This window comes from Pseudomonas sp. EpS/L25 (assembly GCF_001512295.1).
Taxonomy (GTDB): Bacteria; Pseudomonadota; Gammaproteobacteria; order Pseudomonadales; family Pseudomonadaceae; genus Chryseomonas.
In genome coordinates, this window is record NZ_LNUP01000001.1 from 53651 (window position 1) to 167030 (window position 113380).

General features: G+C 66.2%; 102 protein-coding genes and 1 pseudogene (1 of these 103 only partly in view). 23 read left to right on the plus strand and 80 right to left on the minus strand.

Annotated features, from left to right (window positions below):
• Positions 1-393 precede the first annotated feature (393 nt).
• From pdxJ to rpoE, 10 genes are all read right to left on the minus strand, one after another.
• Positions 394-1131, minus strand: a complete 738-nt coding sequence (gene pdxJ / locus AR540_RS00275) for a pyridoxine 5'-phosphate synthase (RefSeq protein ID WP_059225862.1) — start codon at positions 1129-1131, stop codon at positions 394-396.
• Positions 1124-1822: a DNA repair protein RecO gene (recO, locus tag AR540_RS00280; protein WP_059225863.1), complete on the minus strand. Its 699-nt coding sequence runs from the start codon at positions 1820-1822 to the stop codon at positions 1124-1126. Before recO ends, pdxJ begins: the two co-directional genes overlap by 8 nt.
• A 2-nt stretch (positions 1823-1824) precedes the next feature.
• Positions 1825-2730 carry a GTPase Era gene (gene era / locus AR540_RS00285; protein ID WP_059225864.1) on the minus strand — a complete coding sequence of 302 codons (906 nt, stop codon included), beginning with the start codon at positions 2728-2730 and terminating at the stop codon, positions 1825-1827.
• Positions 2723-3412: a ribonuclease III gene (gene rnc / locus AR540_RS00290; RefSeq protein WP_059225865.1), complete on the minus strand. Its 690-nt coding sequence runs from the start codon at positions 3410-3412 to the stop codon at positions 2723-2725. Before rnc ends, era begins: the two co-directional genes overlap by 8 nt.
• Positions 3409-3804, minus strand: coding sequence for a DUF4845 domain-containing protein (locus AR540_RS00295; protein WP_059225866.1), 396 nt, complete (start codon positions 3802-3804; stop codon positions 3409-3411). Before AR540_RS00295 ends, rnc begins: the two co-directional genes overlap by 4 nt.
• On the minus strand, positions 3801-4655 hold the full coding sequence (lepB, locus tag AR540_RS00300) for a signal peptidase I (RefSeq protein WP_059225867.1): 855 nt from the start codon (positions 4653-4655) through the stop codon (positions 3801-3803). Before lepB ends, AR540_RS00295 begins: the two co-directional genes overlap by 4 nt.
• 5 nt (positions 4656-4660) lie before the next feature.
• The gene (lepA, locus tag AR540_RS00305) at positions 4661-6460 is read right to left on the minus strand and encodes a translation elongation factor 4 (RefSeq protein WP_059225868.1); all 1800 of its coding nucleotides are present in this window, start codon (positions 6458-6460) and stop codon (positions 4661-4663) included.
• 149 nt (positions 6461-6609) lie between these two features.
• Complete coding sequence (locus tag AR540_RS00310) at positions 6610-8034, minus strand: DegQ family serine endoprotease (RefSeq protein ID WP_059225869.1); 1425 nt, start codon at positions 8032-8034, stop codon at positions 6610-6612.
• A 222-nt stretch (positions 8035-8256) separates the two neighbouring features.
• Positions 8257-8793, minus strand: a complete 537-nt coding sequence (locus tag AR540_RS00315) for a sigma-E factor negative regulatory protein (RefSeq protein ID WP_059225870.1) — start codon at positions 8791-8793, stop codon at positions 8257-8259.
• Between the two features lie 33 nt (positions 8794-8826).
• A complete protein-coding gene (rpoE, locus tag AR540_RS00320) occupies positions 8827-9408 on the minus strand; it encodes an RNA polymerase sigma factor RpoE (protein ID WP_026083736.1) in 582 nt (193 codons plus the stop codon).
• A 330-nt stretch (positions 9409-9738) separates the two neighbouring features.
• Here rpoE and nadB point away from each other — a divergent pair, with 330 nt between their 5' ends.
• Entirely contained in the window at positions 9739-11361 is a 1623-nt protein-coding gene (gene nadB / locus AR540_RS00325; protein WP_059225871.1) for an L-aspartate oxidase, read from the plus strand.
• Here the strand turns inward: nadB and AR540_RS00330 are convergent.
• Positions 11318-11767, minus strand: coding sequence for a protein YgfX (locus tag AR540_RS00330; RefSeq protein WP_059225872.1), 450 nt, complete (start codon positions 11765-11767; stop codon positions 11318-11320). The two genes, nadB and AR540_RS00330, sit on opposite strands and share 44 nt — an antisense overlap.
• The gene (locus AR540_RS00335; RefSeq protein WP_059225873.1) at positions 11751-12008 is read right to left on the minus strand and encodes an FAD assembly factor SdhE; all 258 of its coding nucleotides are present in this window, start codon (positions 12006-12008) and stop codon (positions 11751-11753) included. Before AR540_RS00335 ends, AR540_RS00330 begins: the two co-directional genes overlap by 17 nt.
• A 122-nt stretch (positions 12009-12130) precedes the next feature.
• Here AR540_RS00335 and ygfZ point away from each other — a divergent pair, with 122 nt between their 5' ends.
• Entirely contained in the window at positions 12131-13048 is a 918-nt protein-coding gene (gene ygfZ, locus AR540_RS00340; RefSeq protein ID WP_059225874.1) for a CAF17-like 4Fe-4S cluster assembly/insertion protein YgfZ, read from the plus strand.
• 42 nt (positions 13049-13090) lie between these two features.
• Positions 13091-13918: an HDOD domain-containing protein gene (locus AR540_RS00345; RefSeq protein ID WP_059225875.1), complete on the plus strand. Its 828-nt coding sequence runs from the start codon at positions 13091-13093 to the stop codon at positions 13916-13918.
• On the opposite strand, the gene AR540_RS00350 is transcribed toward AR540_RS00345, so the two are convergent.
• Together AR540_RS00350 and AR540_RS00355 are read right to left on the minus strand one after the other, a co-directional pair.
• Positions 13919-15322: a sensor histidine kinase gene (locus tag AR540_RS00350; RefSeq protein ID WP_059225876.1), complete on the minus strand. Its 1404-nt coding sequence runs from the start codon at positions 15320-15322 to the stop codon at positions 13919-13921.
• Positions 15315-15986 carry a response regulator gene (locus tag AR540_RS00355; protein ID WP_059225877.1) on the minus strand — a complete coding sequence of 224 codons (672 nt, stop codon included), beginning with the start codon at positions 15984-15986 and terminating at the stop codon, positions 15315-15317. Before AR540_RS00355 ends, AR540_RS00350 begins: the two co-directional genes overlap by 8 nt.
• A 339-nt stretch (positions 15987-16325) precedes the next feature.
• Between AR540_RS00355 and AR540_RS00360 the strand changes: the two genes are divergently transcribed.
• From AR540_RS00360 to AR540_RS00370, 3 genes are read left to right on the plus strand one after another with little or no spacing between them, the layout of a single operon-like run.
• Complete coding sequence (locus AR540_RS00360) at positions 16326-17306, plus strand: Bug family tripartite tricarboxylate transporter substrate binding protein (RefSeq protein ID WP_059225878.1); 981 nt, start codon at positions 16326-16328, stop codon at positions 17304-17306.
• A 48-nt stretch (positions 17307-17354) separates the two neighbouring features.
• The gene (locus tag AR540_RS00365; RefSeq protein ID WP_059225879.1) at positions 17355-17813 is read left to right on the plus strand and encodes a tripartite tricarboxylate transporter TctB family protein; all 459 of its coding nucleotides are present in this window, start codon (positions 17355-17357) and stop codon (positions 17811-17813) included.
• 1 nt (position 17814) lies between these two features.
• The gene (locus AR540_RS00370; protein WP_059225880.1) at positions 17815-19323 is read left to right on the plus strand and encodes a tripartite tricarboxylate transporter permease; all 1509 of its coding nucleotides are present in this window, start codon (positions 17815-17817) and stop codon (positions 19321-19323) included.
• Positions 19324-19378: 55 nt separating this feature from the next.
• Here the strand turns inward: AR540_RS00370 and AR540_RS00375 are convergent, their stop codons facing one another.
• From AR540_RS00375 to ppc, 7 genes are all read right to left on the minus strand, one after another.
• Positions 19379-20191 carry a class I SAM-dependent methyltransferase gene (locus AR540_RS00375; RefSeq protein ID WP_236711980.1) on the minus strand — a complete coding sequence of 271 codons (813 nt, stop codon included), beginning with the start codon at positions 20189-20191 and terminating at the stop codon, positions 19379-19381.
• A gap of 1 nt (position 20192) precedes the next feature.
• Complete coding sequence (locus AR540_RS00380; protein WP_059225881.1) at positions 20193-20894, minus strand: extensin-like domain-containing protein; 702 nt, start codon at positions 20892-20894, stop codon at positions 20193-20195.
• Positions 20895-20994: 100 nt separating this feature from the next.
• Entirely contained in the window at positions 20995-21852 is an 858-nt protein-coding gene (locus AR540_RS00385; RefSeq protein ID WP_059225882.1) for a DUF72 domain-containing protein, read from the minus strand.
• Entirely contained in the window at positions 21852-22211 is a 360-nt protein-coding gene (locus AR540_RS00390; protein WP_059225883.1) for a hypothetical protein, read from the minus strand. The genes AR540_RS00385 and AR540_RS00390 overlap by 1 nt, the downstream gene beginning before the upstream one ends.
• A gap of 138 nt (positions 22212-22349) precedes the next feature.
• The gene (gene tsaB / locus AR540_RS00395; RefSeq protein WP_059225884.1) at positions 22350-23033 is read right to left on the minus strand and encodes a tRNA (adenosine(37)-N6)-threonylcarbamoyltransferase complex dimerization subunit type 1 TsaB; all 684 of its coding nucleotides are present in this window, start codon (positions 23031-23033) and stop codon (positions 22350-22352) included.
• Positions 23034-23332: 299 nt separating this feature from the next.
• On the minus strand, positions 23333-23980 hold the full coding sequence (gene adk / locus AR540_RS00400) for an adenylate kinase (RefSeq protein WP_059225885.1): 648 nt from the start codon (positions 23978-23980) through the stop codon (positions 23333-23335).
• Positions 23981-24171: 191 nt separating this feature from the next.
• On the minus strand, positions 24172-26808 hold the full coding sequence (ppc, locus tag AR540_RS00405) for a phosphoenolpyruvate carboxylase (RefSeq protein ID WP_059225886.1): 2637 nt from the start codon (positions 26806-26808) through the stop codon (positions 24172-24174).
• Between the two features lie 340 nt (positions 26809-27148).
• On the opposite strand from ppc, the gene AR540_RS00410 reads away from it, so the two are divergent.
• The 3 genes from AR540_RS00410 to AR540_RS00420 all read left to right on the plus strand — a co-directional run bounded on the left by AR540_RS00410 (position 27149) and on the right by AR540_RS00420 (position 29000).
• A complete protein-coding gene (locus AR540_RS00410; RefSeq protein ID WP_059225887.1) occupies positions 27149-27493 on the plus strand; it encodes a hypothetical protein in 345 nt (114 codons plus the stop codon).
• Between the two features lie 258 nt (positions 27494-27751).
• On the plus strand, positions 27752-28183 hold the full coding sequence (locus AR540_RS00415) for a DUF4398 domain-containing protein (RefSeq protein ID WP_059225888.1): 432 nt from the start codon (positions 27752-27754) through the stop codon (positions 28181-28183).
• Between the two features lie 43 nt (positions 28184-28226).
• Positions 28227-29000 (plus strand): OmpA family protein, encoded by a 774-nt coding sequence (locus AR540_RS00420; protein WP_059225889.1) that lies wholly within the window; start codon positions 28227-28229, stop codon positions 28998-29000.
• A gap of 54 nt (positions 29001-29054) precedes the next feature.
• On the opposite strand, the gene AR540_RS00425 is transcribed toward AR540_RS00420, so the two are convergent.
• The 5 genes from AR540_RS00425 to msbA all read right to left on the minus strand — a co-directional run bounded on the left by AR540_RS00425 (position 29055) and on the right by msbA (position 36230).
• A complete protein-coding gene (locus AR540_RS00425; protein ID WP_059225890.1) occupies positions 29055-30545 on the minus strand; it encodes a helicase HerA-like domain-containing protein in 1491 nt (496 codons plus the stop codon).
• 49 nt (positions 30546-30594) lie between these two features.
• A complete protein-coding gene (gene hldE, locus AR540_RS00430; RefSeq protein WP_059225891.1) occupies positions 30595-32022 on the minus strand; it encodes a bifunctional D-glycero-beta-D-manno-heptose-7-phosphate kinase/D-glycero-beta-D-manno-heptose 1-phosphate adenylyltransferase HldE in 1428 nt (475 codons plus the stop codon).
• 90 nt (positions 32023-32112) lie between these two features.
• Positions 32113-33528, minus strand: coding sequence for a PIG-L deacetylase family protein (locus tag AR540_RS00435; protein ID WP_059225892.1), 1416 nt, complete (start codon positions 33526-33528; stop codon positions 32113-32115).
• A 1-nt stretch (position 33529) separates the two neighbouring features.
• Complete coding sequence (locus tag AR540_RS00440; protein WP_059225893.1) at positions 33530-34426, minus strand: GNAT family N-acetyltransferase; 897 nt, start codon at positions 34424-34426, stop codon at positions 33530-33532.
• The gene (gene msbA, locus AR540_RS00445) at positions 34416-36230 is read right to left on the minus strand and encodes a lipid A export permease/ATP-binding protein MsbA (RefSeq protein WP_059226050.1); all 1815 of its coding nucleotides are present in this window, start codon (positions 36228-36230) and stop codon (positions 34416-34418) included. The genes AR540_RS00440 and msbA overlap by 11 nt, the downstream gene beginning before the upstream one ends.
• A 243-nt stretch (positions 36231-36473) precedes the next feature.
• Between msbA and AR540_RS00450 the strand changes: the two genes are divergently transcribed.
• Positions 36474-37070: a serine acetyltransferase gene (locus AR540_RS00450; RefSeq protein WP_059225894.1), complete on the plus strand. Its 597-nt coding sequence runs from the start codon at positions 36474-36476 to the stop codon at positions 37068-37070.
• Here the strand turns inward: AR540_RS00450 and AR540_RS00455 are convergent.
• A complete protein-coding gene (locus tag AR540_RS00455; RefSeq protein WP_059225895.1) occupies positions 37045-37884 on the minus strand; it encodes a glycosyltransferase family 2 protein in 840 nt (279 codons plus the stop codon). The two genes, AR540_RS00450 and AR540_RS00455, sit on opposite strands and share 26 nt — an antisense overlap.
• Before the next feature lie 22 nt (positions 37885-37906).
• Complete coding sequence (locus AR540_RS00460; protein WP_059225896.1) at positions 37907-38956, minus strand: hypothetical protein; 1050 nt, start codon at positions 38954-38956, stop codon at positions 37907-37909.
• 117 nt (positions 38957-39073) lie between these two features.
• Here AR540_RS00460 and AR540_RS00465 point away from each other — a divergent pair, with 117 nt between their 5' ends.
• Positions 39074-39715 (plus strand): lipopolysaccharide kinase InaA family protein, encoded by a 642-nt coding sequence (locus AR540_RS00465; protein ID WP_059225897.1) that lies wholly within the window; start codon positions 39074-39076, stop codon positions 39713-39715.
• Here the strand turns inward: AR540_RS00465 and AR540_RS00470 are convergent.
• The 14 genes from AR540_RS00470 to glnE form a co-directional block, all read right to left on the minus strand.
• The gene (locus AR540_RS00470) at positions 39712-40890 is read right to left on the minus strand and encodes an O-antigen ligase family protein (RefSeq protein ID WP_177339173.1); all 1179 of its coding nucleotides are present in this window, start codon (positions 40888-40890) and stop codon (positions 39712-39714) included. The genes AR540_RS00465 and AR540_RS00470 overlap by 4 nt on opposite strands.
• Positions 40884-41645: a hypothetical protein gene (locus tag AR540_RS00475; RefSeq protein WP_059225898.1), complete on the minus strand. Its 762-nt coding sequence runs from the start codon at positions 41643-41645 to the stop codon at positions 40884-40886. The genes AR540_RS00470 and AR540_RS00475 overlap by 7 nt, the downstream gene beginning before the upstream one ends.
• 50 nt (positions 41646-41695) lie before the next feature.
• Positions 41696-42655, minus strand: coding sequence for a glycosyltransferase family protein (locus AR540_RS00480; protein WP_059225899.1), 960 nt, complete (start codon positions 42653-42655; stop codon positions 41696-41698).
• Positions 42652-43785 (minus strand): glycosyltransferase, encoded by a 1134-nt coding sequence (locus AR540_RS00485; protein ID WP_059225900.1) that lies wholly within the window; start codon positions 43783-43785, stop codon positions 42652-42654. Before AR540_RS00485 ends, AR540_RS00480 begins: the two co-directional genes overlap by 4 nt.
• Positions 43782-45524, minus strand: a complete 1743-nt coding sequence (locus AR540_RS00490; RefSeq protein WP_059225901.1) for a carbamoyltransferase family protein — start codon at positions 45522-45524, stop codon at positions 43782-43784. Before AR540_RS00490 ends, AR540_RS00485 begins: the two co-directional genes overlap by 4 nt.
• Before the next feature lie 220 nt (positions 45525-45744).
• The gene (locus tag AR540_RS00495) at positions 45745-48147 is read right to left on the minus strand and encodes a glucose/quinate/shikimate family membrane-bound PQQ-dependent dehydrogenase (protein ID WP_059225902.1); all 2403 of its coding nucleotides are present in this window, start codon (positions 48145-48147) and stop codon (positions 45745-45747) included.
• Between the two features lie 210 nt (positions 48148-48357).
• A complete protein-coding gene (locus tag AR540_RS00500; RefSeq protein ID WP_059225903.1) occupies positions 48358-49779 on the minus strand; it encodes a phosphotransferase in 1422 nt (473 codons plus the stop codon).
• Positions 49776-50531, minus strand: a complete 756-nt coding sequence (locus tag AR540_RS00505; RefSeq protein WP_059225904.1) for a lipopolysaccharide kinase InaA family protein — start codon at positions 50529-50531, stop codon at positions 49776-49778. The genes AR540_RS00500 and AR540_RS00505 overlap by 4 nt, the downstream gene beginning before the upstream one ends.
• A complete protein-coding gene (locus AR540_RS00510; protein WP_059225905.1) occupies positions 50528-51259 on the minus strand; it encodes a lipopolysaccharide kinase InaA family protein in 732 nt (243 codons plus the stop codon). The genes AR540_RS00505 and AR540_RS00510 overlap by 4 nt, the downstream gene beginning before the upstream one ends.
• The gene (rfaP, locus tag AR540_RS00515; RefSeq protein ID WP_059225906.1) at positions 51259-52065 is read right to left on the minus strand and encodes a lipopolysaccharide core heptose(I) kinase RfaP; all 807 of its coding nucleotides are present in this window, start codon (positions 52063-52065) and stop codon (positions 51259-51261) included. Before rfaP ends, AR540_RS00510 begins: the two co-directional genes overlap by 1 nt.
• The gene (locus tag AR540_RS00520) at positions 52062-53180 is read right to left on the minus strand and encodes a glycosyltransferase family 4 protein (protein WP_059225907.1); all 1119 of its coding nucleotides are present in this window, start codon (positions 53178-53180) and stop codon (positions 52062-52064) included. The genes rfaP and AR540_RS00520 overlap by 4 nt, the downstream gene beginning before the upstream one ends.
• Positions 53177-54184 carry a lipopolysaccharide heptosyltransferase I gene (gene waaC / locus AR540_RS00525; protein WP_059225908.1) on the minus strand — a complete coding sequence of 336 codons (1008 nt, stop codon included), beginning with the start codon at positions 54182-54184 and terminating at the stop codon, positions 53177-53179. The genes AR540_RS00520 and waaC overlap by 4 nt, the downstream gene beginning before the upstream one ends.
• A complete protein-coding gene (waaF, locus tag AR540_RS00530; RefSeq protein WP_059225909.1) occupies positions 54185-55219 on the minus strand; it encodes a lipopolysaccharide heptosyltransferase II in 1035 nt (344 codons plus the stop codon).
• 113 nt (positions 55220-55332) lie between these two features.
• Positions 55333-58293, minus strand: a complete 2961-nt coding sequence (glnE, locus tag AR540_RS00535; protein ID WP_059225910.1) for a bifunctional [glutamate--ammonia ligase]-adenylyl-L-tyrosine phosphorylase/[glutamate--ammonia-ligase] adenylyltransferase — start codon at positions 58291-58293, stop codon at positions 55333-55335.
• 330 nt (positions 58294-58623) lie between these two features.
• Between glnE and aceE the strand changes: the two genes are divergently transcribed.
• The 4 genes from aceE to msrA all read left to right on the plus strand — a co-directional run bounded on the left by aceE (position 58624) and on the right by msrA (position 66875).
• Positions 58624-61266 (plus strand): pyruvate dehydrogenase (acetyl-transferring), homodimeric type, encoded by a 2643-nt coding sequence (gene aceE, locus AR540_RS00540; RefSeq protein WP_059225911.1) that lies wholly within the window; start codon positions 58624-58626, stop codon positions 61264-61266.
• A gap of 28 nt (positions 61267-61294) precedes the next feature.
• The gene (aceF, locus tag AR540_RS00545) at positions 61295-63283 is read left to right on the plus strand and encodes a dihydrolipoyllysine-residue acetyltransferase (protein ID WP_059225912.1); all 1989 of its coding nucleotides are present in this window, start codon (positions 61295-61297) and stop codon (positions 63281-63283) included.
• Positions 63284-63521: 238 nt separating this feature from the next.
• Positions 63522-66128, plus strand: a complete 2607-nt coding sequence (locus AR540_RS00550) for a putative bifunctional diguanylate cyclase/phosphodiesterase (RefSeq protein ID WP_059225913.1) — start codon at positions 63522-63524, stop codon at positions 66126-66128.
• Positions 66129-66209: 81 nt separating this feature from the next.
• Entirely contained in the window at positions 66210-66875 is a 666-nt protein-coding gene (gene msrA / locus AR540_RS00555; protein ID WP_059225914.1) for a peptide-methionine (S)-S-oxide reductase MsrA, read from the plus strand.
• A 43-nt stretch (positions 66876-66918) separates the two neighbouring features.
• Here msrA and AR540_RS00560 read toward each other — a convergent pair whose 3' ends face one another.
• Positions 66919-67755 carry a 23S rRNA (adenine(2030)-N(6))-methyltransferase RlmJ gene (locus tag AR540_RS00560; RefSeq protein WP_059225915.1) on the minus strand — a complete coding sequence of 279 codons (837 nt, stop codon included), beginning with the start codon at positions 67753-67755 and terminating at the stop codon, positions 66919-66921.
• A gap of 128 nt (positions 67756-67883) precedes the next feature.
• Here AR540_RS00560 and AR540_RS00565 point away from each other — a divergent pair, with 128 nt between their 5' ends.
• From AR540_RS00565 to selO, 3 genes are all read left to right on the plus strand, one after another.
• Positions 67884-69623, plus strand: a complete 1740-nt coding sequence (locus tag AR540_RS00565) for a potassium/proton antiporter (protein WP_059225916.1) — start codon at positions 67884-67886, stop codon at positions 69621-69623.
• Positions 69624-69721: 98 nt separating this feature from the next.
• Positions 69722-73066, plus strand: a complete 3345-nt coding sequence (mscK, locus tag AR540_RS00570; protein WP_059225917.1) for a mechanosensitive channel MscK — start codon at positions 69722-69724, stop codon at positions 73064-73066.
• 17 nt (positions 73067-73083) lie between these two features.
• Positions 73084-74544: a protein adenylyltransferase SelO gene (selO, locus tag AR540_RS00575; RefSeq protein WP_059225918.1), complete on the plus strand. Its 1461-nt coding sequence runs from the start codon at positions 73084-73086 to the stop codon at positions 74542-74544.
• Between the two features lie 27 nt (positions 74545-74571).
• Here the strand turns inward: selO and pncB are convergent, their stop codons facing one another.
• The 10 genes from pncB to AR540_RS00625 form a co-directional block, all read right to left on the minus strand.
• Positions 74572-75774: a nicotinate phosphoribosyltransferase gene (pncB, locus tag AR540_RS00580; RefSeq protein ID WP_059225919.1), complete on the minus strand. Its 1203-nt coding sequence runs from the start codon at positions 75772-75774 to the stop codon at positions 74572-74574.
• 82 nt (positions 75775-75856) lie between these two features.
• Positions 75857-76075, minus strand: coding sequence for a hypothetical protein (locus AR540_RS00585; protein WP_177339174.1), 219 nt, complete (start codon positions 76073-76075; stop codon positions 75857-75859).
• Positions 76072-76770: a lipopolysaccharide kinase InaA family protein gene (locus tag AR540_RS00590; protein WP_059225921.1), complete on the minus strand. Its 699-nt coding sequence runs from the start codon at positions 76768-76770 to the stop codon at positions 76072-76074. The genes AR540_RS00585 and AR540_RS00590 overlap by 4 nt, the downstream gene beginning before the upstream one ends.
• 30 nt (positions 76771-76800) lie before the next feature.
• Positions 76801-77487 (minus strand): class I SAM-dependent methyltransferase, encoded by a 687-nt coding sequence (locus tag AR540_RS00595; RefSeq protein WP_059225922.1) that lies wholly within the window; start codon positions 77485-77487, stop codon positions 76801-76803.
• A 251-nt stretch (positions 77488-77738) separates the two neighbouring features.
• Positions 77739-79028 (minus strand): sensor histidine kinase, encoded by a 1290-nt coding sequence (locus AR540_RS00600; protein ID WP_059225923.1) that lies wholly within the window; start codon positions 79026-79028, stop codon positions 77739-77741.
• A 2-nt stretch (positions 79029-79030) separates the two neighbouring features.
• Entirely contained in the window at positions 79031-79705 is a 675-nt protein-coding gene (locus tag AR540_RS00605; RefSeq protein ID WP_059225924.1) for a response regulator transcription factor, read from the minus strand.
• Positions 79706-79957: 252 nt separating this feature from the next.
• On the minus strand, positions 79958-81598 hold the full coding sequence (groL, locus tag AR540_RS00610; RefSeq protein WP_059225925.1) for a chaperonin GroEL: 1641 nt from the start codon (positions 81596-81598) through the stop codon (positions 79958-79960).
• A 39-nt stretch (positions 81599-81637) separates the two neighbouring features.
• On the minus strand, positions 81638-81931 hold the full coding sequence (locus tag AR540_RS00615; protein ID WP_007161933.1) for a co-chaperone GroES: 294 nt from the start codon (positions 81929-81931) through the stop codon (positions 81638-81640).
• Positions 81932-82120: 189 nt separating this feature from the next.
• A complete protein-coding gene (locus AR540_RS00620; RefSeq protein WP_059225926.1) occupies positions 82121-82579 on the minus strand; it encodes an FxsA family protein in 459 nt (152 codons plus the stop codon).
• Positions 82580-82730: 151 nt separating this feature from the next.
• The gene (locus tag AR540_RS00625) at positions 82731-83738 is read right to left on the minus strand and encodes a DUF481 domain-containing protein (protein ID WP_059225927.1); all 1008 of its coding nucleotides are present in this window, start codon (positions 83736-83738) and stop codon (positions 82731-82733) included.
• Between the two features lie 237 nt (positions 83739-83975).
• On the opposite strand from AR540_RS00625, the gene AR540_RS00630 reads away from it, so the two are divergent.
• Both AR540_RS00630 and AR540_RS00635 read left to right on the plus strand, forming a co-directional pair.
• Positions 83976-84314, plus strand: coding sequence for an MGMT family protein (locus AR540_RS00630; protein WP_059225928.1), 339 nt, complete (start codon positions 83976-83978; stop codon positions 84312-84314).
• Between the two features lie 28 nt (positions 84315-84342).
• The gene (locus AR540_RS00635; protein WP_059226052.1) at positions 84343-86064 is read left to right on the plus strand and encodes an AmpG family muropeptide MFS transporter; all 1722 of its coding nucleotides are present in this window, start codon (positions 84343-84345) and stop codon (positions 86062-86064) included.
• A 27-nt stretch (positions 86065-86091) separates the two neighbouring features.
• On the opposite strand, the gene AR540_RS00640 is transcribed toward AR540_RS00635, so the two are convergent.
• Positions 86092-86964: a mechanosensitive ion channel family protein gene (locus AR540_RS00640; RefSeq protein ID WP_059225929.1), complete on the minus strand. Its 873-nt coding sequence runs from the start codon at positions 86962-86964 to the stop codon at positions 86092-86094.
• A gap of 96 nt (positions 86965-87060) precedes the next feature.
• Positions 87061-87540, minus strand: a complete 480-nt coding sequence (locus AR540_RS00645; protein WP_059225930.1) for a YajQ family cyclic di-GMP-binding protein — start codon at positions 87538-87540, stop codon at positions 87061-87063.
• Between the two features lie 123 nt (positions 87541-87663).
• Here AR540_RS00645 and AR540_RS00650 point away from each other — a divergent pair, with 123 nt between their 5' ends.
• Positions 87664-88578, plus strand: coding sequence for a putative 2-dehydropantoate 2-reductase (locus AR540_RS00650; RefSeq protein ID WP_059225931.1), 915 nt, complete (start codon positions 87664-87666; stop codon positions 88576-88578).
• A 399-nt stretch (positions 88579-88977) separates the two neighbouring features.
• Here the strand turns inward: AR540_RS00650 and AR540_RS00655 are convergent, their stop codons facing one another.
• The 16 genes from AR540_RS00655 to AR540_RS00730 all read right to left on the minus strand — a co-directional run bounded on the left by AR540_RS00655 (position 88978) and on the right by AR540_RS00730 (position 103911).
• The gene (locus AR540_RS00655; protein WP_059225932.1) at positions 88978-89223 is read right to left on the minus strand and encodes a DUF2274 domain-containing protein; all 246 of its coding nucleotides are present in this window, start codon (positions 89221-89223) and stop codon (positions 88978-88980) included.
• Positions 89220-90515 (minus strand): TrbI/VirB10 family protein, encoded by a 1296-nt coding sequence (locus AR540_RS00660; protein WP_059225933.1) that lies wholly within the window; start codon positions 90513-90515, stop codon positions 89220-89222. Before AR540_RS00660 ends, AR540_RS00655 begins: the two co-directional genes overlap by 4 nt.
• Positions 90516-90517: 2 nt before the next feature.
• A complete protein-coding gene (gene trbG, locus AR540_RS00665; RefSeq protein ID WP_059225934.1) occupies positions 90518-91531 on the minus strand; it encodes a P-type conjugative transfer protein TrbG in 1014 nt (337 codons plus the stop codon).
• Positions 91528-92232 carry a conjugal transfer protein TrbF gene (trbF, locus tag AR540_RS00670; RefSeq protein ID WP_059225935.1) on the minus strand — a complete coding sequence of 235 codons (705 nt, stop codon included), beginning with the start codon at positions 92230-92232 and terminating at the stop codon, positions 91528-91530. Before trbF ends, trbG begins: the two co-directional genes overlap by 4 nt.
• Before the next feature lie 30 nt (positions 92233-92262).
• Positions 92263-93636: a P-type conjugative transfer protein TrbL gene (gene trbL, locus AR540_RS00675; protein ID WP_059225936.1), complete on the minus strand. Its 1374-nt coding sequence runs from the start codon at positions 93634-93636 to the stop codon at positions 92263-92265.
• The gene (locus tag AR540_RS00680) at positions 93633-93959 is read right to left on the minus strand and encodes a hypothetical protein (protein ID WP_059225937.1); all 327 of its coding nucleotides are present in this window, start codon (positions 93957-93959) and stop codon (positions 93633-93635) included. The genes trbL and AR540_RS00680 overlap by 4 nt, the downstream gene beginning before the upstream one ends.
• A gap of 12 nt (positions 93960-93971) precedes the next feature.
• Entirely contained in the window at positions 93972-94712 is a 741-nt protein-coding gene (gene trbJ / locus AR540_RS00685) for a P-type conjugative transfer protein TrbJ (RefSeq protein ID WP_059225938.1), read from the minus strand.
• Complete coding sequence (trbE, locus tag AR540_RS00690; protein ID WP_059225939.1) at positions 94709-97159, minus strand: conjugal transfer protein TrbE; 2451 nt, start codon at positions 97157-97159, stop codon at positions 94709-94711. Before trbE ends, trbJ begins: the two co-directional genes overlap by 4 nt.
• A gap of 10 nt (positions 97160-97169) precedes the next feature.
• Positions 97170-97442: a VirB3 family type IV secretion system protein gene (locus AR540_RS00695; RefSeq protein WP_059225940.1), complete on the minus strand. Its 273-nt coding sequence runs from the start codon at positions 97440-97442 to the stop codon at positions 97170-97172.
• On the minus strand, positions 97439-97822 hold the full coding sequence (locus AR540_RS00700) for a TrbC/VirB2 family protein (protein WP_059225941.1): 384 nt from the start codon (positions 97820-97822) through the stop codon (positions 97439-97441). Before AR540_RS00700 ends, AR540_RS00695 begins: the two co-directional genes overlap by 4 nt.
• A complete protein-coding gene (gene trbB, locus AR540_RS00705) occupies positions 97819-98865 on the minus strand; it encodes a P-type conjugative transfer ATPase TrbB (protein ID WP_059225942.1) in 1047 nt (348 codons plus the stop codon). The genes AR540_RS00700 and trbB overlap by 4 nt, the downstream gene beginning before the upstream one ends.
• Positions 98862-99326 carry a ribbon-helix-helix protein, CopG family gene (locus AR540_RS00710; RefSeq protein ID WP_059225943.1) on the minus strand — a complete coding sequence of 155 codons (465 nt, stop codon included), beginning with the start codon at positions 99324-99326 and terminating at the stop codon, positions 98862-98864. The genes trbB and AR540_RS00710 overlap by 4 nt, the downstream gene beginning before the upstream one ends.
• The gene (locus tag AR540_RS00715; protein WP_059225944.1) at positions 99323-101323 is read right to left on the minus strand and encodes a conjugal transfer protein TraG; all 2001 of its coding nucleotides are present in this window, start codon (positions 101321-101323) and stop codon (positions 99323-99325) included. Before AR540_RS00715 ends, AR540_RS00710 begins: the two co-directional genes overlap by 4 nt.
• 231 nt (positions 101324-101554) lie before the next feature.
• The gene (locus tag AR540_RS00720; RefSeq protein ID WP_059225945.1) at positions 101555-101833 is read right to left on the minus strand and encodes an EexN family lipoprotein; all 279 of its coding nucleotides are present in this window, start codon (positions 101831-101833) and stop codon (positions 101555-101557) included.
• Positions 101830-102774, minus strand: a complete 945-nt coding sequence (locus AR540_RS00725; RefSeq protein ID WP_059225946.1) for a LysR family transcriptional regulator — start codon at positions 102772-102774, stop codon at positions 101830-101832. The genes AR540_RS00720 and AR540_RS00725 overlap by 4 nt, the downstream gene beginning before the upstream one ends.
• A 15-nt stretch (positions 102775-102789) precedes the next feature.
• Positions 102790-103911 (minus strand): NADH:flavin oxidoreductase, encoded by a 1122-nt coding sequence (locus AR540_RS00730; protein ID WP_059225947.1) that lies wholly within the window; start codon positions 103909-103911, stop codon positions 102790-102792.
• A 102-nt stretch (positions 103912-104013) separates the two neighbouring features.
• Between AR540_RS00730 and AR540_RS00735 the strand changes: the two genes are divergently transcribed.
• Positions 104014-104943 (plus strand): LysR family transcriptional regulator, encoded by a 930-nt coding sequence (locus AR540_RS00735; RefSeq protein ID WP_059225948.1) that lies wholly within the window; start codon positions 104014-104016, stop codon positions 104941-104943.
• A 111-nt stretch (positions 104944-105054) separates the two neighbouring features.
• Here the strand turns inward: AR540_RS00735 and AR540_RS24455 are convergent.
• The 3 genes and pseudogenes from AR540_RS24455 to AR540_RS00745 form a co-directional block, all read right to left on the minus strand.
• Positions 105055-105174, minus strand: a pseudogene (locus AR540_RS24455) (LysR family transcriptional regulator); the annotation flags it as partial.
• Between the two features lie 26 nt (positions 105175-105200).
• Positions 105201-106217, minus strand: coding sequence for an EthD domain-containing protein (locus AR540_RS00740; RefSeq protein ID WP_059225949.1), 1017 nt, complete (start codon positions 106215-106217; stop codon positions 105201-105203).
• Complete coding sequence (locus tag AR540_RS00745) at positions 106210-107361, minus strand: MFS transporter (protein ID WP_236711981.1); 1152 nt, start codon at positions 107359-107361, stop codon at positions 106210-106212. The genes AR540_RS00740 and AR540_RS00745 overlap by 8 nt, the downstream gene beginning before the upstream one ends.
• Before the next feature lie 173 nt (positions 107362-107534).
• Here AR540_RS00745 and AR540_RS00750 point away from each other — a divergent pair, with 173 nt between their 5' ends.
• Positions 107535-108467 (plus strand): LysR family transcriptional regulator, encoded by a 933-nt coding sequence (locus AR540_RS00750; RefSeq protein ID WP_059225950.1) that lies wholly within the window; start codon positions 107535-107537, stop codon positions 108465-108467.
• Here the strand turns inward: AR540_RS00750 and AR540_RS00755 are convergent.
• The 6 genes from AR540_RS00755 to AR540_RS00780 form a co-directional block, all read right to left on the minus strand.
• A complete protein-coding gene (locus AR540_RS00755) occupies positions 108462-110459 on the minus strand; it encodes a relaxase/mobilization nuclease domain-containing protein (protein ID WP_059225951.1) in 1998 nt (665 codons plus the stop codon). The genes AR540_RS00750 and AR540_RS00755 overlap by 6 nt on opposite strands.
• A 448-nt stretch (positions 110460-110907) precedes the next feature.
• Positions 110908-111516 carry a S26 family signal peptidase gene (locus tag AR540_RS00760; protein ID WP_059225952.1) on the minus strand — a complete coding sequence of 203 codons (609 nt, stop codon included), beginning with the start codon at positions 111514-111516 and terminating at the stop codon, positions 110908-110910.
• On the minus strand, positions 111513-112070 hold the full coding sequence (locus AR540_RS00765; RefSeq protein ID WP_059225953.1) for a DUF2840 domain-containing protein: 558 nt from the start codon (positions 112068-112070) through the stop codon (positions 111513-111515). The genes AR540_RS00760 and AR540_RS00765 overlap by 4 nt, the downstream gene beginning before the upstream one ends.
• The gene (locus AR540_RS00770; protein ID WP_059226055.1) at positions 112067-112354 is read right to left on the minus strand and encodes a hypothetical protein; all 288 of its coding nucleotides are present in this window, start codon (positions 112352-112354) and stop codon (positions 112067-112069) included. Before AR540_RS00770 ends, AR540_RS00765 begins: the two co-directional genes overlap by 4 nt.
• Positions 112351-112989, minus strand: a complete 639-nt coding sequence (gene parA / locus AR540_RS00775) for a ParA family partition ATPase (protein ID WP_059226054.1) — start codon at positions 112987-112989, stop codon at positions 112351-112353. Before parA ends, AR540_RS00770 begins: the two co-directional genes overlap by 4 nt.
• A gap of 289 nt (positions 112990-113278) precedes the next feature.
• Positions 113279-113380, minus strand: the final stretch of a protein-coding gene (locus tag AR540_RS00780; protein WP_059225954.1) for a replication initiator protein A. 756 nt of this gene lie beyond the right edge of the window; 102 of the gene's 858 nt are visible here — the last part of the coding sequence; its start codon lies beyond the right edge, outside the window; it ends in the stop codon at positions 113279-113281.

Sequence of the window (113380 nt, forward strand, 5' to 3'; positions counted from 1 at the left end):
TCACAAGCACCCACACGAATTGCTTGATTCAACTTGTTAAAGAGCAGTTGGCTGCGACCCGAGCCGCTAACCGAGGCGCGCATTCTACGCCAGCCTCACATCCTGTCAAGCGTTGATTTGAACTTTTCGTTTCAACTCAACCACTTGCGCCACCCTGACCGGCCTAGCCAATCTCGGCAGCGGGAGGCGAATCCTACAGCATCCCAAGACGCTGTCAACCCCTCCCCTTCACTGCGCCATCACCCGAAGGCGTTGACCCAACCGCGAGGACTCCGTGGAGCACTCGCCCGACCCAGACCTAAGTGCTTGATTTTCAAGCCGCTTCAGCGTCTGCGCCGGAAGTGGGGCGCATTATAGGGGAGTTTCGGAACAGGTCAACAGGTTATTTCAACTTTATTGCGGAGCGTGGGCGCGAATGAGCTGCGCCATCTCTGCAACCGCCTGCTTGAAGCCGACGAAGACGGCATGGGCCACGATGGCATGGCCGATGTTCAGCTCGTTGATACCAGGCAGCGCGGCTATGGCCTGGACATTGTGGTAATGCAGGCCATGGCCGGCATTGACCACCAGCCCGAGGCCGGCCGCGAATTCCACGGCCTTGGCCAGGCGTTGCAACTCGTGGGCTTGCTCTTCCGGGCTCTCGGCTTCCGCGTAGCGACCGGTATGGAGCTCGATCACTGGAGCGCCACTGTCCTTGGCAGCCTGAATCTGTTGCAGATCCGCATCTATAAAGAGAGAGACTTCGGAATCGGGCAGCGCGGCAACGGCGCCGCGAATGCGCTCGACCTGAGCGAGCACGTCGAGCCCGCCTTCGGTGGTCAGCTCTTCCCGACGTTCGGGCACCAGGCAAACGTGCTGCGGGCGGATCTCCCGGGCGAAGGCCAGCATTTCCGCCGTCAGGGCCACCTCGAGGTTCATGCGGGTCTGCAGGAGTTCGCGCAGCAATCGCACATCGCGCTCCTGGATGTGCCGACGATCCTCGCGCAGGTGCAGGGTGATACCGTCCGCGCCTGCTTCCTCGGCATCCAGCGCGGCCTTGACTGGATCAGGGTAGCGCGTCCCCCGGGCCTGGCGCAGGGTGGCGACATGATCGATGTTGACGCCCAACAGAACACGACGAAGCTCATTCATGGCTGGATTCACTTGGTTTGGCGAACAATTCGCGACTCATCAGGGGCTTGCTGCCCAGGTGTGGTGCCAGGGCCTGACGCATCAGGCGCTTGGCCGCGCGGACTACGGTGGGATCGTCCCACTCACCCCGTTCGAGTGCCAGGATTTCCGCGCCAGCGAGACAGCCGGGGCGAACCTCGTCAACCGGATCGAAGCCCTGGTCCGGCAGGAAGCGGTACAACCGCTGCGCCTCGATGGGCTGACCACTCAGGGCGTGGCTGAGGGAGAAGCCGTACCCGAGCAGATCGAGCAGTCGCCACTCGAAGGTACGCAATAAAGGCTCGACCGGACGCCCTTGGGCCAAGGCCGCCAGGGTCAGACCGTATAGGTCGAACAGCGCGGGATAAGGATCTTCGGCCGGCAGCAGTCGGACTAGAAGCTCGTTGAGATAGAAGCCGCTGAATAATGCTTGCCCTTGAAGCAGGTGGGGCGGGGACAGGGCAGCCACCCTTTGCAGGTTCTTCAGTTCCCCTCGCCCGCCGATCTGGGCTTCGAGGGGAACGAAGGGTCTGGCCAGGCTTCCGGAACGGGAGCGGGCCGCGCGTAGAACCGTGCGGACCCGGCCGAAGGCGCCGAACACCTCGACCAGGGCACTGCTTTCGCGATAGGGACGTGAATGCAGGACGAACAGCGGTTCGGACGCCTGCGTCATCGCTAGAGGTCGGAATAGCCCAGGGAGCGCAGGGCGCGCTCGTCATCGGACCAGCCACCCTTGACCTTCACCCAGAGGTTGAGCATGACCTTGGCGTCAAACAGGGTTTCCATGTCCTGGCGGGCTTCCTGGCCGATCCGCTTGATGCGCTCACCCTTCTCACCGATGAGGATCTTCTTCTGGCCGTCGCGCTCGACGAGGATCAGGCCGTGGATATGCAGCACGCCGTTCTCGTACTTGAATTCCTCGATCTCGACGGCGACCTGGTAGGGCAGTTCGGCACCCAGTTGACGCATGATCTTTTCGCGGATCAGTTCCGCGGCGAGGAAGCGACTGGATCTGTCGGTGATCTGGTCTTCGGGGAAGAAGTGCTCGCCTTCTGGCAGGCGTTCAGCGACCAGCTCTTCGAGCGCCTCGAGGTTGTGGCCGTGTTGGGCGGAGATCGGAATGAGCGTGGCTTCCGGCAATTGCTCCTGCAGCCATTGCAGGTGCGGCAGCATGTCGGCCTTGTCTTCGAGGCGGTCCATCTTGTTGACGGCGAGCAGCACCGGGCACTTCACGAAGCGTACCCGCTCCAGCACCATCTGGTCTTCGTCGGTCCAGCGGGTGCGATCGACCACGAAGACCACGACGTCCACATCGCGCAGGGCGGTGACGGCGGTCTTGTTCATGAAGCGGTTGAGCGCCTTCTGGTTTTCCTTGTGCAGGCCGGGGGTATCGACATAGATGGTCTGCACCTCGCCCTCGGTCTTGATGCCGAGCATGTTGTGTCTCGTGGTCTGCGGCTTGCGCGAGGTGATGGCGAGCTTCTGCCCCAGGATATGGTTGAGCAGCGTGGACTTGCCGACGTTGGGGCGGCCGACGATGGCTACGTAGCCACAGCGCGATGTATTCAGCTCATCATTCATGACCATTCTCCACGCCCAGGGCGATCAAGGCCGCCGAGGCAGCTATCTGTTCGGCGATACGGCGACTGGCGCCCTGCCCCGTCGTCTTCTCGCTGAGCATCGCGATTTCGCATTCGACGAAGAACACCCGGCAATGGGGCTCGCCTTCGATGGCGACCACTTCGTAGCGCGGCAGCTCGCAGGCGCGTGCCTGCAGGAATTCTTGCAGGCGCGTCTTGGGATCCTTGTTGGTATCGACCGGCGTCAGCTCGCGCAGTTGCGGGCCCAGCCAGGCCATGACCCGCTCCTTGGCCGCATCCATGCCGGCGTCGAGGTAGATGCCGCCGATCAGGGCTTCCATGGCGTCGGCGAGGATGGATTCACGGCGGAAGCCACCGCTCTTGAGTTCACCGGAGCCCAGGCGCAGGTAATCGCCCAGTTCGAAGCTGCGGGCCAGCAATGCCAGGGTCTCGCCTTTCACCAGCTTGGCCCGCAGGCGGGACAACTGGCCTTCGCGGGCCTGGGGAAAGTGCTCGTAGAGGGCTTCGCCGATGATGAAGTTGAGGATGGCATCACCGAGGAATTCCAGGCGCTCGTTGTTGCGACCGGCGAAACTGCGATGGGTAAGGGCGAGCAGCATCAGGTCCGGGTCCTGGAAGGTATAACCCAGCCGACGCTCGAGGCGATCTAGAGATAAAGTCACGGGAGATTTATACGGAAATCACGGTTGAAACGAACGACCAGATCGATGTTGCGAATCAGGTGTTCACGTTCTTCGTAGTCGAGGTGGACCAGCAGACGGTTGCCGTCGACCTCGACGCGCATGGCCTTCTGCAGATCGAGATCGCGGATGTCGTTCACCTGCATACCCTTCCCCACATAGCTGTAGACGTCGGACACGCTGCGAATCTGCTGGTCGTGGTTGTCGCCAATGGATTCGATGACCTTGCTCAGGGCATTGTAGTCCATGTAATGAGGGATGAGCTTGAAGGCGGTACTGGCGAGGAAGGCGATGATGCAGAGCGCCAGGAGGCCGCCGAGGAACGACAGACCCTGCTGACGAGACGGACGACCGGGCGCACTGCGATTGATCATCGAATGATACCTACGCGGGACAGGGTGGGCATGCTCTGCAGCTTGGGTTCCGGCCAGCTCAGCCAGACGGCGAAGGCCTTGCCGACGATATTGCGGTCGGGAACCATGCCGAGCAAGTCGCGCGGGATGTTGGGGTCATCCCAGTAGCGACTGTCATTGGAGTTGTCGCGGTTGTCGCCCATCATGAAGTAGTGGCCGGCGGGGACCTTCCACTCGTGATCGGGCTCCATGCGATAGCGGGTCATCTCTTCGCGGATCAGGTGCTCGGCCTTGCCGAGCTGCTCCCTGAACAGCTTGACGCTGCCCAGCGAGCCCGGCTCGTCGCCCACCAGTTGTTCGCTGACGCGCTGGCCGTTGATGTACAGCTGCTTGTCGCTGGTGTAGCGGATGGTATCGCCCGGCACGCCGACGACGCGCTTGATGTAGTTGACGCTGGGATCGCTGGGATAGCGGAACACCATGACGTCACCGCGCTGGGGGTCGCCGACGGGAATGACCTTGAGGTCGATCACCGGCAGGCGGATACCGTAGGCGAATTTGTTCACCAGGATGAAGTCACCCACTTCCAGGGTCGGCTTCATGGATCCCGAGGGAATCTGGAAGGGCTCCACCAGGAAGGATCTGAGGATCAGCACGATGGCCAGGACCGGGAAGAAGGACTTGCCGTACTCGACCAGCGCCGGCTCCTTGTTCAGCTGTTCCAGCACGACCGGGTCCGGCTCGCTGACCTGCTGGCCGTAGGTCTGGATCGCCTTGCGCCGGCGCGGCGCCAGGACCAGCAGATCGATGAGCGCCAGCGCCCCACAGACGGCGACGGCAATTACCAGCAGCAGAGGGAAGTTCAGAGACATGGGCTTCAGCTATCCACCTTGAGCACGGCCAGGAAGGCCTCCTGAGGAATCTCGACGCTACCGACCTGTTTCATGCGCTTCTTACCCGCCTTCTGCTTTTCCAGCAGCTTGCGCTTACGGGAGACGTCACCGCCATAGCACTTGGCCAGGACGTTCTTGCGCAACGCCTTGACCGTGGTCCGGGCGACGATCTGACCGCCGATGGCCGCCTGGATCGCCACGTCGAACATCTGCCGCGGGATCAGCTCCTTCATCTTCTCGGTCAGGGCGCGCCCCTTGTAGTGCGCCTTGTCGCGATGGACGATAAGAGCCAGGGCGTCGACCTTCTCGCCGTTGATGAGGACGTCTAGCTTGACCAAGCTGGCGGCTTCGAAGCGATCGAAGCTGTAGTCCAGCGAGGCGTAGCCGCGACTGACCGACTTCAGGCGGTCGAAGAAATCCAGGACCACTTCGTTCATCGGCAGGTCGTAGCTGACCTGCACCTGGCTGCTGAGGAACTGCATGTCGCGCTGGACGCCACGCTTCTCGATGCACAGGGTGATGACGTTGCCCAGATGCTCCTGGGGCACCAGGATGTTGGCGCGCACGATGGGCTCGCGCATCTCGGCGACGGAAGCCAGGTCGGGCAACTTGGAGGGGTTGTCGACATAGATGATGCTGCCATCCTTGAGCACCACCTCGAAGACCACAGTCGGCGCCGTGGTGATGAGGTCGAGATCGTACTCCCGCTCCAGGCGCTCCTGGATGATCTCCATGTGCAGCATGCCGAGGAAGCCGATGCGGAAACCGAAGCCGAGGGCCTCTGAGCTTTCCGGCTCGTATTGCAGGGCGGCGTCGTTGAGGGTCAGCTTCTGCAGGGCCTCGCGGAAATCCTCGAAGTCATCGGAGCTGACCGGGAACAGACCGGCATAGACCTGCGGCTTGACCCGCTGGAAGCCCGGCAGCATGGCGACGTCCGGGGTGGCGCTGAGGGTCAGGGTGTCACCGACCGGGGCACCGAGGATTTCCTTGATGCCGGCGATGATGAAGCCCACCTCGCCCGCCTTGAGGTCGACCGTTTCGGTGTGCTTGGGCGAGAAGACGCCGACGCTGTCGACCTGGTGGACCTTGCCGGTGGACTTGACCAGGATCTTGTCGCCCTTCCTGACCCGACCGTGTTTGACGCGCACCAGAGAGACGACGCCCAGGTAGTTGTCGAACCAGGAGTCGATGATCAGCGCCTGCAAGGGGGCGTCGATCTCGCCCTCGGGCGGCGGGATGACCTTGACCAGTTGCTCGAGCACCTCGGGCACGCCCATGCCGCTCTTGGCGCTGCAGGGCACGGCGTCGGTGGCGTCGATGCCGATGATGTGTTCGATCTCGGCCTTGACCTTCTCCGGCTCGGCCTGGGGCAGGTCCATCTTGTTCAGCACCGGCATGACCTCGAGGCCCTGCTCGATGGCGGTGTAGCAGTTGGCGACCGACTGGGCTTCCACGCCCTGCCCGGCGTCCACGACCAGCAAGGCGCCTTCGCAGGCGGCCAGGGAGCGGCTGACTTCGTAGGTGAAGTCGACGTGGCCGGGGGTGTCGATGAAGTTGAGCTGGTAGGTCTTACCATCCTGGGCCTTGTAGTACAGCGTGACGCTGTGGGCTTTGATGGTGATGCCGCGCTCGCGCTCCAGATCCATGGAATCCAGAACCTGGGCCTCCATTTCCCGGTCGCTCAAACCACCACAGATCTGGATGAAGCGATCCGCAAGGGTCGACTTGCCGTGATCGATGTGGGCGATGATGGAGAAATTGCGGATATGGCTCAGATCACTCACGAATCAGCACTCGAATAGCCAGCAGCGGAACATCCGCCGGGAAAATAGCGGGGGAGTTTACCTGAATGCGGCAAACAAGGGGACTTACGCCGTTCGAGCGGACAAAAAGAAGGGGCAGTCGCCTGCCCCTTCCCGGGTGACGCCTGCCGTTACTTGCTGGGCAGCTTAAAGGTGATGAAGCTGGCGCGCCCGTCGCGTACCACGCGCATCGAGATGGGGCGGCTGGCCGGCAGCGCCGAGGTGATCTTCTCGAAGGCGCTGGCCGATTCGATGGGCTGGTTGTTCAGGTGGGTGATGACGTCGCCCGGGCGCAGACCGATGGCCGCGGCGGGGCCGTCGCCACTGAGCTTGTTGATCACCACGCCACCCTGGATATCGAGCGTCTTCTTCTGCTCGGCGGTCAGGTTGGCCACGGCGATGCCCAGGCGATTGCTCGCCCGATCGGAGCCACGCTCGCCACCGGAGGCCAGGTCGTCGTCCTTGGGCATGTCGCCCACGGTGACGCTGATGGTCTGCCGCTTGCCTTCCCGGATGATTTCCATGTCGGCCTTGGCACCTGGCTTGAGATTGCCGATCAGGTGCGGCAGGTCGGCGGATTCCTCGATCTTCTGGCCATTGACCGAAAGGATGACGTCGCCCACCTTGATGCCGCTCTTGGCGGCCGGGCCGTCGTCCAGGGTCTGGGCCACCAGGGCGCCGGCCGGACGGTCGAGACCGAAGGACTCGGCGAGATCCTTGTCGACTTCCTGGATGACCACGCCCAGCCAGCCACGGCTGACCTTGCCATCGGCGCGCAGCTGGTTGGCCACGTTCATGGCGACGTCGATCGGGATGGCGAAGGACAGGCCCATGAAGCCACCCGAGCGGGTGAAGATCTGCGAGTTGATCCCCACGACCTCCCCCTTCAGGTTGAACAGCGGACCGCCGGAGTTGCCCGGATTGATGGCGACGTCGGTCTGAATGAAGGGGACGTAGCTTTCGTTAGGCAGGCTACGGCCCTTGGCGCTGACGATACCGGCCGTCACCGAGTGGTCGAAACCGAAGGGCGAGCCGATGGCCAGCACCCATTCACCCACCTTCAACTGGTCGGAATTGCCCAGCTTGAGGGTGGGCAAGTCCTTTGCTTCGATCTTGAGCAGGGCGACGTCGGTGCGCGGATCGGCACCGATCAGCTTGGCGGTGTGGTCGCTGCGATCGGACAGGCGCACGATGATCTCGTCGGCGTCGGCGACCACGTGGTTGTTGGTCAGGATGTAGCCATCGGGGGAGATGATGAAGCCGGAACCCAGCGATTGGGCCTGTTCCTGCTTGCCGCGCGGAGTGCGCGGCATCTGCGGAATGCTGCGCTCGAAGAATTCACGGATGCCGGGCGGCAGGCCATCCAGATCGGGCATGCCCATGGCCGCCGGCCCGCGGCCTTCGGGAATCTTCTGGCGGGTACTGATGTTGACCACGGCCGGAGAGGCGGCCTCGACCAGGCTGGTGAAGTCCGGCAAGTCGGCCCGAGCCATGGCCGCCATTCCCATCAGCCAAAGCCCCATCAGGGCAGCCGTGTAATGCTTGAAATTGCGCATGCGCGTGCAGCTCCACTCTATCCAATGACTTGAACGCATCGTTGGCGACTGACGTTTCACCCCAGTGGGGCGAGCATAGTCAATGACGACTGGCAGCAGAAATATCATGCCCTTGCTGAACGATAGCTTTCGAAGCATTTTCCCAGGTCAGAAAAAGACACCAGGCATAAAAAACGGCGACCGGACAGGGTCCGGTCGCCGTTTCGAGGCGAAGCCAGCGGATCAACGCTGGGCAGGGGTTTCCTGCTGATCGCCAGCGGCAGGCTGGTCGGCCTTGCTGTTGGCGTTCGCCTTGGTGCTTTCTTCGCTAAAGCTGGCCAGCACGGCCGGGCTACGGGCGGGCTGCGGCACGCTCAGTTGGCTCGGGGTCTGTTGGGCCAGGCCCTGGGTGGAAACGTCGGACTGGTTATACATCCGCACACCCGCCAGCACGGCGAAGGTGACGGAGGCAGCGACCGCAACGCGGCCAATACCCGACCAGCCCGACCAGCGACGGCTGGCGACCGGCGCGGCAGCAGGGGCTGCCGGTGCAGCGGCCACCTCGTCGCGCTCCAGGGTGCTGGTGACACCACGGGCAATGTCCAGATTAGGCATCATCGGCTCGCCACGAATGACGGCACTGACCATGGCGTAGCGCGACCAGGTGGCGCGCAGTTCCGGGTCCTTGCTGACCTCGGCGAGTACACGCCGGGTTTCGAATTCGTCCGCTTCGTTATCCATAACAGCGGACAGGGATTCCAGCAGGGCTTCACGACTCATACGTATTACCTCTCTAAAAGCTGTCGCCGCTGTCTATGCATCACGCAGCAGGGGCTGCAGTGCTTTGTCTATCGCTTCCCGCGCTCGGAAAATCCGAGACCGGACCGTTCCCACTGGACACTGCATGACATTCGCAATGTCCTCGTAGCTGAGGCCTTCGAACTCACGAAGGGTCAGCGCCGTGCGCAGATCTTCCGGGAGCTGCTGGATGGTACGGTGCACGGTGGCCTCGATTTCATCCCGTAGAAGAGACCGCTCCGGGGACTCGATATCCTTTAGAGCGTGGTCGCCTTCATAAAATTCCGCATCTTCGGCGCTGACGTCGCTGTCCGGTGGACGACGACCCCGGGCAACCAGATGATTCTTCGCCGTATTGATGGCGATGCGATAGAGCCATGTGTAGAAAGCACTGTCGCCGCGGAAGTTCCCGAGTGCCCGATAGGCTTTGATGAAAGCCTCCTGAGCGACGTCCTGGGCTTCCTGGGTGTCATGCACGAATCGCACGATCAGACCGAGAATCTTGTGCTGGTACTTGAGCACCAGCAGATCGAAGGCACGCTTGTCACCACGTTGCACACGCTCGACGAGCTGTTGGTCCTGCTCCTGCGTCGGCAGAGCTGGCTTGCTGTCCTTGGCTTGCAGTTCGGTATCGTCCTTGCTTTCACTCTCGAGGCGCGCTGCTAGACTGGGCTGTTGCACGAAAGTTCTCCCCTCCACAGCAGTTGATGAGCGAGCATTCAATGGCTGCTGATCGCTCCTGGGTATTGCTGATTAGCTTTGGCAGACGTCCCACCTTTCGTCCAGGCATTCCAGCCACACGGATGGGCAATTATCTGTACATAGACCCGGCTCGGTACCGATGAGTTCCCTGAACGCGCCCGGCGGGTGGCTATGCCGTCGGCCACCTTGTTCCTATACTCGCCGATCCGGCGAGAAGGAAACGACATGGCGCGTCACCTGGAATTCGATGTTCTGGTAATCGGCAGTGGCGCGGCAGGCCTCACGCTCGCCCTCAATCTTCCGGCGACGCTCTCGGTCGCGGTGCTGAGCAAGGGCGAGCTGGCCCACGGTTCGACCTACTGGGCCCAGGGCGGCGTCGCCGCCGTGTTGGACGAGGGCGACACCGTCGAGGCGCACGTGCAGGATACCCTAATCGCGGGTGCCGGGCTGTGCGACGAGGACGCCGTGCGTTTCACCGTCGAGCACAGCCGCGAGGCCATGCAGTGGCTGATCGACCAAGGCGTGCCCTTCACCCGCGAACCGGCCGAGGGCAAGGGCGGCCTGGGCTTTCACCTGACCCGCGAGGGGGGGCACAGCCATCGGCGGATCATCCATGCCGCGGACGCCACCGGCATGGCGATCTTCGACACCTTGCTGCGCACCGCCGAAGGCCGGCCCAACATCCAGCTGCTGAGCCAGCGGGTGGCGGTGGACCTGATCACCACCGAGAAGCTCGGTCGACCGGGCCAGCGCTGCCTCGGCGCCTATGTGCTGGATCGGACCAGCGGTGCGGTGGACACCTTGCACGCCCGCTTCACCGTGCTGGCCACGGGCGGCGCCAGCAAGGCGTACCTCTATAGCACCAACCAGGACAGCGCCAGCGGCGACGGCATCGCCATGGCCTGGCGCGCCGGTTGCTCGGTGGCCAACCTGGAATTCAACCAGTTCCACCCGACCTGTCTCTATCATCCCCATGCGCGCAGCTTCCTGATCACCGAGGCCTTGCGCGGGGAAGGCGCCGTGCTGCGGTTGCCGGATGGCGAGCGCTTCATGCCGCGCTTCGACGAGCGTGCCGACCTGGCGCCGCGGGACGTGGTGGCACGCGCCATCGACCACGAGATGAAGCGCCTGGGCGTCGACTGCGTGTTTCTCGATATCAGCCACAAGCCGGCGGACTTCATCCAGGAACACTTCCCTACCGTCCATCGCCGCTGTCTGGAGCTGGGCATCGACATCACCCGCGACCCCATCCCGGTGGTGCCGGCGGCGCACTACACCTGTGGCGGCGTGCGGGTCGATGCGCACGGGCGTACGGAGCTCGCCGGCCTCTATGCCATCGGTGAGACCAGTTGCACCGGCCTGCACGGCGCCAATCGCATGGCCAGCAACTCGTTGCTGGAGTGCTTCGTCTATGCCCGCTCGGCGGCGCTGGACATCCAGGCGCAGCAGACGCAGGTGGCGATGCCGCGCGAGCTCCCGGACTGGGACGCCAGCCAGGTGACGGATTCCGACGAGGACGTGGTGATCGCCCACAACTGGGACGAGTTGCGGCGCTTCATGTGGGATTACGTCGGCATCGTACGGACCACCAAGCGCCTGCTCCGCGCTCGGCATCGCATCCGCCTGCTGATGGACGAGATCGACGAGTTCTACAGCAACTATAGAGTCAGCCGCGACCTGATCGAATTGCGCAACCTGGCGCAGGTGGCGGAGCTGATCATCGAGAGCGCCCTCGCCCGCAAGGAAAGCCGCGGCCTGCACTTCACCCTGGATCATCCACAGACCGATAGCTATGCCCGGGACACTATCCTGGCACCGCGAAGCGGCGAGGCGCGAAGCGAAGCCTGACCCGCAGGCGGCGGTGGGCAGCGGCGGACAGGCTGTCCCGGGCGAGGCACAGGCTGCGGGTACGACGCTCACCGGGAAATCGATAGCGCAGGACGATGAGCAACGGCAGCGCCAGGCTGTCCGGTCGCAACTGGACGGCCTGCCAGCCAGCGGCTGGGCACCAGAGTTGCCACCCTTCGGCATCGTGGCGCAGGCGGCGAGGTACCCGGGGATGCTGCTGGAGTTGCCGATAGCGCACGCGATGCGCCGACCAGAGCACGAGCAGCGTCAGCAGTATCTTGAGCGTCCAGGGGATGGCGGCGAGCCAGAGGCCGGCGACGCCAGCGAGCGTTATCGCGGCATGCAGCCGCAGGAGCGTCGGCGAGGCGCTCCAGCTGCATTCGAAGGGTTCAAGCCGGCTGGACACGGTCCAGGATCATGCGAACGATGATCTTCAGGTCGGCGTCTTCGGGTTCGCCACGCTGCATGAACCAGTGGAACATGTCCTGATCCTCGCATTCGAGCAGCTTGCGATAGCGGGCGCGATCCTCTTCGCCGAGCGAGGAGTAGACCTCCTGGACGAAGGGCACCAGCAGCACATCCAGTTCGAGCATGCCGCGACGGCTATGCCAGTACAATCTGTTGAGTTCGGTAGCTTCGGTACTCATGGGGACTCCTGCGACAATCGGCGCAGTATAAGCCCGAAGCGCGTCGCCGCGCAGTGCGCCTGACATTCCCCCCGGCGGAGCCTATGATGGGCGGCTTCACACGACAGGGAGCCTCCGCCGCAATGGCCGACTCGCCGTATTTCTGCCGCTTGACCCACGAAGGCGTCCTGGCCATCCGCGGGGTTGATGCGACCAAGTTCCTGCAGGGGCAGTTGACCTGCAACCTCAATTACCTCAGTGACGACCAGGCCGGCCTGGGCGGCCGCTGCACGCCCAAGGGGCGGTTGGTCTCCAGCTTCCGCATCGTCAGGCAGCCCGACGGCTATCTGCTGGCCATGGCGCAGGAACTGATCGAGCCGCAACTGACGGACCTGAAGAAGTACGCGGTGTTCTCCAAGTCGGTCCTGGCCGACGAGAGCGCCCAGTGGCAACGTCTGGGGCTCGACGCCACCGGCTTCGCCGCCACCTGGCCCGAGGCGGTCCTGGGCGCAACGGCCAACAGCGTCGCACCGGTGACCGGCGGCTTCGCCATCCGCCTGGAGGATGGTCGGGTGGAGGCCTGGCTGGGAGCGAATGCCACGCTGCCGACGCTGCCTGAGGTCGGCCTCGACGTCTGGCTGCTGGCGCAGGTGCGCGCCGGGGTGGGCCAGGTATTCGGGGCCACCCGCGAGCTGTTCGTGCCGCAGATGATCAACTTGCAGGCCCTGGATGGCGTGAGCTTCCGCAAAGGCTGCTACACCGGCCAGGAAATCGTCGCCCGCATGCAGTACCTGGGCAAGCTCAAGCGGCGCCTCTATCGCCTGGCCAGCAGCGATGCCCCCCCGGTCGTGGGTACGGAGTTGTTCTCGCCGGTGCACGGCAGCAGCGTCGGCGAGGTGGTACTGGCCGCCCCCGCCGCGGACGGCTGCGAGTTCCTGGCGGTACTCCAGGCAGATGCCGTGGAAGACGGACGTATTACCGTTGGCAGCTCGGACGGGCCAAACTGCCGTTTACTCGATTTGCCCTACTCACTCGATAGCGATCGTGAAATAAAGCGCTGAAAGGTTGGGATCGCCTTCCGCGCCACTCCATACAGGTACGTCATGACTCCTCTTGCTGAAAAAGTTGTCCAGGACCTTCTGCACGCGATCGATACCGACCGCGTGGTATTGCCCACGCTTCCCGAGGTGGCGCTGAAGGTGAGGGAGGCGGCCGAAGACCCCAACGTGGGCGTCGCCGAGCTGAGCCGGGTGATCGCCATGGACGCCGCCCTGACCGCGCGCCTGATCAAGGTGGTCAACAGCCCGCTGCTGCGTACCAGCAAGGAAATCACCGACCTGCAGATGGCCGTGGGCCGGCTGGGCATCAACTACACGGCCAACCTGGCCACGGGCCTGGCGATGCAGCAGATGTTCCAGGCCACCAGCGATGCCGTGGATCGCAAGATGCGCGAGGTCTGGAGCCAGGGCACCGAGATCGCCGCCATCAGCCATGCGCTGTGCAAGAAGTACACGCGCCTGATGGCCGATCGCGCCCTGCTGGCTGGCCTGGTGCACCAGATCGGCGTGCTGCCGATCCTGACCTACGCCGAGGAAGAGGAAGGCCTGTTGGCCAATGCCATCACCCTGGACCAGGTCACGGCGCTGATCCATCCGCAGATCGGCGAACGCATTCTCAAGGTCTGGGACTTTCCGGCCGACATCGCCTGCGTACCCCGTGAGTACTTGGCACTGCAGCGCCAGCCGGCGGCGGCCGACTATGCCGACATCGTGCAGGTCGCCACTCAGCTGCAGTCCGCCCGCCAGGGGCAGACGGTGGAGCTGCTGGCGCTGCCGGCGGCCAAGCGCCTCGGCCTGCACAACCAGCCCAACCTGGAGCAGGATCCGACCTTCTGGGACGCCGTGGAGCAGTCACGCACCCTGCTCGGCTGATCAACCTTCTTCCGCGGGAAACTCCACCCGCACCCGCAAGCCACCGAGGGCGCCGTCCAGCAACTGGATGCGCGCCCGATGGGCCGCGCAGATCTCGCCGACGATGGCGAGACCCAGCCCGGCGCCTCCGGACTGGGGGTCCAGCCGCTGGAAGCGTTCGAAGACCTTGGCCCGGGCATTGGCCGGGATGCCGGGACCGTCGTCTTCCACCTCCAAAACCGCCGGCGCCAGCACCCGCAGCACGATGTTGCCGCCCGGCTGGCTATGGGCCAGGGCATTCTCCACCAGGTTGCAGAGCAATTCGTTGAGCAGCGTGGGCTCGCCGATCACCGTACCCTTGGCGAAGGGTTCGAAGGCCAGGGCGACGCCCTTGGCATGGGCCAGGGGCGCCAGCGCCATGGCCAGCTCCCGCGCCAGCTCGCTGAGTTCCAGGCGCTCGGCGCCGCCTTCGGCGACGGCCTGGGCACCGCTTTCGATACGGGCCAGGGACAGTAGCTGATTGGCCAGGCGGGCCAGGCGATCGGTACTGGCCCGGGTCTCTTCCAGGGTGGCGTACCAGGCCTGGGGCTCGCGTTCCCGCAGACCCAATTCGACGCGGGCCTTGATCGCCGCTAGCGGGGTACGCAATTCATGGGCCGCATTGGCGATGAAGTCGGCCTGGCGTTCGAAGAGGCGGCGCAATCTCAGGGTGAAACCTTCCAGGGCATGCACCAGCGGCAGCAGCTCCTGGGGCGCGCGCACTTCGGGCAGCGGCCGCAGGTCGTCCACGCCCCGCTCCTCCACCGCCTGGCGCAAGCGTTCCAGGGGACGCAGGGCAGCCCCGACCGCCATCCACACCAGCAGGATGGCGCCCAGCCCCATCAGGCCCAGGCGAATCAGGGTGTCGGTGAGCAGGCTGCGGGCCACTTCCTCGCGCGCTTCGGCGGTCTCGGCGACGCGAATCTCGGCCATGCCGACCAGGTCTGGCTGGCTGACCGGCTGGGCCAGGCTGACCACCCGTACGTCCTTGCCGCGATAGGTGCCGTTGTAGAAGCGTGCCAGGGCGGGATAGTCGCGGGTCAGGGGGGCATCCGCCGGTGGCGGGGGGATTTCCTCGTAGCCGGATATCAGGCGGCCGCGGGTGTCCAGCACCTGGTAGAAGATGCGGCCGACGTTGTCGTAGGCGAAGTTGTCCAGGGCAATGTAGGGCACGTCGGCGCGCAAGGTGCCGTTGCTGGCCGACAGGCCCGCGGCAATGGTGCGGGCCGAGGCCAGCAGGGTGCGGTCATAGGCGACGTCGGCCAGTCGCCGGCCGTTGAGATAGGCGGCCAGGCTGCTGATCGCCAGGATCACCGCCAGCAGCACCACCAGCCGCAGCAGCAGTCGGCCACGCAGACTGCCGGCCGCCTTCGCCACCTCAGCCATGCTGTTCTTCCAGCAGATAACCCAGGCCGCGGAAGGTGACGATACGCACGGCGCCGGCCTCCAGCTTCTTGCGCAGGCGATGCACGTAGATCTCGATGGCCTCGGGACTGGCCTCTTCATCCAGACCGAAAACCTGGGCCGCCAGTTGCTCCTTGCTCATGACCCGGCCGGGCCGGGCGATGAGCGCCGCGAGCACGGCATGTTCCCGGGAGGTGAGCGGCAAGGCCTCCTCGCCCAGGGTGAAGCGCGAGGTATTCAGATCGTAGACCAGCGGTCCGCAGCGTTGCTGATGATCGCCGCCCAGCACGCTGCGGCGCAGCAGCGCCTTGACACGGGCTTCCAGCTCGGTGAGTTCGAAGGGCTTGGCCAGGTAGTCGTCGGCGCCCAGGTTGAGGCCCTGGACGCGATCCTTCACCTCGCCGCGGGCGGTGAGCATCAGCACCGGCAGGCGATCACCGCGCTCGCGCAAGCGAGCCAGCACCTCGAAGCCATCCAGGCGCGGCAGGCCGACATCGAGGATGGCCAGGGCGTAGCTTTCGCTCTGCAGCGCCAGGTCCGCGGCGACGCCGTCGGTGAGCAGGTCGACGTTGAGCCCGGCGCTCTTGAGTGCCTGGGCGACGCTTTCGGCCAGGGGCGGATGATCTTCGACCAGAAGGATGCGCACGGTTAAAGCTCCCGCCCAAGAGGTTGAAAAGTCGGAGTTTACCGGGATAAGCGCCGGCTGACTTCCCGCCCTGGCGGGACAATCGACGCCCTTCAGGGCTGAAAGGCTGTTGAAAGTTTGGCGGTCTAGAGTGAAAGGTAGCGGTCCCAGAACCGCATGATGCTTGCCCAAGCGCCACCCCTGGTTGGCCAACAACAATAACAAGCGGAACGACATCCATGCTCGCCCTCGTGCAGCTTTCCGTGCTCCCGTATCTCCTCCGCGAACGATCGCCGCCCTGGCGAGCCTGAGCCGTGTCCGCCTGTCAGCTTCTGAAATAACAACAAAAGGAAGACGTCGATGAGCACCACCTTGCGCAACCTCACCCTGACCCTGGCCGCCTCGCTGTTGTTGTCCACCCAGGCCATGGCCGAACCCAAGCGTCCCGAATGCATCGCCCCGGCCTCTCCGGGCGGCGGTTTCGACCTGACCTGCAAGCTGGCCCAGAGTGGCCTGGTGGAAGCCAAGCTGCTGGACAGGCCCATGCGGGTGACCTACATGCCCGGCGGCGTGGGCGCGGTGGCCTATAACACTGTAGTGGCCCAGCGGCCGGCCGATGGCGATACCATCGTTGCCTTCTCCAGCGGTTCGCTGCTGAACCTGGCCCAGGGCAAGTTCGGTCGCTTCGACGAGAAAGCCGTGCGCTGGTTGGCGGCGGTGGGGGCCAGCTACGGTGCCATCGCGGTCAAGGCCGATTCACCCTACAAGACCCTAGGTGACCTGGTCGAGGCGTTGAAGAAGGACCCCAGCAAGGTAGTCATCGGCTCCGGCGGCACCGTGGGCAGCCAGGACTGGATGCAGACGGCGCTGATCGCCAAGGCGGCCGGCATCAATCCCAAGGACCTGCGCTACGTGGCCTTGGAAGGTGGCGGCGAGATCGCCACCGCACTGCTGGGCGGCCACATCCAGGTCGGCAGCACCGATATCTCCGACTCCATGCCCCACGTCGAGGCTGGCAACATGCGCCTCCTGGCGGTCTTCGCCGAGCAGCGTTTCGACGAACCGGCGATGAAGGACATCCCTACCGCCCGCGAGCAGGGCTACGACATCGTCTGGCCGGTGGTCCGCGGCTTCTACGTCGGCCCGAAGGTGACCGACGAGCAGTACAACTGGTGGAAAGCCAGCTTCGACAAGCTGCTGGCATCCGAGGACTTCGCCAAGCTGCGTGATCAGCGCGAGCTCTTCCCCTTCGCCATGACCGGTGCCGAACTGGATGCCTACGTGCAGAAGGAAGTCGCGCGCTACCGCAGCATGGCCAAGGAATTCGGCCTGATCCAGTAACGAGCCCCCGCCCCTGGCGCCCCTCCGGGCGCCTTCGAGGATGTCGACATGATCTTCCAACGCGCCTTCATGGCGGTCTGGCTGGTGGCCGGGCTCGTCATGCTGTTCATCGCCCGGGATTACCAGGCGCCTTTCTCCTACGAGCCGGTCGGTCCGCGGGCCTATCCGATGCTGATGTTCGGGCTGATGAGCCTGGGCCTGGCCTATCTGATCATCCGTCCCACGCCGATCGGCGATGGCGAGGACCAGAAGCCGCTGGACGCTTCCTCGCTGCGCAAGGTGGTGGCCTGCTGCGTCATCCTGCTGGGCTACGCCCTGACCTTCCAGCCGCTGGGCTTTCCGCTGAGCGCCTTCATCACCGCCACCCTCTGCGGCCTGCTCTACGGCGGCCGCCTGGCGCCCTGCGCGCTGGTCAGCCTGCTGCTCTCGGTAAGCCTCTATGTGCTGTTCGATCGGGTGATGGAAGTCCCCCTACCCCTTGGCGTGCTGGAATTCCTGGAGGGCTGACATGGATACCCTGAACTTCCTGATGCAGGGCTTTGGCGTCGCCCTGACGCCGACCAACCTGATCGTGGCGCTGATCGGCACCTTGATCGGTACCGTGGTAGGCCTGCTGCCGGGTCTCGGCCCGATCAATGGGATCGCCCTCTTGATCCCGGTGGCCTTCGCCCTGGGCCTGCCGCCGGAGACCTCGCTGATCCTGCTGGCGGCGGTCTACCTGGGCTGCGAATACGGTGGCCGGATCTCTTCGATCCTGCTGAACATACCCGGCGAAGCCGCAACCATGATGACCTGCCTGGATGGCTATCCACTGGCCCGCCAGGGACTAGCCGGCGTGGCCCTGTCGCTGTCGGCCTGGAGTTCCTTCATCGGCGCCTTCATCGCCACCTGCGGCATGGTGCTGTTCTCGCCGCTGCTGGCGAAATGGGCCATCGCCTTCGGTCCGGCGGAATACTTCGCGCTGATGGCCCTGGCCATCCTCAGTCTCTCCGGCATGGCCGCCGAGAAGCCGGTCAAGACCCTGGTCGCCGCGCTCTTCGGCCTGGCCATCGCCTCGGTGGGCATCGATGCCAACAGCGGCGTCTATCGTTTCACCTTCGACAACGTGCACCTGGCCGACGGCATCGACTTCGTGATCCTGGTGCTGGGTCTGTTCTCGGTGAGCGAGTTGCTCCTGCTGCTGGAGCAGACACATCATGGCCAGGTCGCGGTCAAGGCCACCGGGCGCATGCTGTTCAACGTGCGCGAGGCGCGCAGCGTGTTCATGGTCAACCTGCGCAGTTCGGTGAGCGGCTTCATCATCGGCGTTCTACCAGGTGCCGGCGCGACCCTGGCCAGTGCCCTGGCCTACACCACCGAGAAACGCCTGGCCGGTACCGATGGCAAGTTCGGCAAGGGTGACCTGCGCGGCCTGGCGGCGCCGGAAACCGCTATCGGTGCGGCAGTGTGCGGCAACATGATCCCCATGCTGACCCTGGGCATCCCCGGCTCGGGTACCACCGCGGTGATGATCGGCGCCCTGACGCTCTACAACATCACTCCCGGCCCGCTGCTGTTCCAGAACGAGCCGAATCTGGTGTGGGGGCTGATCGCCTCGCTGTTCATCGCCAACGTGATGCTGCTGATCCTCAACGTGCCCATGGTGAAGATGTTCACCAAGATACTCGAGGTGCCGAACTGGTCGCTGGCCCCGGCCATCGCCATCATCACTGGCATCGGCGTCTACGCGGTGCATGCCACCACCTTCGACCTGGTGCTGATGGTCTGCGTGGGTATCTTCGGCTACATCATGCGCAAGCTGGACTTCCCGCTGTCGCCGCTGCTGCTGGGCTTCATCCTCGGCGAGCTGATGGAGACCAGCCTGAGACGCGCGCTGTCGATCTCCAATGGAGAGGTGGGCATCCTCTGGCAGAGCGGCATCAGCCAGGCCATCTGGATCGTCTGCATCCTGATGGTGGCCCTGCCCTTCTATCGTGCCTGGCGCAAGCGTCGCGCACCCAAGCCCGCGACCGTCTGAGGTCGGTGACACCAGCGCCCGCGGCCGGAGTCCTTCCGCCCGCGGGCTTTTTCATTCAGGAAGGTCTGAAGCTCTTCTTCGGGTAGATGTCATAGCGGCTGGACTTGCCCTCCAGCACGTAGCCCGGTTTCACGCCCTCGATGGCCGGCGCCTTGCGCGGGCGCTTGACCACCACCCGGTGGCTGGCGCGGGCCAAAGCCGCGGCCAGCAGCGCCGGGGCGTCCAGGTCGTCGCCCACCAGCGGCCGGAACAGGCGCATTTCCTTCTTCACCAGGGCGCTCTTGTCGCGGTGCGGGAACATGGGGTCCAGGTAGATCACCTCCGGCGCCTCACCCTCTTCGCCCTGCAGATAGGCGGTGGAGTCGGCCTGCACCAGGGTCATCAAAGCGACGATACTGGCCGCCTCGGGATCGCGGGCGGCGCGGGCCAGGCCGTCTTCGAGCAGGGCGGCGATCAAGGGCTGACGCTCCACCAGGGTGACCGGGCAGCCCAAGGTCGCGAGCACGAAACCGTCACGACCGAGGCCGGCGGTGGCGTCGAGGATGCGCGGACGCACGCCCGGACCGACGCCGACGGCCTTGGCGATCATCTGGCCGGCACCGCCGCCGAACTTGCGCCGGTGGGCAGCGGCACCTTCGGCAAAATCCACCCGCACCGGACCCGGCGCATCGGGACCCCGCTGAACCAGTTGCAGTCCTTGGACGCCGAGCTGCAGCGCGAAGTCCTCGTCGGTAGCCGTGCCCAGGGACAGCCCCAGGCGTGTCGCCCAGGCGGCCGCGGCGTCGGTGAAGGCAGGTTCCAGGGCTTCGACGATGAGCGAGGGACTGGGCATGGACAGGGGCGACTCGATGGCGGGAAGACCGGCCATTCTACCGGCAGACGCGAAAGCCACCCATGTCGACGTGGAAATGATCGCGGTGGGCGGCGTTGTAGTCCGGCCCCAGGGTGGTGTTGAAGGAGCGACAGGCGCCGTCACGTACCTGGCGCAAAAAGCGCTGCGCCTGGGGATCGCCGTTCCAGTCGCGCGCTACCGTGATCCGGCGACCATCGGCCAGGCGCAGGCCGGCGATATCGAGTGCGTTGGCGCTGGCATGCTGGCTGCGCCGCCCGCTGGCCCTCCCGTAGACGTTGCGGCAGGCGAAGCTGCCGTAGTGCTCCACCTGGGCTACCCGCTGCCCATAGACGGCCTCGGCCGCCGGCTGCAGCGCCTGCCGCTCGAACAGCGCGAAGCTCACCGCCAGCGGGCAACTGGCGATGAAACTACCGCTCAGCCGTACCCCTTCGCCCTGTTGGACGCGCACCGCGCGCTCCAGCGGGCAGTCGGCGGAACCAGGGTTGCCACGGAGTTCGCGATAGTTGAGCGCCGAGGTGGCCAGGGAGGCCGCGCAGTAGTCGGCATCGGCCTGCAGGCGCCAGAGCTTGAGCCGGGTGACCAGGTTGGTCGGTGCCTGGATGTCCAGGGGCGCCCAGGGGTTGTAGGCCGGCGGAATGCGTAGCCAGCCCTGGTCGAAGGCAGTATGCAGGCCGCCATAGAGCAGGATGACGAAACCGAGCAGGTGTCTGGCTTTCATGGAGCGACGGCAGGATTCGCGGGGACGATAGGTTTGAGACCGGAACGGCCTTTGGGAATGCCGGGAAAAACGTCGCCAAACGTATCGGGGCCGTTGGCCCTTACAGGAGGCCGAGTTGCTCGGTATCGGCCGTACGCAGGGTGGGCAACTCCGGCAGGCCGGGCAGCCGCTCGCGCAACTGGGCGTGGAATCTCAAGGCCAGTTCAGGTGCCTGGCGGTTGTCCGGCGTGTGCAGAAAGACGAAAGGCTGCTTGCCCGCCTCGATCCAGTCGGCGACGCGGCTGACCCACTTGGCCAGGTAGTAGTCGTTGGCGGCCAGCTCCAGGCGACCGATGAAGCGCACCTGGGGCTGGGCGCTGAAGGCCAGGGCCCGGGCCGGCACGCGTGGCTTCTTGGACTGTGCCAGGCGCACCGCCGGATCGCTCGGATCGGCGCTGAACAGCGCGGCGGAATCCAGGCCGATGCGCTCGACGCCCAGGTCCAGGAGCAATCGATTGAGGGCCCGCTCGGCGTCGCCCTTGTCGAAGAAGGCCAGGTGACGGACCTCTACCGCCAGGGTACGCCGCGGCGCCAGGGCGTCGAGGAACACCTTGAGTTCGTTCAACCGCTCCGGGCCGAAGCGACGAGGCAGCTGCAACCAGAGCGGACTGGCGCGCTCGCCCAGCGGCTCCAGCAGGTCGATGAAGGTACGGGCGCTGGAGAGTTGCACCCGCAGATCGTCGGCGTGGCTGATGTCCTGCGGAAATTTGGCGCAGAAACGAAAACCCGCCGGCATCACCTCGGCCCAATGGCGGATCTTGTCCGCCGATGGCCAGGCATAGAGGGTGGTGTTGCCTTCCACGGCATTGAACACCTGGGTGTAGCGCGGCAGGAAGTCAGCGGGACGCAGGCCGTGGTAGAGGCTCTCGCGCCAGGCGTTGTCGTTCCAGGAGGGACAGCCGAGAAAATACGGCAGCATCAGGCGTAGAGATCGAGACCCACGACGCTGGACGAGCCCTCGGGCTCCGCGCCGAAGGTGGCGGTACTGCCGTAGCTGGCCAGGGCCTGCTGGGCACGAGCCGTGAGGTTGCTGGCGAAGCGGCCTTCCCGCTCGCTGAGCACCAGGCCATTGGTGCCGGCATCGCCACTGTCGGTGGCGACAGCCGCCTCCACCCGACGTACCGGGGCGACATTCGACTGGGCAGTGCCGGCGTTTTCCCTGGCGATGGCGTTCTGGCGGGCGTCCTCGTCCCTCGCCACTTCGCGTACGGGGGTGACCGCGCGGGAGGAGCGATTCAGGGGATAGGCTGAGGAGGAATAGCCGCTGTCGATGCGCATGGCAGGTCCTGAACGGATGACGCTACTCTAGGTAGGGCCGAGGGCGGTGGCAATCAAGAGCCGGACGTCCGTCACGACGGGCGGACGAGCGGCCTTTGTCGCTTAGAGGCGCGCGCCCCATGCCCGGGTTCCGCGGTCTCAGACCGGCGTCTTGGGAGTGGCGACCCGGTCACGCAGATAGACCGGTTGGGCCGCTTCCGACTCCGCCGCCACGGCTTCGCCACGCGCCCAGGCCGCCGCGGCCAGCACCGCCAGGTCCCGGGCATGGGGCAGCAGGGTGGCGTCCACTTCGGTCAGTGGCAGGGCCATGCGGCACCCGTAGCCCCAGCCGGTGCCAGCGCCGAACCAGTCGCCAGTGGCGGCCTCGGGCAGCACGATGACTTCGGGGGCCAGCACGGCCTCCGCGCCCGCCGGCGCCATGACCTCGCCATCCAGGCGGTAGCAACCCCAGTAGACCTCGTCCATGCGCGCGTCGATGGCAGCGGCCACCTGGCTGACGCCCCGCTCGCGCCAGGCGCGCTGGGCGATGATCGCCAGGTTCGACACCGGCAGCACCGGGCGATCCAGGCCAAAGGCCAGACCCTGCACCACGCCGATGGCGATGCGCACCCCGGTGAAGGCGCCAGGACCACGGCCGAAGGCGATGGCATCCACCTGCGCCAGGGTCAGGCCGGTCTCGGCCAGCAGCTCCTGCACCATGGGCAGCACCCGCTGGGCGTGCAGGCGTGGGGCGATCTCGTAGCGATGGATGATCTCGTCGCCCAGGTGCAAGGCGACCGAGCAGGCCTCGGTGGCGGTGTCGAGGGCGAGCAGGATGGACATGGAGGGGAATCCGCAACATCTGAAAGGGCTGCGCATTTTAGTGTGGTGTTTCAGAAGTTAACTACACAATTTTGGCGGCGCTTTTTCGACATGTGCGGCGTTGCCACTCCTCGCCATAGCCCTGCCATGACTCGTCGCGGCGCCTGGCCCATGCCAAAAAATCACTCGCCAATTCTTGTGCGAACTTCTGAAACACCACACTAAAGTAAGACGGGGCGCGAGGGGACCCGCCCATCGGTCACGACACCAGGACGGTGCCCCGACCGGCCGCCTGCAGGCACAGGCGGCCGTTACCGGCTTTAGCTCAGCGCTTGCAGTACCTTGGCGGTGATGGCATCGACCGAGCCCACGCCTTCGATACGGCTGCACCTGGGCGTGCCCTGGGCGGCGCCGAGCTTCTGGTAGAAGTCCACCAGCGGCTTGGTCTGCGAATGGTAGAGCTCCAGACGCTTGCGAATGGTGGCTTCGCGGTCGTCCTCGCGCTGCACCAGCGGCTCGCCGGTCAGGTCGTCGACGTCAGCGACCTTGGGCGGATTGTGCTGCACGTGGTAGACGCGACCCGAGCCGGGGTGGACGCGGCGACCGGACAGGCGCTGGACGATTTCCTCGTCATCGACGGCGATTTCCAGCACGTGGTCGATCTTCACGCCAGCGGCCTCGAGGGCCTCGGCCTGGGGAATGGTGCGCGGGAAGCCGTCGAACAGGAAACCCTGGGCACAGTCGGCTTCCAGGATGCGCTCGCTGATCAGCGCGATGATGATCTCGTCGGACACCAGGCCGCCGCTGTCCATGATGTCCTTGACCTGCAGCCCCAGGGGGGTGCCGGCCTTGACCGCCGCGCGCAGCATGTCGCCGGTGGATACCTGCGGAATGCCGAATTTCTCAGTGATGAACCGGGCCTGAGTACCTTTGCCGGCACCGGGCGCTCCCAGCAGGATTACGCGCATCTGTTGCTCCTTAGAATGGTCTCGGACTGGCAGCCCGCGCGGGGCGCTGTCGCGATGATTGTTGTCGACGACACGAGACGGCCAAAGGGATCAACCATACACAGCGCCCCCAGGCCGCACAAGTTACCTAGCGTCGCAGGGACCGCGCAGGTCTCAGCGACCCACCGCCCCGGCGAACGCCCCCCTCACCTTCAGCCGGTATTGCGCAGTCCAGCCGCGATACCCGCCACGCTGACCAACAGCGCCTGGTCCAGCGCCGCCGGCTGGCTTTCGCCCGCCGCCCGGGCGCGTGCTAGCAGCTCGATCTGCAGCAGGTGCAGCGGATCGAGGTAGGTGTTGCGCACGGCGAAGAACACCAGGGTTTCCGGGTGATGCTCGAGCAACTCGCCCTGCCCCGTCAGCCGCAGTACCGCGACGCCGGCCTGCCGCAGCCGCTCGCGCAGCTGGCTGCCGAGTACCTGCAGCTCGTCTTCGACCAGGCGCTGGTCATATAGCCGCGCCACCTCGGCCTCGGCCTTGGCCAGCACCATCTCCAGCATGTCGATGCGGGTCTGGAAGAACGGCCAGCGCTCGCGCATCTCGCGCAACAGGGGCGACTCGCCGCGCCGCTCGGCCTGCTCCAGCGCGGCCTCCCAGCCCAGCCAGGCGGGCAGCATCAGCCGCGTCTGGGTCCAGGCGAAGATCCAGGGAATGGCTCTGAGGCTTTCCACCCCACCCTCCCGACGCTTGGCCGGGCGACTGCCCAGGGGCAGCCGACCCAGCTCCTGCTCGGGCGTGGCCTGGCGGAAATAGCTGACGAAATGCGGGTCTTCGCGGACCACCCCGCGGTAGGACTGGAGGCTGTCGCGGGCGAGGCGGTCCATCTGCTCGCGCCAGGCCGGCTCGGGCGCCGGCGGTGGCAGCAGGGTGGCCTCCAGCACGGCGCCCAGGTACAGCGCCAGGTTCTGCTCGGCGACCGCGGGCTGGCCGAACTTGAAGCGAATCATCTCGCCCTGCTCGGTGGTGCGGAAGCGCCCGGCCACCGAGCCCGGCGGCTGCGACAGGATGGCCGCGTGGGCCGGGCCGCCGCCGCGACCCACGGTGCCGCCGCGCCCATGGAACAACAACAGCTCCACGCCGCGGGTGGCACAGATCTCCACCAGGGCTTCCTGGGCGCGGTACTGGGCCCAGGCGGCAGCCAGCGTGCCGGCGTCCTTGGCCGAATCCGAGTAGCCGATCATGACTTCCTGGGGGCCGGCCAGGCGCTCGCGGTAGTCGGGCAGGTCGAGCAGGCTGGCGATGACCGCACCGGCGTGATCCAGGTCGTCGAGGGTCTCGAACAGCGGCACCACGCGCATCGGATGCCGCACGCCGCACTCGCGCAACAGCAACTGCACGGCGAGGACGTCGGATGCCGCGCCGGCCATGGAGATGACGTAGGAACCCAGCGCCCCAGGGGGCGAGGCGGCGATGACGCGACAGGTCGCGAGCACCTCGCGGGTATCGTCCGCGAGCTCCGCATCCAGCGGCAGCAGCGGTCGGCGACTGGTCAGTTCCCTGCGCAGGAAGTCCAGGCGCTGTTCCTCGCTCCAGGCGGTGTAGTCGCCCAGATCCAGGTAGCGGCAGATGTCGGCCAGGGCAGCCGCGTGGCGCGCGGCGTCCTGGCGGATGTCCAGGCGGACCAGATAGAGGCCGAAGGTACGTGCCCGGCGCAGGGTATCGAGCAGCGAGCCGTCAGCGATGACGCCCAGCCCGCAGCGCTGCAGGGAGTCGTAGCACAGTTGCAGCGGCGCGATCAGCTCGGCGTTGTCGCTGAGGATGTGGCGCGCCCCGGCATGGGGGTCGGTGAGGGCATGGGCCGCCCAGCTGCGGGTGATCTGCAGGCGCTCGCGCAGGCCCTTGAGCACCTGGCGATAGGGTTCGGGGTGATCGCCGGCCTGCTCGCGCAGGGCCGGGCTGGCGGCCTGCATGGACAGCTCGGCGGCCAGGCGATCGACGTCACGCAGGTAGAGGTCCGCGGCCATCCAGCGGGCCAGCAGCAGCACCTCGCGGGTGATGCTGGCGGTGACGTTGGGATTGCCATCGCGGTCGCCGCCCATCCAGGAGGAGAAGCGCAGCGGCGCGGCCGTCAGCGGCAGACGTTGGCCGGTGCGCTCCTGCAGGCAGCTGTCGAGGTTGCGCAGGAGATTAGGGACCGCCTGCCAGAGGGAGTTCTCGATCACCGCGAAGCCCCACTTGGCCTCGTCCACCGGTGTCGGGCGCTGGCGACGGATTTCCTCGGTGTGCCAGGCCTCGGCGATCAGCCGACGCAGTCGCGCCTCGATGGTGGCCACCTCGGCGGACGTCAGGTCACGGTGATCGAGCAGGGCGAGCTGGGCGCTGATCTCGTCGTATTTCTGGATCAGGGTACGCCGCGACACCTCGGTGGGGTGGGCGGTCAGCACCAGGTCGATGTCCAGCGCCGCGACCCGCTCGGCCAGCGCCGCACCCGGCTGGCCGGCAGTCGCCAGGCGCTCCAGCAACTCGGGCAGGACGCGCTGCTCGAAGGGTGGCGGCTCGTCTTCGCCACGGCGGCGAACCCGGTGATATTCCTCGGCGATGTTGGCCAGGTTGAGGAAATGGCTGAAGGCCCGCGCCACCGGCAGCAGCTCGTCCTCGGCCAGGGCGTCGAGGGTATCGCCCAGTTGTCGCGCGCCCTCGGCGGAGCCCCCGCGGGCGGCCTTGGCGCCCTTGCGGATCCGCTCGATCTTGTCGAGAAAGGCGCCGCCATGCTGATCGGCGATGGTCTGCCCCAGGAGTTCGCCCAGCAGCCGCACCTGCTCGCGCAGGCGAACGTCGATTTCCACCATCTCGTGCTCCTCGAAAGTACCGGTTGGGACCTCGCGGCAAGCGGCGCGGTCTAGTGTGATGTTTCAGAAGTTAACTACACAATTTTGGCGGCGCTTTTTGTCCGCAGCGGCGGACCGCTCTGGACGTCGTTGCCACTCCTCGCCATAGCCCTGCTATGACTCGTCGCGGCGCCTAGCCCACGAACAAAAATCACTCGCCAATTCTTGCGCGAACTTCTGAAACACCACACTAGCTGAGAACAGCACCTTGCCACGCCGGTTGCAAGACCCGCCGGCTCAGGGTGCCCAGCCCCGCACGGACTGACCATCCGACCTTTGCCTAACGCCACGGGAGATGCCCATGAAGATTCGCGAACTCGCTCACCAATGGGAGCAACAGGCCACGCCGGCACGCGGCACTCGCCGCTACACCCTGGAGTTGGATCTGGAAACCGCCGCCCGCCTGGAGGCCCTCCATGAGCTGTATCCCCAGCGCACGCCCGAGGCGCTGCTGGGTGAGTTGCTGGCAGCGGCCTTCGAGGAACTCGAAGCCAGTTTCCCCTACGTCCAGGGTGACGAGGTAGTGGCCACCGATGAACTGGGCGACCCCCTCTATGCGGACGCCGGGACAACCCCGCGCTTTCTCGAGCTGGCGCGCAAGCACCTGCAGCGCCTGCACGCGGAAGGCAGCCTCCAGACGCCCTGACCTGCAGTCTTACCTACGGCGCCACCGCTCTGCGAAGGGCCTTGGCGCCGGAGGAAATTCGATAGCCAGTGAACATTTTTGTCGGATGAGCGGTCACAGGATCAGACCGCAGCGCTGGACGAGGGCTGTTTGCAGACGCCCGCCACGGACCTTTCGGAACGGGCAGGGCTTTCTTCCACTTGCGGCTTTTCCTGACCAGGCGCCCGCCCTGCCCGTGCCGGCGGCGCGCTTTTCGGATCAATAACGGAGCTTGAATCCATGAAGAGTGCCACTGCCCAAAAGTCCCTTTCCAAAGCCTGCACCCTGAAACTCGCAGCCCTTGCGCTGGGCAGCTCGCTGTTGCTGGCCGGTTGTGCCGGCAATCCGCCGACCGCGCAGATGGCCGTGACCCAGTCCGCCGTCAACGAAGCCGTTAGCTCGGGTGGCAACCAGTACGCCCCCATCGAGACCAAGTCGGCCCAGGACAAGTGGACCCAGGCCCAGACCGCCCTCTCCAACGAGAAGTACGACGAAGCCAAGCAGCTGGCCGAGCAGGCCGAATGGGACGCTCGCCTGGCCACCCGCAAGACCCAGGCCGCCAAGGCCGAGGCAGCGCTCAAGGATGCCCAGAACAGCATCAAGCAGATCCGTGAGGAAGGTCAGATCAACCTGCAGCTCCAGCAGAACCTGCAGAAGAAGGTCCAGCAGTAAGAGTCCTTCCCTCCTCACCTCCGCTCATTAAAGGATGACCACCATGCGTAAACACATTCTGATCCCTGCCGTGTCGCTGCTCAGCCTGGCCCTGGCCGCCTGCTCCACGCCGCCCAACCCCAACCTGGAAAAGGCCAAGGCCGATTACTCCGCTCTGGAATCCCAGCCCCAGGCCGCCCAGCTGGCCGCCCTGGAGACCAAGGACGCCGGCACCTGGCTGCAGAAGACCGAGAAGGCCTACAAGGACGGTGAGAACGAGAAGACCGTCGACCAACTGGCCTACCTGACCAATCAGCGGATCCAGACCGCCCTGCAGACCATCAAGCTGCGCATGACCGAGGCCGACATGCAGAATGTCGACGCCGAGCGCACCCAGGCCCGCCTGGATGCCCGTACCGCCCAGCTCAAGCAACTGCAGGACGCCCTGCAGGCCAAGCAGACCGACCGCGGCACCGTGGTGACCTTCGGCAACGTGCTGTTCGATTTCAACAAGGCCGAGCTCAAGCCCCAGGGCTATGCCAACGCCCAGAAGCTGGCCGACTATCTGAAGCAGAATCCCGAGCGCAAGGTGATCGTCGAGGGCTATACCGACAGCGTCGGCAGCGACTCCTACAACCAGCAGCTGTCCGAGCGTCGCGCCCAGGCCATCCAGACCGCGCTGATCAGCGCCGGGGTCGAGCCGAGCCGCATCCAGACCCGTGGCTATGGCAAGAACTTCCCGGTGGCCAGCAACAGCAATGCCTCCGACCGCGCCCTGAACCGTCGTGTGGAAGTCACCATCTCCAACGACGCCAACCCGGTCGCCCCGCGCATGTAATCCCTGCGTGCCCCGAAAAGACCCCGCCTTGGTGGGGTCTTTTTTTGGCTATGGCTAGCGGCGCTTGCCGCCCAGCAGCGAGCCCAGCAAGCCGCGTACCAGCTGGCGACCCAGTTGATTGGCCGCCTGGCGAGCCGCACTCTTGAGCGCCTGGCCGGCCAGCTCGCCTACCAGATCGCTCAAGACACCGCCCTGCCCTTTCTGCGCGCCTTCCACCACGGGAGCATCCTCAGGCACCCGCGCGGCCTGGCGATCACGCAGGATCTCGTAGGCCGACTCACGATCCACCGGGCGATCGTAGCGACCCGCCTGGGGCGACTGGCGGATCAGCGCCGGGCGCTCGGCTTCGCTCAGGGGACCGACCCGTGACTGTGGCGGCGCGATGGCCACCCGCTGGACCATCGCCGGGGTACCCTTGTCTTCCAGACTGCCCACCAGGGCCTCGCCGATGCCGAGCTCGGTGAGCACCTGAAGGCTGTCGAAGGCCGGATTGGGGCGGAAGCCATCGGCCACCGCGCGCAGTGCCTTCTGCTCCTTGGCGGTGAAGGCGCGCAGGCCGTGCTGGATGCGCAGGCCCAGCTGGGCCAGGATGTCGTCCGGCAGATCGGCGGGCGACTGGGTGACGAAATAGACGCCGACACCCTTGGAGCGGATCAACCGCACCACCTGCTCAAGGCGATCGCGCAACGCCTTGGGCGTATCGCCGAACAGCAGATGGGCCTCGTCGAAGAACAGCGCCAGCACCGGCTTGTCCGCATCTCCCCGCTCGGGCAGTTGCTCGAACAACTCGGCCAGCAACCAGATCAGGAAGGTGGCGTAGACCTTGGGCGCCTCGTGTACCAGCCGACTGGCATCGAGCAGGTGGATGCGGCCACGGCCATCGGGCTCGGGGCGCAATATGTCTTCCAGCTGCAGCGCCGGTTCGCCGAAGAAGGCCTCGGCGCCCTGCTGCTCCAGGGTCGCCAGGCGGCGCAGCAGCGCCTGAGCCGACGCCCCGGCGAACAGCGCCCGGTCTTCACCGAGGGTCTCGGGGTTTTCGCGCAGGTGATTGAGAACGGCCTTGAGATCCTTGAGGTCGAGCAGCAGCAGGCCTTCACGATCGGCCACCTTGAAGGCGGCATGCAACGCGGCCTGCTGGCTGTCGGTCAACTCCAGCAGATTGCCCAGCAGCAGCGGCCCCATCTCGCTCAGGGTGGTGCGCAGCGGATGACCGCTCTTGCCGTCGACGTCCCAGAGGGTGACCGGATAGGCCTGCGGCTGATGCGGTAGCCCTTGGGCAGCGATGCGCTCGGCCAGCTTGCCCTGGGGCGCACCGGCGGCGCCCAGGCCGCAGAGATCACCCTTGATGTCGGCGGCGAAGACCGCGACGCCGGCGTCACTGAAGGCCTCGGCGAGGCGCTGCAGGGTGACGGTCTTGCCGGTCCCGGTCGCCCCGGCGATCAGGCCATGGCGGTTGGCCAGCTTGAGGGGATGACCGATGGGCTGGCCATCGGTCTGGCTATCTGCAACAGCGGTACCCAGGATCAGCAGGGGCGTCGAGGACATGGCGCAGCTCCGTAGCGGTTCCGCGCCAGCTTAACCCGAGACTCCGCCATCAGGTGCGGTTGCGGATGCGCTCGACGATGGCGGTGGTGGAGCTGTTCTCCACCAGGCCGAGAATGCGCACCTCGCCGCCGTAGGCCTGGACGATCTGGGCGCCGACCACCTCTTCGACGCTCTTGTAGTCGCCCCCCTTCACCAGCACGTCCGGGCGCACCTGTTCCAGCAGGCGCTCCGGAGTGTTCTCGCTGAAGGGGATGACCCAGTCCACCGCGCCGAGGCCGGCCAGCACCGCCATGCGCCGGTCGACGCTGTTGATCGGCCGACCCGGGCCCTTGAGACGGGTCACGGAGGCATCGTCGTTGACCGCCACGATCAGGCGATCGCCCTGGGCGCGCGCCTGTTCCAGGTAAGTCACGTGACCGGCGTGGAGGATGTCGAAGCAGCCGTTGGTGAAGACGATCTTCTCGCCATGGGCGCGGGCGTCTTCGATGGCCAGCTGCAGCTGTTCCAAGGTCAGGACGCCGCGCTCGGAGCCTTCCGAGCGCTGCACCGCGCGGCGTAGCTCGGGGGCGCTGATGGCGGCGGTCCCCAGCTTGCCGACCACGATACCGGCGGCCAGATTGGCCAGGGCCACGGCCTGGGGCAGTTCCTCGCCAGCGGCCAGGGCGGCGGCCAGGGTGGAGATCACGGTATCGCCGGCGCCGGTGACGTCGAACACTTCGCGGGCGCGGGCCGGCAGGTGCAGCGCGGGCTGACCGGGACGCAGGAGGGTCATGCCATGCTCGCCACGGGTCACCAGCAGGGCGCCCAGGTCCAGCCGTGCCATCAGCTCGTTACCCTTGGCCACCAGGTCGGCTTCATCGGCGCAGACGCCGACGATGGCCTCGAATTCGGACAGGTTGGGGGTGATCAGGCTGGCGCCGCGATAGATGGAGAAATCCTTGCCCTTGGGGTCGGCCAGCACCGGGATCTTGCGCGCCTTGGCCAGCTGGATCAGCGCCTGGTGGTTCTTCAGCGCGCCCTTGCCGTAGTCGGACAACACCAGCACCTTGACTCCGGCCAGCATGGCGGCGGTGTCCGAGGCCAGCGCCTGGGGGTCGGTGTCGAAGGGCTCTTCGAAGTCGACACGGATCAGTTGCTGGTGACGACTCATGATGCGCAGCTTGACGATGGTCGGCTGCGCGGCGATGCGCTGGAAACGCACCTGCACATGGGCAGCTCTGAGGCTGTCGGTGAGGGCATCGGCGGCCTCGTCCTGGCCGGTGACACCGACCAGGTAGGCCGGCGCGCCCAGGGCGGCGATGTTCAGGGCGACGTTGGCCGCGCCACCGGGACGATCCTCGTGCTGGTCGACCCGCACCACAGGTACCGGCGCCTCGGGAGAGATCCGCGAGGTGGTGCCGTGCCAGTAGCGGTCGAGCATCACGTCGCCGACCACCAGGACCGGCGCGAGATCGAAGCGAGGCATGGTCAGCTTCATAGGGACAGGCTCCAAAGCGCGAAAATGGCGGCGATCATAGCATAGGGGCCAAGGCGCCCCGGAAGCGCCTGCCAGCGAGAGAAGCCGGTGTCAGGGCTCGTCGCGGCGGTTTATCCAGAACAGCTCGTGACGGCGCACGGCCTTGCGGAAGAACTCGTCTTCCCCGGTGCGCGGCCAGCGGCGGCCGGCCAGCAGCCACTGGATGGCACGGCGCAGGCGCTTCTTCGCCGGCAGCGGCACCAGCAGGTCATGCTGCAGGCCCAGGGCCATGGCCTTGTCCAAGCGGCGCTCGGGCGTGAGCAGCGGACTCCAGGGCACCAGTGGCGCCGGCGTCTCGATGGCCGGTGGCAGGGCGATACCACCTTCCGCCGGCCCCATGGGCCAGCGATCGTTGTCGTGCAGGTGGTTGGCGTAGAGCAGTTCGAACTCGGGCTGCCAGTTGCTCGCGGCCATGGCCTCGCGCAGGGCCTGGGTACTCGCCACGTGATCGGCATGGGGATCGATCTGCGGATGCGGCAGCACCAGGATGTCGGGGCGGAAGTGCTCCAGCAGCTTGACCAGATCGGCCACCAGATTGCGCCAGGTAGGGGCGCCATCGGCATCGCCGGGCAGATCGAAGGCGTTGTAGTGGCGCGCGCTGCGGACGTCACTCTCACCGGATTCACGGGAACCGAAGGGCGCGTCCGGTACCTGGCGCATGGCCGGCAGCTGCAGGCAGTAATAGCCCAGCTGGAAGCAACGTTCCGGCAATACCCCGCCCCATAGCGGCGTGACCAGGCTGTCCCAGGTACGTAGCCGGCCCTTGAGTCGAGCGGCGGCTTGGCGGTCGAGGCCCAGCCGCTGGTAGTGCTCGGCCTCGATCTCGCCCTGGGTCAGGGTGACGATGCTGGCTTCCCGCGCCTGGCTGTAGAGGCCGAAGGCGGCCAGCTCGGCATCGTCGGCATGGGGCGCGACGACCATCACCCGCTTGCCGCTGAAATCCGGCTGGGCGAAGACATGCAGGCGCAACTCACCCTGCAACCGGCAGAAGCGTGTCCACAGGTGCAGCTCGCCGCGACGCAGGGCCTCGGCGTAGCCACTGAAGTTGACGTAGCGCCGCCCGGCGACACCCCGCTCGAAGTCCTGGCGATCGCTGTCGTCACCGGCGCGCAGGCGCACTTGCGGATCGAGCAGCCGACCGAGCCAGCTGGCACGCAGGCGGCATTCCAGGAACAGCGTCAGCTCGCCCGGCGGTAGTTCCACCGCCCCCAGGCGACCGTGCTGCAGATGCAGGCCCAGGACCAGGGTGTCGGCAGGAAACTGGTAGCTGTAGTTGTCACGCGGCGAATAGAACAGGTGATCGGCGAACCAGGCCTCGTGGCCGAGCCAGACCAGCAGCGCCAGCAGCGGCGCGCTCCACCAGGGCCCCAGCGCCAGGCAGCCGAGCAGCACCACGGCGACGACCGCGAGAGCCAGGCGCTTGTGGCGGCGGTGACGTTTGAGCAGGGCTTGTTTGCGGGCGATCATCTCAGCTCTCGAAGACGGTGACGCGGTGGCACCAGCGATCCTTGTAGTCCCGGTCGGCGCGGCCGAAGGAGTAACGCAACGCCTTGCCCAGGGCACGGGCATCCTGCCAGGCCGCCTGGGTATTCAGATAGGTGAGGACGCTGCCAGGGCTCAGATCGCTGCAACTCGGCTCGACGCCGCCGTTGACGTACTCGACACTGAGCCACTCCGGCGCCTCGACCCGATAGAGTACCTGGATGGCCACCGGGCGCTCGCCGAGCATCAGCACCGAGCCGGTCATGAATTCCCGCAGCAGGGCGAACACCTCGGCCAGCCGCGCCTTGCCCGGCACCTCGAAGCCCCAACGGGCTTCGAACAGCTGTGCATAGATGCGGGCCTGCTCGACGCTGTCCAGCTCGGCCATGGGCAGGACACGACCGCCGGCGTCTTCGAAGAGGCGTTGCTCGCGACGCTGGTTGTAGCGGAACTTCTTCGACCAGGCCTCCGGCTCGCGGAGCATGGCCAGCTCTTCGCTCTGCCGGCGCAGTCCGGCGAAGCGCTCTTCACACAGCGGCGACAGGTAACGGGCGCGCTGCCGCAGGGGCGCCGCCGCACCGGGCGCAGCCGGCAGGATGATCTCGGCATTGCCCAGGTCGAACAGGGCGCGCTGGCGGCGCTTCTTGAGCACCGCGCGGGACAGCGCCAGCTCACGCCCCCAGCACGGCACCGCGGCCTGCCAGCCCTCTTCACCAGCCCAGCCGAGATAGCGCACCTGGATACCGGCCAGTCCGGCCAGCCGCTCGACCACCTCGGGATGGGTGGCGACGCTGCCGCCATAACGCTGCCAGGCCGCGGCGTAGTCGGCAGCGGAGATCGCCGTCCAGCCGCGTTCACGCCAGAAGCGCAGTCTATTCAGCATGGGACGTGGGCGCCGCGGGTGCGACCTCCTCGAACTGCTTGGCATGCAGCCGCGCGTAGTAACCGTTCAGCGCCAGCAGCTCGCTGTGGCTGCCGCGCTCGACGATACGGCCGTGGTCCATCACCAGGATCAGATCGGCCTTCTCGATGGTGGAGAGGCGGTGGGCGATCACCAGGGTGGTACGGCCCTGCATGACCCGGTCCAGCGCCGCCTGGATGTGGCGCTCGGATTCGGTATCCAGGGCCGAGGTGGCCTCGTCGAGGATCAGCAGCGGCGCGTTCTTCAACAGCGCCCGGGCGATGGCCAGACGCTGGCGCTGACCGCCGGAGAGCAGCACGCCGTTCTCGCCGACCTGGGTGTCGTACTGCTGTGGCAGGCGCTGGATGAATTCGTCGGCGTAGGCCGCTTCCGCCGCCGCCTTGACCTGTTCCATGGGTGCCCCGGCCAGGTCGCCATAGGCAATGTTGTTGGTCACGCTGTCGTTGAACAGGGTGACGTGCTGGGTCACCAGGGCGATGTGGCGGCGCAGATTGGTCAGTCGATAGTCCTGGATCTCCAGGCCGTCGAGGAGGATCTCGCCCTCTTCGTGCTGGTAGAAACGGGGAATGAGGTTGGCCAGGGTCGACTTGCCGCTGCCCGACCGGCCCACCAGGGCCACCATCTGGCCGGGCTCGGCCACGAAGTCGATGCCTTCCAGCACGGCCTTGTCGGTGCCGGGGTAACGGAAGGTCAGGTTGCGCACCTCCAGGCGGCCCCGGACGTGCTCGCGCTCTTCACGGCCATCGTCGCGCTCGGCGGGTTCGTCGAGTTGCTCGAAGATGCTTTCCGCGCCAGCCACGCCACGCTGGATGGTGGAGCTGACCTCGGAGAGCTGGCGGATCGGCTTGGGCAGCAGGCCAGCCATGGTGATGTAGGCCACCAGATCACCGGCGGAGGCCTCGCCGCGCAGCCAGAGCACCAGGAACATCAGTACCGCCATGGCCGAGTAGATGACCAGCTGCAGCATGGGTGTATAGACCGCGCCGGTCTTGGTCATGGTCAGCTGCTTGTCGGTGTTGGCGATGCTGGAGTCGAGGAAGCGCCGCTGTTCGTAGGTCTCGCCACCGAAGCTGCGCACCACCCGGTAGCCCTGGATGGCCTCCGAGGTGATGTGGGTGACGTCGCCCATGGCCGACTGGATCTTGCTGCTCTGCTTGCGGAACTTGCGACTGGCGCTGGTCACCATCAGAGCGATCAACGGCAGGATGGCGACCATCACCAGGGTCAGCTTCCAGTTCATCCAGAGCAGCGAGGCAAACAGGAAGACCACCGTCATGCCCTCGCGGATCACCACCTTGATCGCCTCGGTGGCGGCACCGGTGACCATGGTGACGTTGAAGGTGATGCGTGAGATCAGATGGCCGGAGTTGTTGGCATCGAAGTAGCGATTGGGCAGGCGCAGCATATGGTTGAACAGCGCCACCCGTAGATCGTGCACCAGGCCCAGGGACACCCGCGCCAGGTAGTAGTTGCCGAGAAAGGAGCCCACACCCTGCCAGGCGGCGATCAGGATGATCATCAGCGGTACCGCCGCGACCAGGTTCAGCCCGCCAATGATCGGCCAACCAGGAAACATGGCGGCGTTGGGGTTGTTCAGGCCATCGACGAAATATTTGAGGATGCCGGCCAGCATCGGCTGGGTGGAGGCGAAGATCAGGAAGCCGATGATACTCAGGGCGAACATGCCGATGTAGGGCCGTACGTAGCCGAGCAGGCGGAAATAGATCTTCAGGCTGGAAGTCTGCGCAGGGGAGTCTTGGCTCATGGTCTCGTCGTGACGCAAAAGCACCATGTTAACACGCACCTGCGGCTGACCCAGCGGTGGGATTTCCGTTAGGCTCTGTACGCAAAGTCGTCGAACGAAGGTCAGGCGAGGCGAAAAAGGCTGAGGAAGCGGAGTTTACGAGCAGTAAACGGGCCCTCCGAATGCCCTTTTCAACGAAGCATCACCGAGCGCAGACACTCTTCGTACAGGGCCTAGGCCCTCCCCCGCTCCGGAACCCCCAGCATGCAGCCACTCATCGCCACCTTCGCCGAACTCAAGGACTATTGGCGCCAGGAAGTGCTTGATGCGCCGGGCAAGCCGCTGCGCCTCAAGCGCCTGCTGCGGCGCGTGGCGGCCGGGGAAAGTCCGAGCTTCCTGTTCTGGTATCGCCTGGCCCAGTTCCTCTACTGCCGCCCGCGTGGCCTGCTCAACTATCGCAAGCTGGCCGAGCGGCTCAATCGCCGGCTGATCCGCCGCCACAACATCGAGATCCTGCTGGGCGCCCGCATCGGGCCCGGACTGCGCCTACCCCATCGCATGGGCATCTGCGTCTCCAACCTGGCGGTGATCGGGCGTAACGTGATGATCCGCCAGCACACCACCATCGGCATCAAGAGTGACGATCTCGAACGGCTGGTCGGCATCTTCATCGGTGACAACGTCGATCTGGGCGCCCACGTCTGCATCGTCGGCGACCACCTCACCATCGGTGACAACGTGGTGGTCGGCGCCGGCGCTCTGGTGCTGCGCGACATTCCCGCCGGCAGTCTCTACTACAGCCGTCACGAAGCGGTGATCCGCCCGCTACCGGGTGCTAGGCCCGCGGATGGCGCCCGCTGAAGACGGTCCGCAGCATCCGCGGCAGGACGCCGTACAGATAGAGGCGATTGCCCAGCAGCTGTCGTCCCAGATAGCGCAACACCTTGCCGCGCGAGGCGCCCTTGTAGTGCAGGCGCAGCAGCAGGGCGACATAGAACTTCTCGACATCGCGAAAGCGCCGCTGGGCCGGGGTTTCCGCTTCCAGCTCGGACAGCGAATGATCCAGCATCCCGGCGCAGAGCAGCTCGACCGGCTCTTCCCGGGCCAGCGCCTGGACCCGCAGGAAGAAGGAGACGTCGACGCCATAGAGGGCGAAACGCTCGTCGAAGACATCGCCATGGCGGGCGGCGATGCGCTGGGCCAGGCCCTGCGACAGGCACAGCCCGGAGCTGATGGTGACGGTCGCCTGGGGATCCAGCAGCCCCTCCTCGGTCACCACGGCCTTGTACTGATGGGGATAGCGCACAGCGCCCGCTCCCAGTACCAGGGGCACCAGCAAGTCCGCCCGTTGCGTCAGCGCCTGAAGATAGCGCTCGTCCACCACGGTGTCCTGATCGAAGATGACCAGCCGTTCGGCGCCCAGACGCAGGGCCTGGTTGTAGACGCGACTCAGGGGCGGATTGTCGAGATCTTCCTCGATGAGCACCCGGCCCCAGCCCGGCGCCGCTAGCAGCGCCTGCCGCTCCCCCGCTTCCAGGGACCGAGGACCGTTGTTCCAGACCAGCAGGGCGCTGTCGGCCGGCAGGCTGGCCGGGGACTGGGCCCGCAGGCTGTTGAGGGTGGCCGACTCCTCGGAGCGCAAGCCATAGAGGACGACCAGAAAGAGCGTTCGCATGGAGTTTCCTGAGGACGAAGGCTTAGCCGCGCATCCGCTTGCGCAGATAGTCGAGTGCCGCGCCGGCTTCGTCGGCCAGGTGCGGACGGGGCAGGTCGTTTGGCCAGATGCCTTCGGCGAAGGCCTGGCGATCACCGCCACCCAGGCGTTCGCTGAGCGCCCGCTCCCACCAGACGTGGCGACAGGCCTGGGCATAGCTGTCCTGGGGCGCCAGGCAGCCATAGAGCAGTTTGCGCCCCAGACTCGCTCGCTGCTTGTCCAAACCGGCCAGTTGCCACTTCACCCGCAACCGGGTCCAGACATCGGGCAGCGGCTTGGTCAGGGGCACCTCCTGCCAGTGACGCCGCAACTCGGCCGTGTAGTCCTCGCCATAGCGCTCGAAGAAATGCGCCAGCATGAAGTGCAGAAAGCGTTTCTCGGCGTAGTAATGCCGGATGGCCCCCCGCGCCTCGGTGATGGCCAGGTCGGCCAGGCTGAACGACAGCGCGATCTGCTCCAGGGTATGGACCTCGTCGTCATGCCCGCGCCAGTCATCGATCAGGCTGATCGCCTGCTCGACCCGCGCCTGGTGGCTGCGCGACAGCCCGCAGACCCCGCTGTTGTAGAGGCGGGTGTCTTCGGCTGGCTCCTGGCGCCGTTCGGCCAGCGCCGCGGCGAAGCGGACGAATTCAGGACGGGCGCGCGCCTTGCGCCAGCGCCACTCCTCGACGTCCATCACCCCACGCTGGTCATCGATACCGTCGAACAGGGGTGAAAGCGGCGCCTGAACCACGGTATCGCTGTCGAGAAACAGCGTCCGCTCCGCCCGGGGCAAGGCCCAGGCGATGGCGCAAGCCTTGCTGCGATGCAGGTAGCCGTGCTGCCCCTGCCACGCCTGGAGCGTCGCGCCATCGATGGGCAGCAGTTCCACCGGCCAGCCCTGATAGTCCTGCGGCCGATCGGTCACGACGCGGATGGCAATGTCCTGCTGCTGCCGCCAATGCAGGGCACTGAGCAGGCTGAACTTGAGTTCCTGCCGATAGACTTGAGCGCCGCCATAGACGAAGTACAGCAGCTGACGAGTTGGACGCATGTAAGGGTGCCGGCAAAAATTTGATTCTACCAACAAGCGCGCGGATAGGGCGTAAGGGTCACTTCACAGGCTGCCACCTTCGGGTAACATGCACGCCCTGACGTTGACGGGTCCTGCATGAAGCCTCTCGAACATTCGCGCTATCTCGAACTGCGCGACGCCGCCCAGGTGGTGGAAGCCGATCATCACGGCGACAAGGTCCTGCGCCTTACCGACGGCAGCTACCTCAAGCTGTTTCGCCGCAAGCGACTGCTGACCTCGGCCGCGCTGTTCCCCTATGCCCAGCGCTTCGCCGACAACGCCCGCCAATTGGCCGAGCGCGGCATTCCCTGTCCGCAGGTGCTGGAGGTCTATCGCGCCGCCTCGCTGCAGCGCGACATCGTCCACTACAGTCCGCTACCCGGCCAGACGCTGCGCCAGTTGCGCGAGTCAGCACCGGCAGGGGAGCTGCGCCCGGCGCTGGGGCACTTCATCGCCAGCCTGCACGACGGTGGCGTCTACTTCCGCTCCCTGCACCTGGGCAACGTGGTGCTGACACCCGAGGGTCGCCTGGGCCTGATCGACATCGCCGACCTGCGTTGCCACGCCCGGCGCCTGCCGTTGCGTCTGCGGGTGCGCAACTTCCATCACCTGCTGCGCTACGGTGAAGACCGCGATTGGCTGTTCCAGCCCGGTCGCGAGCCCTTCCTGCGCGCCTATGCCGAGGCCTGCCGCCAGCCGCTGGACTGGCGCGAGTTCGACCGGCAACTGCAGGACTAGCTCGCTAGCGCCTGACCCAGCGCCAGCTTGCGCCGTCGCTGCACCTCGGCTCCCACGATCATGGCCGCGGGCAGCAATACCAGTGGCCAGAGCTCGTCCGGATTGCCGATCAGTTTGGCACCGTCGAAGTTGAGCATCAGCAGCGCCACCGCCAGATAGAGCCCCCAGGGATCACGCTGGCGCAGCGCGGCGCCAAGGGTCGCCAGCATCAGCACGCCGAAGATCAGCAGCGACACCAGCCCCGTGTAGATGCCGAAGGACACGAAGATGTTGTGCGGGTGCTGGATGGCCTCGGTGCCATGCAGCAGATCGTGGCTCTGGTAGCCCAGGCCGCACCCCAGCCACCAGCCGCAGGCTTGCCAGTCCTTGATCATGAAGTGGAACAGCTCGATGCGCCCGGAATCGGCTCGTCCCCAGAAGGAAAGGAACCAGGCCTCGGTGTGCACTACCTGGATCACACCGGCGATCAGGGCACTGACCAGTACGACGAGGGCCAGGGTGCGCAGCGGAAAGCGTGGGAAGGCGAAGAGCACGCCGAGGGCGGCGAGAAAGCCTATGCCCACCAGACCGGTACGGGTCTGCAGGGCGAAGGAAATGCCGACGATGGCGATCACCACGGCCGCCAGCAACTCGCCCCAGCGCCGCTCGCGAATCCAGGTAGGCGCCGCCAGGCCACCCAGGCAAACCAGCCAGATGCTCACATAGATGGGATTGGAGATCCGCCCCGGGAGATGAACCACCCGTTGGCCGAGGGCGTAGTGGCCGGTCAGCCAGAACACCAGACTGGACCCCACGGCGTAGGCACAGACCACCCAGAACGCCAGGCGTACGAATCCCGGACGCCGGAAGAAGTCGCCGTCCACCAGACAGGCCACGGTGAGGACGAACAGCGTCACGTAGAGAATGTGCTTGAAGAACTGTCCCTCCTCGGCTCGTACACCTGGAACGATGAACCAGGCGAGGAACACCAACCAGAGCAGCAGCAGCGGCGAGCGCCAATCGATCAGGCGCGGACGCAGGACGAAGAGAATCAGCGCCGGCAGGGCGATGGTCACGTAGTAGAAGCTGTTGATCCACTTCGCGACGGGAATGCACAGATAGGCGGTGATGAAGATCAGCACTGCCAGGGTGAAGTAACGGCTTTGCTGCAGACGATCGAGCAGGGGTGTCACCACAACAGGGCTCCCAGGAGTGCGCCGACCAGAAAGGCCAGTGCCAGTTTGATGCGCTCCATGCGCCGACGCTTCTGCTTGTCCTGGCGATCCTTGTCGCTGACCACGTGCTGACCGAAGCCGGTATGCAGCACGGCGTCGTTTTCCAGGATCAACGCATAGCGGTTTTCATCGGCATAACGCCGGGAGAGCTCCTTTTCACCGCTCAGCTCGCCATAGGGGGCGTGCAGGAGATAGTCGGCGCGCCGACGTAGACCAGGATTGAAGGAAAACCCTTGCCATTCGGGTTTGTGCGAGCCGACCTCGTGGAAGGCGATGCCGGCCTGTACCTGCCGCGGCTTGAGATAGACATAGGGGCTGTGGATGGCCAGGTCATGGGCATGACTGCGCAGCCAGACCTGCAGCGCCTGGGGATCGGCCTCCAGCAGGGCCCGGGAATCCTCGATGAAGCCGGGGCGATAGAAGGCCCAATCGTCTTCGCAATGGAAGATCCAGGACGTCTCGACCCGCGCATAGGCGGCATCGACGCTGCGCATCTGACCAAGCTTGGGGTGGTTGACGATGAACTCGGTGTGCTCGCGCCAGTGCGCCGGAATGCATTCACGTACACCTTCGTCGCCGGAATCCTCGGTGATGAAGACGCGGCGGATGGGCGCGGTGTTGAATTCGTCGAAGGTCGCCAACGTCTGCTTGAGCAGCTCGAAGCGCCCGCAGCTGGTGACCACCAGGGAAATGTCGCTGTCGGCGGAAAACTGCACGTTCTACCCTTTCTGCCAGATGAGTCGAAAGCCAGGCTCAGGGCGGCGCATCAGCGTCCCAGCCTCGCCAACAGGCGTTGCAGGAACCCAGGTGCGACCGCCGGCCGCAGCGCTGGGGTTATAGCCGAAACCACGCGCGCACCCAAGTGGCCGAAGGCGAAAGAGTGACGGGCCAGAGCCTCTCCGGCCCTGGCGATGGCCGCGGCGTGCGGCGGATCGGCACGCAGTCGCGCGAGTTTTTCGCGTAATTCGTCCAGTGAGCGATAGAGCACCACGTTGACGCCATCCTCGAAACCCAGCGCCCGATTCTCTTCTTCGCCCTGATCAAAGGTGAAGAGCAGGCAGCCGCAGGCCATGGCCTCGAAGTTCTTGATCATGTACTCGCCCATGCCGACATCGGCGCCGACGAAGAAGCGGATACGATTGAGCGTCTGCAGGTATTCCTCGCCCGAGCGGGTCTTGGTGATCAGCAGCGGCTCGACCCTGGCAAGGTCTTCCAGGAGCTGCTTGCGTCCGCTGTAGGCCACGCTGCCCAGGCTGCCGACGAAGCCCAGCTCGATGTCGCGCACCAGGCCCAGGTCACGCAGGCGGCTGTCGTCGTAGCCCTTGGGCACGAAGACGGCGTCCACCCCCTCCTCCCGTAGCCGCCGCGCCACGCCGGCGCCGGAGACCAGCACCCGGACGTGGGGCATGGCCTGGTAGTAGCGGCTGAATTTGCCGGTGTACTTGCAGGGGATGAAATTCTGGTAGGCGTCGTGCTCCAGCTCCACCAGATTGGGCAGGCTGCGGATGAAGGCGACCTGCTTGAGCTGCTTCTTGAATCTCAGAAACAGCAGGATGCGATCGTATTGCTCGGGCTGGGGTACGGCGCGGCGGAAATAGCCGCGCAGATCGGCCTGTTCTTCGTCGCTCAGCCAGCGCAGATCGCAGTCGCAGTGGGCAGCGATGCTGGCATAGAAATGGTCCAGCAGGATGCGTTGTTCCTTCTGGACCAGGAACAGGACTCTCACGGCGCCGGAGCCCTGAAGGCCGCGACCATCGGCAGCCGCCAGAACTCGCGGCGCACCGCATCGTCGGAGAAGCGTTCGGCCAGGCGTTCGCGCATGTGCTGGACACAGGCGCGCTTCTGGCTCGGTGCCAGGCGGCCTAGGTGCTGCAGGCCCTGGCCGAGGGCTTCGGTATCGCCCAGGGGAAAGAGGAAGCCGACGCCCTCGACGATCTCCCGGGCGCCGCCGCAGGCGGTGGCGATCAGGGGCACACCGGCGGCCATGGCCTCCAGCAGGACCATGCCGAAGGGCTCGTGGTCGGAACTCAGGGCGAAGACGTCGAAGGCCTTGAAATAGCGCCGGGCGCCTTCCACCTGGCCGAGGAACAGCACCCGGTCGGCGATGGCCAGTTCGCGGGCCAGGTCCTTGAGGTCCTCTTCCAGGCGGCCCTTGCCGAGGATCGCCAGTAGGGCATTGGCCGGCAGATTTGGCAGGGCAGCGGCGAAGCCGCGCAGCAGGGTGGCCTGGTCCTTGTCCGGATGCAGGCGCCCGACGTTGCCAACGATCCAGGCGTCAGGGGGCAGCTTGAGTTCGGCGCGGGCCTGGTCGGCCGGCAGCAGCTCGCGCTCCACCGCCTCGACATCCAGGCGATTGTAGAGGGTCTCGATGCGCTCGGCCAGCCAGTCCTTGAGGCGCTGGCGGATCTCGTCGCGCACCGCATCGGACACGGCGAGCAGGCTCAGGCGTTTGCTCATCAGCTTGGCGAACAGCCGCCGGCCGAGCCGATCGTAGTCGCCGAAGGCATGGTGGACGCCGATCACCGGCAGGTTGGTGGCCAGGCAGGCGATCCAGATCGGCTTGAATCTATGGGCGATGACGAAGCGGATGCCCCGCGAGCGGACGATCTCGCGCAGCGCCTGGATGGCGCCGAGCTTGAGGCCGCGCACGTCCCGCGAGGAATACTCCAGGAACAGCACCTCGTCGCTGCCGCAGCTGGCGGCCACCTCGGCATCGGCGGTGCCGGTAAGGAAGACCGTGGTGACGCTGTAGCCGCTGCCCGCGAAGAGGCTGGCGGTCTGGCGGGCGCAGTCGAGGAAGGGACCGTCGTAGCCGTGACAGAACTGCAGCACCCGCGGTTCGGCGGAACGCGTCATACGCCAGCCCCCTCCTTGACCACCAGGATGTCTTCCATGATCAGGTACTGCAGGTCCGAGCCGAAGAACATGTTCAGGGCGTCGGTGGGCGAGCAGACCATGGGCTCGCCGCGGCGGTTGAGCGAGGTGTTGAGGGAGACGCCGTTGCCGGTGAGCTTCTCCAGCTCGACCATCAGGTCGTACCAGCGCGGATTGTGCCAACGCTCCAGCACCTGGGCCCGGGAGGTGCCGTCTTCATGGACCACCTCGGGCACCCGGCTCTTCCACTCTTCGTTGACCTCGAAGGTGAAGGTCATGAAGGGCGAGGGATGATCGACCTTGAGCATCTGCGGCGCCACGGTGTCGAGCATGGACGGGCAGAACGGCCGCCAGCGCTCGCGGAACTTGATCTGGGCGTTGATGCGATCGGCCACGCCCGGCACGCTGGGGCAGCCGATGATGGAACGACCGCCCAGGGCACGCGGACCGAACTCCAGGCGCCCTTGGAACCAGGCCACCGGATTGCCGGCCACCATGATCTCGGCGATACGCTGGGGCATGTTCTCGATCTTCTGCCACTTGGGTGCCTGGGGATGGCGGGCGCAGGCGGCGATGACGTCCTCGTTGCTGTAGCCGGGGCCGAGATAGACGTGCTCCATCTTCTCCACCGGCACGCCACGGGCGTGGGAGACGTAGGCCGCGGCGCCGACGGCGGTGCCGGCGTCGCCCGAGGCGGGCTGGACGAACAGCTCCTTGACCTCGGGACGGGCGATGATCTTCTGGTTGAGCTTGACGTTGAGCGCGCAACCGCCGGCGAAGGCGATCTTGCCGGTCTCGCGGATGATGTCGCCCAGGTAGTAATCCATCATCTCCAGCGCCAGCCGCTCGAACAGCGCCTGCATGCTGGCAGCGTAATGGATGTAGGGATCGTCGGCGATGTCACCTTCCCGCTTGGGTCCCAGCCACTCGATCAGCTTGGGCGAGAAATAATAGCCCTTGCCCTTTTCCTTGTAGCGCCGGAAGCCGATGACGTTGGCGTAATCGGTGTTGATGATCAGTTCGCCGTTCTCGAATGTCGCCAGGCGCGAGAAATCGTACTTGCTGGCATCGCCATAGGGCGCCATGCCCATGACCTTGAATTCGCCGTCGAGCATCTCGAAGCCGAGGAATTCGGTGAGGGCACCGTAGAGGCCGCCCAGGGAGTCCGGATCGTAGAACTCCTTGATCTTGTGGATCTTGCCGTTCTCGCCGTAGCCGAAGAAGGTGGTGGCGTACTCGCCCTTGCCGTCGATGCCGAGGATGGCGGTCTTTTCGCTGAAGCCCGAGCAGTGGTAGGCACTGGAGGCGTGAGCCAGGTGGTGCTCGACGGCTTCCAGCTTGACCTTCTTCAGGTCGAAGCCGAGCTGTACCAGGCACCACTCGATGCGCTTCCGGTAACGGTGGTAGCGGCGATTGCCGAACAGGATGGCGTCCAGCGCGCGATCCGGCGCATAGGCATAGCGTTTGGCGTAGTGCCAGCGAGCCTCGCCTAAGAGGCTGATGGGCGCATAGGGAATGGCCACCACGTCGACGTCGGCGGGGGTGATCCCGGCCTGCTCCAGGCAGAACTTGGCCGCCTCGTAGGGCATGCGGTTCTTGGCATGCTTGTCGCGCACGAAGCGTTCTTCTTCCACCGCGGCGATCAGCTTGCCGTCTATGTAGAGCGCGGCGGAGGGATCGTGGCTGAGGGCGCCGGACAGGCCAAGGACGGTCAGGGACACAGGTAAAGCCTCTGTACAGGGCGTAACCAGGGGTTCGCCGGGGTTTCGCGAGGCCGCTGCAGGCCCGCCTCGCCTCAAAAACGGCGAATTATAGCCGTTCACCGCCACCGGGGGTAATCGCGCCACGGCACATTGTGGCCAGGCAGTGCCGCTTCCGGGCCGAAAACGCCGAAGCCCGCCGGATCGCTCCGGCGGGCTTCGCGTTGTCAAGCCGCCAGGATCAGCGCTTGTCGGGCAGGGCGTAGGCGATCACGTAGTCGCCACGATCCGGCGACTGGCGGGCGCCACCGGCGCTGATCACCACGTACTGCTTGCCGGTCTTGGGCGAGACGTAGGTGATGGGCGTGCCCTGGCTGCCCACCGGTAGGCGCGCGCGCCAGATCTCGCGACCGGTGCCACTGTCGTAGGCGCGCAGGTAGTAGTCCTGGGTCCCGGCGAAGAACAGCAGGCCGGACTGGGTCGCCAGGGAACCACCCAGAGTGGGCATGCCGATGGGAATCGGCAGGTGCAGCTTGATGCCCAGGGGACCGGTGTCCTGCACGGTACCGACCGGCACCTGCCAGGCGACCTTGCGGGTCTTGAGGTCGATGGCGGTCATGGTGCCGTAGGGCGGCGCCTGGCAGGGAATGCCTAACGGCGAGAGGAAGCGATTGCGCAGCGAGCCGTAGGGGGTACCGGTCTGGGAGGCGGCGCCCATCTCGACGCCACCGGCCTTGTCGTTCTCCATCTGGGCGCGCGGGATCAGCCGCGTCCACAGACCCAGGCGCATGTCGTTGACGAACAGGTAGCCGGTGGTGGGGTCGATGGAGTTGCTGCCCCAGTTCATGCCACCCAGGGAGCCCGGCCACTGCAGGGAGACGTCGGTGCTGGGCGCGGTGAACAGGCCGTCATAGCGCATCTTCTTGAACTGGATGCGGCAGATCAGCTGGTCATAGGGGGTGGCGCCCCACATGGCCGACTCGGTGAGGGTCTCGGTGCCGATCGACGGCATGCCGACGGATACCGGCTGGGTCGGGGCGTGACGTTCACCGTCGACCGCAGGGACCGGCGCCTTGACCGGCTGCTCGCGTACCTCGGCGATGGGCTGGCCGGTTTCGCGATTGAGCAGGAAGACCTGACCGGCCTTGGTGGTCTGGATCAGGCCCGGCAGGGTCCCGCCCTGCCCGTCCGGCACGTCGACCAGGGTCGGCTGGGACGGCAGGTCGTAGTCCCAGAGGTCATGGTGCACGGTCTGGTAGACCCAACGCTCCTGGCCGGTCTTGGCGTCCAGGGCGACCACCGCCGAGCTGTACTTGTCGTCCTGCGGCGTCCGCTCGCCACCCCAGGCATCAGGGGTGGTATTACCGGTCGGCAGGTAGATCAGCCCGAGCTTGGCGTCATAGGCCATGGAGGTCCAGACGTTGGGCGTGGCGCGGGTGTAGTCGATGTTGGGGTCGAGCGGGGTATCCGGTTTCTCCTTGGCCAGGTCCCAGGCCCAGACCTTCTTGCCGGTGTGGACGTCGAAGGCGCGGATCACGCCGCTGGGCTCGTTGACCTCGATGTTGTCGGCCACCCGACCGCCGATGACGATCAGGTCACCCGCCACCAGCGGCGCGGCGGTCAGGGTATAGAAGCCCGGTTTGACCTGGCCCATGCCGGCCTTGAGGTCGACCATGCCGTTGTCACCGAAATCGGCGCAGGGCTTGCCGGTGTCGGCGTCGAGGGCGAACAGCCGGGCGTCGATGGTGGTGGTGAGGATGCGACGCAGGCAGGCGGTCGCCGGCTGCGCGGGAGTGGCCGGCGCCTCGGCGCTGGCCTGGGCGGCAGGGGCATCCTCGTGGTAGCCGACTCCACGGCAGCGCTGCCAGTTGGGCGCGTTGGCCTTGGGATCGAAGGACCAGCGCTTGGCGCCGGTGTCGGCGTCCACGGCGAACACCTGGTTGTGCGGACTGCACAGGTAGAGGGTGTCACCGACCTGCAGCGGGGTCTCCTGGTCTTCGGCGCCGAAGCCGTTGCTCTGGGGTACGTCGCCGGTGCGGAAGGTCCAGGCGACCTGCAGCTCGCCGACATTGGCCTTGGTGATCTGATCCAGGGCGGCGAAGCGGGTCCCAGCGGTGGTGTTGCCCCAACTCCGCCAGTCCTTCTGGGCGGTCTCGGGGGTCACCGGGGTGATGGCAGGCGTGGTGGTGGCAGCCACCAGCGGCTGGGGCTTGAACATCCAGGCGAAACTCGTCGCGCAGGCCACCGCCAACAGGCCGGCCAGTACGTAGCCACCCTTGCCGGCCACGCCGCCACGGGCGCGCACCAGCGCCGGATAGGCCAAGGCCACCACGGCGCCGATCACGGCGAACATCATCAGGCGCGAGACCAACGGCCAGAACACCAGACCGACATCGGCCAGGGCCCAGATCAGGGTCGCCAGCAGGAACAGGGCGTAGAGCCAGGCACCCAGCGGCCGTCGGATGGCGATCAGGACGCCGGCCAGGGTCAGCAACACGCCGCCCAGGGCAAAATACGGACTGCCGCCGAGGGTGGCGAGATAGACGCCCCCGCCCCCCAACGCCAGACCCAGGAGGGCGATCAGCACGCCCAGGGCGGATACCAGGAATTTGCAGGCGCCCAGGGCGCCGCCGTTGCCACTCATCGTTGTCTCCTCAAATACGTGCACGCCAGAAGCCCGCCATTGGCGGGTTCGTCCAGGGATCTCGTTCTCGTTATGGAAGCCGGGCGTAACGCGCAGGTCGGTCGCCGTGGCAGGCCCCTCAGGCTGCGGCATTTTGCCACAAAGGTAGCCAGCTAATTAACTGAACAGTCCATTCCCGAGCGAAACGGGTCGATTATCGAACAGAGGCGTTCAGGCGGGAGGCAGGCGCTCGTCGAGCAGGCGATGCAGGGCGCTGCCAACCGGCCAGTTGCGCAGCAGGCGGGCGCGGTCGCGGGCATAGGCGCTAGCATAGGCTCGGTCGCTGTCATGGGCCTGCAGGGCGTCGAGATCGATCACCAGCCAGCGGCCGTCGTGCCAGATCAGGTTGGTACCCTTGAAGTCGCCATGGCCGAGGCGTTCGCGGCGCAGGGCCTCGACCAGCGCCAGCAGGGCGTCCAGCTCGGCCGCGGGCGGCGCGGAATCGACATAGGGCGCGAAACGCTCCAGCAGGTTGGGGCCGGCGACATAGGGCGTGACCAGGTAGGCGCGGCCGCGCAGGCCGAGGAAGCGTCGCTCACGCACAGCCAGGGGCTCGGGGGTAGGAATGCCGAGGAACAGCAGCCGGTGCCCTTCGCGCCAGCTGTGCCAGGCCCGACTGGGGCGCCAGAAGCGCGTCAGCCAGTGGCCGAAGCCCTTGATGTTGTATCTCTTGAGCACCAGGTCGTGCCCCTGCCATTGCAGCCGCGCCACGGTGGCGGCGCCGCCGTCCTTGAAGGTCGGCAGGCCGGCCAGGGCGGCGTCGGGATCGGCGATCAGGCCCTCCAGCGCGGCCAGCCAGCGGCGACGAATGGCGATCAGACCGAAGGCGCTGCGGGTGACGGCGAACAGGGTGCACTCGCGGCCGCTTTTCTTCAAATAATCCGCCAGCCGCCAGCGGCGGATCTCGGCGGTGCGCGCCAGCAGGGCGTCGAGGCGCAGGGCGTGCTCGGCGTTGACCAGCAGGTAGTGGATCAGCAGTTCTTCCAGCTGGCCATCCAGTATTGCCGGCAACTGGGCGAAGAACACCGCCAGGTTCTCCTGTACCCGTGCCTGGGACAGCGGCTCGCCGACGGTCTCGGTCTGGATGTCCGCGGCATCGATCACCAGGACGGTCCCGTCCTTGACCAGCAGATTGTCCAGGTGCAGGTCAGCCTGCCAGAGGCCCTGGGCGTGCAGCCGCGCCAGGGTGGCGAGGGCGGCGCCAAGCAATTCGTTCTGCGCCGGCGACAAGGGGGGCTCGGCGGCGAGCTGCTGCCAGAGCTGGTCGACGCTGGGCGCCGCCTCGATGAAGTCGAACAACAACCAGGCGCCCTGCCCGCTCGCCTCACCACTGTCCAGCAGCTCCGGTGTAGGCGCCTTGGCGGCCGCCAGCAGGCGACAACCTTCCCGCTCCCGGGCGTATTGCCGGGCGGCGCGGTCACCCACCAGCAGCTTGGCCAGCACCCGCCGCCCCTGCCACAGCGCCTCGCCGACATAGCGCTGCCCAGGCAGCACCCTGAGCAGCGAACGCAATTCCAGCTCGCCACTGGGCAATTCGATCCGCAGGGGCAGGGTCGGCGCGCGGCCGGCCCTGGCCAGTTGCTCCAGGGTCATGCCTTGCGCTCCTTGTGGCGGCGCCGCCCGGCCAGACGCCGACTCCAGTCCCGCACGGCGGCGCTGTCCAGCGGCTGGTCCAGATAGCTTGCCAGCAGGCGGCCGATGTCCTGCTCGCTCCATTGCGGCGCACGGCGCAGCAGGGGTTCGAGATCACGCAGACGATCGCGCCGGCCGAACAGCAGCGGCCGGGTCTTCTCCAGATCGATCAGCCGCGCGACCAGACCTTCGCCCTGGCGCTGCAGAAACAGGTGCTTGGGATAGAAGCAGCCATGCACCTGGCCGGCGGCGTGCAGCTGGCGAGCCAGCTCACCGACGGCGACCAGTACCGCCTGGCGCTCGTCCGGCGCCAGGTGCACCCAGACGCGCAGCCAGCTGTCGAGATCGCGCCAGTCGTCCAAGGCGCGGGTCAGCAGGATGGCGCGCCAGCCCTGGTCGTCACGGCGTTCGCCGTAATAGGCCAGTTCCAGCGCCGGGATGCCGCGCTCCGCGTAGCGGCGGATGTTGCGACTCTCGCGGGCGAAGGTGGGCTCGCCCAGCGGACGGGCCAGGGTACGGGTCAGGTAGTCGCGCTGGCGCTTGAGGTAGTAGCCATGGCCGGCCACGTCCAGGCGGAACACCTGGCTGAAGCCGCCACGCCCCTGGTTGGGTTCATCCACCGCCGTCAGGTCCAGCGCCCACAGCGCCTCGAAGCTGTCCAGACCCCGGCCCGCCAGCACGGCCCTGTCCTCGGCTGCCCACCAGTCGTTCATTCCCGCCCCTTGAAGTAGTCCAGCACCTCGCGGATGCGCCCCTTGTCGTTGTCACTGAGGCGTTCACGACCGCGATACTGCAGATAGAACCTCAGGCGCTGGGTGCGCGACAGCTGGTACTTGGCCACCTTGTCCAGGCAGGCCAGGTCCTTGACGATGCGCCAGCGCAGCCAATGACCGACCCAGAAGGCGCCGGCTGGGCAATCGATGAAATAGAGCACGCCCTGGCCATCCACCAGCAGGTTGCGCCACTTCAGATCGTTGTGGACGAAATGGTGGTCGTGCAGGGTGCGGGTCGCCGCCGCCAACTGCCGGCTGACGTTGTCCACCCAGACCCGGTCGCGCAGCCGCGGATCTTCGCGCCTGGCCAGTTCGGCGAGGTCCAGGGTGTCGGGAATCTCGCGGGTGATCATGGCGCCACGGGTGAAGCCCCGGGGCGAGCGCTCCATCCCCCAGGCCACCACCGGCGCGGTGGCGATGCCCCACTTGGCGAAACGCTTGAGGTTCTGCCATTCGGCCTTGACCCGCGGCCGCCCGACATAGCGCCGCAGCCCCTTGCCGGCGCCGTGGTAGCGCTTGACGTAGTAGCGGATGCCGTCGCGCTCGACGCGGATCACCTCCGACAGCGGGTCGCTGGTCAGGCGTTCGCCGCTGAGGGCGAACACCGCTTCGAGCGTCGCGAACTCGGGCAGGTGGGCGACGCTGGAATCGAGGCGCCAGTCAGCCATCAGAGCCGGTCTCCATAGCGCTCCTTGCGCTCCAGCAAGGCGGCGGCCTTGCGCTCCAGGCGCGCCAGCAGCGGCGCCTCGTCACGCAGGATCGCGCGCAGCGGCCGCTGGAAGTAGCCGCGCAGGAAGCGCAGGAAGTCGCGCCGCGTCAGGCCGATGCCCAGGGCGGAGAAATACAGCCCGGCCAGGTCCTTGTCGCGCCAGCGCCGGGGCACTTGGGTGCGGCACTGGGCACGGTGCAGGTCGATCAGCCAGAGCCGCAGATTGGCCACGGTCACCGGCTGGGCGGTGTCAAGCAGGAAATGGCAGATGTAGCAGTCGCGATGGTTGACCCCGGCCCGGTGCATGGCGCCGGTCATGCGCGCCACCTCGGCGATCAGCGCCCGCTTGAGCGCCGGCTCCGGTGGTTGGCGGACCCAGTCGAGACTGAAGTCTTCGAGGCTGACGGTGGGTGCCAGCTCCTCGGTGATGATGAAGGAATGCTGGGTCGCCGGATTGGCGCCGCGTTCGCCGAAGGCCACGGCGGTCATGGTCGGCACGCCGACTTGGTGCAGCCGCTCGATGGCCTGCCATTCCTGGCGCGCGCCCAGTACCGGCTGCTTGGCCTGCAGCAGGTTCTTGGCGATCTCGCCCCACCCGATGCCACGGTGGATCTTGACGAAATAACCCCGGCCGGCCACCTCGGTGCGCAGGGTGCGGCGCCCGTCCAGTTCGCGATAGACCTGGCCCTGCAGGGCTTCCACGGCGACGAAGGGGTCCTGACCGGCCCAGAGGCTGGCGAAGGGCTCGCGCAACTCCAGGGTCATGCCACCCCCAGGATGACGTCGGCGGCACGCTCGGGCAGCGAATAGAGATCGGCGCTGTCGGCGAAGGCCAGGCCATTACGGCCCTGCACCGCGCGGCGCTCGGGATCGGCCAGCAACTCGGCCAGCATCCGATCCAGGGTCTCCTGGGCGAAGGGCGACGGCACCACCGCGCCAGCGCGCGCCTCGTCGATGTAGTGGGCATAGCCGCAGACGTCGGTGACCAGCACCGGCAGCCCGGCGACCAGCGCCTCCAGCAGCACGGTGCCGGTGTTCTCGTTGTAGGCCGGGTGGATCAGCAGGTCGGCGCCGAGCAGGAAGCGCGGAATGTCGCTACGTCCCTTGAGAATCCGCACCCGGTCGCTCACGCCCAGAGCCTTGGCTTGCAGGATGAACGGCTTGGGATCGTCCTGGCCGATGGCGAACAGCCGGGTGCGGCGACGCAGGTCCTTGGGCAGGGAGGCCAGGGCGCGCAGGCTGCGATCCAGGCCCTTGGTCTTGAAGCCGGAGCCGATCTGTACCAGCAGCAGCTCACCCTCCTCCAGCCCGAATTCGCGCCGGAAGTCGGCGCGGATCTCGGCGGCATTGGCCGGCGCGCGGCGGTCGGCGGCGATGCCCGGCGGCAAGAGGTGGAAACGCGGCGCCGGCGTGCCGTAGTGCTTGACGAACAGTGGCTGCTGCACCTCGGAGATCATCAGGATCTCGGTGCGCGACTCGGGGGCGAACACCGCGCGCTCGTAGTCGGCGAAATGGCGATAGCGGCCCCACTGGCGATACAGCGGATTGCGCAGGGTCTGGGCCTTGTCCTCGAAGCAGGGATCGGCGGCGTAGTAGACGTCCAGCCCCGGCATCTTGTTGAAGCCGATCACCCGGTCCACCGGATCACGGGCCAGGTCCGCCTGCAGCCAGGCGTGGAATTTCTCGTTGCGCCGGTGATTGAACAGGGCGCTGACCTTGGCCACCCGTACATCGAAGCCTTCCGGCACCGGACCTTCCCAGATCAGGGTATAGACGCGGACGGCGTGGCCGCGGCGCTGGCACTCCTGGGCGATGCGCAGGAAGTCCCGCTGCAGGCCGCCAAAGGGAAAATACTTGTAGAGCACGAAAGCCAGGGTCATGCGGGGAGGTCTTCCAACAGCAGGGTTTCCAGTTCCAGCTCGACCCGCTCCGGGGTCAGGGCGGCCAGACTCGCGGCGGGCTGGTCACGCGGCTCGTCGGTACCCTCCAGGCCCACGGCGCTCAGGTGCACCTGGGAGCGGCCATAGGCGCCGACCTTCTTCGGGCTGGTCGGGCCGTAGAGGGAGACGGTGGGTACATCCAGGGCCGCGGCCAGATGACCGAGGCCGGTGTCCACCGCCACGCAGGCGCGGGCACCGGCCAGCACCTTGGCCACCCCGGCCAGGTTCAGGCGTGGCAAGACCTGGACGCCGTCCAGGCCGTCGGCGATGCGTTCGGCACGGGCGTGCTCCGCCTCGTTGCCCCACAGCAGGCGCACCGGCCAGTCCAACTGGCTCATGCGCTCGGCCAGCTCGCGCCAGTGCGCCTCGGGCCAGTGCTTGCTGACCCAGGTGGTGCCGTGCAAGAAGACCACGTAGGGCGTCTCGTTGGGACCGGCCAGGCGCTGCCGATCCAGGCCGTAGTCCCCTACGCCGGTCGGCAGCGGATAATCCAGGGCCTGGGCGAACAGCTGGCGTAGGCGCTCCAGGGCATGCTGCCCCTTGGCCACGTGGTAGCGCTCGTCGTAGAAACGACTGGCCAGCGGCTCGCGGGCCGAGTTGCGGTCGAGACCGGCCACCGGCGCGTCCACGTAGCGGGTCAACCAGGCGCTCTTGAGCAGACCCTGGGCATCGATCACCCGGTCGTAGCGCTGCTCGCGCACGCGCTCCTTGAATTCGCCCCACTCGCCACTGGCCCAGGCGGAAAAAGGCTGCTTGCGCCAGCGGCGCAGCGCCACCGGGATCACCTGCCCCACGGCCGGGTGCCAGGCGGGGATCTCGGCGAAGCCCTCTTCCACGACCCAGTCGAAGCAGACGCCCGGGATGGCCCGGGCCGCATCGGTCAGCGCCGGCAGGGTATGGATGACGTCGCCCAGGGACGAGGTCTTGACCACTAGCACGCGCATCTAGCCCACCTCGACCGGATCGGCGACCAGGCGGCCGAGGGCCTCCTGCACCTGGCTCGGCTGCAGCAGGCGCAGGCAGTCGTAGTGACCGAAGCGGCAGGTGCGGTCGAAGCAGGGACTGCACTCCAGCCCCAGCCGTACCACCTCCACCTGGCTCGCCAGCGGCGGCGTGAAGCCGGGCGAGGTGGAGCCGTAGACCGCCACCAGCGGCCGATCCAGGGCGGCGGCCACGTGCATCAGCCCGGAGTCGTTGCTGATCACTGCGCTCGCGCAGGAAAGCAGGTCGATGGCTTCGGCCAGGGAGGTCCGCCCGGCGAGGTTGTAGACATCGTCATCCAGGCCAGGGGTGACCCATTCGCGGATTTCCTCTCCCCCCGGGGCGTCCTTCTGCGAGCCGAACAGCCAGACCTGCCAGCCCTGGCGCAGCCGGGCATCGGCCACCTTGGCGTAGTGTCCGGCCGGCCAGCGCTTGGCCTCGCCGAACTCGGCGCCCGGGCAGAGCGCCAGCACCGGGCGGTCCAGGGTGAGTCCGAAGCGCTCCAGGGCGGCCTCGCGACTGGCCGGGTCGATGGCCAGCCGCGGCTCGGGATAGGGTTTGGGCAGTTCGGCGCCCGGTGCATAGGCCAGGGCCATGAAGCGCTCGATCATCAGCGGGTAGCGCGCCTTGTCCAAGGTACGGATGTCGTTGAGCAGGCCGAATCTCAGCTCGCCGCGCCAGCCGGTGCGCTTGGGAATGCCGGCGAAATAGGGCACCAGCGCCGATTTCAGCGAATTGGGCAGGAGGATCGCCTGATCGTAGCGACCGCGCAGCCGCTGGCCGATGCGCCGGCGCGTGGCCAGCTCCAGAGCGCCATGGCCGAGCGGGAAGCTCAGGGCCTCGCGCACCTCGGGCATGCGCTCGAGTAGCGGGCGACTCCACTCGGGGGCGAGTACGTCGATCTGGCAGTCGGGATGCTGGCGCTTGAGGCAGACGAAGAGGGTCTGCGCCATCACCATGTCGCCGACCCAACTGGGTCCGATGATCAGAATATTCATGCTGGAAGGCGATCGGCACCTAGTGGGTGGCCGACTCCCACTCCCTCAGGCCCTGCCTGATCGAAAGCTCGCGCACGGACATCGACATCTTGCCTCTCCTTACTGATGACGGCCTAAAAGGTGGCCGGATTGCCGGACGGCGTGTCCAGCCCCAGGCCGTGCCAGATACGGCGTACTTCGTCGCGCTCGGCGAGAAAGCCGTCGGCCGGTACCTTGCCCGGCCGCTTCTGCAGGACCAGGCGGTGCAGCGCGGCGCGATAGGCCTTGTAGGCTTCGCGCAGGGCAATGGCGTCCGTGGCCGGTACCAGACCAGCCGCTTCGAGGGATTCCAGGATGCGGATGTTGTCGGGAAAACGCAGCAATTCGGGATGCTGCCACGACCAGGCCAGAACGGCATATTGGACCATAAATTCGATATCGACGATACCGCCGGCATCCTGCTTGAGGTCGAACAGCTGCTCCGGCCGGCGAGCGTTCGGCCCCAGTCCGCCGGCGGTCACCGCAGTGCCGAGGTTGTCGAGCATCTTGTCGCGCATGCCGGCCACGTCGGCCTGCAGGGTCGCCAGCTCCCGCTGCCGACCGAGGATGCGCGCCCGCACCTCAGCGAAGCGCTCGCCCAGGCGTGGACAACCCGCCACCACCCGCGCCCGCACCAGCGCCTGATGCTCCCAGGTCCAGGCCTCGCTCCGCTGGTAGCGTTCGAAGGCCTCCAGCGAGCTGACCAGCAGCCCCGCCGCGCCGGAGGGTCGCAGGCGCATGTCCACCTCGTAGAGGGTGCCTACCGGGGTGGTGGTGGTGAGCAGGTGGATGATGCGCTGGCCAAGGCGATTGAAGAACTGGGCGCCATCCATGGGCTTGGCGCCATCGGTCTCGGCCAGGGGATCGGCGTCGTGAATGAACACCAGGTCGAGATCCGAGCCGTGGCCGAGTTCGATGCCGCCGACCTTGCCGTAACCGACGATGACGAAGTCCGGCTGGCAGGGCGAGCCGTCGCGCCGCTGCGGCGTGCCATGGCGCTGCACCAGCTGACGCCAGGCCAGGCCAAAGACCTCTTCGAGGATCACCTCGGCGAGCCAGGTGAGATAGTCGCTGACCTTCATCAGCGGCAGGCTGCCGGCGATCTCCGCCGCCGCCACCCGCAGGCTGTGGGCGCGCTTGAAGTGGCGCAGCACGTCCATCTGCTGCTCCAGGTCCTCTTCGGGCAGGCGCATCAGGCGCTCGCGCAATTCGGCGGCCAGCTCCGGCTTCTGCGGCGGATGATAGAGCCGACCTTCGTTGAGCAATTCGTCGAGCAGCGCCGGATAGCGGGCGATCTGCTCGGCCACCCAGGCACTGGCGCCGCAGAGTTCCAGCAGCCGCGCCAGGGCCGGCGGATTCTCGCTGAGCAGGACCAGGTAGGCGGAGCGCCGCGCCACAGCCTCCACCAGCGGCAGTACCCGTTCCAGCGCCCGGTCGGGCTGTTCGTCGAGGCTCACCGCGTCCAGCAGCCGCGGCATGAAGGCATCCAGCCGTTCGCGGCCGGCGCGCTGCATGGCCCGTACCTGGCCGCTGGCACGCAGGCTGGCCAGCAATTCCAGCGCCTGCTCCGGCGCCTGGAAGCCCGCCTCGCGCAACCGCGCCAGGGACTCCTCGGGGTCGAGCAGGTCTTCCCACAGCGGCAGCCAGCTGTCCTCCAGCTCGGCGCTCTGGGTCTCCTCCTCGGGATCGGCGATGGTCTGCTGGAAGTGCCAGTCGATGCGGCTGCGCCAACCGTCAAGGGCTGCGCTGAATTCGTCCCAGTCGGCATGACCCATGAGAAAGGCCACCCGCGCCCGACCCAGGGGATCCATCGGCAGGGTCTGGGTCTGCTGGTCGGCGATGGCCTGCAGCCCATGCTCGACATAGCGCAGGAAGCAGTAGCCCTCGCGGAGCTCCGCTTCGGCCGCCGCCGGCAGATAGTCGCGCTCGCGGAGACTGGTCAGCACCTTGAGCAGCGGTCGCTGCTGCAGCGCCGGATCGCGACCGCCATGGATCAGCTGGTAGGCCTGGGCAATGAATTCCACCTCGCGAATACCGCCCGCGCCCAGCTTGACGTTGTCAGTCATGCCGCGTCGGCGCACCTCCTGGCGGATCAGCTGCTTCATGCTGCGCAGGGCTTCGATGGCGGAGAAATCCAGATAGCGCCGATAGACGAAGGGCCGCAGCAGGGTCAGCAGCTCGGCGCCGCTGGCCTGGTCGCCGCCGACCACCCGCGCCTTGATCATGGCGTACCGTTCCCAGTCGCGACCCTGGTCCTGATAGTAGAGCTCCATGGCCGCGAAGCTCAGCACCAGGGCGCCAGCGCTGCCATAGGGCCGCAGGCGCATATCGACGCGGAAGACGAAGCCGTCCACCGTGGTGGCATCCAGCGCCTTGATCAGTCGCTGCCCGAGGCGGGTGAAGAATTCCTGGTTGTCCTGCTCGCGCCGTGCGCCGCGGGTCTCGCCCGCCTCGCCATAGGCGAAGATCAGGTCGATGTCGGACGACAGATTCAGCTCGCCCGCACCCAGCTTGCCCATGCCCAGCACCACCAGTTGCTGCGGCGCGCCGCTGGACCGGCCAGTGGGCACGCCGAACTGGACGCACTGCTGGGCGTAGAGCCAGGCACAGGCCTGGTCGATGCAGGCATCGGCCAGGTCGCTGAGGTCACGGCAGGTTTCCACCAGATCGGCCTGACGAGTCAGGTCGCGCCAGACGATGCGCACCTGCTGCAACATGCGAAAGCGCCGCAGGCGCCGCCCCAGCTCCGCCTCGTCCGGGCAGTCCGCCAGCGCCTCGCGCAAGCGCTGCGCCATCTCACCCGGCGCCAGCGGCTGGTGCAGGACGCCGCTGTCGATCAGCGCCAGGCAGGCCGCTGGCGAGCGACAGAACTGCTCGACGATGAAGTCACTGACGGCGGCCACCCGGCGCCACTCCTCGCGGACCTGCGCAGACCAGTCGGCCTGCTGGGCGGCAGCCGCCGGATCGGCGGCCAGGGCATCGGTCAGGCGATGATCGGCGAGCTCGGCGGCTACGACCAGAGTCGAAGGCAGTTCGTCGCGAAGGGGCGGTATCATGGGCAGTCCTGCGCAGGGACGGTCGAACCTCGCCAAGCCCGCCAGAAATCCCCGCTCAGGGACATTCCGACGGACCACCCGGTCCACGCGGGAACCGTCGCCACGTCCGTGGTTCGGAGTTCGCGAGCCCTGGAGCAGAGCGTACGACAAACGTCGAATTGTTTTTTATTCCATTACAGCTCGGAGCTGAAACGGATTTGAATTTGTAGTAAAACTACACGCCGGCCGGAACCGTCCGGTCATAAATCCAAGAATTTTCGCTGCCCCCAAGAGGCCGGCGGCGACCCTGAGGCGACCGATTCTGGAAGCCTTTCCGCCCTGGAGCAAGCCATGCAAGATCTCGATCCCGTCGAAACCCAGGAATGGCTGGACGCCCTGGAGTCCGTTCTCGACCATGAAGGCGAGGAGCGTGTTCATTATCTGATGACCCGCATGGGCGAACTGGCCACCCGCAGTGGTACCCAGTTGCCCTACTCCATCAATACCCCCTATCGCAACACCATTCCGGTGACCAAGGAAGCCCATATGCCGGGCGACCTGTTCATGGAGCGGCGCATCCGCTCGCTGGTCCGCTGGAACGCCCTGGCGATGGTCATGCGCGCCAACCTCAAGGATCCGGATCTGGGTGGCCACATCTCCACCTTCGCCTCCAGCGCCACCCTCTATGACATCGGCTTCAACTATTTCTGGAAGGCGCCCAACGAAGAGCACGGCGGCGACCTGATCTACTACCAGGGCCACGCGTCCCCCGGCGTCTACGCCCGTGCCTTCCTGGAAGGCCGCCTCTCCGAAGACCAGATGAACAACTTCCGCCAGGAAGTGGACGGCAAGGGCCTGTCGAGCTACCCGCACCCGCACCTGATGCCCGACTTCTGGCAGTTCCCCACCGTGTCCATGGGCCTGGGCCCGATCACCGCCATCTACCAGGCCCGCTTCATGAAGTACCTGGAGAACCGCGGCTACATCCCCGCCGGCAAGCAGAAGGTCTGGTGCTTCATCGGCGACGGCGAGTGCGACGAGCCGGAAACCCTGGGCGCCATCTCCCTGGCCGGGCGCGAGAACCTCGACAACCTGATCTTCGTCATCAACTGCAACCTGCAGCGCCTCGACGGCCCGGTACGCGGCAACGGCAAGATCGTCCAGGAACTGGAAGGCATCTTCCGCGGCGCCGACTGGAACGTCACCAAGGTCCTCTGGGGCCGCATGTGGGACCCGCTGTTCGCCCGCGACACCGAAGGCCGCATGCAGCAGCGCATGGACGCCGTGGTCGATGGCGAATACCAGAACTACAAGGCCAAGGACGGTGCCTACGTGCGCAAGCACTTCTTCGGCGCCAACCCCGAGCTGCTCAAGATGGTCGAGGACCTGTCCGACGACGAGATCTGGAAGCTCAACCGTGGCGGCCACGACCCCTACAAGGTCTATGCGGCCTACCACCAGGCGGTCAACCACAAGGGCCAGCCCACCGTCATCCTGGCCAAGACCATCAAGGGCTACGGCACCGGTGCGGGCGAAGCCAAGAACACCGCGCACAACACCAAGAAGGTCGACGTGGAGTCGCTGAAGAAATTCCGCGATCGCTTCGACATCCCGCTGAACGACTCCCAGCTCAGCGAGCTGCCCTTCTATCGTCCGGCCGACGACAGTGCCGAGATGAAGTACCTGATGAGCCGTCGCGAGGCCCTGGGCGGTCACCTGCCCCAGCGTCGCGCCCGCAGCATCAGCATCCCCACCCCGCCCCTGGACACCCTGAAGGCGGTACTGGATGGCTCCGGCGATCGCGAGATCTCCACCACCATGGCCTTCGGCCGCATCCTGTCGCAACTGGTCAAGGACAAGGACCTGGGCAAGCGCATCGTGCCCATCCTCGCCGACGAGGCCCGTACCTTCGGCATGGAAGGCATGTTCCGCCAGCTGGGCATCTACTCGCCCCACGGCCAGCTCTATGAGCCGGTCGACCGCGACCAGGTGATGTACTACCGCGAAGAGAAGGACGGGCAGATCCTCCAGGAAGGCCTCAACGAGGCAGGCGCCATGTCTTCCTTCATCGCCGCCGGTACCGCCTACAGCAACTACAACCAGCCCATGCTGCCGGTCTACATCTTCTATTCGATGTTCGGCTTCCAGCGCATCGGCGACCTGGCCTGGGCGGCGGGCGATGCCCAGACCCGCGGCTTCCTGCTGGGCGGCACCTCCGGCCGGACCACCCTGAACGGTGAAGGCCTGCAGCACGAGGACGGTCACAGCCACATCCTGGCCGGCACCATCCCCAACTGCCGCAGCTACGATCCCACCTATGCCTACGAGCTGGCGGTGATCATGCGCGAAGGCATCCATCAGATGATGGAACTGCAGCAGAGCGTCTTCTACTACATCACCGTGATGAACGAGAACTACCAGCAGCCGGCCATGCCCGAGGGTGTCGAGGAAGGCATCATCAAGGGCATGTACCTGCTGGAAGAAGAAAAGGGCGACTTCAAGCACCGCGTCCAGCTGCTGGGTTCGGGCACCATCCTCAACGAGGTCCGCGCCGCCGCGAGCCTGCTGCGCGAGATGGGCGTCGGCGCCGATATCTGGAGCGTCACCAGCTTCAACGAACTGCGCCGCGAAGGCCTGGCCGTGGATCGCTGGAACCGCCTGCACCCGCTGGAAGAGCGCCGCCTGACCTACGTCGAGCAATGCCTGGGCGAGCGCCAGGGTCCGGTCATCGCCTCCACCGACTACATGAAGCTGTTCGCCGACCAGATCCGCCAGTGGGTCCCCACCGAATTCCAGGTGCTGGGTACCGACGGCTTCGGTCGCAGCGACAGCCGCAAGAAGCTGCGCGATCACTTCGAGGTCGACCGCCGCTGGGTCGCCGTCGCCGCTCTGCAGGCGCTGGCCAACCAAGGCAAGCTGGAACGCAAGGTCGTGGCCGACGCCATCACCAAGTTCGGCATCGACACCGAGAAGCGCAATCCCCTGGATTGCTGATGCGGCACACGGATAAGAGGAAACAACTGTGAGCGAGACCATCCGCGTACCCGACATCGGCAGTGGCGACGGCGAAGTCATCGAGCTGCTGGTGAAGGTCGGCGATACCGTCGAGGCCGAACAGAGCCTGGTGGTGCTGGAGTCCGACAAGGCCAGCATGGAGATCCCGGCCCCCAAGGCCGGCAAGATCGCCGCCCTGCACATCAAGGTCGGCGACACCCTCAAGACCGGTGATCTGCTGATCGACCTGGAAGGCGAGGACGCCGCCTCCGGCAGCGAACCCGCCGCCGAACCCAAGGCCGAGTCCAAGCAGACCCAGGTCGAGGAAAGCGAAACCCCGACGCCGGCCGGCGACGAGGACGCTTCGGCGTCCGCCGGCGAAGGCGAAGCCCAGGAGATCCATGTTCCCGACATCGGCTCCAGCGGCAAGGCCAGCATCATCGAGGTGGCGGTCAAGCCCGGCGACACCATCGCCGCCGAGCAGACGCTGATCACCCTGGAATCCGACAAGGCCAGCATGGAAATCCCCTCCCCCGCCGCCGGCGTGGTGGAGAGCGTTTCCGTCAAGGTCGGCGACGAAGTGGGCACCGGCGACCTGATCCTGGTGCTCAAGGGCGCCGCCAATGCGAGGCCCAGCAAGAGCGTCGAATCCAAGGCCGGCGACAAGCCCGCCCAGTCAGCCGCCGAGCCCGAGCTGCACGAGGAAGCCGCCGCCGAGCCGGCCGGTGAGTCGGTCGAGGAGATCAAGGTCCCCGACATCGGCTCCACCGGCAGTGCCAACGTCATCGAGGTGCTGGTCAAGGCCGGTGACCAGGTCAAGGCCGAGCAATCGCTGATCGTGCTGGAGTCCGACAAGGCCAGCATGGAAATCCCGGCGCCCAAGGCGGGCGTGGTGGAAAGCGTCGCCATCAAGGTCAACGACCAGGCCAAGACCGGCGATCTGATCCTGACCCTGAAGGTGGCCGGTGCCGCGCCCAAGCAGGCGGCCAAGCCGGCTGCCGGCAACGCCGCCGCCAGCGCGCAGGCACCCGAGAAGAAAGCCGAGGCTCCGGCCAAGGCCGCCGCTCCCGCCAGCGCCCCTGCCGCCGGCAAGGGCAAGAAGGTCCATGCCGGTCCGGCCGTGCGTATGGTCGCCCGCGAATTCGGCGTCGATCTGGGCGAGGTCACCCCGACCGGTCCCAAGGGTCGCATCCTCAAGGAAGACGTCCAGACCTACGTCAAGGATCAGCTGCAGAAGAGCAAGGCGGCTCCGGCGGCGGCTACGGGGGCCACCGGTGGCGCCGGCATCCCGCCGATCCCCACCGTGGACTTCAGCAAGTTCGGCGAGATCGAAGAGGTGCCGATGACGCGCCTCATGCAGGTCGGCGCCAACAACCTGCATCGCAGCTGGCTGAACGTGCCCCACGTGACCCAGTTCGACCAGTCCGACGTGACCGATCTGGAAGCCTTCCGGGTCGGCCAGAAAGCCGTGGCGGAAAAGGCCGGCGTCAAGCTGACCATCCTGCCGTTCCTGCTCAAGGCCTGTGCCCATGTGCTCAAGGAACTGCCGGACTTCAACGCCTCCCTGGCCCCCAGTGGCAAGGCGGTGATCCGCAAGAAGTACGTGCACATCGGCTTCGCCGTGGACACCCCGGACGGCCTGCTGGTCCCGGTCATCCGCAACGTCGACCAGAAGAGCCTCCTGCAACTCGCTGCCGAAGCCGCCCAACTGGCGGAAAAGGCGCGGACCAAGAAGCTCAGCGGCGACGACATGCAGGGCGCCTGCTTCACCATCTCCAGCCTGGGTCACATCGGCGGTACCGGCTTCACGCCGATCGTCAATGCCCCGGAAGTGGCGATCCTCGGTGTCTCCAAGGCCAGCATGCAGCCGGTCTGGGACGGCAAGGCCTTCCAGCCACGCCTGATGCTGCCGCTGTCGCTGTCCTACGATCACCGCGTGATCAACGGGGCCGCCGCCGCGCGCTTCACCAAGCGCCTGGGCGATCTGCTCGCCGAGATCCGCAGCCTGCTGCTATAACGGCCGACGGCTGAACAATGGGAACCCCGCCGATGCGGGGTTCCTGTTTTTTTGTCTTGGAGAAAGGGTAGGATGGCGGCTGGCTGCAGGCGCTTGCGCGCTCCCGGTCCGATCGGGCAACCTTGTTAGTCATCCGATATCGCCAGTGAGGCGGAAAGGAAAAAGGGTTAATGATTTGTCTATCCTTTCCGATAACCCTAGGACACTTATCCGTCTTCACAAGGACGCGACCTCTCGCATGAGTATTCATTCCGACGCTGCCGATGCCGCGGTAGCCGATCAGGCGGGCGCCCTCAGCGCTCCTGCCCGATTGGGCTTGCTGCGCTTCGAGCGTCTGAATGAAGCCTCCTGGGCGATGCTCTATCTCGATCCACGCTGTGACGTCAGTCTCGGCCTGCCGGCACAGGCGCTGTGCTCGCTCATCGATGCGCCCTATGCCAGCCTGATGGAACCCAGTGTCCGTCACCGGCTGCACGAAGATATCCAGCTGCAGCTCGCCGAACACGGCAGCTACCAGGTGCGCTACCTGTTCCATTCCCCCAGCGCGCCCTGCCAGGTCGTCGAGGTAGGCGAAAGCCTGCAGCGCCATGGGCGACCCCTGCTGCGCGGCTATCTGTTGCGGGTAGCCAACGACGACGCGCTCTCCAGCCAGTGGGAAGCCCATACCCTGGCGCTACGCTCCAGCCTCGCCCTGCTGCAGGACAACCAGGACCACCACCAGCGCCGCCTGGCGATCGCCCAGGCCCGCCAGGACCTGCTGCTCGGCCTGTCTCGCCTGGCCCTGCGCCAGGACCCGACGGACGCCGAGCTGGGACAACTCATCCTCGCCCATGGACCCGCGGCCTTCGACGTGGACCACGTCGGCCTATGGCGCCTGGACGGCAATGGCCTGAGCGACCTGACCAGTGACGAGCGGATCACCGCGATGTGCACCGAGCATCGCCGCCTGTTGCGTGAGCAGCAGGTGATCGAAGAGGCGAGCCAGGTGCTGCAGCCAGCGAACACCGGCGGCGGGACCGCCCTGGACGTGGCGCTGCTCCAGGATGGTCACCTGGCCGGCGTGCTCTGCCTGAGACGCCAGCAGGCCGCCACCTGGGCGGCGGAAGACGTCGCCTTTGCCCGCAGCCTGGCCGATTGCCTGGCCGCCCTCATCCACAGCCCGGCGAGCCTGCCGAAGCTGATCCACCCGCTCACCCGAGTCATGGAAGCCAGCACCGATGCCTTCCTGTTGCTCGACGCCCAGGGGCGGCTGGAACATGCCACCGATAGCTTCGCCCGCATCACCGGCCATCCCATCACCAAGATCCAGGGCATGCTCATCGAGTCGCTGCCGGCCCTGGAGAACTGGAGCGAGCTGCTTTACGAAGCCTGGCAGCGGCTCGCGCACCAGGACAGCTGGCAGGGCGAGATGCGCTGCTACCGGCGTGACGGCGAGAGTTACTGGGGCCTGCTCTCGATCTCCAAGATCCTGCAACCCAGCGGCGATCTGCAGGGCTACCTGGGGATCTTCCAGGACACCAGCAAGACACGCTTCGCACCCGAGCAACACGACGAGATCGCCTTCCGCGACAGCCTAACCGGCCTGGCCAACCGCAGCCATTTCATCGCCCGCCTGGAGGCACGCCTGGAGCAGTCCAACGCCAGCCGCGAGCACTCGCTGCTGCTGGTGGACGTCGACAACTTCAAGCGGGTCAACGACAGCCTGGGCCATCGCATCGGCGACCAACTGTTGGTCGGGCTGGCTCGTCGCCTGCGCACCGCCCTGGGCAAGAGCGCCCTGATCGCCCGCATCGCCAGCAACGAATTCGCCGTGCTGCTGGAGGGGATGGACGCCGTTTCCGCCGCCGCCCTGGCCCGCGACACCTTGGTGGCCCTCGATCCGCCGCTCTACGTGGACGGCCATCCCACCCTGATCAGCTGTTCGATCGGCCTGACCACCGCGCGCCCGCACGAAACCGACCCCCAGACCCTGATCAAGCATGCCGGCCTCGCCCTGCATCGCGCCAAGGCCAATGGTGGCCATCAGGTTCAGATCTTCACCGAGGCGCTGATCGCCGAGGCCAGCAACAAACTATTCATGCAGAACAACCTGCGCCGCGCCCTCGAGCAGAACGAACTCCTGCTGCACTACCAGCCCAAGGTCTGCCTGAAGCGCGCCAGGCTGCTGGGCCTGGAGGCCTTGATCCGCTGGCAGCATCCGGAAAAGGGCATGATCCGTCCGGACCAGTTCATCAGCATCGCCGAAGAAACCGGTCTGATCATCCCCATCGGCAAATGGATCATCCGTGAGGTCTGCCGCCAGCTGCACCGGCTGGCCGCGATGGGTTTCGGCGACCTGCAGATCGCCATCAACCTGTCGCCCAAGCAATTCACCGATCCCGAACTGGTGCAGTCCTTCGTCACCATCCTCGACGAAGAGCGCATCGCCCCGGAGCGCCTGGAGCTGGAACTCACCGAAAGCCTGCTGCTGGACGCCACCGACGCTACCCGCGAAACCCTGGAAGCCCTCAAGCGCCTGGGCATGAGCCTGGCGATGGACGACTTCGGTACCGGTTATTCGTCGCTCAGCTACTTGAAAAAATTCCCCATCGACATCATCAAGATCGACAGGAGTTTCATCAAGGACATCCCGGACAACCAGGACGACATGGAAATCACCTCCGCGGTGATCGCCATGGCCCACAACCTTCGACTGGAGGTGGTTGCCGAGGGCATAGAGACGACCGAGCAGCTGGCTTTCCTGCGCCATCATCGTTGCGATATCGGCCAGGGCTACCTGTTCGACAAGCCGATCCCGGCCGAGCAGCTCGAGACCGCGCTGACGCGCTACCTGCCGGTGCGCTGAACCGCCGAGCGGCCCCGACCCCGCCTGGGCGACCTTGCCGACGAGGCGCGTTTCGCCAGGCCTTCCCCCACGAGGTAACCCATGGTCCTGCGTTCCGAAATTCTGACCAAGAAGAGCCACCTACCCTCCGCCGACCAGGCATTGCCCGGTCGCGAGACCCCCATGGCCGTCCCCGCTGCCCACTACGTCAACGGCAATCCGTTGCAGGCCCCCTTCCCCGCCGGCCTGCAGAGCCTGGTGGTCGGCATGGGCTGCTTCTGGGGCGTCGAACGCCGTTTCTGGCAGCAACCGGGGGTCTGGACCACCGCTGCCGGTTATGCCGGCGGCTATACGCCCAATCCGACCTACGAAGAGGTCTGCTCGGGGCTGACCGGCCATACCGAGGTGGTGCTGGTGGTGTTCGATCCGGCCCAGACCTCCCTGGAGGCGCTGCTGAAGGTGTTCTGGGAAGCCCACGATCCGACCCAGGGCATGCGCCAGGGTAACGACGTCGGCACCCAGTATCGCTCGGCGCTCTATTACGCCGACGACAGTCAGCGGGAAGTCTTCGAGGCCAGCCAGGCGGCCTTCCAGGCCAAGCTGGCCGAGGCGGGCTATGGCGAGATCACCACCGAGATCGCGCCGCTGCCGCCCTTCTACTATGCCGAGGCCTATCACCAGCAGTATTTGGCGAAGAATCCCAACGGCTACTGTGGCCTGGCCGGAACCGGCGTCTGCCTGCCGCCGAGTCTGGCGCGCCAGGCATAGAGGCACAGCGGTACTGCTGGCCGGCTCCTGGTCCAGGGGCCGCCTATTCGGCGATCAACCAGTCCAGCTGGCAGCTGCCTTCGCCCTGAGCCAGGTGCTCGGCCAGCCAGGGCAGCAGTTCGCGCAACTCGTCTTCCAGCCCCCAGGGCGCATTGACGATGGCCAATCCGGAGCCATTGAGGCGGGTCGGATCGTCCGCCGAATTGACCAGCAGCTCGGCCCTTAGCAGCTTGGGTGCGCCACTGCCCTGAAGCCCTGCATAGAAGCGCTTGAGCTGACGGCGGTCCTTGATCGGATACCAGAGGGCAATGACCGTCTGGCGCATGCGGCCGATGGCTTCCTGCACCGCCTTGACGCAGCGCTCCAGCTCGTCGGCCTTCTCGAAGGGCGGGTCGATCAGCAGCAGCGCCCGGCGCTCGGGCACCGGCAGCAGGGCACGCGGCAGCAGCCAGCCATCCTTCTGGTGCACCGCCACCCGGCGATCACCCGCCATGTTCTCCTTGAGCAACCGCCCGTCCTCGGGATGCAATTCGTTGAGCAGCAGCCGATCCTGGTCGCGCAGGGCTTGACGCATCAGCTCGGGCGAACCCGGGTAGTAGCGCAGGGCGCCATCGGGGTTGAGCGCCGCCACCGCTTCCCGATAGCCGGCGAAGGCCGCCGGCGCGCCTTCCAGCGTCCAGAGCCGGCCGATGCCTTCCCGCCACTCATCGGTGCGGCTAGCCTGGTCGCCGGCGAGGTCGTAGCGCCCGACCCCGGAGTGGCTGTCCAGATAGACGAAGGGGGCCTCCTTGCGCGCCAGCAGCGCGGCCAGGCGCAACAGGGTGAGGTGCTTGAAGACATCGGCGTGGTTGCCGGCATGGAAGGCGTGTCGGTAGTTCATGAAATACTCCAGCGTCAGCCCTACAGTGTACCGTCTTCCCTGTCCGAAGCCGCGCTGCGCTTTGACACCCCGGCCACCCAGCGGGTTAAATCCCTAGGTTGTTCAACCCTTTGCCCTAGGAGTCGCGCTTGGACGCCGTCACCATCAACAGTTTGTTCTTGATCGGTGCGGTGCTGATCGGCCTGTCGATTCTGGTCAGCTCGATTTCCTCGCGGATCGGCATCCCGATCCTGGTGATCTTCCTGGTGGTCGGCATGTTCGCTGGGGTCGACGGGCCCGGCCACATCGCCTTCGACAACTACCCCATGGCCTACCTGGTAGGCAACCTGGCACTGGCGGTGATCCTGCTCGATGGTGGCATGCGCACCCGGGTGTCGAGCTTCCGAGTGGCGCTCTGGCCGGCCTTGTCGCTGGCCACCGTGGGCGTGATGATCACCACCGGCCTGACCGGCATCGCCGCGGCCTGGCTGTTCGATCTCAGCCTGCTGCAAGGCCTGCTGATCGGTGCCATCGTCGGCTCCACCGATGCCGCCGCGGTGTTCTCCCTGCTCGGCGGTCGCGGCCTCAACGAACGGGTCACTGCCAGCCTGGAAATCGAGTCGGGCAGTAACGACCCCATGGCGGTGTTTCTCACCGTCACCCTGATCGAGATGCTCGCCAGCGGCCAGAGCGGCTTCACCTGGAGCCTGCTCGGCCACTTCGTCAGCGAATTCGCCATCGGCGGCGTCATCGGCCTCGGTGGCGGCTGGCTGCTGCTGCAGTTGATCAACCGCATCCACCTGGCCGACGGCCTCTATCCGCTGCTGGCCATCAGCGGCGGCCTGCTGATCTTCGCCCTGACCAATGCCGCCCATGGCAGCGGTATCCTCGCCGTCTACCTGGCCGGGCTGCTGCTGGGCAATCGGCCGATCCGCAGCCGGCACAGCATGCTGCACATGCTCGACGGCATGGCCTGGCTGGCGCAGATCGGCATGTTCCTGGTGCTGGGGCTGCTGGTGGAACCGCACAACCTGCTACCCATCGCCCTGCCCGCCCTGGGCCTGGCGCTGTGGATGATCCTGGTCGCCCGCCCACTGTCGGTGGCCATTGGCCTGCTGCCCTTCCGCGCCTTCCATGATCGCGAGAAGGCCTTCATCGCCTGGGTCGGCCTGCGTGGCGCGGTACCCATCATCCTGGCGGTCTTCCCGATGATGGCCGGGCTGCCCCAAGCCCAGCTGTTCTTCAACGTGGCCTTCTTCATCGTGCTGGTCTCCCTGCTGGTCCAGGGCTCCAGCCTGCCGCTGGCGGCCAAGCTGCTGAAGGTGACCGTCCCCCCGGAACCGGCCCCCTTCTCCCGCGCCGGCCTGCAGGTGCACCCCACCAGCGAGTGGGAGCTGTTCATCTATCGCCTGGGCGCCGAGAAATGGTGCATCGGCGCGGCCCTGCGCGAGCTGAAGATGCCCGAGGGGACCCGCATCGCCGCGCTGTTCCGCGGCGAGACGCTGTTGCACCCCTCCGGCAGCACCACCCTGGAGGCCGGCGACATCCTCTGCGTGGTCGGTCACGAGCACGACCTGCCGGCCCTGGGCCGGTTGTTCAGCCAGGCGCCGCAGCAAACCCAGAGATTCTTCGGCGACTTCGTCCTGGAAGCCGACGCCGAACTGAGCGCCGTGGCCGCATTGTACGGCCTGCAACTGGGCGACGTGGACGGCAACCAGCGCCTCGGCAGCTTCATCACCCACGAGATCGGCGGCGAACCCATCGTCGGCGACCTGGTGGAATGGAACGGCCTGGTGTGGATCGTCGCGGCCATCGAGAACAAGCGCGTGCGCAAGGTCGGCGTGAAGTTTCCCGAAGGCCAGAGCAGCGGGCCCGCGCTCTTTCTTTAACCGTGGATGAACAGGGGTCGCGGCTTGAACGGTGCCGCCTTGCGCCCTCGCCAGCACCGCTTTAACCTCGCGCCTTTCCACTGCCCGACGCCTGCCGCATGCAACGCCTGTCCGCTCTGCTTCGCGCTGCCGCCCTCTGCAGCTGCCTGTTCACCTTCCCTGTCGTCGCCCAGGATTCCGGGCCGCCCGATGCGCAACAGGTCCAGCAGAGCCTGGACGGCCTGGCCGCGCGCAAGCTGCCCGCTGCCGAGCAGGCCGCCGCCCAGGACAGCCTGCAGCAGACGCTGAAGCTGCTCGACCAGCGCGACCAGTACGTCAAGCAGCTGGCCGACCTGCGCCAGCAACTGGCCCAGGCACCGCAGCAGACCAAGGATGCCCAACGCCAGCTCGCCCGGCTGCGCGCCGAACCGGTCAAGCCGGCCGAGCAGCGCTACGCCGGGGCCACGCCCCAGACCCTGGAGCAGCGCCTGAGCGAGACCAGCCTGGCGCTCAACAGCGTGCAGGACGACCTCAATGCGGCCAACAGCCTGGTGATCAACGCCCAGACCCGCCCCGAGCGCGCCCAGGTGGACATCGCCAACCTGCAAACCCGGCTGCAGCAGATCGCCGACCTGCTCAAGAGCGGTCGCGAGAACAACAAGACCCTGACCACCGAGCGACGCAACCAGTTGCTCGCCGAACAGGCCGCCGACACCGCCCAGATCCAGTTGCTGCGCCAGGAGCTGGCCGGCAACAGCGTGCTGCAGGACCTGGGCGCCATTCGTCGCGAACTCTTCACCGAGCAGGTCAAGCGCTACGAGCAGGAAACCCTGGACCTGCAGACGTTGATCAGCGGCAAGCGCCGCCAGCAGTCGGAGAAGACTCTGGCCGAGGCCTCACGGGAGTCGGAGAAGACTGCCGGCGATGATGTCCTGTCCCAGGAGACCGGTCTCAACCTGCAACTCTCCGACTACCTGCTGCGTGCCACCGACCGCCTCAACGATCTCAATCGGCGCAACCTCGAGGCCCGTCAGCAGCTGGATCAGCTCAAGCAGACCAGCGAGACCATGGAGCAGCAGATCGGCGTGCTCAAGGGCAGCGTGCTGCTCTCCAAGCTGCTCTACCAGCAGCGCGCCGCCCTGCCATCGGTCAAGCTGAACAAGGACCTCACCGACGACATCGCCGACCTGCGCCTCTACCAGTTCGAGCTCAACCAGCAGCGTGCCCAGATCGCCAATCCCGACAGCTACGTCAGCAACCTGCTGGCCCAGCAGCCACCGGAAAAGGTGACGCCCCAGCTGCGCCAGCAACTGCTCGACCTGCTCAAGACCCGCAGCGAACTGCAGGAACGCCTGAACACCGAGCTCAATGCCCTGCTCAGCGAGTCCATCGACCTGCAGCTCAACCAGCGTCAGTTGCAGAGCACCATCACCAACCTGCGCGGCACCCTCGACGAGCAGATGTTCTGGATTCCCAGCAACAAGCCGCTGGACTGGAACTGGGCCAAGACCGCCCCGCTCAAGCTGATGCAGCAGCTGCGCGACGTGCCCTGGGCCTCCAGCGTCCATGAACTCTATGTCGGCCTGGCCGAGCGGCCCTTGCTGCTGCTGCCCCTGGTGCTGGCCTTCGCCACCCTGATCTGGCAACGTCCCCGCATCCATGCCCGGGTCAGCAAGCTCAACAAGGACATCGGCCACTACCAGCGTGACAGCCAGTTGCACACGCCCCAGGCCATCCTGCTCACCGTCCTGCTCGGCCTGCCGGCCAGCCTGGTGCTCTGGCTGGGCGGTGTGGCCCTGGAGGGTGACGAACGTGGCGTCAACGCGGCCATCGGCGCAGCCCTGCTGGAGATGGCCGCCGGCTGGCTGGTGTTCTACACGGTGTATCGCCTGCTGGCCTCCGGCGGTGTCGCCGAGACTCACTTCCGCTGGGCCCGCCCCCAGGCCCAATCCCTGCGCCGCCTGGTGCGCCGCGTGGGCCTGCTGGCGCTGGCGCTGATGGCGGTGGTGGCCATCGCCGAACGCCAGCTGGCGGGACTCGCCGACGACGTCCTGGGCATCCTCATCGTACTGGCGGCCTACGCCAGCCTGGCCTGGATGCTGGGTCGCTCGCTGCTCAACGCCAGCGCCCGGGAACGCCTGCCGTTCTTCCGCCTGCTGCTCGGCCTGATGATCACCGCCATCCCGGCCGTACTGTTTTTCGCCGTGCTGTTCGGCTACTACTACACCGCGCTCAAGCTCACCGACCGCCTGGTGGACACCCTCTATGTGCTGATGGCCTGGATCATCCTGGAAGCCACCCTGGCCCGCGGCCTGAGCGTGGCCGCGCGGCGCCTGGCCTACCAGCGTGCCCTGCAGAAACGCCAGGCGCAGCAGGAAGACGCCGAGGGCGTCGAGGTGGTGCAGGAGCCGACCCTGGACATGGAGCAGGTCAACCAGCAGTCCTCGCGCCTGCTGCGCCTGAGCCTGCTGCTGGCCTTCCTCGGCGTGCTCTACCTGGTCTGGGCCGACGTGGTGGCGGTGTTCTCCTACCTGGACAACGTCACCCTCTACCAGTACACCAGTGGCACCGGCGCCACCGCCACCGAGGTACCCCTGACGCTACGGGTGTTCATCATCGCCCTGGTCATCGCCGGCCTCACCGTCGCCCTGGCGCGCAACCTGCCCGGTCTGCTGGAGGTACTGGTGCTGTCGCGCCTCAACCTGGCCCAGGGTAGCGCCTACGCCACCACCACCCTGCTCTCCTATGTCATCGTCGGGGTCGGTGTCGTCACCACCCTGGCGACCCTAGGGGTGAGTTGGGACAAGCTGCAGTGGCTGGCCACGGCCCTCTCGGTCGGCCTGGGTTTCGGTCTGCAGGAGATCTTCGGTAACTTCATCTCCGGCCTGATCATCCTCTTCGAGCGCCCGGTACGCGTGGGCGACCTCATCACCATCGGCAACGTGACCGGCACGGTGAACAAGATCCGCATCCGCGCCACCCACATCACCGACGCCGACCGCAAGTCGGTGGTGGTGCCCAACAAGACCTTCGTCACCAGCCAGCTGATCAACTGGACGCTGACCGACACCGTCACCCGCATCGTGCTGACCTTCGGCATCAACCGCGGCAGTGACCTGGCCGAGGCGCAGCGCCTGATGATGCAGGCGGTGAAGGAGAATCCGCGGGTGCTGCACGATCCCGAACCCTCGCTGCACATCACCCACTACGGCGCCAGCACCCTGGACCATGAGCTGCGCATCTACGTGCGCGAGCTGGGCGATCGCAGCGCCGCCACCGACGAGCTGATCCGCCGCATCGACCAGTTGCTGAGCGACGCGGGCATCAACCTGCTGTCGACCCCGCAGATGGAGATCACCCTTAAGAATCGTCATGGCGCGGAGAAACAACTGGGCAAAAAGTCTTTCCTACCTGAAGGGGATGCCCAGCAGGAGGCCGAGGAACCCAAGCCACCCAAAGCCTGACTGCCCCTGGGATAGCCATGAAACAGCTGCTCGACCTGACCTTCGACAACAGATTCGCCCGCCTGGGCGATGACTTCTCCACCCATATCGAGCCCCGGCCGCTGGACGACCCGCGGCTGGTAATCGCTTCGCCAGCGGCCCTGGCGTTGCTGGACCTGGACCCGGCGGTGGCCGAGACGCCCGAATTCACCCAGGTGTTCGCCGGTGCCCAGCTATGGGACGGCGCCGAGCCCCGGGCGATGGTCTATTCCGGCCACCAGTTCGGCTCCTACAACCCGCGCCTGGGCGATGGTCGCGGCCTGCTGCTGGGCGAGGTGGTGAACGGGCGTGGCGAGCATTGGGACCTGCACCTCAAGGGCGCCGGCCTCACACCCTTCTCGCGCATGGGCGACGGCCGCGCGGTGCTGCGTTCCTCCATTCGCGAATTCCTCGCCTCCGAGGCCTTGCATGCCCTGGGCATCCCGACCACCCGCGCCGGCTGCGTGATCGGCTCCTCGACCCAGGTGGTCCGCGAGCGGCTGGAAACCGGCGCCACCCTGCTACGCCTGGCGCCCAGCCACGTGCGCTTCGGGCACTTCGAATACTTCTACTACACGCGCCAGCACGAGCAGCTGCAGCGCCTGGGCGAACACGTGCTGGCGGCGCACTTCCCGCACCTGCAGGGCCAGGCGCAACCCTGGGCGGCGCTGTTCCGCGAGGTGGTGGAGCGTACCGCCGCGCTGATCGCCCACTGGCAGGCCTATGGTTTCTGCCACGGGGTGATGAATACCGACAACTTCTCCATCCTGGGCCTGACCTTCGATTTCGGCCCCTATGCCTTCCTCGACGACTTCGACGCCCAGTTCATCTGCAACCACTCCGATCACACGGGTCGCTACTCCTACAGCAACCAGGTGCCCATCGCCCACTGGAACCTGGCGGCCCTGGCCCAGGCGCTGACGCCCCAGGTGGCGGTGGAGGAGCTGCAGCAGAGCATCGCCCTCTTCCTGCCGCTATATCAGGCCCACTACCTGGACCTGATGCGCCGCCGATTGGGTCTGCAGGAAGCGCGGGACGACGACCAGGAACTGGTCGAGCGGTTGCTCGCGCTGATGCAGCAGGGTGGCGTGGACTATTCGCTGTTCTTCCGCCGCCTGGGCGAGGAGGAGCCCGGCGCCGCGCTCGCCCGGGTGCGGGAGGACTTCATCGATCTGCGCGGCTTCGATGCCTGGAGCCAGGCCTATCGCACCCGCCTGGACGCCCAAGGTGGCTCGGCGGCGGAACGGACCACGCGGATGAACGCGGTCAATCCGCTCTATATCCTGCGTAACTACCTGGCCCAGCAGGCCATCGAGCAGGCCGAAGCAGGGGACTACAGCGAGGTGCGGTTGCTGCACGAGGTGCTGTCGCGTCCCTTCGAGGCCCTGCCCGGGCGGGAACGCTTCGCCCAGCGGCCGCCGGACTGGGGCAAGCATCTGGAGATCAGCTGCTCGTCCTGAGGCCTAGCCCCGGCAAGGCGCCCGAACTCAGGCGCCGTCGACCTGGAAGACATGCCTCAGATAGTGCAGGAAATCCGGCTCGCCCCCCTGGGACTTGCCCGGCGCATCGGAGATCTTGGCCACCGGCTGGCCGTTGCAGCGACTCATCTTGAGCACCATGTTCATCGGCTGCACGCCGGGAATATCGCAGGTGAAATGGGTGCCTATGCCGAAGCTCACGTTGATGCGCTCGCGCAAGGCACGGAACAGCGCCAGGGCCTTTTCCAGGTTGAGCGAGTCGGAGAACACCAGGGTCTTGGTCAGGGGATCTATGCCCAGTTGCTGGTAATGGGCGATGGCCTTCTCCGCCCATTGCAGCGGATCGCCACTGTCGTGGCGCAGGCCGTCGAAGAGCTTGGCGAAGTAGAGATCGAAATCACGCAGGAAGGCGTCCATGGTGATGGTATCGGTCAGGGCGATACCCAACTGGCCGCGATATTCCCGGACCCAGCAGTCGAGCGCGGCGATCTGGCTGTCGATCAGCCGCGGACCCAGTTGCTGGTGGGCCATCAGCCACTCGTGGGCCATGGTGCCCAGGGGCGCGACGCCCAGCTCCCAGGCCAGGTGCACGTTACTGGTACCGACGAAACGACCGGGGAAGTCGTCCCTCAGGCTGCGCACCACCATCTCCTGCACACCATAGGAAAAGCGGCGCCGGGTACCGAAGTCGGCCATCTTGAATTCGGCCAGCTCGTCGGCGCCGGCTTCTTGGGCCAGCCAGTCGAACTTGCGATAGAGCTGGTCCCGGGCCACCTGCAGCGGCAGCTCGGCATGCCGTTGGCGATTGCGCACCTCGCTGATCAGCGCCAGGATCGGCACCTCGAAAAGGATGAGATGCAGCCAGGGGCCCTTGAGGGTCAGGGTGAAAAGCCCCTCTTCCTCGCCGAGGAACACATAGGACGGATTGAAGCGAAACAACCGCAGGAAGCGGATGAAGTCGGGGGTGATGAAAGGGATGCGCTCGAGAAAGGCCAGCTGGCTGTCGCTGATGGCGACGTCGGCGAGGGCATCGATTTCCGCCTGGATGGCCCGATGATAGGGCCGCAGGTCTTCGTCGTTACGACAACGGAAGGCCCACTCGACTTCCGCATTGGGATAGTTGTGCAGGACGGCCTGCATCATGGTGAGCTTGTAGAAATCGGTATCCAGCAGACTTTGCACTGCCCGCTCGGAAAAACTATCGGCCATCATTGGCTGGACTCGGCAGCTAAGGATCGATCGACAGCATGCCGAACTTGCCTGACGAGTGAAAGGACCTTGGCGCCCGCGAGGGTCAGCGGTTGTGGGTCTGGGTCATGCCGAAGAGGAACAGCAGCAGATCGTGACTGCCGGTGTTGGAAGTACTCAGATTACGGGCGACCGGGGTCTGGCAGTAGTCGAGCCCTTCGCTGCCGACCACCCCCGCCGCAGGTCTCAACCAGCTGGCATAGGCCAAGGTAGTGACACCGCAGAAGGCCGCGATCAACAAACCTCTAGTAATTTGTGAAGTCATGACTCCAACCCTCTGATTTTTCGCCCCAACGCCTGTTGATAAACGTAAATCAGAGTTCGCCATTGCGCAGCGTTCCACGACGAATGGCGGCGTAATTGGAGCATATCCCGACGGGCGGCCGTCTCCAGCGACAACCGCTGCCGGCATTTTTCCAAATCCAGCAGGGCAATGGCGAATTCCCTGCCGTTGGCGCCCTGACGGTCGGCGACGAAGATGTGCTTGGGATAGAGGCAGCCGTGCTGCCAGCGGTGCCGATGCATCCGCGCCAGGACCTCGCCCAGGGTAGCCAGGAAACGCTCGTGTTCGGCTTCGCTGAGCTGGCTGCCGCCACCTTGTGCGTACCAGTGGTCGAGATCCTGGTAGCCGTCCAGCGCGGCGCTGACCAACAGGGCGCGCCAGCCGCCCGCAGCATGCTGGGCATCGCAGAACAGCAGTTCGGGTACTTGGATGCCGAGGTCGCGGAAGGCAAGCAGCGCATCGCGCTCGCGCAGGGCCGTAGGTCGCCCCAGGGGATGACGCAGGCTGCGATAGAGGTGGCCGACCTGGCGCTTGACGTAGGCCAGGGTGCCGTCGGGCAATCGCAGACGCTGGACGCCACTCTCGCCACCACGACGTACGTTGGGCGCTTCCACCCAGTCGCCAGCGGTATTCCACCACTGATCGAAACGCCCCTCTCCCCGCGTCACGGCTCCCATCGACTACCTCTCTCTTATTCTCTAACGACTTCAGCTGGCCTTGCGCAGGACGTAGACCCGCCACATGGCGTAGCCCGGCAGGAAATCCAGGGCTCGGTCGACCACGAAACCGGCCTGGGCGACCTCCGCCTCGAACTGAGCACGCTCGACGATGAATCTGTTCTGATAACCGCCGCGGTCGCGGCCCTGGGCCTCGCGCCGGCGCTCCAGCGCCTTGCGTCGCCAGGCCTTGAAGTTGCCATCGACCCACAGCGACAGGATGACGCTGTCACGAGTCACGCGGTGGAACTCCTGCAGCAGCGCCAGGCGGTCCGCCGATTCGCCCACGTGGTGCAACAACCGCATACAGAAAATGCAATCTACAGAATTGTCGGACAAGTCGATAGCGAAAGCCGACGTCTGTAGTGTCCGCACCCGTGCCACCACGTCCGCCGGCTGCTGCGCGCAAGCGGTGGCCAGCATGTTTTCCGAGTAGTCGGCACCGATGATCACCCGATTGCGCTTCTCCGCCAGGAGCGGCCAGAAGCGACCAGCACCGCTGGGCAGGTCCAGCACCAGGTTGGGCTGGCCGGCGATGTTCAGGGCCTGCCGCGCCAGTTGCGCGTCGCGCCAGTGGGACAGGCGCCGGGCCAGACCATCCTGGTGCTTCAGGTAGTACTGGCGGGCGTGGTCGGCGTCGTACTTTTGCGAAAAGGGCAGGTCGATGGGCGCTTTCACGAAGGCGGCTCCTGGGGGGTAGAAGATGCCGCTACCCTAACCAGGGACCTGTCAAACGCTGGTCAAGCGATTGTGAAAATTCTGTAACCCTAGTGTGGTGTTTCAGAGGCCAACTACACAATTTTGGCGGCGCTTTTTTGGCTTAAGCGTCGTTGCCACTCCTCGCCATGGCCCTGCCTGACTCGTCACGGCGCCCAGCCTAGGTCAAGAAATCACCTGCCAATCCTTGCGCGAACGTCTGAAGCACCACACTAGCCCGTTATCCTGTCGGGTCCCAGATCGACCGCGAAGCGACAACCGCCGGTCGAGCTCTCCCCCAGGGCCACGCTCCAGCCCTGCAGCTGGCAGATCCGCCGAACCAGCGACAGCCCCAGGCCGAGTCCCTCCCCGCGCCCCTCGGCGCCACGCACGAAGGGTTGGAACATGGCTTCGCGCTGTTCCTCGGGAATGCCCACGCCACTGTCCTCCACCACGAAGCCGTGGGCACCGACCTGCAGGGCGATGTAGCCACTCTCGGTATAGTGCAGGGCATTGCGCAGCAGATTGCTCATCACCGAGCGCAGGAAGGGCTCGTGCCACAGATAGGCGTCCGCCTCGGGCGCCACGCTCAGGCGCCAGTGCAGGCCCTTGGCCTCCACCGCCGCGCGCCACTCGCCGGTCTGCCGTCGCGCCACCGTGGCCAGGGACGCCCGCGGCGCCTGGCCATCGCCGTCACCCTGGTTGCGGGCCAGCGCCAGGAAGGTCTGTACCAGCTCCTGCATCTCCCGCGCGGCGCGGGTCATGCGCTCCAGCGGCCCCTGCGCCCGCGGCGGCAGGTCGGGCGTGGCGGCCAGCAGCTCGCAGGAGGAATTGATGACCATCAAGGGGGTACGCAATTCATGGCTGACGTCGCTGGTGAACAGTCGCTCGCGGGCCAGGGCGGCACGCAGGCGGTCGAAGGCGTCGTCGAAGGCGCCGGCCAATTCCCCCACCTCGTCCTTGGCATAGTCCGGTGCCAGTGGCGGCGTGACGTCGAGGATCTGGTCGCGCCGGCGCACCTGTCGCGCCAGCCGCACCACCGGGGCGATCACCCGCCGCGCCAGGGCCCAGCCCAGTAGCCAGGCAAGCGCCACGCTGATCAGAAAGCCGCCCAACACCACCTTGTAGAGCAATCGCTCCCGCGCTTCGAAATCGCTCTGGTTCTGCAGCAGGACGAAGTGATTGCCATCGATCTCGGCCACGTAGGCATAGAAGTACTGCCGGTCTTCCTCCACCTCGCTGAACCCCTCGGGCAGGTCGCGCAGGTGCTCGGGCAACTGCGCCACGTCGGCCAGGGGCACGTAGTACAGCCGCATGTCGGGGTCCAGCACCGGCTGCCCACCCGTGCGCATGTCGCGCTGCACCATGCGCTCCAGCTCGTTGTGCAGGTCGGTGGAGATCAGGCGTTCTTCCACGGTGTGCACCACCGCGACGATACCCAGGGAAAATACGCCGCCGACCAGGAAGGTCATCAGGACGAAGGCGATGACGATCCGTCGCGACAGGCTCAGGTGGTATTCCATGTTCAGTCCTGCTCGACCAGCTTGTAGCCCACGCCATGGATGGTGCGCAGCAGCGGCTGCGCAAAGGGTTTGTCGATGATCTGCCGCAACTGGTGGACATGGCTGCGCAGGCTATCGCTGTCCGGATAGTCCTCACCCCAGACCGCCTCCTCCAGCACCTCGCGACGGACCACATGGGGCGACTTCTGCATCAGCAGGGCGAGAATCTTCAGCCCGATGGGGTTGAGCTTGAGTGGCTTGCCGGCCCGGCTCACCTCCAGGGTGTCGAGGTCGTAGCTGAGATCGGCCACTTGCAGCTGGCGGCGCCCACCGCCCTTGGTGCGACGCATCACCGCCTCGACCCGAGCCGCCAGCTCGGACAGGGCGAAGGGCTTCACCAGGTAGTCGTCGGCGCCGGAGCGGAAGCCCTCCAGGCGATCGTCGAGCTGGTCGCGGGCAGTGAGCATGATCACCGGGGTATCGCGCCGGGCATCCTGGCGCAGCCGCTGGCAGAGGGTGTAGCCATCGATGCCGGGCAGCATGATGTCGAGGATCAGCAGGTCGTAGTGCTCGGTCGCCGCCAGGTGCAGGCCGGAGAGCCCGTCCTGGGCGCAGTCCACGCTGTAGCCCTTCAGACTCAGGTAGTCCAGCAGGTTGCTGAGGATGTCTTTGTTGTCTTCCACCACCAGGATACGCATGTCGCTGACCTCTTCCACGGATCGCCCGGCAATCCGCCTTGTGCTATTCGGCACCCAGCCTAATCGCCCAGGCCGACCTCGACCAGCGGAGCGACCGCGGATCACCCGTCATGACAGATCGTCCGGTGCGATCTCGGTGCGGTACCAGCCAGCGGTCCGCCCGCTGACGACGAAGGACTGACGGCCATAAAAAACCCCGGTGTCCGCGAGGATCACCGGGGTTCGGGCTCGGCCGTAAGGCCTAAGAGGCTCTTACATCATGCCGCCCATGCCACCCATGCCGCCCATGTCGGGCATGGCCGGGGCTGCGTCGTCTTTCGGCAGCTCAGCCACGATGGCTTCGGTGGTAATCAGCAGACCAGCGATGGACGAGGCTGCCTGCAGCGCGCTACGGGTCACCTTGGCCGGATCGATGATGCCGAATTCCAGCATGTCGCCGTACTCGCCGGTAGCGGCGTTGTAACCGTAGTTGCCGCTGCCCTGCTTGACCTTGTCCAGCACGACGGAGGCTTCGTCACCGGCGTTGGTCACGATCTGGCGCAGGGGCGCTTCGACGGCGCGACGCAGGATGTTGATACCGGCGTTCTGCTCTTCGTTGATGCCTTTCAGGTCTTTCAGCGCTTCCAGGGCACGCACCAGGGCGACACCGCCGCCGGGCACCACGCCTTCTTCCACCGCAGCGCGGGTAGCGTGCAGGGCGTCTTCGACGCGGGCTTTCTTCTCTTTCATCTCGACTTCGGTGGCAGCGCCAACCTTGATCACGGCAACACCGCCGGCCAGCTTGGCCAGACGCTCTTGCAGCTTCTCCTTGTCGTAGTCGGAAGAGGTTTCCTCGACCTGGGCACGGATCTGCTTGATACGGGCCTGGATGTCGGCTTCGACGCCAGCGCCGTCGATGACGGTGGTGTTTTCCTTGTTCAGGACCACACGCTTGGCTTGACCCAGGTGCTCCAGGGTGGTGCTTTCCAGGCTCAGGCCGACTTCTTCGGAGATGACGGTACCGCCGGTCAGGATGGCGATGTCCTGCAGCATGGCCTTGCGACGATCACCGAAGCCGGGCGCCTTGACGGCGGCGACCTTGACGATACCGCGCATGTTGTTGACCACCAGGGTGGCCAGGGCCTCGCCTTCGACGTCTTCGGCGACGATCAGCAGCGGACGACCGGCCTTGGCGACAGCTTCCAGCACCGGCAGCAGTTCGCGGATGTTGGAGATCTTCTTGTCGACCAGCAGCAGCAGCGGGCTGTCCAGCTCGGCGGACATGGTGTCGGGCTTGTTGATGAAGTAGGGCGACAGGTAGCCACGGTCGAACTGCATGCCTTCGACGACAGACAGTTCGTTTTCCAGGCCCGAGCCTTCTTCGACGGTGATGACGCCTTCCTTGCCGACCTTCTCCATGGCTTCAGCGATGATGTTGCCGATGCTTTCGTCGGAGTTGGCGGAGATGGTGCCCACCTGGGCGATGGCCTTGCTGTCGGCGCAGGGCTTGGACAGGTTCTTCAGCTCGGCGACGACGGCGGCGGTGGCCTTGTCGATGCCGCGCTTGAGGTCCATTGGGTTCAGGCCGGCGGCCACGGACTTCAGGCCTTCGGTGACGATGGCCTGGGCCAGCACGGTGGCGGTGGTGGTGCCATCACCGGCAGCGTCGTTGGCCTTGGAGGCCACGTCTTTCACCAGTTGGGCGCCGATGTTCTCGATACGATCCTTGAGTTCGATCTCCTTGGCGACGGATACGCCGTCCTTGGTGATCAGGGGAGCACCGAAGCTACGCTCCAGAACCACGTTGCGGCCTTTCGGGCCCAGGGTGGCCTTGACGGCGTCGGCCAGGGTGTTGACACCGGTCAGCAGCTTCTTGCGCGCGGAGTCACCGAATTTGACGTCTTTTGCAGCCATGTTCTGTTTCCTCTAAGAAATTCGAAAAGTGAGCGGGGATCAGCCTTCGATGACAGCCAGGATTTCGGACTCGGCCATGACCAGCAGTTCTTCACCATCAACCTTGATGGCGTTGCTGCCGGAATAGGGACCGAAAACCACTTTGTCACCCACTTTTACCGCCGGAGCCCGGACATCGCCGTTGTCCAGCACGCGTCCAGTGCCTACGGCAACCACTTCACCGCGGTTCGGCTTCTCGGCAGCCGAGCCCGGCAGCACGATGCCGCCAGCGGATTTGGTCTCTTCTTCGCTGCGACGGATCACAACGCGATCATGCAGAGGACGAAGCGCCATTGTCGTATCTCCCAAAGTTCTAAGTGTTTCCAGCGCCGATGACTGCATCGGCAGTTTGTTTTTACCGGCTGCGCCGGGTGCGGCCCGCCCGAGACGGATCGCGAAACCTGCTCGCCTTGCGGCGACAACCTTGCGGTGTCCGCTACATGAGGTTGTCGCCGGGCATTTCAAGGGTGGCCAGGAAAATTTTTAGCGTTTTTCCTCGTCGCGATGGATGACCTCACCCTCGATCACCTCCGGGCGATGGGGCGTGGCAGAGCCCGGACCCGGCTGGTAGCCCTGGGTCCCGGGCGCCCGACGGCTCACCCGGCCCAACACGGCACCGACCAGCGCCTTGCGAGTGACGGGCAGCAGGCAGATCAGCGCCAGGAAATCGCTGATGAAGCCGGGGAAGATCAGCAGGGCACCGGCGATGGCCAGGGTCAGTCCCTGGACCACTTCCTGCTCGGGCATCTGCCCCTGGGCCAGGCGCATGCGGATCCGCCAGAGGGTGGTGAAACCGGCGATGCGCAGCAGGGCGACGCCGATGAGGAAACTCAGCAGCAACAGGGCGAAGGTGGCGAGCACGCCGATTTCGCTGCCGATCTTGATGAGTACGGCCAGTTCCACAAAAGGGAACAGCAAGAAGAGTAAGGCGGTCACGCGCATCTCAGGTCCTTCACGGTAGAAACCGGTTGAAAGACCTGAGATGGAGGCGGTCGAGCCGATTTCAAGGTCACCGCCAGGCGCCCGGCACCAACGACAAGGCCGCGAAAGTCGCGGCCTTGAGGGGATTGCGGAGGGTCAGGGAAACATCGGGTTACCAGGACACGCCGACGCCAGCGGTATACTCGGTCTGGTTGACGTTGCCTTCGGCGCCGCTGGTCAGCTCCTTGGACGCCTTGAGGTTCAGCGACGCCCAGTTGGTGACCTTGTACCTCAGGCCGATGTCGCCATCGAAGGTCAGGTCGGCGGTGTTGTCCAGCGGCCGGCCGAGTTCGCCGGTGGTGAAGAACTGGATGGTCTGACCGTAGAGATAACGGTTGTAGTCCCACTTCATGCTCGCCGAGAGGAAGTCGCTGGAACCCCCATCGCGATACTCGTAGCGGTTCTGGTTGAGCAGTCCGGTGAGCGAGAAGGCGCCCAGTTCGTTGTCCCAGAACTGGTAACCCGGACCGGTACCGACGATACGCTGCTTGGCCAGGTCCTGGATCCAGTCGCGCTTGTACTCGGCGCGGCCCTGCCAGAAGAATTTCTCGTCGAAGAAGCGATCCAGGGCGTATTGCAGATCGTACTTGCTGGTCGACACCACGTCGTCGGACTCGTAGCGGTCATAGCTGCCGTTGGCATTGTGCCGCCACATGCCGTGCCGAGCCTGGGTCTTGAAGTCGATGTCGTACTTTTCGCTGTCCTGGGACGAGCTGATGTAGTCCAGGCCCGCGTCGATGTTGCCCTTCCAGGCGAAGTCACGCAGGAAGGGACGCGGTGGCACGATCTGGGTGATGCTCGCCAGCGGCACGGTCTGCTGGCCATCCGCGGTGTTCACCACTACCTGGCCGTCGTCGGCCGGCTTCAGGCTTTCCACGGGGAAATCGGGTTCGTACTTGCCGCGCTGGACGATCACGGGCTGGTCACGTTGCAGGGTCTTGATCTTGTCCCAGGACAGCGGAATGTTGCCGCCGTACTCGGTCTGCAGCAGCAGCTTCTTGCTGTCGAGCAGCTTGATGGTTCCGGTCAGGCGGTCGCCGTTCTTGAGCCAGACGGTGTCAGCGTGGGCGAAGGACACGAGCGACAGCAGCGCGAGCGAGGTAAGGAATCGAAAACGCATGGGCACCAGGACACCTTGGGTGGACTTGGGTGGAAAGGTAACGAAACGAGCGGGTGGCGATTATCCGGGTAGTCAGGCCTTGCGCAACAGCTCTTGGGTAAAAGTTGCGCAAGTTTTCGGAAATACCGGCTCAACGGCCGAGAGAATTGCCAGAAAGCGGACAGCTGACACGTTTCATTCCCACCGTAACCAAACTTTTCGGCACACTGGCACTCTTTCTCCGGCAGCAAGAGCATCATGCGCGACGCCTCCGATTCAGATCTCCGCCGCCAAGCGGTTTTCCAGGCGTTGGCCGCCATCCCCCCGGGAAGGGTGGCGAGCTACGGGCAGGTGGCCGCGCTCGCCGGCCTGGGGCGCGGCGCACGCTGGGTAGGCTGGGTACTGGGCCGGCTGCCCGCGGGCAGCACCCTGCCCTGGCACCGGGTGATCGCCGCGGATGGCCGGCCAAGCCTGCCCCTGGACAGCCCGTCGGGGCGGGAGCAGCGCGAGCGTCTGCGCGCCGAGGGCGTGATGCTGTACGAGGACCGGGTGGACATGCGTCGGTACCGGTGGAATCCAGCTGAGGGTGTCGAGTAGAGTGCGCGTTTTTTCCGAGCCCAAGGGCATGTTTGCACGTTTCTGGCGTGAAGCCGTCACCACCTACAAGTCCAAGGCCTGCCTGGCCATGCTGCTGCTGGGTTTCGCTGCCGGCCTGCCGGCCATGCTGGTGTTCTCCACCCTTTCGGTGTGGCTGCGCGAGGCCGGGGTGAGTCGCGAGACCATCGGCTACGCCAGTTGGATCGGTCTGGCCTATGCCTTCAAATGGGTCTGGTCGCCCATGCTCGATCTTTGGAAGCTGCCGCTGATCGGCAAGCTCGGGCGCCGTCGCTCCTGGCTGGTGCTGTCGCAGATCCTGGTAGGCCTGGGTCTGGTCGGCATGGCGTTGTGCAATCCGCAGCAGCACCTGGAACAGTTGATCGCCCTGGCCGTGCTGGTGGCCTTCGCCTCGGCGACCCAGGACATCGCGGTGGACGCCTATCGCCTGGAGATCGCCGACGACGAACGCCAGGCTGCCCTGGCCGCCTGCTACATGACCGGTTATCGCATCGCCGCCCTGCTGGCCAGCGCCGGCGCCCTGTTCCTCGCCGAGGAGCTGGGCTCGTCCAAGCTGGATTACAGCCAGAGCGCCTGGGCCACCACCTATATGCTGTTCGCCCTGCTGGTCCTGCCGGGCCTGCTGACCAGCCTGATGATCCGTGAGCCGGTGCCGGTGGCCCCCATGGCCATGGCGGAATCGCGCTTCGGCTTCAATCACCAGTTGGTGGCGGTCGCCCTGCTGCTGGTGATGCTGATTTCCATCCCCGCCGCCATCAACGCCATCATCGCCCACGCCTGGCCGCGGGCACTGCTCTACGGGCTGTTCATCCTCGGCTGCCTGTCGCCCTGGGGGCGCTACTGTTCCAAGCCGCTGAGCGACCTGCTGCGCCGCATGCGCCAGCCCCTGCGCCTGCGCGATGCGGTCAACGCCGAGGAATTGCCGCGCTTCGACTTCGTGCACCAGATGGTCTCGGTGATCCTGCTGATCGTGCTCATCGTCGCCGTCACCGGCGGCCTCTCGGCCCTGGCCGGTGGCTACTGGCCGCGCGGCCTGATGTACGCCCTGATCGCCTGGCTCTGCCTCACCGCGCCCGGTCGCCGGCTGATGGCACCGGTGCTGACGCCGATCACCGAATTCATCCAGCGCTACCAGTGGCAGGCGCTGCTGCTGCTCGGGCTGATCTCCACCTATCGCCTGTCGGACACGGTGATGGGGGTGATGGCCAGCGTCTTCTATATCGACGTGGGCTACAGCAAGGAAACCATCGCCGGCGTGAGCAAGATCTTCGGGGTGCTCATGACCCTGCTGGGCGCGGGCCTGGGCGGGGTGCTGATCACCCGGGTGGGCATCCTGCCGATCCTCTTCGTCGGCGGCGCCGCCTCGGCCCTGACCAACCTGCTGTTCGTGGTGATCGCCGCCACCGGCGCCAATGTGCCGCTGCTGATCGCCACCATCTGCGCCGACAACATCAGCGGCGGCATGGCTACCTCGGCCTTCGTCGCCTACCTGTCGAGCCTGACCAATCTACGGTTCTCGGCCACCCAGTACGCCATGCTCAGCTCGCTGATGCTGCTCCTGCCGCGACTGCTGGGCGGTTACTCCGGCGCCCTGGTGGAGCACGTCGGCTACAGCTCCTTCTTCTCACTGACGGCGCTGATGGGCATTCCCACCCTGCTGCTGATCGCGGTGCTCTGGCTGCGCCAGCGGCGCACCCCACTGGCGAGCGGCTCTTCAGGCGGCGGCAACTGAGGCGGCCGGTAGCCGCCCCAGCCTGCCCTAGGCTTCGCCGCGTGCCGCTACCGCGGCGCGTTCGTCGCTCCTGTCGTCGAGCACCTTGACCACCCGACTGGGCAGCGCGATGTCGATACCCTCGGCGCGCAGTCGGTCGCGGATCTGCTCGTTGAAGGTGAACTGGGTGCCCCAGAAATCGCTGTTGGCGGTCCAGCAGCGCAGCGATACGGTGATGAAGGTCTCGCCCAGCCCCGCCACCACGATGGCCGGCGCCGGGGTGTCCAGCACCCGCGGGTCCTTGGCCATGTCGGCCAGCACCTGCTTGGTCTTCTGCAGATCGGCGTCGTAGCCGACCTTGACGTCGAAGACGATCTGCCGGGTGGTCTGCCGCGACTGGTTGGTGATGATACCGTTGGACAGATTGCCGTTGGGGATGGTGACGGTCTTGTTGTCGCCGGTGCGCAGCACGGTGTGGAAGATCTGGATCGAGTCCACGGTGCCCTGTACACCCTGGGCCTCGATGTAGTCGCCGATCTTGAACGGGCGGAACAGCAGGATCAGCACCCCGCCGGCGAAGTTGGCCAGGCTCCCCTGCAGCGACAGGCCGATGGCCAGGCTGGCGGCACCGAGGGCGGCGACGAAGGAGGTGGTGGCGATGCCGATCATGGAGGCGACGCTGATCACCAGCATCACCTTGAGGCCGATGTTGACCAGGGTCACCACGAAGGTTTCCAGGGCCTGGTCCATGTGCCGTGCGGTGAACAGCGCGGCCAGGCGTCCGGTCAGGCGATTGATGATCCACCAGCCGATCCACAGGGTGATCAGGGCCAGGACCACGTTGCCGCAATATTGCAGGATGACCGGTAGCCAGGCGGTGAACGCCGTCAGCAGGTGATCGGTCTGGGCACTAAAATCCATCGTCTACCTCTCCACGCACAGGAAAAAATCAGGCGGGGCGCCAAGGCCACGCCTTACCTGCGACGGACGGTAGCTCCAGAGGTTCCGAAATCCGCCTCAGTCGCGGAAGTTGTCGAACTGCAGCGGCATGCCCAGGGACTGGGTGCGCAGCAGGGCGATGACTTCCTGCAATTCGTCGCGCTTCTTGCCGGTGACGCGCACCTGTTCGCCCTGGATGGCGGCCTGGACCTTGATCTTGCTGTCCTTGATCAGGGCGACGATCTTCTTCGCCAGCTCCTTGTCGATGCCCTCGCGCAGGGTCGTCTCCTGCTTCACGGTCTTGCCGGAGGCGTAGGCATCCTTGACCTCCAGGCACTGGACGTCGATCTTGCGCTTGGCCAGATTGACCTTGAGGATCTCCAGCATCTGTTCGAGCTGGAAGTCGGCCTCGGCGGTCAGGGTCACGCTGAGGTCCTTGACCTCGAAGCTACCCTTGCCGCGCAGGTCGTAGCGGCGGTCGAGCTCCTTGACGGCATTGTCCACGGCGTTGGTGACTTCGTGCTTGTCCAGCTCCGATACCACGTCGAAGGAAGGCATGGGTTTTCTCCTGGGTTGCGATGGAGCAGCCTTGACGCTGCAGCCTGACCGACCATTATAACGACTGGCCCTCTTCCTCAGGAATCCGACCATGCCCCGGGAATCGCTACAGGAGTCAAAGCTGTGAGCTGGCACGTGCTGGGCGCCGGCAGTCTGGGAGGTCTCTGGGCGGCGCGGCTGTTCCGCGGCGGCGAGCCGGTGCGGCTGATCCTGCGGGATCGCCCGCGCCTGGCGCAGTATCGCGCGGGTGGCGGTCTGCGCCTCACCGAGGGCGACACCACCAGCCTCTATCCCCTGCCCGCCGAGGCACCCGAGGCCGGCAATCCGATCCGCCGACTGATCCTGGCCTGCAAGAGCTACGATGCCGAGGAGGCCATCGCCAGCGTCGCCGCACGCCTGGAGCCCGACGCCGAGATCCTGCTGCTGCAGAACGGCCTCGGCAGCCAGGATGCCGTGGCGGCACGGGTCCCGCGGGCACGCTGCCTGAGAGCCAGCACCACCGAAGGCGCCTTTCGCGAGACCGACTTCCACGTGGTGGCGGCCGGCGCCGGCCAGACCTGGATCGGCGACCAGCTCGGCACCCAGGCAGCGCCCCCCTGGCTGGAAACCCTCTGCGCCCTGGGTTTCACCCTGCGCTGGACGGACGACATCGACGCACGGCTGTGGCGCAAGCTGGCGATCAATTGCGCCATCAATCCGCTGACCGTGCTCCATCGCTGTCGCAATGGTGAACTGCGCCAGCATGCCGCCGAGGTCGCCGATCTGTGCAGCGAACTGGCGGCGTTGCTGGAAGCCATGGGCCTGGCGCCCGCGGCCCAGGGGCTGCAGCAGGAGGTGGAGGCGGTGATCGCCGCCACCGCCAACAACCGATCCTCGATGCTGCAGGACGTGGAGCGCGGCCAGCGCACCGAGGTGAGCTACCTGCTCGGCCATGCCCTGCCCATCGCCCAGCGCCTGCGCCTGCCGGTGCCGCAACTGGAGGCCCTGCACCAGCGCCTGCGGGCGCGCCTGGAGGAGCGCGGATTGCCCGTGGACTAGTGTGGTGTTTCAGACGTTATCTACACAATTTTGGCGGTGCTTTTTCGGCCTGGGCGGCGTTGCCCCTCCTCGCCATAGCCCCGCCATGACTCGTCGCGGCGCCTAGCCCAGGTCAAAAAAGGGCCGGTGTCAAGCCATTAATGAAAACGGCCTGATGGTCGGAAGTCTATACAGGGCGCGGGTTTAGCTCTACTTTGGGCCGCGTTGCGGGAGTGCGGCGTTGTGGACTAGGTGCCACATAGGAGCGTCGGGAAAGAAAGCCGGATCGCACTTGGTCGTGCAGAGAATGGCCGGCTTGAGCTTTCATCATAGCTCGATCGACCGCCGCTCTCCACAACGAAGAACGCGCAGCCTTGGGGCTGCGCGTCGAGGAATGGCCACCAGCAGAAACCGTCATCGTCAGCTCGGCTTTGGCGGCACGGCCTTACCGGCCTCTCCCTTCCTGAACCCTCGATCCCCGGCGATGAAGGCTTCCAGCATGTGCGGGATCAACTTCTCGGCATCGACGGCTTCGCCATACGTCTGCGCGTGCAGCGCGGCATAGCGGTCGAGGTCGGCTTTCAGGCTGGCCGGGCACGCGAAGGTCAGCTTGATGCTCTCGGTCTTGGGTAGCGGCCCGAGCCGTAGCTTCTTGGTCGCGCTCATCGCATCGCTCCCCTGTTGAAGAACAGCGGCTGGTAAGGGCGCAGCACCAAATCGCGGTTGACGATGATGCGCACTGGCAACCCTGGCCGCTCCGTCAGCGTCGGCTGGACGTTCATGTTGCGCCGGGTCATCTCCTGGCCGACCTGATTCACGCTGTCCTGCGCGCTGTCGCGCCCCGCGATCACGATGCGGTTGCCGTCCTGCCGGTTCTCCGGCGCGGCCAGTTCAGCGCCCACGCCCAGCAGCGTCGTCAGCGCGGCCCCGGCGAAGATGCGGCCCCAGTGGTAATCCACGTCGTCTTCCAACCCGACGTAGCCGGCCGGGTCGGTACCGGCCAGGTTGTCGAGCGTGAGCGAAGACGTGTCCGGCAGGATGATCCGGTTCCACACCACCTGCACGCGGCTCTGTCCGTAGCTGACCTGACTGTTGTATTTGCCCAGGATGCGCGAACCCTGCGGGATCAGCAGGAACTTGCCGCTGGCCGTGTCATAGACCGGCTCCGTCACCGTGGCGATCACGTCGCCCGGCAAGTCGGACTTGATGCCCGTCACCAAGGCCCCTGCGACCACCGTTCCGGCCATGACCTGATACGGCGAGGCCGGCAGGGTCAGATTGCCGGAATTACGGGTTTCCGTGGTTCCGCCTTTCTGGAACGCCTCCTTCTGATCTTGCCGGTTCTGCAGGGCGGTCGGATCGGCAGCAGGCGGTTGAGTTTGAGCCGCCGTCGAGGCAGGCCAGGCCGCCAGCGGGTCGAAGGACGCATTGGCGGCGAAGCCCGGCGCGGCGGCCACCTGCGTCTGCGCCACCGGCGCGGCCTTCTGCGACCCCGAGCGGAAGAACACGGATGAGGCCACCGCCGATTCAGCTTCCTTGCGCAATGCATCGTTGGGATCGTCGCCCGGGGCCGCGTACGTGGCGGTCACAGGCTGCTGCGACTTCACGATGGCAGGGCCAAGATCGCCTGGCAGCGGTGGCCCCAGTTCGGGCACCTTGGGCGGCATGGCTGGCGGCAGCTTGGAGTAATCCGCCGGCAGCGCATCCAGCCCTTCGGACTTGGAGACGCGATCCACGTTGTACAGCTCGGTCTGTTCGCCAGTGCCGCGCCGCTGCGGTTGCAGCGACCACATCAGCGCGCCGAGTACGGCGGCCGACAGGGTACCTGCGAGGATGGCCAGCGTGCGCCGGTTCAGGCGCGTGACCGGGCGCGGCTGGGCGCGCAGCGCCACCGCCTCGGGGGCGACCTTGCCCGCTGCTTGCGGCGCGGCGAGGTCGGGAGTGTCGTCCTGGCTCATCGTCAGTTCCTCCCACTCCTTGATACGACGCCATCCGTGCGCTCGATCCGCACCACATCGCCTTTGTCACCGCCCAGGCGCAGTTCGGCCGCGCCGAACAGCCGATCCACAATGAAATACGGCGAGCGGAAGCGATAGTTCACCAGTTGCCCGTCGCCCTGTGCGCCGATCACGAACAGGGGCGGCAGCTCGCCTTGCGCGATGCCCGCCGGGAACTGGATGTAGACCTTCTCGCCGTCATCGAAGGCCCGCAGTGGCTTCCACGGCGGATTGCTGCCTGAGACGGAATAGCGGAAGCGGATCTTCTCCAGCGACAAGCCGGTATCGACCGGCGCGGCGGCGCTGGCCGCCTGCGACTGACGCTGCAAAGCCAGCATCCGGTCTTTCGGGTAGTCCCAGGACACCGATGCCATCCACGCCTTTTCCGTCGAGGTCAACTCCAGCAGGTACGTCCTGCGGTTGGTGGTGATGACCAGGTTCGTCTTGAGGCCCGAACGGATGGGCTTCACCATCACATTCACGCGCAGCGCGTCGCCGCTGCCGCTGGACGTGTCGCCGACGATCCAGCGCACGGTATCGCCGGCGGCGACCGTCACCAGTTCCTCCCCCGGCTGGAGCGCGATCACGGTCACGCGGCCCACGGCCGCATAGACCTGATAGAGCGCGCCCTCGGTGAAGGGCCAGACCTGGATCGCATTGACGTAGCCCTCGCGGGTTGGGGCGATGCGCGCTTCGGCGTTGGCGCGAGAGACGCGCACCTTCTCGTCGGCCGGCTCTGGCGCAGCCGGGGCCGCATCCGCTTCGGGCAATGGCTTCAACTGTGCTGGCAGCGCCAGCGGCTCGGGCACTTTGACAACCTCCACCGGCGCGGGCGGCTCCGGCAACGGCTGCGCCTGCACCGGCTCATCGAGCGAGACGGCCGGCGGCGGCTTGCCCTGCGAGGCGCAGCCCGAGAACAAGACAGCCGAGGCCAGCAGGATCGACGGCACGGCGGATTTGCGGAAAAGCGCATTCATGGTTTCACTCCTTCGGAAGCATCCAGTTCGCGACTCCACGACAGGCCATTGACGTAGATACCCAGCGGGTTCTTGCGCAGACGTTGTTCGGTACGTGGGGTTTGCAGGACGATGGACAGCACGGCGTTCCACCGCTCAGTGCTAGCAGGCGCACCGTTGACGAATCGTTGTTCCGTCCAGCGCACGTTGAACGAGGTGTCGCTGGCCCGGACAACGCTGGTGATCTGCACCGTCACCGATTCCTTGCCGATGCGGGCGAAGGGATCGTTTTTGCTGGCGTAGTCGTTGAGCACCGCCGCGCCCTTGTCGGTGGTGTAGTCGTAGGCGTCGAGCCAGTTCTGCCGCACGACGATGGGATCGACGGAGAGCGAGCGCACCAGCGTGACGAAGTGCGCGAGGTGGTAGGCGATCTGCGCATCAGCGGGCTTGTACGGCGTGGCGGCTTCACCGACCGCGCGCACCTGACCGCTCTTGTCCACCTCGATGACGTAGGGCGTCACGATGGACTGCGCCGAACGCCAGACCAGGCCGCCGGCCATCAGCAGCGCCAGCAGCAGGCAACCGAAGGCCATCAACCGCCAGTTCTTCGCTTGTACGCGGGCCGAGCCGATGCGCTCGTCCCAGACCTGGACAGCGGCTTGATACGGAGTGGCAGGTTGCGGCGTATCGGCATAGCGCACCTGCGGTCGTTTGAATCGCATAGGGGTTCTCCTTGGTGGTCAGGGTTCGCGTCATTCATCGGGGCGCAGGCTCGGGCCTTGCCCCGAGCCGCCACCATCGCCACCGCGCAGCGTGTGGGCGGCGGTGGTGGCGGCATGGGTGAGTTGCTGGCGGCGGTGCATCCGCTTGGCCCAGGCGGGTTGTTCCTGCTTCGGTGCGCTGACGGCACTGTCCGCGCCTTCGCCTGCGGCGGCTTGGCCAGAACCGGCAGCGCCGGCCTCTGCGCCGTTCCATCCCGCCCGGAAGGAATCGGCCACCTTCTGCCCGGCAGCGGAAACGCCCGACGCAGCGCGGCGGCCTGCCGCCTGCGCGCCGGTCTTGGCGACGTTGCCGAGGCCCGCAGCAGCGCCCTTGGCTCCACCGCCCGCAACGGCGGAACCAGACTGGAATGCGGACTTGGCGCTGCTGGCCGCCGCCGTGGCCGCACGCGCACCGCTGCCGGCCAGCTTGGCGGCGGCGGGCGCCATGCGTGCGCCCGCAATGACCGCGCCGCCCACGCCGGTCGCGGCGGCACCGATGGCGACGCCCGTGCCGACCGCACCGACGGCAGCGCTGGCCATCGCGCCCGCGCCGAGCTGCGGCGCTCCGGACACGAGACCTGTGGCGATGCCAGGGCCGAAGATGCCCAGCGCCAGCAACGTGAGCGACGCCAGCATCACGACCAGCGAGTGGTCGATGGAAGGCTCGTTGGGGTGAACCTGGAACTCCGCGAACAGGCCCGAGCCGATACCGACGATGACGGCCAGCACCAGGACCTTGATGCCCGACGACACCACGTTGCCGAGCACCTTCTCTGCAAGAAAACTCGTCTTGTTCCACAACGCGAACGGCACCAGCACGAAGCCGGCGAGCGTGGTCAGCTTGAACTCGATCAGCGTGATGAAAAGCTGGATCGCCAAGACGAAGAAGCACAGCACGACGATCAGCCAGGCGATGAACAACACCAGGATGACGTCGAGGTTGGCGAAGACCTCGGGGAATCCCATCATGTCGTCGAGCTGGAGGATGATGGGTCCGCCTGCATCGAGCCCGGCTTTCGCCAGCCGCCCCGGTTGCAGGAAGGATTCCATCGTCAGCGTCGAGCCGCTGGCCGTCAGGCCAAGCCCGGCGAACGAGCGGAAGACGATGCCGGACAGCCAGTTGAAGTTGTTGATGATGTAGGCGAAGGCGCCGACGTAGAGCACCTTGCGCAGCAGCTTGGCGATCACGTCCTCGCCCTGGCCGGTGGCGTGGCTCATGGCCCAGTACAGGCCGGCGATGGTCACGTCGATGACGATGAGCGTGGCGGTCAGGAACGCCACTTCGCCGTGCAGCAGGCCAAAGCCCGAGTCGATGTAGCGCGAGAACGTATCGAGGAAGCGGTCAATCACGGTTACGTCGTTCATGGCGCGTCCTCCGCAGCGGCGAGCGGTGCATCGCCTTCCGGCGCGTCGTCGGCGGGCGTGTCGAAGCTCGCCGGAATCGGCGGCAGTTCGGCCAGCGTCCGGTATTCGTCCGGCCCGGCCTGGCCAGCGAAGAAGCGCTGCCGTAAGGCTTCAGCGGCCGCCCGGCAGGCGTCTTCGCCTGCGGCTTGCCGGTTAGCTGCGCATCGGGCGCGCAGCGCCTTGAGCCGCACGGGATCGGCGGCCAAGGTGGCTGCCAGGTCTTCGGCCGGTTGCTGGCCGCAAGCGGTCAGCAGCACGGCCAGCAGGACAGGAATCCATCGCATGGCCGCCTCCCGTCAGTTGTTGGTGTAGAAATTGACGGACTGCGGCGTGTACGGCGTGCCGGTGCCGAGGAAGCGCCGCCGCACTTCGCGGGCGCGTTCGGTGGCCGCCGCCTGCCGCGCCAGCTCCAGCGAAGCCGCCCGGTCTTGCGTGATCTGGAGCTGCTGGGCCTGGATGGACTGCTTGGCCTGCAACGCCAGCAGCTGGTTGGTCGCCTGCATGGCCTGCAAGGCGCCGGTGGCCGATTGGCTCCGGCTGACCAGATCGGCAAGCGCGCCTTCGTCCTGCGCCAGGTTCTGCGACGCCTGTGCTTGCATCCGCATCGCGGTGTGCAGGCCGTCGAGGGTGTTCTTCCAGCGCTCGCGGGCGTCCTGGGCCATGCGGTCGCCGCTGATAGTGGCCGCGTACTGCTCCGGGTACAGCTGGGCAAATTCCCGATCCATGTTCTGTACGTCGTAGGCCAGCCCTTGGGCCTCGGCGATCAGGCGTTCGGTGGTCGCGAGGGTGGAGCGCAGCCGGTTGACGATGTTGAAGTCCAGGCTCGCCAGGTTGCGGGCCTGGTTCGTCAACATCGTTGCCTCGTTCTGGAGCTGATGGATCTGGTTGTTGATCTGCTCCAACGTGCGAACGGCGGTCAGCGTGTTCTGCACGAAGTTGGCCGGGTCGAACACGGTGATGGCCGCCGCCGGTTGGGCAAGCATCAGCGCGCCGGCCAGTGCGGCGGCAAGCGTTGCGGAAAGCACACGGGTCTTCATGGCGAAACCTCCAGCGGTTGAGAAGCGAGGAAAGACGCGGCCGCGGGTGAGGACGGCAGCAGGTCGGCGGCCCAATCGAGGCCGCGATGGCGCAGCCACGCGTCGGCGAAGCCGGGGGCGCCGGCCTGCGTCAGCACGCGGTCGATGGCGCGCTGGTCGTGCGGTGTGGATGCGCCCGCGAAGGCGAGCGCGACCGGCCCCAGGTCGAGGTCGAACAGGCGATTGCCCAGGCGTGATTGGTAGTAGTAATCGCGCTTGGGCTGTGCGGTGGAGACGATCTCGATCTGCCGCGCGTTCAGCCCGAAACCTTCGTAGATCGTGCGGATCTGCGGCTCGGTCGCCTGCGGGTTGGGTAGGAAGATGCGGCTGGCGCAGCTTTCGATGATCGCGGGCGCGATGCTCGAATCCTTGATGTCGGCCAGGCTCTGCGTGGCGAAGATGACCGAGACGTTCTTCTTGCGCAGTGTCTTGAGCCATTGCCGGATGCGGGCCGCGAAAGACGGCTCATCGAGGAACAGCCAGGCTTCATCAAGGATCAGCAGCGTGGGCGCGCCGTCGAACCGTGCATCGAAGCGGGCGAACAGGTAGCGCAGCACCGCCTGTACGGCGGCGGGGCTGTGCATCAGTTCTTCCATCTCGAAGCCCTGCACGTCGCCGCTACCGAGCCGGTCACGGTCGGCATCCAGCAGCTTGCCGTGCGCGCCGCCGAGCACATACGGCGACAGGGCTTGGCGCAGCGCGTTCGATTGCAGCAGCACCGACAGACCGGTCATGGTGCGCTGCTCCACGGGCGCACCGGCAAGGCTCCCCAGCGCCGACCAGATCGCGGCCTTCTCGTCCGGGCCGATGGTCACGGCTTCGTGCAGCAGGCGGCCTTCGATCCATTCGGCCGCCCAGGTGCGGTCGCCTTCGCGGTCGATGCGCGCGAGCGGCTGGAACGCGATACCGCCATCGGCGCCGAGGTCGTAATGCTCGCCGCCCAGGCCGAGGATGGTGGCGCGCATCGAGCGCCCCATGTCGAAGGCGAAGATGCGCGAGCCGCCATAGCGGCGGAACTGCAAGGCCAGCATCGCCAGTAGGACGGACTTGCCCATGCCGGTCGGGCCAGCGACCAGCGTGTGCCCCACGTCGCCGATGTGCGTCACCAGCCGGAACGGCGTCGCGCCATCGGTGCGCGTGACGATCAGCGGCGGGCCATCAAGGTGGTCGTTCTTCTCCGGGCCGGCCCACACGGCGGACACCGGCATCAGGTGCGCCAGGTTCAGCGTCGAAACGATGGGCTGGCGCACGTTGGCGTAGGCATTGCCAGGTACCGACGACAGCCACGCATCGACCGCATTCAATGTTTCGGGGATGGTGACGAAGCCCCGGCCCTGGATCACGCGCTCCACCCTACGCAGCTTTTCGTCGGCCGTAGCGGCATCCTTGTCCATCACGGTGACGGTGACCGTCAGGTAGCCGAAGGCGACTTGATCGCTGCCCAGCTCCTGCATGGCGGCGTCCGCATCGGTCGTCTTGTTGCTGGCGTCGGTATCGACCAGCGGGCTTTCCTGCTGGAAGATCGTCTCGCGCAGCAGCGCAATGACGTTCTTGCGCTTGGCGAACCACTGGCGGCGCAAGCGGCCCAGTTCTTTTTCCGCCTCGGCTTTGTCGAGGCAGAGAAAACGGGTACTCCAGCGATAGGCAAAGCCCAGACGGTTGAGGTCGTCCAAAATTCCCGGCCAGGTCGAGGTCGGGAAGCCCCGCACCGACACCACGCGCAGGTGCTGGTCGCCCAGCATGGGTGCCACGCCGCCGATCAGGGCGGAATCGGCCAGCAGCGCGTCAAGGTGGAAAGGCACCTCGGGCACCGCCAGCTGGTAGCGCCGCGTCGAAACCGTGGCGCGCAGACAGGTCAGCGTCTGCGCGTCATCGAGCCAGGCGATTTCCGGCATCACGCCATCGAGCAAGTCGAACACGCGGTCGGTTTCCGCCACGAAGGCATCGAGCCGGCCGCGCCAGTCCACGCCATCGCCCGGCGCGTGCTCGTAGAGTAGTTTGGCCGCGCGAGCGCGCGATTCCTCCGGTGGGAGATAGACCAGCGTCAGGTGATAGGTGCTCTCGAAGTGGTTGCCCGATTCCTCGAACGCTGCACGGCGTTCCTCGTCCACCAGCCACGACAACGGTTCGGGAAAGTCGGAATGCGGGTAGTCCGCCGCTGGCTGGCGCTCGGCCTCCATGAACAGCGCCCAGCCCGAACCCAGCCGGCGCAGCGCGTTGTTCAGCCGCGCCGTGGTGGCGATCAATTCGCTTTGCGTGGCGCTATCGAGGTCGGGACCACGGAAACGGGCTGTGCGCTGGAAACTGCCGTCCTTGTTCAAGACGACACCCGGCGCGATCAGCCCGGCCCAGGGCAGCCAGTCGGCGAGCAAGGCCGGGCGCTGGCGGTATTCCGCAAGGTTCAGCATGGCATCGTCCTCACACGTCCAGCAGCGGCTTGTGCTTGATGTGCCGGGCGAAGACCTGCATGAACTGCGGATCGACACGCGCGCCCCAGACGGCCAGCGAGTGACCAACGATCCAGAGCACGACACCGGGAATCCACAGTTGCAGTCCCAGCCCTACGGCGGCGGACAGCGTGCCGTTGGCAATCGCCACGGTGCGCGGTGCGCCGCCCAGGAGGATCGGCTCCGTGAGCGAGCGATGCAGCGGCACCTCGAACCCTGCCGCGAAGCTATCGGCGCCGCTCATACCACCGCCCCGCCGGAGAAGCTGAAGAACGACAGGAAGAACGAGGACGCGGCGAAGGCGATGCTCAACCCGAATACGATCTGGATCAGCTTGCGGAAGCCGCCGCTGGTATCGCCGAAGGCCAGCGCCAGGCCGGTGGAAATGATGATGATCACCGCGACGATGCGTGCGACCGGCCCCTGGATGGATTCGAGGATGGATTGCAGCGGGCCTTCCCACGGCATCGAGGAACCGGCGGCTTGCGCCGTGCCGGCCAGGAACAGCAGCAGCGCGGCCAGCAGCAGCCCTTGCCCCGCCGGGCGGGCCAGGCTGCACAGCCGCGCCATTCGTGGGAGCGGATTTACGGAAATGCGGAAAGCAGGAACGTGCATCTGCGTCATGGCAGTTCTCCAAGTTGGTCAGGGAAAGGTGCAGCGGCGGTGGCTGCGGGGGAAACCGGCATCAGCTCGGGAAACGGCGTTTCCAGCGCATCCGCCATGCGGTAGCCCGCACCGTCAAAGCCGACGACGCGGGCGATGCGTTCGACGCGGCGCTTGCGACCACGCCCGGCAATGTGGATGACGACGTTGACCGCCTCGGCGATCAGCGCACGCGGCGGATTCACTGCCGCTTCGAGGATCAGTTGCTCCAAGCGCAGTAGCGCGCCCAGTGCGGAACCGGCATGGATGGTGGCGATGCCGCCGGGGTGGCCGGTGCCCCACACTTTGATGAGGTCGAGGGCTTCGCCGCCGCGCACCTCGCCGACGACCACGCGATCAGGGCGCAGGCGCATCGTGGCGCGCACCAGCTCCTGCATCGACACGACGCCAGCGCGGGTGCGCAGCGGCACATGGTCGCGGGCGGCGCATTGCAGCTCGATGGTGTCTTCGAGCACCAGCACACGGTCGCCGGTGGCGGCGATTTCCGCGAGCAAGGCATTGGCGAGCGTGGTTTTGCCGCTGCTCGTCGCCCCGGCGATCAGGATGTTTTGGCGCTCGCGCACGGCGCGGCGCAGGAACTCGGCCTGCCCGGTGGTCAGGATGCCATCGGCCACATAGCGATCCAGGCTGATGATGCTCACGGCGCGCTTGCGCAGTGCGAAGGCTGGCCCCGGCGCAGCCGGCGGCAAGATGCCCTCGAACCGCTCGCCGGTTTCGGGCAGCTCGGCGGTCAGCAGCGGCCGCCCGCGATGCACCTCCGCGCCGACGTGCGCGGCCACCAGGCGGATGATGCGTTCGCCATCGTCTTCGGGCAGTTCCACGCCCAGAGGCATGCGACCCATTGAGAGCCGATCCACCCATAGGGTGCGGTCGGGGTTGAGCATGATTTCCACCACGTCCGGGTCGGCCAGCGCGGTGGCGATGACCGGCCCCATGGCCGTGCGCAGCATCTGGATGCGGCGATCCAGAGCGGCGACAGTGGATGACTTCGGTGCGGCGCTCATGACGCGCGCTCCCGCGCCTCGGCCAGCGCCGCCGCGTCATCCATCCGCATCGGGTCCGGGTGCAGCTCCTCCACCACATCGCGCACCAAGCTTCGGCCGCGCAGTAAGTGACGGCCAAGGTGCTCCACGAATTGCTCGAAGCGCGCTTTGCCCTGGGCGCGAGCCGCGTCCTGATGGGCTTCGGGAACCGGCGTGCTGACGGTCAGGAAGTAGCGGATGAACAGCGCCAGCGTTTCGATTTCGATGTTCTGGTCGCGCTCCAGGCGCTCGGCCTGCCGCGACAGGCGATCCAGCCGCTTGGCGATGGCGGCCTCGCGCTGGTCGCCGGCATCCGGCGACAGCCAGGACGCCAGGGCGGCGGCCACGATGCTGGATTTCGACACGCCTTTCTTGGCGGCCAATTCATCTAGCCGCTTGGCGTGCTCGGGCTGGATAAAGAGGTTGAGGCGGTAGTGGCTCATAGGTCGATTCCGTCGTTGGGGTTCAGCGATGCCAGCCGGGCCGTGCGCTGCATGGACGGGTCGAGCTGGCCGGGGAGCGGAAGCGGCAGGTCATCGTCGTCATCGAGCAGCGCCAGGTCGTTGCCCGCAGGCTGCGGCTCGAGGCTGTATTCAGCGGCTTCGGATAGCTCGGGCTGCCGGCGCGGGCCGCCGTCATCGGCGGTACCCAGGCCATCGGCGGATGTCATGACGGGTGCGGCGGGTACAGCAGGAATCGCCAGGTCGCTCCAGTCATCAGGGCGCGCAGGCGGGGCATCGGTGTAACGCCCGGCCAACAGCACCGGCGGCGGCAGCACGCGGCGCTTGAAGTTGGCGTCGGCGTAGTAGCGCAGCTTCTTCGCCTTGATCGGCGCCACGCTGGACACCATCACCACGGCCTTGTCGGGCGGAAGCTGCATCACTTCGCCCGGCGTCAGCAGCGGGCGAGCCGTCTCCTGGCGCGACACCATCAGGTGGCCCAGCCACGGCGCGAGCCGGTGGCCGGCGTAGTTGCGTTGCGCACGCAGTTCTGTGGCGGTGCCCAGCGTTTCGGAGATCCGTTTCGCGGTGCGTTCGTCGTTGGTGGCGAACGTCACGCGGACGTGGCAGTTGTCCAGAATCGAATGGTTCTGCCCATACGCCTTGTCGATCTGGTTGAGCGACTGCGCGATGAGGAAGCTGCGGATGCCGTAGCCCGCCATGAAGGCCAGCGCCGTCTCGAAAAAGTCGAGCCTGCCCAGCGCCGGGAACTCGTCGAGCATCAGCAGCAGCTTGTGGCGGCGCGCGATGCCGTCGCTGCCGTCGAGCGATTCGGTGAGCCGCCGGCCGATCTGGTTGAGGATCAGGCGAATGAGCGGTTTGGTGCGCGAAATGTCTGAAGGCGGCACCACCAGATACAGCGACACCGGATGTTCGGAAGCGATCAGGTCGGCGATGCGCCAGTCGCAGCGCGAGGTGACTTCGGCCACCGTGGGGTCGCGGTACAGGCCGAGGAACGACATGGCGGTGCTCAACACGCCTGAGCGTTCGTTGTCCGACTTGTTGAGCACTTCACGCGCAGCGGACGCGACAACCGGGTGCGGTGTATCGCCCAGGTGCTTCGTCTTCATCATCCGATGCAAGGTCAGCTCGAACGGGCTGGCCGGGTCGGACAGGAAGTTGGCGACGCCGCGCAACGTCTTGTCTTCGCCCGCGTAGAGCACATGCAGGATGGCCCCGACCAACAGCGCGTGCGAAGTCTTCTCCCAGTGGTTGCGTTTCTCCAATGCGCCTTCGGGATCGACCAGAATGTCGGCGATGTTCTGCACGTCGCGCACCTCATGCGCGCCGCGCCGGACTTCGAGCAGCGGGTTGTAGGCCGCCGACTTCGCATCCGTGGGGTTGAACAGCAGGCAGTGCGAGAAGCGCGAGCGCCAGCCCGCGGTGATCTTCCAGTTCTCGCCCTTGATGTCGTGGATGACGGCGGATGCGGGCCAGGACAGCAGCGTCGGCACCACCAGGCCGATGCCCTTGCCCGAGCGCGTGGGTGCGAAGGTCAGGACGTGTTCCGGGCCTTCATGGCGCAGATACTCGTTGCGATACTTGCCGAGGAAGACGCCGGCCGGCTGCGTCAGCCCGGCTTTGCGAATGTCATCCGCTTCGGCCCAGCGCGCCGAGCCGTAGGTCGTGACCAGCTTGGCCTGCCGCGAGCGCCACACCGACATGGCGATAGCCACCACCACCGCCAGCAAACCGCTGCCGCCTGCAATGGAACCGCCGATGTCGAAGACATGCGGCGCGTAGGCATCGAAGAAGAACCACCACTCGAACAGCCGCCAGGGGTGATAGACCGGCGTGCCGAAGAAATCGAAGCAGGGCGAGCCAAGGCGTAGTTGATAGCCCAGGGCGGCGGCTGTCCATTGTGTGGCACCCCACACACCGGCGATCATGATGCCGAACACCACGGCGATCTGCCCGAACAATACGCCCTGACCTTGCATGACTGGCCTCCGATTCCTGCGCTATTCCTCGCTCACACGCGGCACAGGAACGTGCCGCATGGCGTGAGAATCGGTGTCGGGTCAGTGCCGGTCAAAGACCGTTTCAAGCAGGAAAGTCGAGCAAAAAGACAGAATTCGTGCGGTGGCGAGTCAAAGGAAAACGCCGCAAATGCGGGCGCATTGCGGCGTATCGAGCAGAGAAGAGAAGGTGATGCGGCAAGCCGCCAACAATCAAAACTTGGGCGGTTCCTTCGGTGGCGTATATGGCACCTTGCCGTCGCCATAGAACCGCTTGCGCGTGGCGTCGGCCACTCGGTTGCACAGCACCTCGCCCATCACCGGGCGGTCGGTCTTGCATTGGCGGCGCAGTTCTTTGAGCCGCTCGGGGTTCGCTGCCAGTTCTTCCACTGTCGGAATGTTGGCTGCGGAATCGGAGGGTTTCTGTGGCGCTTCGGACTGGCCGCAGCCAGCCAAGAGGGACACGAAAAGGAACGGGATGATCTTCTTCATGGCGTGGCTTCCTCAGGGAAGTCGGAATGAAGGCCCGGCGCGGGCCGGGCAGACTCTGGTGAGTCGATAGCCTGCACGCGCTCGATGAAGCGAGCCAGCGTCTCCGAGGGTTCGGCATCCGGGCGCAGCAGATAGGTGGTGAGCACGGGCGAGCATCCCGCCAGCGGCCGTGCGACCACCCCTTGTTCGCGGCTGGCCGTGATGTGCGCGGCGCCTGTCAGTCCCAAGGCGAAGCCGGCCGACACCAGCGCCATCATCAGGTCACACGTCGCCACCCGCTCGGCCACCAACGGCTCCATGTCCACCCGGCGCAGCAGCCGATCCACCTGCCGCGCATGGCCTTCGCACGCCTGCTGATCGCACAGCACCAGCGGGTAGCGCAGCAGTTCTTGAAGCGGGATGCGTTTGTGGGCCAGCAAGGGATGCCGCGCGGGCACGGCCACCATCAGCGGATCGTTCCAGACAGGCACGGCAACGATGCCATCGCCGGCTTCATCGGCACGGGCAAAGCCCACGTCGTACAAGTCGTCGTGCAGGCCCTTGATCTGCTGCGCCAGCGGTACTTCGGTCAGGCGGATTTCGACTTCGGGTTCCTCCTGCCGGCACAGCGCCAGCAAGGCCGGCAAGCGCGATGGCGTAATGCCGTCGGAAAGGGCGATACGCAACTGGCCGTGGAAGCCGTTGGCGGCCGCCTTTACGCTGTCGCGCGCCTGCTGCAAGGCGGCGAAGACGCGCGGTACGTGATCCAGGAACAGCTTGCCGGCACGGGTCAGGCGGGTGCTGCGCGTGGTACGGGCGAACAGCACCACGCCCAGTTCTTCTTCCAGTTCCTTGATGGCGCGCGACAGCGGCGACTGCTCGATGTGCAGCTTCTCCGCCGCGCGGGCGAAGTGCAGTTCTTCGGCGACGGCCAAGAAGCAACGCAGGTGCCGTAGTTCCATATCGCCGCCCATCCATCAGAACAAGGAGCGTTCGAGAATCGCGGCGTCATAGCCGCGTAACTCATTGAAGCGCCCCTGCCGCACCTTGTCTGCCCATTGCGGATCGGCCAGCAGCGCCCGCCCAACGGCGATCAGGTCGAATTCGCCAACGGCGACAGGGTCGACCGCGGCTTGCAGATCGGTCGGCGTGGATGATTCAGCCCCGGGCTCCTCGCCGATGGCGCCATGCAGCCCAACGCTACCGACGGCGATGGACGGCTTGCCGGTGAGCTGGCGTGCCCAGCCGGCCAGGCTCAATGGCGAGCCAGCGAAAGCCGGTTCCTGAAAGCGCCGTGTGCTGGCATGGAAGGCATCGACGCCGGCATCAGCCAGTGGTTTCAGGATGCGCCCCAGCTCCTCGGGCGTATCGGCGATGCGTGCCGCATAGTCGCTGCGCTTGAACTGCGAGAAGCGCAGCAGCACCGGGAAGTCCGCGCTGACGGCACGGCGCACGGCCTGCACGACTTCGAGTGTCAGGCGCAGCCGCTTTTCCAATGTGCCGCCGTAAGCATCGGTTCGCGTATTGCTGCGCGCCCACAGGAAGGTATCGAGTAAAAACTCGTGCGCGGCATGAATCTCCACGCCATCGAAGCCCAGCGCCTGGGCCTGCGCCGCAGCACGGGCATAGGATGCCACCACGTCGGCAATATCCTCGTCCGTCATCGCCTTGACCAATACCTGTCCGTTTCCGTCCCGGACTTCGACTGGCCCGAAGCCTGGCACGGACGGGTCGTGCGGCAAGCCGGGACGGCGCTCCGGCCCGCAGTGCCAGAGTTGCGGAATGATGTGTCCACCCGCCCCGTGCACGGTTTCGACCACCCGCCGCCAGCCGGCCAACGCGACGTCGCCAAAGAAATCGGGGCCATCGGGGAAAGCATTCGCGCCGGGATGGTCGATGAATATCCCTTCGGTGATGAGCAGGCCGACGCCACCTTCGGCGCGGCGTCGGTAGTAGTCGGCCACGTCCTGTCCCGGCACGCCATCGGGGGAACGTTGTCGTGTCATCGGCGCCATCACGATGCGGTTAGGCAGTCGCATGCGGCCAAGAACGAGCGGTTGGAACAAGGGAGCCACGGACGGATGCACGAAGTCGGTCATGGGAAGCCTCATAGGGGTCAGCAGGCAAAAGCACCTGCTGTCGAGATGAGGCGATCCATGGTATTCTTCAAATAAATTCCGTATATTAGTGGAATCCATTGAATGGATATAGCTTCTCTGGACCTCAACCTGCTCAAGGCGCTGGATGCGCTGCTGGCCGAACCCAGCGTGTCCGGTGCTGCGCACCGCTTGGGCCTGAGCCAGCCGGCGACCAGCGCCGCGCTGGCGCGGTTGCGCCTTGTGCTGGGCGACCCGCTGTTGGTGCGGCGTGGCAATGCGATGGTTCGCACGGCGCGCGCCGAGGAACTCAAACCCCGCATCTCGGCATTGCTCGATGAAATCGCCCGCACCTTCGCGCCTGTCGATGCGTTCGATCCCGTCACCAGCACGCGCCGTTTCCGCATCCTGGCCAACGACTACGCGACGCTGGTGCTGCTGACGCCGTTGGCAGCCTGCCTGCGCCAGCGCGCGCCGGGCATCGTGCTGGAAATCCTGCCGTTCGATCGCCGTTTCGAGGAACGCTTCGCTGCTCACGAAGCCGATCTGGCGGTAGGGGATGCCGACAGCCTGCGCGGCTATCGCCATGTGCAGCGGCTGTTCACCGAGCACTATCTGTCGCTGGTGCACGCCGGCCATCCGCGCCTGGGCTGTGGCAGGGTCACGCTGGATGCCTTTCTGGCCGAGGACCACGCGCTGGTGTCCAACCGGGGATGCGTGCCGGGCGTGGTGGACAAACCGCTGGCGGCGCTCGGCCGCAGCCGCCGTATCGTGCTGACCTTCCCGCATTTCCTGGTGGCGCCGGCCGTGGTTGCGCGTACCGATCTGGTCATGACCGTGCCCGAGTGCATCGCCCGCGGCTATGCCGAAAGCCATGCGCTGCGGCTGTTCAAGCCGCCCGTGGACGTGGCGCCGTTCGACGTGGTCTTTGCATGGCCAGCACGCAGCGTTGCCGATCCGGCCATGCAATGGATGCGGCGGCAGGTCGAGGACACGGCGCAGGTGTTGCGGCAGCAGTGCCTGAGCAAGCATTGAGTTCAGGAACCGGCGTTGCCATTTCCTTGCCAATCGCATACGCCTGTCCCGCGCCAGGTCAGCGAACGCATGGAGTTTCTTGCCTAACAGTGGCGGCAGGCACCTTGGGAAATCTAGCAAACTAATGGCGCGCGATAGCGGCAACTGCTCGATGTACAGCCGCTCGGCAGCACGGGCGAAGTGCAGTTCTTCGGCGACGGCCAGAAAGTAGCGAAGATGGCGAAGTTCCATAGATAGCTGCCTCGTCCGCCGCTAACTCATGCGTCCAGGTCCGTCGCCCGCTCCGGGGCGATGCGGTTGACCAGCACCATGCCGACGGTCGTCCACCATTCGCCGGCCGTCGCGTCCGTCATCCGCGCTTCGTCCTCGGCGATTGCCTTGTATTCCGGGCTACGCAGGAAGTCCTCTAGATCGTTCACGCTGACGAAATTCATCAGCGTCACGCCGTCGATGGTGCTTGCCTGTGGGTGGTATAGCGGCTGACCCGGCTCGGTTGGCCCGATGTTGTGAAGCTGCACGTAGCGTCGCGCCCAGTCCTTGGACTGCGCTGTGGCTAGCGGCGCATGATCCTGCAGCCACCACTGCTGGAAGGCGTCGCGGCTGACCGTTGGATTGCGCACGTGGAGCTTGACCAGCGTGATGGCCTCATTACCCGTGTCGCTCGGCACGATGACGTACTGGCGCGACAGTACCGGCGCAATGTCGCGGAAGATCGCCTGGTCTTCGGGCAGGATTTTCTGGCGCACGCGGTCATTGCCCAGCACCACGGCGATGTCCTCGGAACTGGCGAAATTCAGGTAGGCAATACCGTCCCAGCGCGGCCGCCGGTAGGGTTCGACATGGCCGACAACGGTGGGCCACAAGCGGCCTTGGTCATCGACCGGCGCGCGGTACGGCGGTGCATCGGTGTTGGTCGGTGCTGGCGCGAAGCGGTGCAACTGGTCGTAGCGCAGCAGCCGTTCCAGGGTACGGTCGTCCGCTTCCTCGGCGTGGATGAAACGCACGCCATGCACCTTGCGCCAATACTCGCCCCAATGCTCGAAGCTGAGATTCGGATTGCCCTCAAAGGCATTGGCTGACGGCTCTGCCGCCGGGTCGGCGATGACGTTCCCGGCATGATCGAGCATGTGCCCTGCGGCGCGTCGGCGCTCGGTCAACGGCGTGTTGTCGGCCCGTGAAAGCAGAGAGCACAACACGGTGAGCGGCCGGTCGCTGCCGGGTTGGGGTTGCAGATAGGGAGCGCGGAAAAGTCGTTCCTCGACAGTCTTAGTCATGGGGTTGTTCTCCAGGGGGCGGGTTAAGAAAAGACACGGCCAGCGCCGCCATTCCTGCCGCCGCGGCAAAACCGTAGAGACCGAGCGTGCCCGCGCTCGCCCATGCGGCGCTGCCTATGGCAGCACCGGCCGCGACGCCGACCATGGCGCCGGTCATCAGCAGACCGTTGAGACGGCTGCGAGCCTGCGGGTCCAGCCCGTTGACGACGGTTTGGTGCGAAACGAGCGCCGCCATCACGCCCAGGTCGAAGACCACGGCGCCGACCGCCAAACTCAAGAGACTAGACGGCAGGATTTCCATGCCGAGGAACGCCACGATCACCAGCGCACATCCGAGGCGGATGGCGGGCAGCGGCCCACGGCGGTCATTGAGGCGGCCGAACCAAGGTGCAGCCAGTGCGCCAGCCGCGCCAGCGATGCCGTAGGTGCCTGCCACGCCGGCCCCCAGATGGAATGGCGGTGCCGCCAGCACCAGGGCCAGCGTGGACCAGAACGCGCCCAAGGTAGACGCGAGCAGCGCCTGCGACACCACGGCCAGTCGCAGCGTGCGGTGCTGCCGCCAGAACGTCCACAAGCTGGCGATCAGGGCGCCGTAGCGGCTGCGGCTGGCAGGCGGCAGGTTCGGCACAGTGCGCCAGGCTATCACCATCACCCCCAGCATCAGGCCGGCTGCCAGGAACTGCATGGCTCGCCAGCCCAAGGACTCGGCGACCCAGCCGCCCAGGGTGCGGGACAGCAGGATGCCGGTGAGCAATCCGGTCGTGACCGTGCCCACGGTGCGTCCCCGCTGTTCGTCGGGAGAAAGTTGCGCGGCGATCGGTACGAAATCCTGGCCGATGCTGCCCAGCAGGCCAACGGCGACGCTGGCGATGAGCAGCCAACCAAGGCCGGGCGAGATGCCTGCCGCCAGCAAGGCCAGCACCAGCAGCACCGCTTTGACCAGAATCAGCCGCCGTCGCGGCACCACGTCTCCGAGTGGAGCCAGCAACAGCATGCCTAAGGCGTAGCCGATCTGTGTCAGGGTCGGCACCCAGCCGACGCGTTCCGGGCTGGCGCTGAACTCGGCCTGCACCAGGGACAGACCGGGTTGCAGGTAATAGACATTCGCGACACCCAGCCCGGCACAGGTTGCCAGCAGCAGCAACGCGCCATTTTGGCGACATGCGGACGTAACGGCCGGTGGCGGCATCAGACCCTCGCAGAAAGATCGACAGCCCGAACAGGCTGTTCTAGCAAAGAGTTTATTGACGAATGTGGATTCGATATATGCTTATAAAATCGAAATACAGTTGACTAAAATTCGTCAATAGGAGCGCTATGAATACGCCAGACCCTTTCCGGGGCATCGCCGTCTTCATGCAGGTCGTGCAGGCTGGCAGCTTCACCTTGGCGGCCGAGCGACTGGACATGAGCAAGTCGGGCGTCGCCAAGAGCATCGCCCGCCTGGAAGCCGCGCTGGGCGTGCGCCTGTTCCAGCGGACCACGCGCCACTTGAGCTTGACCGAGGAAGGTCGCCAGTTCAGCGACGGATGCTTGCGCGCCGTCGCTGAACTGGAAAGCGCACAGGCGCTGGTGACTGCCCAGCGCCAGGAACTGGCGGGACGCATGCGTGTCGATCTGCCCGTGGTCTTCGGCCGGCGCTGGGTGTTGCCGGCGTTGTTGGAAATCGCCGCAGAACACCCCGCGCTCGAACTGGATGTCAGCCTGACCGACCGCCAGGTCGATCTGGTCGAAGACAGCATTGACTTGGTGATCCGCATCGGGCCGCTGCAAGACAGCGCCACACTGGTCGCCAAACCCTTGGGCGTTCAGCAGGCCGTACTGATCGCGCATCCCGACTATCTGGCCCGGCACGGCCAGCCGCAAACCCCGGACGATCTGCATGGACACGCCTGCATCACCTTTGGCAGCGGCGGGCAAACACGGCCCTGGCACTTCCTTGACAGCAAAGGCCGCAATCAACCTTTGACAGTGCGCGGGCGGCTGGGCCTGAACCATAGCGAGGCCATCCTGGACGCAGCGTTGGCCGGGCACGGCATCGCGTTGCTGTCCGACTGGCTGGTTGCCGAGCACCTCCGCGCGGGACGGTTGCTGCGTGTATTGCCCGAGGTCCGAACCCAGGGATTCCCGATCCATGCGGTCTGGCAGAAGAACCGACATCTGTCGGCCAAGGTACGGCGCGTGGTGGATTTGCTGGCCGAACGGTTTTTGCCGGAGCCTCCTTGGGAAGAAAGAAGTCGCGTCTCATGAAATGGATTGCCCCCTCTGTCTCCCAAGCTCCCAAGACACGCCATCACCGCGCACCGTCGCGGCGAGCTGCTGCCCCAGCCGCGGTTCGATCACCGGCTTCCATGGCACCAGCGAGAAGCCCATGCCGTCATCGAGCATCGCGTAGCGCCCGCTGGCGAGCATGACGCTGCGCCGGTAGATACCCGCCACGCGCTGCCCATCGGCTATGGGGCGATGCTCCAGGCCGGTTTCCGCCGCAATGTCCTTGGCGGTCTGCGCCAGCTCCCGATTGCGCAGCGTGCCCAGCAGATTGCGTGCCAGGATCACGTGCTGCCCGTGCCGCTGCGCCAGCCCCTGTTCTTCGAGGAAGACGGCGCGCTGCTGCATCGCTTGCTTGGCGTCTCCACCAAAGCCCAGGTCGCCCAGTCCTCGACCGCCGCCGATCAACTGCTGATCGAGCCAAGTTGCGCCGATGACGCGGGCCTGCCGCTCGATGGGAAGATGGGATTTCAGCTCCACGGCCACGCCGCCCAGGCGCTGCGCGTCGTACTGGCGGCCACGTTCGGCCAGATCGTCCGGCACCTTCCATAACCCTTCGGCCACACGCTCCACGATGCCGGCCCGGCGCAGGGCTTCCAGCCGCCTGACGTGGGCAGCGACGACTTCCTGCGGGTCGCGTGCGGGCTTGGCCCGGCCCTGTTCAATGGCCAGGTGATGGTCGGTGCGGTACAGGCCATCGTTCGCCAGCGCGGCGATGTTCTTGTCGGCCGCGCGCACGTCAGCCGATCCCTTCACCTCCACCACGGCGCCGATCGGGTAGTTCGCCAGCTCATCCCGAGCGTTCAGTGCAACGTAGTGGGCCTTGCCGTCCACGCCGTCGATGACCAGATAGCCGCGGTCGTGCAGCTCGTCGGCCAGCCCCTTCGCGGCCACGCGGCCGATGATGCTACGGCCGCTTCCATCGTCATTCTGGCCTGGCTCGAACACGACCAGCTCACGCGGCTGGCCGCTCATGGCCCGCTGCATCGTGCGGATGATGTCACCGCGCTCGCCCAGGGCACGCAAGGTCTTCTCGGCATCGGCGTGGACGGCCCAAGTGCCGGGCTGCATCTCGTCGGCCAGGCCCAGGCGCTGCAAGCGTTGCAGGCGGCCGATCAGCAGCAGGCGTTGGCGCTGCAAGCGGGGTTCGTTGAGCCGTTCGACCTGCACACGGCCATCGTCGCCGGCCTCGCGCTGCAAGGTACGATCCAGGCTCGTCCACCGCTCCTGTTCCACCTCGCGCTCCAAGGTCTGCTGGATCTCCAGTTCGGTGCGCGGCCCCAGCCATTCGGTCGCCAGTTCGGCGGCGCGATGGCGTAAGCCGTGGGCGATGTAGTCGCCCGCGACGATGAGGTCTTTGCCGGTATCGTCGCACCCGCGCACGATCAGGTGGGTGTGCGGGTTGTCGGTGTTCCAGTGATCGACCGCCACCCAATCGAGTCGCGTGCCCAGGTCGGCTTCCATGCGGTTCACCAGGTGCCGGGTGTAGGTACGCAGGTCGTCCAGTTCCTCGCCGGCTTCCGGTGAAACGATGAAGCGGAAATGGTGCCGGTCGTCGGCGCAGCGTTCCTTGAAGGCATCGAGGTCGGCTTCGTCGGCCTGCGGCCCATAGGCCCGCCCAGGTACGCCATCGCGGCCCGCGCCGTCGCGCTCGACGTAACGCAGGTGCTTGGCGAGCGATTGCGGGCTGGCCCGCTGGTGATTAACCAGCAAGGTCTTGATGGTCACGCGCCGCGACAGGGGCGTCAGCTTCGCCCCGGCGAAGCGCGCTGCCGTGTGGCCGCGTCCCAAGCGCGAGCCGGGACGCTGGCCGGTGCCATGCGCCGATGCCGAACGGCGCACCGTGGACTTGCCACCACTGGCCTTGCCGGCCTGCTTGAGCACCCTGGAGACGAAGCTCTGCCCCTGGCCCTTGCCCCGGTTCTTCGGGGCGCTGGGGCGCACCCTGAAATCGTCGTCGTGACGGTTTGTCATCGCGGTTCTCCCTGCAAGCTCTGGCGTGCCCTGTCGTGCGAAGCACGCGGGCATGCCAGCATCGCTGCGGGCTTCGCGCCACACGCGGCACGGCGGCGAAGCCGCGCCGTGCCGCGCCACCCCCACGTGCAGACTGGCTTTGCGGACCGACAGGTGCCGCCCCCTTTTGTCTTGCCTTCCGCCTTTGCCCTACGCTGTCGCTCCGGGCCTCGGCGACCCGGCGGCGCCGCTGCACCCGCAGCCAGCCCGCCGGCGAACGCGGCCACGGCCACAGGCCGGCAGCGTTCGAGGCAAGACGCCTGCACGTGGGACGGCTGCGCCGAAGGCAGCGCGAAGTGCGGTGCGAATGCACCCGCACTGCACGCGCGACGACACGGCGACGCCCAGCAGAACGACACGCCTGATGGCACGACAAGATGCACTGCAACGTGCAGCGAGTCGGCGGCCATCATGGGCGTGTCTCCAGCCAGACCGGATGCGCAACACCGATCACGGCGGATGCGCTGACCGGCCCGAAATACCGGCTGTCCAACGATGCCGGATTCGTCACGCTCAACAGGAACAGCTCGCCCGGTTCGAGGCGGCGGCAAAGCTGCAAGGATGGCAGCGCCCGGCCCATCCGGTCGGCAGGCAGCGCGGCGGCCACCGGCACGCCGTCGATGCGAACCTGCCCAGCGACGATGCAGACGTGTTGCGGCCCGACCGCGCCCACACGTTTGAGGAGCGGAACGTGTGCCGGCAGGTAGCCGCGCTGCGCAGCGAGCGCGGCAGCGTCGGCGGGCAATCGGGTCAGGACGATGCTGCCCACGGAAAAAGGTCGTGGTAGCGAGGCAGCCTGATGGTCAAGCGGCTGCACGCGATACCAGCCGACCGGCACGCTGTCGGACGGGTTGTAGATCAGGCGCGGCAGCGGCTGCACGAACGTCGCCCAGGCCAGCGCAGCGAGGCCGAAGGCGGCGAAGCCCGCCAGCACGATGCGAGCGCGCAAACGTGAGTGCGGCGAGCGAGGATGCGGCGCGGCTTCGGGCGTACGCGCGACGGTGGAATGGGCGGTCATGGCAGCGCCCTCCCGGCCAGCCAGGCGGCGTGCCGCTCGGCGGTGTATTCGAGCAGTGCCAGGCGGGCCGCCAGACGGTTGCCCAGCGTGCGCCAGTACGCGGGCGACACGTCGATGGCGGCGATGCCCTGCGCCTCGATGCCGTCGATTCGCTCCAGCACGGCACGTACCGCGTTCTCGCCTTCGGCGTGCAGCAGCAGGCGTGCGCCCGGCCGCACGCCGGGGATGCGCTGCATGTCGTCCAGCGGCGTGGCGGCTTGCATCACCATGAGCTGCCAGCGGATCGTGCCGTAGTCGTTTGCTTCCCAGCGCACGCGGCAGAACATTGCACGCGGCAGGAACACCGCACAGCGCCGCCAGCGGTCGAGCCGCAGCGTGCGCGCCGGTTCGCCGAAACGCAGGTAGAGCTTGAAGCGCGGTTCGATGTAGGCGAGCGATACGCGAGTCAGCGGCACGTTGCCAGCCTGGCCGGCGAGCGTCGAAAGCGAAGGCGGCGGCGCAGCAGCCGGTGCAGCCGTCGCCGCGTGAGCGGCAGGCAAGGCGGATGCGTTCATGGCAGGGTCTCCGGGCGCTTATCGGGAAATTCCCGTTCCAGCAGGCCGCGCAGCAGGTCGGCCACGGTCACGCCCTGGCCGAAGGCGGCGATCTTGATGCGCGCGCGCAGCGCGGGCGTCACGTCGAACGTTAGGCGTGCGGTGTATAGGTCGCCCTTATTCAGCGCATCGGCATCGCCCTGGCGAATCCACGCCTCGGCGTGCGGATTCGCGGGCGGACGTGCGCCGATGCCGACGCGCTTGCTGGCACGCGAACCGTTGCGGGTGGTGCTGTCGCTGCTCATGCCGGCCACCGCAGCAGTTCATCGACCAGCGCAGCGATCTCGCGTGCGGCGGCGCTGTCGGGCGCGGTTTCGCGGGCGAGCCGGCCAGCGGCCACGCTGTCGGCGAAGACGATGCGCTGGCGCACTTCGCTGCGCAGCGCCGGCAGCGGCTGTTCGGCCAGCGATTGCCGTGCTTCCCTGCCGATGATGGTGGTACTGACGCGCCGGTTGATGACGAAGGCCGCGCGCAGCGCAGGTCGGAACACCTGCGCCTCACGGATCAGCGCCACCATCTCGGCGCTGGCCCACAGGTCATACGGGCTGGGCTGCACGGGAATCAGCACGCGCTCGGCCGCCAGCAGCGCGGAACGCGCCAGGGCGGCGATGCGCGGCGGGCCGTCGATGATGACGTGATCGGCGCGGCGGGCCAGCTCCGGCGCTTCCTGATGCAGCGTTTCGCGGGCGAGGCCCAAGGCGCTGAACAACCGTGGCAAGCCCTGCTGGCTTCTGCGCTGCGTCCAGTCCAGCGACGAACCCTGCGGGTCGGCGTCCAGCAGGATGACGTGCAGACCGCGCATCGCCAGCTCGCCGGCGATGTGGGTGGCGAGCGTGGTCTTGCCGACGCCGCCTTTTTGGTTGAGCAGTGCGACGATCATGGCGTAGCCCTCCATGCTGGAAAGCCTTGCGTCGATTCGCCTGCGAAACCTGTCAGTTGGTGGCAGGTTTTTCCCGCCGTTTGTGGCCGCATGGCGGTTATCCATCGCAGCGGCGCTTCTCTACTAAAAGTTAGAGATTTTGAAGTTAGGTAGTTAGGGGACGCGCAAACCCAATGCTGGCGCGCATTTGCGGCCGATTGGCACGCCTGATAGCACGATAGGCCCACGCCTGATAGCACGATACCCCGCACGCCTGATAGCACGACACTATTCACAGGCTTTCCCGAAGTTATCCCCGTGCCGTTTGCGGCACGGGCCGGAACGTCAGCAGCTCCATGCCGTTGTCCGGCATCCGCTCGATGCCCAGGACGTAGCCGGGCAGCGACTGTCG

What these genes read in the sequence shown, in the direction of transcription:
- AR540_RS00450 (WP_059225894.1), top strand. Translation starts at nt 36,474, where the DNA reads ATGCAGCCACTCATCGCCACCTTCGCCGAACTCAAGGACTATTGGCGC.
- era (WP_059225864.1), bottom strand. Translation starts at nt 2,730, where the DNA reads ATGAATGATGAGCTGAATACATCGCGCTGTGGCTACGTAGCCATCGTC.
- AR540_RS00765 (WP_059225953.1), bottom strand. Translation starts at nt 112,070, where the DNA reads ATGAACGCATCCGCCTTGCCTGCCGCTCACGCGGCGACGGCTGCACCG.
- AR540_RS00585 (WP_177339174.1), bottom strand. Translation starts at nt 76,075, where the DNA reads ATGACTTCACAAATTACTAGAGGTTTGTTGATCGCGGCCTTCTGCGGT.
- ppc (WP_059225886.1), bottom strand. Translation starts at nt 26,808, where the DNA reads ATGGTGGAAATCGACGTTCGCCTGCGCGAGCAGGTGCGGCTGCTGGGC.
- AR540_RS00380 (WP_059225881.1), bottom strand. Translation starts at nt 20,894, where the DNA reads ATGAAAGCCAGACACCTGCTCGGTTTCGTCATCCTGCTCTATGGCGGC.
- mscK (WP_059225917.1), top strand. Translation starts at nt 69,722, where the DNA reads ATGCAACGCCTGTCCGCTCTGCTTCGCGCTGCCGCCCTCTGCAGCTGC.
- nadB (WP_059225871.1), top strand. Translation starts at nt 9,739, where the DNA reads ATGGCGCGTCACCTGGAATTCGATGTTCTGGTAATCGGCAGTGGCGCG.
- trbG (WP_059225934.1), bottom strand. Translation starts at nt 91,531, where the DNA reads ATGAATGCGCTTTTCCGCAAATCCGCCGTGCCGTCGATCCTGCTGGCC.
- AR540_RS00630 (WP_059225928.1), top strand. Translation starts at nt 83,976, where the DNA reads ATGCGCGACGCCTCCGATTCAGATCTCCGCCGCCAAGCGGTTTTCCAG.
- AR540_RS00415 (WP_059225888.1), top strand. Translation starts at nt 27,752, where the DNA reads ATGAAGAGTGCCACTGCCCAAAAGTCCCTTTCCAAAGCCTGCACCCTG.
- AR540_RS00760 (WP_059225952.1), bottom strand. Translation starts at nt 111,516, where the DNA reads ATGACCGCCCATTCCACCGTCGCGCGTACGCCCGAAGCCGCGCCGCAT.
- AR540_RS00510 (WP_059225905.1), bottom strand. Translation starts at nt 51,259, where the DNA reads ATGGCTGACTGGCGCCTCGATTCCAGCGTCGCCCACCTGCCCGAGTTC.
- AR540_RS00310 (WP_059225869.1), bottom strand. Translation starts at nt 8,034, where the DNA reads ATGCGCAATTTCAAGCATTACACGGCTGCCCTGATGGGGCTTTGGCTG.
- hldE (WP_059225891.1), bottom strand. Translation starts at nt 32,022, where the DNA reads ATGAAGCTGACCATGCCTCGCTTCGATCTCGCGCCGGTCCTGGTGGTC.
- AR540_RS00615 (WP_007161933.1), bottom strand. Translation starts at nt 81,931, where the DNA reads ATGGCGCTTCGTCCTCTGCATGATCGCGTTGTGATCCGTCGCAGCGAA.
- AR540_RS00385 (WP_059225882.1), bottom strand. Translation starts at nt 21,852, where the DNA reads ATGCTGCCGTATTTTCTCGGCTGTCCCTCCTGGAACGACAACGCCTGG.
- AR540_RS00660 (WP_059225933.1), bottom strand. Translation starts at nt 90,515, where the DNA reads ATGAGCCAGGACGACACTCCCGACCTCGCCGCGCCGCAAGCAGCGGGC.
- AR540_RS00425 (WP_059225890.1), bottom strand. Translation starts at nt 30,545, where the DNA reads ATGTCCTCGACGCCCCTGCTGATCCTGGGTACCGCTGTTGCAGATAGC.
- AR540_RS00725 (WP_059225946.1), bottom strand. Translation starts at nt 102,774, where the DNA reads ATGGAACTACGGCACCTGCGTTGCTTCTTGGCCGTCGCCGAAGAACTG.
- glnE (WP_059225910.1), bottom strand. Translation starts at nt 58,293, where the DNA reads ATGATACCGCCCCTTCGCGACGAACTGCCTTCGACTCTGGTCGTAGCC.
- waaC (WP_059225908.1), bottom strand. Translation starts at nt 54,184, where the DNA reads ATGCGCGTGCTAGTGGTCAAGACCTCGTCCCTGGGCGACGTCATCCAT.
- AR540_RS00600 (WP_059225923.1), bottom strand. Translation starts at nt 79,028, where the DNA reads ATGGAATACCACCTGAGCCTGTCGCGACGGATCGTCATCGCCTTCGTC.
- AR540_RS00715 (WP_059225944.1), bottom strand. Translation starts at nt 101,323, where the DNA reads ATGCAAGGTCAGGGCGTATTGTTCGGGCAGATCGCCGTGGTGTTCGGC.
- AR540_RS00350 (WP_059225876.1), bottom strand. Translation starts at nt 15,322, where the DNA reads ATGGCTGAGGTGGCGAAGGCGGCCGGCAGTCTGCGTGGCCGACTGCTG.
- AR540_RS00435 (WP_059225892.1), bottom strand. Translation starts at nt 33,528, where the DNA reads ATGATCGCCCGCAAACAAGCCCTGCTCAAACGTCACCGCCGCCACAAG.
- AR540_RS00680 (WP_059225937.1), bottom strand. Translation starts at nt 93,959, where the DNA reads ATGCGATGGATTCCTGTCCTGCTGGCCGTGCTGCTGACCGCTTGCGGC.
- waaF (WP_059225909.1), bottom strand. Translation starts at nt 55,219, where the DNA reads ATGAATATTCTGATCATCGGACCCAGTTGGGTCGGCGACATGGTGATG.
- AR540_RS00605 (WP_059225924.1), bottom strand. Translation starts at nt 79,705, where the DNA reads ATGCGTATCCTGGTGGTGGAAGACAACAAAGACATCCTCAGCAACCTG.
- aceE (WP_059225911.1), top strand. Translation starts at nt 58,624, where the DNA reads ATGCAAGATCTCGATCCCGTCGAAACCCAGGAATGGCTGGACGCCCTG.
- AR540_RS00730 (WP_059225947.1), bottom strand. Translation starts at nt 103,911, where the DNA reads ATGACCGACTTCGTGCATCCGTCCGTGGCTCCCTTGTTCCAACCGCTC.
- recO (WP_059225863.1), bottom strand. Translation starts at nt 1,822, where the DNA reads ATGACGCAGGCGTCCGAACCGCTGTTCGTCCTGCATTCACGTCCCTAT.
- trbB (WP_059225942.1), bottom strand. Translation starts at nt 98,865, where the DNA reads ATGAGCGCCGCACCGAAGTCATCCACTGTCGCCGCTCTGGATCGCCGC.
- adk (WP_059225885.1), bottom strand. Translation starts at nt 23,980, where the DNA reads ATGCGCGTAATCCTGCTGGGAGCGCCCGGTGCCGGCAAAGGTACTCAG.
- trbL (WP_059225936.1), bottom strand. Translation starts at nt 93,636, where the DNA reads ATGAACGACGTAACCGTGATTGACCGCTTCCTCGATACGTTCTCGCGC.
- AR540_RS00645 (WP_059225930.1), bottom strand. Translation starts at nt 87,540, where the DNA reads ATGCCTTCCTTCGACGTGGTATCGGAGCTGGACAAGCACGAAGTCACC.
- ygfZ (WP_059225874.1), top strand. Translation starts at nt 12,131, where the DNA reads ATGGCCGACTCGCCGTATTTCTGCCGCTTGACCCACGAAGGCGTCCTG.
- AR540_RS00625 (WP_059225927.1), bottom strand. Translation starts at nt 83,738, where the DNA reads ATGCGTTTTCGATTCCTTACCTCGCTCGCGCTGCTGTCGCTCGTGTCC.
- trbE (WP_059225939.1), bottom strand. Translation starts at nt 97,159, where the DNA reads ATGCTGAACCTTGCGGAATACCGCCAGCGCCCGGCCTTGCTCGCCGAC.
- pdxJ (WP_059225862.1), bottom strand. Translation starts at nt 1,131, where the DNA reads ATGAATGAGCTTCGTCGTGTTCTGTTGGGCGTCAACATCGATCATGTC.
- AR540_RS00520 (WP_059225907.1), bottom strand. Translation starts at nt 53,180, where the DNA reads ATGACCCTGGCTTTCGTGCTCTACAAGTATTTTCCCTTTGGCGGCCTG.
- msbA (WP_059226050.1), bottom strand. Translation starts at nt 36,230, where the DNA reads ATGAGCCAAGACTCCCCTGCGCAGACTTCCAGCCTGAAGATCTATTTC.
- AR540_RS00295 (WP_059225866.1), bottom strand. Translation starts at nt 3,804, where the DNA reads ATGATCAATCGCAGTGCGCCCGGTCGTCCGTCTCGTCAGCAGGGTCTG.
- AR540_RS00335 (WP_059225873.1), bottom strand. Translation starts at nt 12,008, where the DNA reads ATGAGTACCGAAGCTACCGAACTCAACAGATTGTACTGGCATAGCCGT.
- rfaP (WP_059225906.1), bottom strand. Translation starts at nt 52,065, where the DNA reads ATGACCCTGGAGTTGCGCGAGCCCTTCGCCAGCCTCTGGGCCGGTCAG.
- AR540_RS00345 (WP_059225875.1), top strand. Translation starts at nt 13,091, where the DNA reads ATGACTCCTCTTGCTGAAAAAGTTGTCCAGGACCTTCTGCACGCGATC.
- AR540_RS00420 (WP_059225889.1), top strand. Translation starts at nt 28,227, where the DNA reads ATGCGTAAACACATTCTGATCCCTGCCGTGTCGCTGCTCAGCCTGGCC.
- AR540_RS00550 (WP_059225913.1), top strand. Translation starts at nt 63,522, where the DNA reads ATGAGTATTCATTCCGACGCTGCCGATGCCGCGGTAGCCGATCAGGCG.
- AR540_RS00640 (WP_059225929.1), bottom strand. Translation starts at nt 86,964, where the DNA reads ATGGATTTTAGTGCCCAGACCGATCACCTGCTGACGGCGTTCACCGCC.
- AR540_RS00655 (WP_059225932.1), bottom strand. Translation starts at nt 89,223, where the DNA reads ATGAGCGCGACCAAGAAGCTACGGCTCGGGCCGCTACCCAAGACCGAG.
- AR540_RS00460 (WP_059225896.1), bottom strand. Translation starts at nt 38,956, where the DNA reads ATGCGTCCAACTCGTCAGCTGCTGTACTTCGTCTATGGCGGCGCTCAA.
- AR540_RS00360 (WP_059225878.1), top strand. Translation starts at nt 16,326, where the DNA reads ATGAGCACCACCTTGCGCAACCTCACCCTGACCCTGGCCGCCTCGCTG.
- trbF (WP_059225935.1), bottom strand. Translation starts at nt 92,232, where the DNA reads ATGCGATTCAAACGACCGCAGGTGCGCTATGCCGATACGCCGCAACCT.
- AR540_RS00590 (WP_059225921.1), bottom strand. Translation starts at nt 76,770, where the DNA reads ATGGGAGCCGTGACGCGGGGAGAGGGGCGTTTCGATCAGTGGTGGAAT.
- parA (WP_059226054.1), bottom strand. Translation starts at nt 112,989, where the DNA reads ATGATCGTCGCACTGCTCAACCAAAAAGGCGGCGTCGGCAAGACCACG.
- AR540_RS00485 (WP_059225900.1), bottom strand. Translation starts at nt 43,785, where the DNA reads ATGACGCGTTCCGCCGAACCGCGGGTGCTGCAGTTCTGTCACGGCTAC.
- AR540_RS00720 (WP_059225945.1), bottom strand. Translation starts at nt 101,833, where the DNA reads ATGAAGAAGATCATCCCGTTCCTTTTCGTGTCCCTCTTGGCTGGCTGC.
- AR540_RS00500 (WP_059225903.1), bottom strand. Translation starts at nt 49,779, where the DNA reads ATGACCCTGGAGCAACTGGCCAGGGCCGGCCGCGCGCCGACCCTGCCC.
- AR540_RS00700 (WP_059225941.1), bottom strand. Translation starts at nt 97,822, where the DNA reads ATGACGCAGATGCACGTTCCTGCTTTCCGCATTTCCGTAAATCCGCTC.
- AR540_RS00620 (WP_059225926.1), bottom strand. Translation starts at nt 82,579, where the DNA reads ATGCGCGTGACCGCCTTACTCTTCTTGCTGTTCCCTTTTGTGGAACTG.
- AR540_RS00635 (WP_059226052.1), top strand. Translation starts at nt 84,343, where the DNA reads ATGTTTGCACGTTTCTGGCGTGAAGCCGTCACCACCTACAAGTCCAAG.
- AR540_RS00495 (WP_059225902.1), bottom strand. Translation starts at nt 48,147, where the DNA reads ATGAGTGGCAACGGCGGCGCCCTGGGCGCCTGCAAATTCCTGGTATCC.
- AR540_RS00740 (WP_059225949.1), bottom strand. Translation starts at nt 106,217, where the DNA reads ATGACTAAGACTGTCGAGGAACGACTTTTCCGCGCTCCCTATCTGCAA.
- AR540_RS00505 (WP_059225904.1), bottom strand. Translation starts at nt 50,531, where the DNA reads ATGAACGACTGGTGGGCAGCCGAGGACAGGGCCGTGCTGGCGGGCCGG.
- AR540_RS00750 (WP_059225950.1), top strand. Translation starts at nt 107,535, where the DNA reads ATGAATACGCCAGACCCTTTCCGGGGCATCGCCGTCTTCATGCAGGTC.
- trbJ (WP_059225938.1), bottom strand. Translation starts at nt 94,712, where the DNA reads ATGAAGACCCGTGTGCTTTCCGCAACGCTTGCCGCCGCACTGGCCGGC.
- msrA (WP_059225914.1), top strand. Translation starts at nt 66,210, where the DNA reads ATGGTCCTGCGTTCCGAAATTCTGACCAAGAAGAGCCACCTACCCTCC.
- groL (WP_059225925.1), bottom strand. Translation starts at nt 81,598, where the DNA reads ATGGCTGCAAAAGACGTCAAATTCGGTGACTCCGCGCGCAAGAAGCTG.
- AR540_RS00315 (WP_059225870.1), bottom strand. Translation starts at nt 8,793, where the DNA reads ATGAGTCGTGAAGCCCTGCTGGAATCCCTGTCCGCTGTTATGGATAAC.
- AR540_RS00370 (WP_059225880.1), top strand. Translation starts at nt 17,815, where the DNA reads ATGGATACCCTGAACTTCCTGATGCAGGGCTTTGGCGTCGCCCTGACG.
- lepB (WP_059225867.1), bottom strand. Translation starts at nt 4,655, where the DNA reads ATGTCTCTGAACTTCCCTCTGCTGCTGGTAATTGCCGTCGCCGTCTGT.
- AR540_RS00735 (WP_059225948.1), top strand. Translation starts at nt 104,014, where the DNA reads ATGGATATAGCTTCTCTGGACCTCAACCTGCTCAAGGCGCTGGATGCG.
- selO (WP_059225918.1), top strand. Translation starts at nt 73,084, where the DNA reads ATGAAACAGCTGCTCGACCTGACCTTCGACAACAGATTCGCCCGCCTG.
- tsaB (WP_059225884.1), bottom strand. Translation starts at nt 23,033, where the DNA reads ATGTCCATCCTGCTCGCCCTCGACACCGCCACCGAGGCCTGCTCGGTC.
- AR540_RS00410 (WP_059225887.1), top strand. Translation starts at nt 27,149, where the DNA reads ATGAAGATTCGCGAACTCGCTCACCAATGGGAGCAACAGGCCACGCCG.
- pncB (WP_059225919.1), bottom strand. Translation starts at nt 75,774, where the DNA reads ATGATGGCCGATAGTTTTTCCGAGCGGGCAGTGCAAAGTCTGCTGGAT.
- AR540_RS00375 (WP_236711980.1), bottom strand. Translation starts at nt 20,191, where the DNA reads ATGGCCGGTCTTCCCGCCATCGAGTCGCCCCTGTCCATGCCCAGTCCC.
- AR540_RS00465 (WP_059225897.1), top strand. Translation starts at nt 39,074, where the DNA reads ATGAAGCCTCTCGAACATTCGCGCTATCTCGAACTGCGCGACGCCGCC.
- AR540_RS00440 (WP_059225893.1), bottom strand. Translation starts at nt 34,426, where the DNA reads ATGCTGAATAGACTGCGCTTCTGGCGTGAACGCGGCTGGACGGCGATC.
- AR540_RS00710 (WP_059225943.1), bottom strand. Translation starts at nt 99,326, where the DNA reads ATGAGCCACTACCGCCTCAACCTCTTTATCCAGCCCGAGCACGCCAAG.
- AR540_RS00695 (WP_059225940.1), bottom strand. Translation starts at nt 97,442, where the DNA reads ATGAGCGGCGCCGATAGCTTCGCGGCAGGGTTCGAGGTGCCGCTGCAT.
- AR540_RS00560 (WP_059225915.1), bottom strand. Translation starts at nt 67,755, where the DNA reads ATGAACTACCGACACGCCTTCCATGCCGGCAACCACGCCGATGTCTTC.
- AR540_RS00390 (WP_059225883.1), bottom strand. Translation starts at nt 22,211, where the DNA reads ATGCGCATCGACAGCGGCTATTCCTCCTCAGCCTATCCCCTGAATCGC.
- AR540_RS00755 (WP_059225951.1), bottom strand. Translation starts at nt 110,459, where the DNA reads ATGACAAACCGTCACGACGACGATTTCAGGGTGCGCCCCAGCGCCCCG.
- AR540_RS00455 (WP_059225895.1), bottom strand. Translation starts at nt 37,884, where the DNA reads ATGCGAACGCTCTTTCTGGTCGTCCTCTATGGCTTGCGCTCCGAGGAG.
- AR540_RS00770 (WP_059226055.1), bottom strand. Translation starts at nt 112,354, where the DNA reads ATGAGCAGCGACAGCACCACCCGCAACGGTTCGCGTGCCAGCAAGCGC.
- AR540_RS00365 (WP_059225879.1), top strand. Translation starts at nt 17,355, where the DNA reads ATGATCTTCCAACGCGCCTTCATGGCGGTCTGGCTGGTGGCCGGGCTC.